The following is a 115343-nucleotide window of genomic DNA, read 5'->3' as shown; positions in this document are numbered from 1 at the left end:
AGTAATAGTGCCATATCGTGATATGGTTCTTGTATTTCTAACATACGTTCAATGATTTCTTTTCCAGCACGGGATAAAGACAACTCTTCTTGCCATGGTTTTTCCTCTTTAGAAGATTCTTCATACGAAGAATAAAGGAGAAATAAGGTAAAATGACCTAATAAGTACAGGTCTTCTTGAACCGAAACAACATATGATTCTTTCGTTTCCTTATCCAACGCTACTTCTCCAAGTCGTTTCGCCAATCCAAAATCAATGATATAACTATCTACTCCGTCGAATAAAATATTCGGAATACGTAAGTCGCAATGCACAATTCCTTGGTTATGTGCATACGCCGCAGTTGATAGTACACCTCTTACTAGCCGAAACGCCTCTACTTCTGAAAAGCGATATCCATCAGCAAAAATTAAATCTTCCAAATTCCGAAACGGAAAATACGTCATAACGATGAATTCTTTCTTTTCCCAACGAAAACTATCTAACAAAGATGGAACACGTTCATGCGTGAGAGATACTAACATTTCTTTCTCACGCTTGAACGATTGATTGTCCACTTTTAAACGTTTTCGTTGCTGTTTCAATAACTTCTTCTCGTTATCTTTATGGTCTTGTACAACATACGACATACCATAGCTACCCATACCAAGATAGTCGATAATCTCGTATCGTCCATATACGAGAGCACCTATTGGCAGCGGTCGATCCATCCATTGTAAAATGCGATCAAGTACTACATTTTTTACCCACATCATACATTAGCTACTAAAGAAGCCACCGCTTTTATGCTTTTTCTTATAGTGATGATGACCGTGTTTCGAATGGCGGTGTTTAAGGTCACTACTTGAGTATGAACCACGACGATGTTTATAGTCACTACTTGAATATTTACGATGACGATGTTTATAATCACTGCTTGAATATTTCTTCGAACCTAATAATTTTTTAAACAATTTATCTAACATAAGAAAACGCCTCCCTTTGTCATCTAGTATACCAAATTTATCCGCACACTCATAGCAAAAAAACGACGAGTATTCCCGCCGTTACCATACGTTGTCGTTATTCATCCTCATCATCGAATACTTCATCGATCATGCATTTTTCTATCAAATAATCAAACGTAATATCGGCTAAATCCTCCATCTCCGCTTCTGTAGGGGCATAACCCCTTTGGATTAATTGCTTGTAAAAGAACTCCACGATTTCCTCTGTATCAATAACCACTTCAATTTCTTTCACAACCATCACCCCTTTACTCTTACTAATATGAATAAAATAAGAAAATATGTTAGTCGTTCTGTCTATGAAACAGAAATTTTACCTCACCTTTACATTCTTACATTATATGTATAAAAACTAGTCATAAACGTGTATAAGCCTACATACGAATGTAGTACAAGCCTTAAAGAAAACGGAGGAATACAAAAAATGGAACAACCGATAATGGATACATATAAGGAAAACCAAGAAACAACGTCATTTGAAGTAATACTGGACAAAATGACTGCCCATACTTTCTACCTCTTTCTTGTTCTTGCAATACCAGTTATCCTTCATATGTTATACTCGCTTTTTTCAAACTAATGCTAGTTATTCCCACTGTACAATAAATATAAACAGGCAACCTGTTAATCTCATAAGTTGTCTGTTTCACATGTGTACATATTGCTTTATCTTTTTATTTTATAAGAAGCATACCTCTTCCAACTTTATTTATGTTTTTCCACTAGTTTACTTAAATTTTTCAAGATTAAATCCATCACTACTTTGTAATCCTTGTCTTGAAAATTTTCATAGAGTGCCGAATAATCGTTATACACATCTAATAATCCATCAATAATCTCATCTTTATTCGTTCTTGTGCCTACTCGCTTCACATCATTAACCGATTTTAACTTACCTAAATCAAGCTTCCCGATACTACTTTTGTCATACTTCAACTTTTTCAAAATAAGATTCGCTGTTTGGGCATTAGCAACTAGCAATAAGTCAGCCTCATCCGCTTCCAGCCACTCTCCGTCCGTTACACGAGATAACTCATAAATTGTATCTTCCCACGCATCGTTCTTATACCGCCACACTTCTGTACGAAAACCAACCACTCTGAATAAATCTTTCTCATATCCCGCTACCCGCACTAAGTCCCCATAAGCAAATTTATAATTTAATTCAATCCACTCTTTTTCACTTGCTTTGCCTTCGTAATCACTAATTAGCTGCAATGTATTTTCGACGTATAACCCATCATGATTATTCACTTCATACACATAAACACCATCGACGCTTTTAATATTTGTTATCTTACCAACTGTTCCATATAACGTAATCACGACTATGTCTCCAACGTTATATTTAGGTTGTTTCTTTCTTGACATATGTCTTCTCTCCTTTTTCAGTCGTGATTGAATACTTCTTTTTCCGATATTGCTAACAGTATATGCAACGTGCATTAAAACGCTTATAACAGACAGGGTTAATTGAGACAAAAAAATAGAAGGTAGGCTATTAGCCTACCTTCTATTCGCTTTCATATAATGTCCACGCTTCATCGAATAAGGACATACTTAATAAATATGATCCATTCATTTCTAAATATCTACTTACTTCATCATAGTCATATGATTGTTTCGGAAAATCGTGATCGTCATACATATTATTTGCAAGCTGTTCCAGTAACTTCTTCGAACCCGGAACACGGTGTTTCATCATAAAGTGATAAAATGATTTACTCATATACATTCCTCTAATTCTGTCATTTTACCTTGTACTATAATATATGAGTTGAACATCTGTAAAGAAAAATAACGAAACAAGGATATCGATTTTCAGTCTGTCTTAGAAAAATCAAAATAATTCCGTTTCAATAAGCGTGGTACTTTCATTAATTCTTCAAATGTCAATACTTTCGGTAACTCACTTGTTCGAATTAATAATAATTGCGTTTCAATCTCATTCACTATTGCTTCTGTTTGATAGATAATACCACATTCACTACAAGTAACACACGGTGTTTCATGAATTTCAATCGCTCGTGTACCGTCTGGAAGTTCCCAGTAGACGACATTTACCTTCTCGATAACTTGTGAACTATCACACCAGTGACACCTCATCCTTTTTCCTCCACACTTTTATTATTAACCTTCAACTGCTCCGCTTGATACTTCTTCTCTTTTAACTCATCACGACGCTGACGCTTATCTTTTAACGTAGAGTGTGTTGGATTCTCCGCAAAGTTTTTTCGTCTCGTTAATCGATTTAGCCCTTCTGGCACAAGCGTAAATTTCTCTTCATTCATTAATGCTGCAATCCCAACTGTAGCTTTCTTATCGGCAGTACCTTGATATACTTCATTAAAATATGCATCGGCAGTATTTGGTACATAGTTCTCTGGTTCTGGATAAGTCGTAATAACTCCTTCAAAATTGCGTAACACAACTTTGCTTGCGCTTTGGGAAATCATATAATTTGGCTGGAGCGTTATCTTCCCTCCACCACCAGGAGCATCGACAACAAAGGTTGGCACTGCATACCCCGATGTGTGTCCACGTAATCCCTCCATAATCTCTAACCCTTTTGAAACAGGAGCACGGAAATGACCAATACCTTCTGATAAATCACATTGGTAAATATAATATGGACGTACGCGGATTTTTACTAAATCATGCATTAACTTTTTCATAATTGAAACGCTATCATTTATTCCCGCTAAAATAACAGCTTGGTTTCCAACAGGAACACCCGCATTTACTAACATTTCACACGCTAGCTTCGATTCTTCTGTTATTTCAAGCGATGTATTGAAATGCGTATTCAACCAAACCGGATGATACTTTTTTAAAATATTACATAAGTTCTCTGTAACGCGCTGCGGGAATACGACTGGCGCTCGTGTACCGATACGAATAATTTCCACATGCGGAATCGCTCGTAATTCTTTCAAAATGTATTCTAAAATTGTATCGTTGATTAACAGACCATCCCCGCCTGAAAGTAAGACGTCACGCACTTCTGGTGTTTCTCGTATATACGAAATAGCTGCATCTAATTGCTTCTTCGCAACTCCCATCCCAATTTGTCCTGAGAACCGTCTTCTTGTACAATAACGGCAATACATCGAGCATTGATTCGTCACGAGAAATAACACACGGTCTGGATAACGATGTGTTAACCCAGGTGAAGGACTATCGTTATCTTCTTCAAGCGGATCTTCGAGATCATATTTTGTTTTGTAAATTTCTTGACCGATTGGTACAGACTGCATTCGAATTGGGCAGCGGTGGTCATCTGGATTCATGAGGGAGGCATAGTAGGGTGTAATATTAAGAGGAATGGTTTTTGTTGAAATACGTACGCCTTCTTCTTCAGCTTCCGTAAGGTTAATAACCTTCTTCAAATCATCTAGCGTGCGAATTGTATTCGTTAATTGCCAAAGCCAATCGTTCCATTGTTCATCTGTCACGTCTTTCCAAAGCTCAATATCTTTCCAATGTCTGCTCGGTTTATATAAATTGTGTAACATAGAGTATCCTCCTTAAATGGCAAAATTAGGCATATGACTATCTTCTCGTAATTGTTATATGACGTGGAAAGAAAATGGGTGAATTATTCATTACTAATATTTTTGACCCATACGTTCATATCCTCTAACTTATCGTATATATAACAATTATTTGTCAGTCTCCCTGTATACGTATAGCCAAGCTGATAAAAGGCACAATTCATGCCAAATGACAATGACCGTGCAATTGTATATGCACAATAAATATGGCGCTGTCTCAACTCTTCTTCTAATTTATTTAACAAGATTTTCATCAATCCTGCTTTTCGATGTGAATTTATTGTTGCACAATTTGTAAGCTCTGCATTACAATCTATACGGTTCATTTCTGCTGATGCAACACTGACAATCTTTCCTTTGTGCTCTGCCACATAAAAAAGTGTGTCTGTCATCTCCTCCTCAATATAAGAAGAGTCATAGAGTGGTGTCGGATAAATTTGAAATACTTCTTTGAATAACTCCGCTAGACTTACCACATCTTTCTCTGTTGCTACTCGAATGTGATAGTCATTAGACAGTTGCGGTAGCGTTGTCACTTTCTCTTTCATTTCTTCTAAAATAACGTCTCCTTCTAGCCAATATACACTATTGCGCCTCTCTATTTTTCGGTACTTCGTCATAAAAAACATCGTACTTCCTGAAAAGTATCCATCTATCACGGCTTCCACTGTGTATGCTTTTGCTAAAAACGTAGCCATGTGCTCATTTCTTGCTTTTATAATAATTTTTTCAATGTTATGATGTAGCGCGTTTTCTTCCACTTTCTTTATAATCGCTTCCACATTCCCTCTATAGCTATCTACACGAATACGCTTATTAAAGAAATCTACTACACCTGTCGCAATGAACGTGCGCTCATTCCACATGAAAGTTTCATAATATGCTTCATGACTCATCATGAACACCGCACCAATCAAGAATTGTACAGGCGATAATTTCCGATGCTTCATGGAGTCTCGTTATATCAATATATTCATTCGGATGATGAGCTACTTTCGTTTCTCCTGGTCCAAAGACAATCGTTGGGATATTTGCGACGTGCGTGAATAGGCCACCATCCGTTCCCCATGGTGATGCTTCAATCTTCGGCAACTCTTTCAAACAATATCGATAATTATTTGTAAGCGCCTGCATAAATTCATGGTTTACATCGATTGTTCCAGGATGCCACCTTGCTCCGAACCATTCAAGCGTAAGTGGATATTCTTGAAACACTGTATCTATCTTTAACTGTTCCATCCATTGCTCGAATTCTTCTCGTGCCGCTTCCATGCTTTCATCTGGTGCCACACCCATACGTCCTTCGAGCGTTACTACGTCCGCAACAGAAGATGGCCACGTACCACCGTTAATTTTCCCGATATTTATTGGAATTGGGATCGGAATTCCTTTATAAAGAGGATCTGTTATTCGGCTATTTCGCACTTTTTCTAGTTCTTGAATATGAGCGACCACTCTCATACTTAATTCAATAGCGTTAACTCCTTCGTAACGTGTCCCACCATGTGCCGACTTACCATGAATGGTCATACGAAACCAAACAGAGCCTTGTTGTTTCGGGAAAATCTTCATGCTCGTCGGTTCAGGGATAAGCACTGCATCTGCCGTGTACCCTCGTAAAATGGTCGCTAATGTACCAGCACCACCACTTTCTTCTTCTATGACACTTTGAAAATACACGTCCCCCTTTAGCTGAATACCAGAATCGATGATTGCCTCTAACGCCATCAACATGCAGACATTGCCGCCTTTCATGTCACTCGTTCCTCTACCATATAAGCGTTTGTTCACTATTTTCGCACTATACGGATCAAATTCCCATTGTGCTTCATCACCTTCAGGAACAACGTCAATATGTCCGTTTAAAATAAGTGACTTGCCACCACCAACCCCTTTTAACGTACCAACGACATTTGGGCTCCCGTCAAAATTTTTTCTAGCAGATAAAAAGTACGCATGCTTCTCTAACTCTTTAATATTCGGTTCCCATATATCTACTTTCAGTCCTAATAAGCGCAATTTCTCTGCGACAATTGCTTGTGATTTATTCTCGTATTCTTGAATACTTTTTTCACGGATAAGTTGCTTTAATAACTTAATTCCTTCTTGTTGATTACGTTTCAGATGATACAATACTCGCTCTTTGTATTCTCTCAAGAAACGTTCACTCCTTTTCGCTTTCTTGTAGGTGAGGTGTTATGTGCACAGTCGCATCTGTACATCGAAGAACATCATCAAGTGTATAGGGAGGCATAATCTCTTCTACTACTAAGCCCTCATCTCTTACAGCCATCACTGCCATTTCTGTAATAATCATATCCACACAAGCTTGCGATGTTAGTGGTAAGGAACATTCTTTCAACACTTTTGGATTCCCGTATTTATCTACATGATTCATTACGACAATTACTTTCTTGGATTTTTGCGCTAAATCCATTGCTCCGCCAATCCCAGGAACACGTTTATTTGGTACAATCCAATTTGCCAAATCACCCTTTTCGCTCACTTGCAACGCTCCTAATATCGTGATATCAATTAATCCACGACGAATCATGCCAAAAGCAATACTACTATCACAATAAGAAGCGCCTTCTGTCACCGTAACTGGATATCCTGCCGCATTACACAAATTCGCATCTTCTTCTCCCAGTTGTGGAGTAGGACCCATCCCAAGCACACCATTCTCTGCATGAAACATAACGTGGACATCTGGTGATAAGTAATTTGGAACAAGAGACGGAATACCAATGCCCAAGTTCACAATCATACCATCTTTAATTTCTTGTGCCGCTCTTCTTGCGAGCATATCTCTTACTGATTCTCCCATACCCACTTCCAATCCACTCCTTTTGATTGCACGACATACTTTACGAAAATACCCGGTGTCACAATTTCTTCTGGTGATAAGGCACTTACCTCAACAATTTCCTCTACTTCAACAACCGTCGTCGTTCCAGCCATTGCCATTAATGGATTCATGTTGCGCGCACTCTTGTCATAAATGACGTTTCCTAATGTATCTGCTTTCTTCGCATAGACAATCGCAACATCCGCAGTAATTGCTGGTTCTACCATATATGTTTTTCCGCTCACCTCTACCTTTTGTTTATCCTTATCTATTACACTATCAATACCGATATCAGACAACACACCACCAAGGCCAACCCCACCTGCTCGAATACGCTCAGCCAGTGTTCCTTGTGGGCAAAATTCTACCTCCAACTCTCCTTCATGCATGAGTCGTCCAGCAACAGGATTAGAACCGATATGCGATGTAATTAAATGACTTACTTGTCTGTTGCTGACAACTTTGCCAATGCCTATATGCGGAAAGCCAGCATCATTACATATAATTGTTAAATCTTTTACACCCTTGTTCATAATTCCTTCAATAAGACTTGGTGGGGAGCCAACTCCTCCAAACCCCCCTACCATTAACTTCGTGCCGTCTTTAATAACTGAAAGTGCTTGCTCAATAGAAACGACTTTACTCCGCACCATCCATCCTCCTCTCATATGAAGCGAACGATCGCTCCAACCTCCGTGCTAATTCGTCTATTTCACCACGAGTAATTGTTAACGGAGGGGCTACTAAACAACAATTCTCGTCCTTACCATATATCCCGCCAACCGCTGGATAAAGAAGTAAACCATGCTCAAAGGCTACATCTATGATGTTTGTATTTAAGATAGTAGGCGAAAACTCAATGCCAAGTAACATTCCTTTCCCACGGATTTCTTCAATGAACGCATACTTTTCTTTTATTTTCTCTAAACAATTCAATAGGTACTCTCCATTTTTCTTCGCTTGTGCAACCACATCATTTGTTTCCATATAGCGAAGAACAGCTAATGCTACCGCAGAACTTAATGGATTTGCACTAAATGTATGACCACTCATAATAAGCTTTGATCCTTGTATAATCGGAGCCATCACACGATCACTTACGACCGTTGCCGCAATTGGTGTATAGCCAGACGATAAACCTTTTCCAAGCGCTATAATATCAGGTACAATACCCCAATGCTCCATCGCAAACATTTTTCCTGTTCTCCCTATACCCGTCATCACTTCATCTGCGATGAATAAAATATTGTATTTATCGCAAATCTCACGGATACGTTCGTAATAACCGTCTGGTGGTGTCAATGCGCCTCCAGCTGCCCCAACAATCGGTTCTGCGATGAATGCTGCAACTTGCTCTGCACCAATTTGCTGAATTGCTACTTCTAGTTCTTCTGCATGTTCTATCCCACGTGGTGGAGAAACAATTGGGTAATCTTCTAGCAATGATACGAAACGCTTACGACGCAATGGATGCCCAGACATAGATAAAGCTCCCATCGTAATCCCGTGATAGCTCATCCATCTTGAAATAATCTTCTGCTTAGAACCCATTCCTTTCTCTTGCCAATATTGAATCGCAACTTTCATCGCTGTTTCTGTCGCTTCCGATCCACTATTCACAAAGAACGTCCAGTTTAAATCTCCTGGTGTCATGCTCGCAATTTTCTCCGCTAATTGCTCCGCACTATCATTCGTAAATTGAGAGCGATAAACAAACGCCACTTTCTCCGCTTGTTCCTTCATCGCAGTTACTACTTCCTCCACACCATGCCCAATATTAACCGTCACTGCTCCTGATGATCCATCAATATACTCTTTTCCACTCTTGTCATACAAATAAATACCTTTCCCATGTGAAATCTCCGTATATTGCTTCGTCAAAAATGGCTTAATTAAATATTCTCTCTCCATCTTTATCCCCTCGCTAAAAATGTATGCGTTTTCATAATTGTCCTTCACGTCCTTATTACTATATGAAGCATGGGCATAAATCTTGCTAGTTATGACAAAAATAAAAAATTCTCTATTTCTTCTAGATAAAAAGTTCGTATATAGCTATAAACAGATTTTATCGATACATTTAATCGGAATATTCTCCTTTCTCTGGAGTAAATGTTAATATACACAACAGTATAGAAAGGAATGAAACCAATGAAGATTACTACTTTCATAGGTAGCTCTAGAAAAGATAGTAACAGTGAACTACTAGCAGACTTCGTCACGAAAGATATTGATCATCAGAAAATTCATGTAAGAGACTTGTTCATTCAACCGATTCACGATTTACGCCATGATAAAGACGGTTTTCAAGTCGTAAACGATGATTATGATACAGTCATCAAAGCCTTCTTAGAAAGTGATCTCCTCATCTTCTCTACACCAATCTATTGGTACAGCATGTCCGGCATCATGAAAAATATGATTGATCGATTAAGCCATGCAATACGAGACACACGATTTCCACAGTTAAAAGAATACTTACAATCCGTAGAAGCCATTGTAATAGCTGTCGGTGGAGATAAACCAACGATAAAAGGGCTGCCACTTATCCAACAATTCCACTATATTTTCGATTTCTTACACATACGCTTTTCCACTTATATTTTAGGTGAAGGGAATCGACCAGGTGATATTTTACAAGATCAGCAAGCATTAGCTCAAGCTAACTTGATCAATCAACGGTTAAAGTCACTAAAATAAAAGAAAAGACCTTTCTATTCATCACAATTAAGCAAATGAATAGAAAGGTCTTGTTTTATATTAGTTGGTATTGAGAAGAAAGAGAAAGTACCTACTACTTGTTCATCTTCTCTTGAAAGCACTCTTCCATTCGCTAACTAACTCAACTTGTATGTTCTGTCTTCTTATTTGAATAGAAGTGCATAATGATTGCCATAATCGCAATTAAATGAATAAGAAACATCCCGGTATAATAAAGAGACTGGCTACCTTCTACGATGTACAGTAAATAGCGAACGGTATTAAAAATAACAAAAATGAAAAAAAGAATCAATGCTTTATTCATACGTCAGCCTCCATCTATGTATTTTCCTCTTTATCCCATTATACCATAAAAATAGTTATTCTTCAGAAAAGTATATCTCCTTCTACCTCTCTTCCAAAAATCCCTTCTCTTATTCGAAAACTTTATTGTTGACTTAATTTTCAGAATATTTATATAATATCTTCAAGATACTGGAAAGGAGAAAGAAAATGAAACAGTTGAAATCTATTTTTCTATGGGGCTTAATTTCTGCTGCTGGTGCATTTGGTTTTGGTGTTCTAGCATTGAACCGCGGTGAAACAATTAACGCGATTTGGTTATTAGTAGCTGCTCTTTGTACATATGCGGTTGGGTATCGTTTTTATAGCCGATTTATTGCGAGGAAAGTATTTGAATTAGATGATAATCGAATGACTCCTGCCGAATTAATGAATGATGGCAAAGACTATGTACCGACGAACAAATGGGTACTATTTGGTCATCACTTTGCGGCAATTGCTGGTGCGGGCCCACTTGTTGGACCAATCTTAGCTGCACAGATGGGTTACTTACCCGGTGTTATTTGGATTGTTGTCGGGGTTGTATTAGCTGGAGCTGTACAAGACTTTGTTATTTTATTCGCTTCTACTCGCCGTAAAGGAAAATCACTTGGTGAGATGATCAAAGACGAGATTGGACCAATTACAGGAACAATTGCGATTGTTGGAATTATCGGTATTATGATGATTCTACTTGCTGTACTTGGCTTAGTAGTTGTAAAAGCATTAGTTGGAAGCCCGTGGGGAATGTTCACCATTGCGGCGACGATTCCTATTGCAATTTTCATGGGTGTATACATGCGCTATATACGACCTGGACGAGTTGGAGAAGGATCACTTATCGGTGTCGTACTTCTTGTTGCTTCCATTATCGGTGGTCAATATATTTCTCAAAGCGCAACGTTAGCACCAATATTCACATTTGACGGAAAAGCAATTGCAATTATGATGATTATTTATGGGTTTGTTGCTTCTGTGCTCCCTGTATGGTTCTTACTTGCACCACGTGATTATTTAAGTACCTTCTTAAAGATTGGTACAATTATCGCACTTGCAGTCGGAATTGTTGTTGTAGCACCTGACTTACAAATGGAAGCTGTAACGAAGTTTGTCGATGGGACAGGCCCTGTATTCTCAGGTAACTTATTCCCGTTCTTATTCATTCAAATCGCCTGTGGTGCTGTTTCTGGATTCCATGCCTTAATTTCATCTGGTACAACACCAAAGATGATGGAGAGAGAGAGTCACGCTCGTCCAATTGCTTACGGCGCTATGTTAACAGAATCATTTGTAGCGGTAATGGCATTAATTGCTGCATGTATTTTAACACCTGGTGTATACTTCGCAATCAATAGTCCAGCTGCGGCTATCGGTACAGACGTCAGCCAAGTAGCACAAACTATTTCTTCTTGGGGATTCACGGTTACGCCAGATGACTTAACACAAATGGCAAAAGATGTTGGTGAAGAAACCGTTGTCTCACGAACAGGCGGGGCTCCTACTCTCGCAATTGGTATGGCTGTTATTTTATCCGACGTATTTGGTGGAAAAACAATGATGGCATTCTGGTACCACTTCGCCATTCTATTCGAAGCGTTGTTTATTTTAACAACTATCGACGCAGGTACACGTGTAGGGAGATTCTTGATTCAAGATTTATTAGGACGTGTCTACAAACCGCTTGGACGCACAGATTTCCTTCCAGCAAACTTAATCGCAACGACACTTTGCGTATTAGCGTGGGGATATTTCTTATACCAAGGTGTTGTCGACCCATTAGGTGGTATTAATACACTGTGGCCGTTATTCGGTATCGCTAACCAAATGTTAGCTGGAATTGCCTTATTACTTGGTACGACAATCTTATTCAAAATGGGGAAAAAAGCGTACACATGGGTTACACTACTCCCTACTACATGGATATTAATTGTCACGATGACAGCTGGGTACCAAAAGCTATTCCATTCAAATCCTAAGATTGGTTTCTTATCACATGCGGATACATTCCAAAAAGCACTTGATGAAGGAAAACTTCTCGCACCAGCGAAAGATGTTGCGCAAATGAAGCAAATTATTATGAATGATTACGTAAATGCAACAATCTGTGCTTTCTTTATGCTCGTTGTAATTGCAGTCTTCATCTCCGCCCTTCGCGTATGGATTAAAGTTCTAAAGAACGAAAAGCTACCATTACAAGAAGCACCGTATGTCGCACGACCGCAAGAAGGAGAAAGTTTCCATGCGTAAGTTCATCGCAACTGTTTCAAAAAACTTTCGACCTTTTATTAGTTTATTAGTTGGTGTTCCCTCCTACGAGACATATGTCACACATATGAAAAAGCATCATCCAAATGAAGAAATTAAATCTCGAAAACAATTTTTTTGTGAAGCACAAGAAGAACGTTATAACGCAAAAGGTGGGAAGGTTTCACGTTGTTGCTAAGTCTTTGTAAAATAAGTAAAGGAGGATCATCTAATTAGATGATCCTCCTTTACAATAATTAACCTATTTAGATAGACTTCCGACCTCAATTGTTATATATATCTATCTTGTATTTACATCACAGAACGATTACGTTGCAGCCCACTAATATAAGTAACTACATTATGTACATTCTCTTTATTTTTGCGGAAATACTCTGTCTGCTCGTCAACGAAAGACTTGCTTTCAATGACAATAGACGTCTGATTTGAATGAACCGCTTGAATGGTATATGTAAGCTCTTCGCTTGGCGCAAAAAAAGATGACTCTCTTTTCACTTGAATAATCCCTTGCTCTTTATCTTGCTTCATTACTTTGTGTTTCCCAACTATCTGTAATGATTCAACACATACCGCAAATGCATCCGAATAAGGCAACTCTATTGTCATGCTGTTCGAAATAGGAACACTGTTACCTGGAAGCTTCCGTAAATAATTGTATACAGGGCATATAAGCACTGTCATAATAAGCCCCGATAGGATCGAATCCTTTGCTATCTCTACACTCATCTCTACTGAAAGCGAATTCAATCCATTCGTAACAATATCAATAATTACCCAAATAGCCGTAGTCACAGTAAATACTTTTACATATGTTCTCATTATTCTCCCTCCTTACGGAAAATTCTAACAAAATATTCATTTTTCTGCAAATCAACTCTAATTATGTCTAAAAAGCGGTACACAAAAAGAGAATAGCACCCTATCGCTATTCCCTTGCTTTACCTTCTAATTTATCAATGGCTTTCAATACCGCTGCCCTGTTCTTCGCAGATTTCATCCATAATGGGAACCGACTTTCCATACTCAAATAATACGGATAATTCCCTCTCAATTCCGCCTCTACGTATCTCTTTATATAGAGTAAATGTTCAAAGTTATAGGCCCACAATATATTCCCACAACAAGAAGTTTGTAAATACAACGGATAACCGAAGAACCAATCGTATGCTCCTCCAATATTAATCGATCCGTCAACCCATGTATCGCTGTATGAAACAATCGATTGATTATAGTGATTTCGTTTTGGCACATATTCTTTGCTTAAGCCACAATGGAGACAACTAAACCTTCTTATAATCCCTGTCTGATACGGTGAATATTCTCCTAATGAATACACCTTAGCTTGGGCCTTACATGTAGGACAGGCAACAAGAAATTCATGTCCGAAACTTTCTAACATACGATTTTGATTTTCAAATCTTTTTTTCACATAATTACCTACCTAACAAACTATTTTAGTTCATTGTAGCACGTAAACACTCCGCTCCCACGTAGAATCTCCTCTGTACTTATTAGCGTTGCTTCTTCAATCGATACGCTATTTTTCTTCATAAAAGATTGGACAACGTGATATCCTACTGCATACCCGGCTCCGATCGATAATCCTACTAGTGCGTATCCTTCCTTTCTTGCCATATCATCACCAAACATATACGCACTCACCTCTGCAAATCCCTTTACCTGAAGTGCATCTCCAATGACTTCAATAGAATATTCCAATTCTTCCTCATCAATTGAGCTTACCCATGGACCTAGTAATTCCTCTCCGTACAACGCTGTTGCAAACGACTCAGCAAGTCCTTCGATAACCAAATAGTCTCCTAATGTAACGTTACCGTGATCCCACTCAAAGTAAGAGAAGCGAATATTATGATGAAATTCATGTGCGATAAGTGCTGGAATACGGGGGATATTATAATGGTTTGGATTAATTGCAATCATCACATAGCCAGGGATGCCACCGAAACCACAATATCCATTCACATGCTCTAACTTTTGTGCATCCGCGATATACATGCCCAGCTTTAACACTTCTGCTTTGACATGTAGATTCGCATTACTTGCAACGCGTATACAATGCTGCAACGTCCCTTCAGCAATTCTCTGTGCATCGATATCTTTTAAATGAGTTACTACACGCTCTAACTCCTTGCTTTCGCTCACGTCTAAATACCCTAACATACTAGTTGCCATCACTACATCGTATCCATTTTTTTGTTTTGCTTTTAGTGGAACATTAATCGTACTCCACATCTCTTCAAAAGGCTTCATCATCGTATAACGAAAATAATTCCCTCTGTCTTCCTCTGCTAATTTTAATAATTGCATATACTGACTTATTGTATCTTCTATGTGTATCTTCATTTTTTCTCCCTCTCCTTTACATAGTTACTTCCTTCGCCTACATGTTAAACGATGACGTTGCGTAAGAGTCAAGATACTAACCAAAAAATGTAAGGAGATAGGATTATAAGAATGTTCATCGAAGATAATACTGTACCTTAACATAAATGCTAAACGAAAGGAGGATACGACAGGAAGGTAAGAAAAAAAGGTAACTAGCTTTTTTCTTTTATACGAATAGAATTGGAACAATGTTTTTTACCATTCCTTTTCTAGTTGAAAAATCCCCTGAATATGAACCTATTTCGTTATTTTCCATTTTAGAAGGGGTTGAAGTGTGTGATTGAGTTTCTAATAAGTTTATTAATGAGGATACTTGTAGTGTTGGCTATCAATTCTCACTCCATATACTTAACATACGAAAGCAGAGATTCGTACATATTTTATATTACATAAGCATCGCCTTTATAGCGTTCATTATTAATCACTATATAACGAATGAATATAAGCATTTCACAGAAGTAATATCTATATCTTTTTTAGCTTTAGCATTACTATCTTTTTTCAAACAACATAGAGACAAGTAACTGTACAGGAGTTATTTATAATAAACAAAAAGATCTGTAGGAAGAAACTAAACCTACAGATCTTTTTTATGTAATCTATATTCAAGCGACCTACTACTCTCATTGTATTGAAATCCTTACTTTTTTAAATTTAAATACGATGTAAGATTCGTGAAGTCGTTAACCAATATACAATATACTGCCCCACACCTATTATGCCGAAACAGACTAACAACGCAAAAGGATTATCAGCTATATAAAAACACATTACAGCTCCCATCGGAAGTGCCCAACTGTAATAAACATAAACATTACGGCAAGCTTTATACGTTATCCATTGTTGCCCTTCATCTACTTCATTCAATTCAAGCGGAATAAACCACGATCCTTCAATCTTATCATTAGGACTTTTACGATTATGTATCCACGCAAGAACTAGCTCAACAATAGCTACTACTGCTAAAAATCCAAAAACAAATTCCCGTGGCATCTTTTCTTCGTTAAATGAAAATAAGAAAAAGACTAAAAATCCTGCGCCTACCAGCGGCGATCTCAAAATACGTTGTATCATCTTTATTCATTCCTCCCCTTGTAAATAGAAAGCGTCCTCTACTGTAACTTGAAATGCTGCAGCTATCTTTAGTGCCATTGTGACAGATGGTGAATAATCACCTTTTTCAATTAAACCAATTGTTTGCCTTGTCACTCCAATTGCATCAGCTAAATCTTGTTGTGTCCACCGAAACCGTGCTCGCAATTCCCTAACTCTATTTCCTAGCATTGGGATTCTTTTAACCTCCTTCCAATTAAAACCATTGTAAATGATATCCAACAAAATGTAAACAATCATTTGCATTTTGTAATAGATACTTGCTTTCAATTTTACAAAAACCCTATAAACAAGGTTATATTTGTAAAAAATATTTATTTTCTCCCATTCTATCTATGATAAAATAAGTAAGATTCTATATTAGGAGGACTTATTCATTGAAACAACTATACAAAATTGGACCACCAATAGCACTAGGAATCTATTTATTAATACTTACAAAGCTCGTTCTGCTTAAATATGTATCTATTTTTGACGTAATCTCACGTTTTAATGAATTAAAACAAGCTGGTATTAACTCTGGAAGTACGAACTTCGTGCCTTTCCGTACTATTCATAGTTATTTATTTCGAGACAATTTACCTACCTACATCTCATTTGAAAATATTGTTGGTAACATTATTGGGTTTATGCCGTTTGGATTTTTACTTCCTGTACTGTTTAAGAAAATGCTTTGTGCTACAAAAATTATGATTGCTACATTCTTACTTAGCCTTATATACGAAGTATTGCAATACATCCTTATCCTCGGTAGCTTCGATGTAGACGACTTAATCCTCAATACTCTTGGTGGATTACTCGGTTACATCTCCCTTCGATTTGTACAACGAATGATACGTAATAAAAAGCAAAGAGCACATACGTTAAATCGCTGACATATACATATTCATCAAAAAAACCGATTATCGCTTTGATAATCGGTTCATGATGATATGACGCTCTTACGTAAGTTGCTTAGTAGATCCAAGAAGCTCCGATGATAATTAATAAAATGAATAACACAACGATTAACGCAAACCCGCAGCCATACCCTCCTCTTCCTGCTCCATAACCATATCCATATGATGGACAGCATGCTCCATATCCATAACTCATCCCATTCACTCCTTAACATTCATGAGTTTCTTCTACAATTACACAATATGAGGGACAAGTGTGGTGTTGTATGTGCATACGCCCAGTTTTGGGAAAAATTTTTTCCGCATTTACCACATTTATTTTGTCACATAAAAAAGTCTAGGATATCACACCTAGACTTTCTTACTTATTGCTTCTCTGATAACTTGTTTACCTTTTCTTCTATTCTCTGTAGTTGTTTCGCCCGTTTCTTTGAAGATTTGATAAAGTAAACGATGAGTCCGATACACGTAATAGGTATTAAAAACGCTATTAATTGAAAAACAACATCGCCAATATTCAAACCAGTATTCAATATATCTCCACCTTTTTATACAAATTATACCACATATAACGCAAGAAAAGCTTGATTCCCTATCACATTGGATAGTTCCTCAAGCTCTTTGATCTATTCTACGCTAATTTCATTGTTCACATCTAATGCTTCTACAAGCTCTAACTCTGGGTTATTTTCTTGGAAGCGGCTTAATGTAAATTCATTTGCGAATAAGAATAATGGACGCTCATAATTATCAAATACAAGCATATTTCGTAATCCTTGATATTTCTTCAATGATTTCGGGTCGTCTGTTTTTACCCAACGTGCAAGTGTATAATCGATTGACTCCATACGTACTTCTGAGTTGTATTCGTTCTTTAAGCGATATTCGAATACTTCGAACTGTAGTCGACCTACTGCCCCAAGAATAACGTCGTTAAACTCATTTTTGTATACTTGGATTGCACCTTCTTGCGCAAGCTGTTCGACACCTTTATGGAAGTGCTTTGACTTCATTGAGTTAATCGGGCTTACTTTTAAGAATAACTCTGGTGGGAACGTTGGTAGTGGCTCGAAGAATAGTTTCTGTTTGCCACCTACTAGTGTATCTCCAATTTGGTAAGTACCAGAATCATAAATACCGATAACATCACCAGCAAATGCTTCGTTCACTGTCTCACGGTCGTTCGCCATTAACTGTGTTGATTGGCTTAACTTAATTGATTTCCCTGTTCTCGTAAGCGTCACGTTCATACCACGTTCGAATGTACCAGAACATACACGTAAGAATGCGATACGGTCACGGTGTGCAGGGTTCATGTTCGCTTGGATTTTGAAGATGAAGCCACTGAATGTTGAATCTGTTGGGCTTACTTCTCCTGTCGTTGTCTTACGGTTTCCTGGTGTAGGAGACATATCAAGGAAATGATTTAAGAACGGTGTAATCCCGAAATCAGCTAATGCTGTTCCGAAGAATACTGGTGTTAATTCTCCTTGTTGAATTAATTCAAGATCAAACTCGTTACCCGCACCTTCAAGAAGGTCGACTTCATCACGTAAGTTAGTTAAGTTCGCTTCTTCGAGGTAACCTTCTAATTCGCTACCTTGTACACCATCTTCGCCAAGTTGAACAACTTCATCTTTACGGAATAAATGTACTTCGCTTGCTAAGCGATCATACACACCTTCAAATTGCATTCCGCTACCGATTGGCCACGTAACAGCTACTGATGGCATACCTAATACTTCTTCTAACTCTTCCATTAGCTCAAGCGGATCTTTCGCTTGACGGTCTAACTTATTGATGAATGTAAAGATCGGGATACCACGTAAGCGACATACTTGGAATAGTTTCTTCGTCTGTGGCTCGATACCTTTTGCAGCATCGATTACCATCACTGCACTATCAACCGATGTTAATACACGATACGTATCTTCACCGAAGTCGTTGTGACCAGGTGTATCCATGATTGAAACTACTTTCCCGTCATACTCGAACTGCATAACAGATGATGTAACCGAGATACCACGTTGCTTCTCAATTTCCATCCAGTCTGATTTCGCAAACTTTGAATTCTTTTGTGCTTTAACTGTACCAGCTTCACGAATCGCTCCGCCGTGTAATAATAATTTCTCTGTTAACGTTGTTTTACCAGCATCAGGGTGAGAGATAATACCGAAGATGCGGCGCTTTGAAATTTCTTCTAATAACTTTTTATTTTCCATGTATTTAAAATTCCTTTCTACATCACAAGAACAAGTATGTACTAGTATTTATTCTTGCTTGTACAATGATATATATGTAAGTATCTTCATGTAATCCCACTAACGAGAGAGAATCCTCCCATTTCTCGACATCTTTTCTATTTTACTCGAAAATGTTCGAAGAAGAAACAACTTTCACTCTCATACAGCAAAAAAACGTCGATACGTATCATAACGCATCGACATTTTACTATTTTCAGTTCATCACTGCGGCTTCTTTACATGCCACATTAATATGATTAAATGTTTCAACATTAAATAACCCTTTGTCTGTTAGCTTCAACTTAGGAATAACAGGGAGCGATAAGAAGGATAACGTTAGGAATGCATTAAAGCTGTCATCCTGTCGAATTGTTTGTAGCGCTTTATTCAACTTCATAATCTCTTCGTATACTTCTTTGCTTGTCTTCGTTGACATTAAACCACCAATTGGCAAGCTACTTACCGCTAGAAGCTCCCCGTTATTCACGACTACAATTCCACCTTGTATGTTCTTCATTGCTTGAATAGCTACTAACATATCATTATCATTTGTACCTGCGACAACAATATTATGCGAATCGTGTGCAACAGTTGCGGCAATTGCACCACTTCTCATATTAAGACCTTTAACAATCCCTAGACCAATATTACCTGTGAGCTTATGACGCTCCACAACTGCCATCTTGAGTTGATCTTTCTCTAAAGATGGTATGAAATAGCCGTTTTCTACCTCTACTTGTTCCACAAGATGCTCTGTTACTAAATTGTTTGGGATAATTCCGATAACGTGCGCTTCATTCGTATCATTCATTCGAATTTGTAACTGCTCTTTGCTTATGTCGTGTACATGAACCGTATTCATAATAGATTCATTCATATGTGTATTCTCTATGTTTATGGCTATGTTACCACTCTCAGCTACACACATACCGCTCTTATATACTTTTGAGATAGAGACGCTTTCTAGATCATCTAAAATTAATAAATCCGCGTCGAACCCTGGCGCTATAGCTCCTTTACCCTTTAGTCCGTAGCATTCCGCAGCATTAATCGTTGCCATCTGAATTGCTGTAATTGGATGTAAGCCATACTTAATCGTTTCACGCACATGATAATTAATACTTCCGTCTTCATATAAGTCATCTAAATGCTTATCGTCTGTACCGAACATACAATAACGTGCATTACGTTCGTTCACACCTTGCAATAAGGCATCTAAATTCTTTGCGACAGAACCTTCACGTACAATTACATGCATACCACGGCGTACGCGTTCTACTAACTCTTCTGCCGTTACACACTCATGGTCTGTTCGAATCCCTGCTGTGCGGTATACATTTAACTCTTCCACTGTTAGTCCTGCTGCATGACCATCAATCATCCCACCGTGCTCATGCGCTAACAATAACTTGTTCATCATTTCTTCTTTTGTATGTAATACTGCGGGAAAATCCATTACTTCTGCTAATCCTAACACACGTGGATGCGCAAAAAGAGGGGCCAAATCTTCTGCAAGTATTGTCGCACCTGCATTTTCAAACTCCGTTGCTGGTACGCACGAAGGAAGCATAATAAATACATCTAACGGAATCCCTTCTGACGCATCAATCATGAACTGAATGCCCTCTACTCCGCATACATTCGCAATCTCATGTGGGTCTGTAATCACTGTTGTTACACCGTGAGGAAGAACAACTTTCGCAAATTCACTTGGAACAATCATCGAGGACTCGATGTGAACGTGCGCATCAATAAACCCTGGACAGACGTATTTTCCTTGTACGTCATATTCTTCTTTTCCCTCGTATTCACCTATTCCAACGATTTTTCCGTTAGCGATAGCAATATCACCTTCTGTTATTTCATGTGAAAAGACATTCACGATGTTTGCATTTTTTATAACAAGATCTGCTTTCTCTTTTTTATTCGCAATTTGAATGTTTTGTACAAATAATTTTCTCATTGGTTATCTCTCCTATTATCTACAAAATAAAGGACGAGAATGTCAGTATTACACACTCTCGTAGCAAAGCCATTTACGGTAGCTTCGTAGAAACTCATGGACCATATCTCCAAAATTATACGAGTATTATAATTCTATATATTTCTAAAGATTGTACATTTTTATCACTATTCTGGCAAGTGTTATCTCTTTTCTTTTTCAAACGTGCATATATATAGACTACATACATAAGGAGGATTACTATGTCTACTCAAACATCTATCCGTTTTTTTCACGCTGCACCTACCATCCCTTTCGTTAATATATATGTAAACGGTGCTCTGCTAAACGAATGCTTATCGCATACAAAAGTAAGTGAATATATTCCTTTGACAGAAGGACAATACCGAATTGATGCGTATCAAACTGATGATACAGACAAACTACTTTATTCTGCGGTTATTCCGATCATCGATGGACATTCTTATACCATCGCCATCACAAAGAATCGTTCCGAGCTACAATTTGTTCCGACAATTGATGATATGGAAGTTCCTCGCGGGGAAACAAAATTCCGCGTAATGAACCTCTCCCACCATTTAGGAACGATTGATGTAGCTGTTACAGGAGGTGATGTCTTATTTCACTCAATCTCGATGAACGAAATAAGTACGTACATGGCAATCGTCCCAATGAAAGTAAATCTGGAAGTTCGACCAACCGGGACACGTAACGTCCTCTTATCAATTGTAAGAGCGGCATTTACAGCGGATCAATCATACACAATTTATTTACTTGATTCAGCAGAAGGGCATTCATTGGCCGAGGTATTACTTATCCCACATATATAAAAAATGAGTTACCACATCGATTAATATAGCGATGTGGTAACTCGTTTTTTCAGTATGCTGTGTTAGTTATCAGCTCATTCTCTTTTCTCACAATAAGAAATCGAGTATAAAAGTATACGATTTTATACTCGATTTCTTATTGTCGTTTCTCTTCACTTTCGTAACGTAATGGTAAAACTTGTGCAATCATCACTTGATGTACACGTAATATGTCCGTTATGTTTTTGAACAATTTGTTTACATACGAACAATCCGATTCCAGTACCGTATGTTTTTGTTGTGACAAATGGTTCAAAAATCGTTTCAATCTTATCTCGTGGTATTACCGGTCCATTGTTTTTAATCGTAATACCGACTTCTTTGTCTGTTTCATTCATGTCTATGTAAATACGTTTATTATACTTATTAACCTCTAACGCATCAATTGAATTTAATAAAATATTCAATATAACTTGACGAAGTTCACTTCTTGTTCCATTCACCGTGATTTGCTTCGGAAAGTCATAAGAAATAATTACATTTGTATTAAGTAATGTCGGATAAAGGAATTCGATAATAGTATGTATAAGTTCATTTAAATCAAACTCTTCCTTCTCAATGGATAAATCTTTCTTCGACACTAATAAAAACTGCGAAATACGGAAATTCAATTGTTGCAATTCATGTGAAATAATATCTAAGTACGGTGTATCTGGATGATCCGCCTTCAAAAGCTTAATAAAACCCATCACAGATGTTAACGGATTACGAAATTCATGAACAAAACTCGCAGACATTTGTCCCAAAATCGTTAATCGCTCTTTATGCGTTTCGTCAATAAATTTATTCTTTTCCTCTAAGTTTTTACTCATCATTTCTGAGTACTGACCAACTACGAAATAGATAAATTGATCGAAGCACATATTTATTTTATTGATGACAGGCTGTAGGTCTACGATCGTCATATTAAAGTCATATAGCCGCTTAAAAAGTGCTGTTCGACCAATGTTTGCATTATACACAAAATTACCTATATTCGAATCAGCATTTGCCCGTTCTTTCGCAATTTTGTACGCCATCTCTTCGATAGAACTTAAGCTTACCTCTTCTCTAATATAAGCTAATAAGAAAGCAAACACTGCTTCACCATTTCGCATAAATTCATCTCTGAATGGATCGTCTTCTGAAAAGATACTATTCCGCTTCCATTCCTCTAACAGATACATATTATGCTCAATGAGGTAATCACATATTTTATGTTCTATCAATGTAACGATACATATCCCTCCCATCATACAGTATTATATTCTGAATATTAACATACTTCTTGTGTTTAGTTAAGTATTTTATCCAAAATTTCCATATTTTTAGTGAAAAAATGAAGATTTCCCATGAAGTTGCACATATTATATGTTATTTGTATGTCTTTTTGTATAATATAGAAGGATAATAAGTTATTTTGATATAAAGAAAGTAGGTTTACCAATGAAAAAAAATACTGTTGACGACTATTTAAATAATGGCATATATGGAACTCCTGAAATTAAAGGCGCGGAACGAAAAGTCTTTCTAGGTACGATTCGTGAGCGTATCGAAATCGCCTTAACAAATGGGCAAGTAATGAAAAGTACGACGTACAAAGAAATAGAAAGTGCGATGAAACAAGCGAAGAACACAAAATTATTATTAAATGGAAATATCGCTTACTCTTACTTATCTAAATACATCAAACTGGCAAACCAACATAACATCCCCTTCTCTCTTGTCCAAGATAGCGACAGTAAAAATCCAATGGGATTAGTATTAACACATGATGTTGCAATAAATAAAGAAAACATTTTCGTAGAAGACGATACATTTAAGCAAGCAAAACAATCATAATAAAAGAAGAAGGTTGTAAGCATTGGCTCACAACCTTCTTCTTATCATCCGTGAAATAATTGCTTCAATACATCCGTCATTACTTCCAACCCTTCTTCTAGCTCTTCATCCGTAATAACAAGTGGCATTAAGAAACGAACGACGTTACTATGGATGCCTGCGCTTAAAACAATTACTCCTGCTTCGTAACAGGCTTTCGTATACGTTGAAACAAACTCTTTTAATGGTTGATTTGTTAACGGATCGCGAAATTCAATCGCACACATCGCACCTAATCCTCGTACATCCGCGATAATATTAACGTTCTTTTGTACATGACGGAAGTGCATAACAATCTTCTTGCCTATTTCTCTCGCTCTCATCGGCAAGTCGTCCTTGATTACTTTCTGAATTGTTGCTAATGCTGCAGCGCACCCGATTGGACTTCCTCCGTACGTGCCACCTGCTTCGCCTGGTGTGACCGCATCCATTATTTCTTTTCGCGCAACAACCGCACTAATCGGAAAACCAGCTGCTAGTGACTTTGATAACGTCATGATATCTGGCTCAATCTCGAAATGCTCACTCGCAAATAAATAACCCGTTCGACCGAAGCCTGTTTGTATTTCGTCTGCGATAAACAATATATCGTTCTTCTTGCAAAATTCATATACTCCTTGCACAAACTCTTTCGGTGGAATAATAAACCCGCCCTCTCCTTGAACTGGCTCCATGACGACCGCTGCCACTTCTTCAGGAGATACTTCCGTTAAGAAAAATTGGTGAAATTGATGCAAACAATACTCTACGTATTCCTCATCCGTTAAACTCTCTGGCTTCTCAATCATATATGGATATTGCGCTTTGTATACCGCCGGTGCAAATGGTCCCATCTTATATTTATATGGTTTCACTTTACTAGTCAAACTCATTGCTAGCAATGTCCGGCCATGAAAGCCACGTGAGAAAGAAACAATTCCATGCTTTCCTGTATATTTCCTCGCTATTTTAACAGCGTTCTCAACTGCCTCTGCACCACTATTTAATAACATTGCCTTCTTCTCCATCTTTCCCGGTGTCAACTCTACAAGTACCTTCGCAAGTTGAACGTACGGTTCATACATCGCAACGTGAAAACATGGATGGATATACGCTTGTGCTTGTTCCGTAATAGCTGTAACAACACTCTCTGGGGTATGTCCAACATTTAGTGAACCGATCGCACCCGCAAAATCTAAGAACATATTCCCGTCCACATCTTCTACTAACGCCCCATGCGCTCGCTTCACAAAGATTGGTGTATTGTTCCCAACGCCTTTTGACACGTATTTATTCCGCTCTTCAAGTAAGTGTAATGATTTCTCCCCTGGAATGTTTCCCACTCGTATATACTTTTTACTCTTTTGCATCTTTGTCCACTCCCTTCATTAATATATATATGAAGAACGATAACTATCCATGTATTTTTAGCACATTTTTACATTATTTTTGCACCCGATAGGAAATTTAGCTTTCTTTGACGAGATAGTTCTTCTTTTGTCACATAGGGAGGGAATGCAAAATAAATAGCGAAACAAGTAAATACAAACACCGATTGAGGAGGAAAAAAGATGGTATATAAAACGAATGATGTGGCGGAAAAGTTATGCGTAAAGAGTAAAATAGTTCATAAATATGCGAAAGAAAATAGCATTCAAAAGAATGAATTAGGTCATTATATCTTTTCGGATGAAGATATAATAGCAATTAAGAATTACATTTCTACAACACGAAAGAAAACTTCCACTCCTTCCATTCCACCAGAATTAATTCAATCGTTGCAACACCAATTACACTCCTTAACGAAACGAACGGATGAGAACGAGCGAAAACTATCCCATAAAGCTGACGAAGGTGTGAACTATCAACTATTACACCATCGTAAAGAAATCGAAGAATTACGCTCTCTTGTTGCAGAAATGGGGGCACGACTAGAAAGTCTAGAATCGCAACTCACAGAACAACAGGAATCAGTGAGGCTACAAGAAATGAAGAAACCAAAACGAAGAGGTATTTTCATGAATATACTTGGGTTATAAAAAAGGCAGCTCTAATTATGAGCTGTCTTCGTTCTTGGTAATTAGATACCTTTCTATCACCTATTTAACATTCATTCTATTGCTATTCCATCAACATATACTATACTTTAGAAAGTAGGATTCATATGTATTAAAAAAATATAAAGGAGGCAACAAAATGATTAACAAAGTTGGTCAAATCATGGTGTATGTAAATAACCAAGAAGAAGTAGCAAATTTTTGGGTAGAGAAAGTTGGATTTACTATCATTGCGGATGAAACGAATGAGCACGGAATGAGATGGATTGAAATTGCCCCGAAAAAAGAAGCAGAGACGAGCATTATACTTCACGATAAAGAACTCATTGCGAAGTTAAGCCCTGGTGTCAACCTTGGTACACCTTCTTTAATGTTCTTCACGGAAAACCTCGATGCATTACATAACAATTTAGTAAATAAACAAGTAACAGTTGGAGAAGTTATGAACATGCCAGGCGGTCGAGTATTTAACTTTGCCGACAACGAAAAAAACTACTTCGCTGTGATGGAAAAAAGTAAATAATGATATCTAATAAAAAAAGATAGCTCCGGTATGGGGCTATCTTTTTTTATACATGTACTTGCTTTTTACGTGTTTTTTTTAATGTTTCTACTAAGTGGCCGTACTCTTTAAATGTTTTCATATGTTCAATAGCGTGATTTACATCTAATAAAATTGGAACCGCTTTAATTTTTCCATTTAAATAAAAACTATCATCAATTGCTTCTACTTGGAATCCCATTGTGCGCGCAAATAAATATAGACGGAAATTCGCAACTGCAACGTACCAATCGACTTTGTGCTTCATCGCATGACCTAATAAGACAGCCATTGCATAGCGAAAATATCCTTGACCACGGTGCGATCTTTCGATACTTAGTTTACCGATTTCATGTATATTTTTATGACGAATACTCTCCATTTCTTTCGAAGAAGAAAATGAATAAAAATGCTCCGTGTTTGACCCTTGCTCTGGGTTATATGGTGCACATTCTAATGTCCCCATTTTCGTACCCTCTTGATCTAATAATAAATAACGTGATGCATGTTTACAGTTATCAATGAACGGAATGTTATTCTCATCACAATACTCTCCCCAAAGCTGCTGAAAATACTTTTCTTCCTCTTGTGAACGTGCTATTTTGTACATTTTCTCCCCACCTTTCACATAAATTCCCCATTTATCTCTTAATCTTATTAGTTATCTTAACACAAAATGATAGCGCATACATTTTATTTCGCTCTTTTTTCGTTAAATCCTTCAAAAAAACTCGGAAATAACGATATATACCTAATAATTAGGTGGAAATCCAATTATTAGGTATATACAGTATATCTCCCTTTCTATGTCCATGGCAAAAGAAGTGACTCAACTAAAGGCTTAACCATTTTTTTATCATTGTCACTAACTCCTTCTTTCCTACACTCCCTGCCTTTTTCCACGTCGGATAATACTGCAAAAATACACCACACCCCGTTTCAAGTTGAACTGGGTGCATCGAGCTTCCAGGATATAGACAAATAACTTCTTGAATGGGTTGGCGTATATACTGTACCTCTCCATTTTCTTCTCGTATATGCTTAATCGTCCAATATTTATACAACTGTTCCATCGCCTTGGTATTAGCAATTGGCTGGTAGATGTTAAACATCGGGCTGTACTTAATCTCGCATACGAGTGACGAGACATATTTACCATCTCTATATGCATCAATACGAATATCAGGCTTCCGTGTTTCCTCTCCTGTAAAGAAAGTAGCGCCTTTTTTGAGCGCTAATTGCTCGTTAATTTCAATTAATTCATTAAAAATGAGGTGTACAACATACGTTCCATTTGAAAGAATAACGGTGCTTCCGTCTTTCAAATCATATCCAACAATATTATCTTTCCACTGTTCTTTTAGCGGCTTTCCGTGCGCACGAAATCCCATGTCACAAAATAAGAAAATCAGTGAGACGTAACAATAATATTCATACAATAAATACGTCGGTTTGTACGCTGTATGCAGCATTACAAATGGCTGCTGTTGCCGTTCTACCTTATCCATCAACTCAAAAAACGGAAACAATACCGTATACGGATACGAAAGAATAGATGGATAAAGAAGGGTCTTCTCTTCCTCTACATGCTTCCAGAATGACTTCAACAATATCGTCTTCAGGCGCTTTTGGATGAGTTGGAGCGGCTCTAGGATACTATCAATATGTCCACTCTTCTCATTCATTCTCGTCACTTCTTCGCGCTTTAAATGTTGCAATTGCTTGTATTTCGTCTTCTCTCTCCCAGTAATAGCTAACGCTTTATCTAATTCACGCAAAAAAACATTTGTATGTCGCTGTTCTTCCTTTAATTGTTCTACACGATCACGTAATTGCTGCTTCTCTGCTAGTAATGTTAACATAATATGGTGTAGGTAAACGAGCAATCTCTTTGTCTTGTATTTTACAATCCCCTGCAATCTAGCTTTCTTCTCATCTACTTTCCAGCGCTTGTTCACATGCTTCCATCCTTTTGCTTTCATGAAAGAGATAGACTCCTCTTTTTGCAAGGCTTTTCGATCTTTCTTCCGCGGGTAGTTCGCTATTTCATAATAACTAACTGTTGACACTTTCTCTTTCTTTTCCAAATATTGATACGCCTGCAAAATCATTTGCTCATTTTCAATAAGCCATTTCAAAAGAGAATAATCATCGTATTCCCGCTTCTTCACTTGATTCTCATCATAATGTTCATTATCATAGGCAATTGATACGAACATACTATTAAGCAACTGAAGGATGGCATCAAATTGACTATTATCTAAATTCTTCGGAATAATACGGAAAGCACCATAATACACCTCATCTTGATACACAACAGAAAAATGATACATCCCGCACCGAAATGGATAGTATTCTTCTGTCACAAGATGTTCATATACCGTTACTCGTGGTATAGCCTTCGTTAAGACATAATTATTTATACTATCGTCTTCCTTCGTATCGTTGTATACTTTGTTCCACACTACTTCAACCTTATGTTCTTCCTCTACATGTAATCGCAAATGAATTGGCTTTAATTCTACAAAGGAATACGTACATGGCTGTAAATTCCGTCTATCTACACTTAATCGTTGAACAGGGATTTTCTCTTCCTTCCCTTTTGCTCCGATTAAGATTTCTATTAAAAACGGCAGTTTTTCTTTCGTTCCTATCACAGTCGTTTTACCGGACATAACCGTATAAGTCCCATTCGTGTGCTTTTTGTTTAATGTAGTGGATACTATGCTCGAAAGAAGATACCTCTTTCCCTTTATCCGACGATAACATCCGTACAATGGCTCCATTCGGCTGTGATACTTGACCTACTAATTCCCCAATCGAAGAAGAAGCTCCTCTTATTTTCGTTAAAATACGTTGCTTCACTTGCAAGTCAAATGCTTCTTCACGCGAGATTCCGTACATCCCTTTCGCTTCTGTCGGCACATTCGCAAGGAACGCCGCAATTCCACTTGCAATACGATACGAGATTCCTAAATACGGATCGTGCTTCTGCAACAACACATGGAAATCATCTAAAAATTGCACTTCCGTCTCTTTCAATCCTAGTAATCCAGCATGTGGTCGCTTCCACTCCTCATAGAAAAGAGAAGTCGTAACTGCTTCCCCGTCATACGTTGCTTCCTTATCGTTTGCATATTCATACGAATAAAACGGCAACTTCGATAAAAAGACGACATTCATTCGGTCTAGTAACCTATCTGAAATGTCCTTTGTCGTTTCATCAATATTAATTGTTCCAATAACGAGAATGTTATTTCCAATATGAACCTTCGGCTTATAGAAGCGATCCACATAATAGTTATGTTCGTGAAACAATGAAAGATAGCGATTTTCTTCCGACATTTCTAGGAGCGAAATAAACGGGCTAAACCAATACTCAATTTGCGACAAATTCATTTCATCGAAAATAATCATATATAACGTATCAGGATTTCTCTCTGCTTCTAACAACAACCTCGTTAATCCCGTTTCACTTTCATGATATACGCCTGTAGTCGGATGCAAATAACCGAGTAAATCATTAGGTTCTTGATAAGAAGGTGTAATGGGAATCATCACTAATTCTTTTCCATATGTAAGCCCTAGCGCTTCTCCGTACATTGACACGAACCTTGATTTTCCAATTCCCGACATTCCAGCGAGTATGGTTATTCCACCTGTCTTCAAACACGTATGAAAATTAATAATATCCCGCTCTTCATAATGGAACCCTTTTTGTTTCATTAGTTGTTTGACATAGTGAAGAAACTTCAACTCGGAAGAAGAATAAAAGATTCGTTCCTCTTCCTCTATTACCCCGTCTTCCATTTTCCGAAGAACTGAACCCCTTTGTTCGATTTCTTCTCGCAATAAATCCAACATTGTTGTCGAAAGAATACACAGATGCGTATCCACTTCGATTTCCACTACATCATCCCACCGCTCTTTCATATCTAATACTACAATGTCGTCATTTTGTGCTACATACGAATAACTATTAATCGTTGACTTCAGAGATATATTACAATATAACACCCCGTCATAGTAAAGAATGGTTGGCGAAGGGAATTCACTCGGATACTTCATTAACACGATAGGAGAACGACCTTCTAGTAATCTCCGTTCTAATTCTTCGTGCTGGCTACCAGCTTTTAGTAACGGTTGTGGAATAAGTGCATATGAATCTTCTATTTCTGTTTCTTTCGCCAAAAGAAGCTCAACCCATAAACATTCGTCCATGTATAATAGTGTGAAAACGAGTAGCTTATTTTGTAGAGTTTGCTGTATTTTTTGCACTTTCTCTCTTTCCCTTACTTTCCACGCTTTCTCCCATTCGCGTAACTTCTCCACGTTCTGCTTACTCCGCGTATTACCCATGAAAATCATTTGATCATCATATAAATATTCTTTTAACTTATCTGGGATTAGTGATAAACATTTTATATAGAAATAACCGTCACCGTCCTGCTCCATTACCGATGCATTTATGCGAGGAGGCGATACCTCATCATCCGAAATCAACCGACCAACAAACACCATATCTTTCAAATTTTGCGCCATTTTCTGTGGCAACGTCCGCTTCACACGCACTTTCATCCCCCCTTTTACTTCATTGTATTCATAAAATAACGCTTTAAGCAGATTCGTTTCATTCCATACAAAAAAGAATACCTATTTGACATAAAAAAACTACCCCTTCAACTGTTAGTTCACGTCTAACAATTGAAGAGGTAGTCCTAAAACAAATACCATTTCTTACTTGTATATTATTTTGTATTAAGTAACTCTATAAACGTTTCTTCTTCCTCATTCATAAAGCCAACAAAGATAATCTCCTCAATATCTTCATGGTCAAATACAAATGTATAGTCCGGACTAATATATCCTTCTGGATAAAAACAACCAATATAATCATACATAACTGGTTCTTCCAGCAAAAGTATTTGTTTTCTTCCATAAATCACAATTTTCTTCGTCCCATCTTTTAACAAGACAATAGAACCATTTGGTAACAACTTTTCTTTTGAAAATTCCATATTCCCCTTATCCTTTCTCATGCTATATCTATTAAATGAGTGCAATCCTCAATCTGTAGAGGTTTCTAATCTTGCTCCCTCATCTTTTATATACCTTCTTAAGTAATAATACCTATGAAGTTCCATAATAAAATGGAACGACATAAACGAAAGCATAGAGTAAATACTCATCATTACAATTCCCATTACCTGCTGTGATGCTGAGCCAATAAGAATGCCACCAATTATCTGCCCTGCTCCCGCAATAGATGCAACTCCTATAGATCCAATTCCACGTGATGATACTGACTTCTTTTTTTGTTTGCAAAGCTTCTGCACATGCTTTTGATAATAGTAATACAAAGCAAAGAAATACAAACTAAAAGAAAAAATAAAATAAAGTGGCGTTTGTAGTTTTAGCGTGGTGTATGCAAATTTTTGAGCTACAATTAATAACCCCGCTGAGCATACGATGCCAAATGCTCCCCGAAACAAAGTGTACTGTACTTGTCGTTTTCGAGGATTGATAATAATCCAGATTCCCCATAAATTTAGAAAAGCAATAGGGGGGACTAATATATACACATATATTGATTGAAAAGGAGGGGCCAATGCCGGTAAAAGAATAAATATATCTAGCATTCCAATAATAAGTGCTATTATATTCCCCCTCATACCATATAGGCTATGGACAACCATATAATTCCCAAAAGCTTTCTTATTAAAATCACTTATTTTTTTCATATTAATCAAACCACCCTATTTCGATTGTCCACGGTTTGATGCACCTGTTTTCACCATATCTTTAAAATCATAACCTTCTCCAAGATTAACATAAGATGTAACTGTTCCAGCCATTACACCTATCAATTAACTATTAAATCAACGGAATATTTCATTTTTAATAAGCTCTATCTGTTTTCCCACCATCTTTTAAATGTTGTTTTAAGTAGTAGTACCTATGTAGTTCCATAATAAAATGAAGTAAAGCAAGCGCAAACAAGGAGTAAAAACTCATTAGTACAATTGCCACCATCTGCTGTGATGCAAAACCAATACTTATATTACCAACTATTTGTCCTAACCCCACGAAAGATGCAACTCCTACAGCACCAATACCTGTCGAAGATTTAGATTTCTTTTTTGGTTCTTGAAGTTTTTTAATATGACTTCGATAATAATAATATAAAGCAAAGGAATACGAACTAAAGGAAAAAATAAAATATAGTGGGGTTTGTAATTTCAACATGCCATATGCAAATTTTTGAGCTATAATTAATAAACCTAATGAACATACAATCCCAAATACTCCCCGGAATAAGGTGTACTGTACTTGTCTTTTTTTGGGGTTAATACTAATCCATATCGCCCACAAATTCAGAAAAGCAATAGGAGGAGCTAGTATATACACATATATTGGTTGAAAAGGTGAAGAGGTTGACGGTAAAAGAATAAAAAAGTCTGCTATCACTAGAACAAGCGCAAGGACATTGAATCTTATATCCTTTACAGCATAAACAGCCATATAATTTTCAAAAGCTTTTTTATTAAAATCTGTTATCTTTTTCATATTAATCAAACCACCCTGCTACTGTTGTCCAGGCCTGTTTTGCGCCTGCTTTTACCATATCTTTAATAGTATCATCTTCCCCGTCACCATCAAAATCTGTATCCCACTTTATACCTTCAGTGAAATAAGTTAATCCTAATGAAGCGACAAATCCAACGCCTGCAACTGCCAGAACAGGCATCGATACCGGAAGGACGAGGACAGTACCTACAGCAGCTAACGCTGTTGTTCCTCCTCCCACAACAACATTCCCAATAATGTCCCCTGCTATTTTATCTGTCGATGCATTATTTTGAAGATTTTCACTTGTATCTGTATACGAATCGATAGCTACACTAGCCCATCCAAGCTTATTTAAAAAGGCTGCTTTCCCTGCACTACTTGCACTTATTTTCGCGTCTATTTCTTTTAACTTGGGAGAAGCCGTTTTATTTTTTATTTTCTTCTCTATGTCATCCACGTAATAAATTTTATAGTCCCTAGGTCGACCATTAACTTTTTTATGACCTTTAACAGCTTCATAGCTATCTCTTACTAGTATTCGTTTATTTTTTCGATCGAATTCGTACCTTACCATATAGCCATTCCTTACTCTATACGCTACATCTGCTACCGCTGCTGCACCAGTAAATGTCCCGAAACTATTCCCGGGTCCATCTATCGGAGCCATCCAATTAAATCCTGTCATACCAAGCAACGATTCTTTTTCACTTGATTCAACATTTTGGTTCACAGATTCTTCCGATTCCTCTTCTGTTATATGCTTTTTCTCTTGGATTGCTTTATTGGCTATCATCTCCTTTATTGATGAGGCCCATTCCATGTTCATTCCATTAACACTGAATGTACCGCTTGTTGCGTGGAAACCTTTATGTTGAACTTCAGCAAGGCCTTTAGCTATATTTTCCGCTAATGCAATTGCCGTATTATAATTACCGCTAGATGCACTATTAAAATTGTATAATCGCTCTAGCTTATTTTCTAGTTCTCGTCTCATTGCATAATAGACATTTAGCATAGCTGAGATACCTGGTAGCATTTCGTCTATTGATTCCATAGCTGATATCGAACGATCAATTTCTTTAATTTGATTTAATATGTCATATTCAATGACGTCTACCGAAGCGACCTCTGCTTGGAAATCAGTAGGGAATGCATTATTTTGACGAATTAGTTCTTCACATAAATAGATAATTCCTTGTGCGAGCGGCCGATACGTTTGCATAAGAAATGCTTTTGCACTATCGTATGTGGCGCCTTGTAGAATCACATCACTTGCGAAAGCATCAATTGAACGAATTGCTTGTTCCATCCCTTGAATCGTTGCATTACAGAAATCGTTCATGCTTTGTGACTGTGTTCTAACGCTCCCTATAAACATGTTTAAACTCACGACTCCACCTCCTTCAACAATGTATACCGCTTATTATAAATATCATTTTCTTGATCAATTAAGCTTTGTTTTTCCTTTTGCAACATATTACATTGTTCTTCTAATTCATATGTAAGTTTTCGCTCTAGCTGTTTTGTGTTTTCTTGCATATCAATTAAACGTGAACCTAGTTCTCGATCATGTTGCCATGTTCCTAAAATGTATTCAAACAAACGATTCTTTTGCATTTTTATCCAATCAAATTCTTTCTCAGTTTGTTTTTGTTTTTGAATAGCTAATTGATTTCTATATTGTTCGTCGGATATATCTCTTAATTGATAATCTAATTTATTTATTTTTTGCTCAATGGTTAGATTCATTTTCCCCTCCTACATTTCCCATTTGCAAAAGCTAACGAAATGGTGGATAATTCTCCACTAAAGAAGAATGGTTAAAGCTTTTTTAAAGTTCATTGTCCATTCGCTCAAATTCGTTGTTAACAGAATGAATATTATTAATCACTTGTTGAAAGGCCGTATGGAATTGTCTTGTTAACTGCATAGCTTGTTGATTGGATTCTTGAGCACGAGAATTAATTGTCAATGTCGTCCGATTCGATTGAGTAATCGACCTATTTATCGCATGTTGAATCACATCTGAGGCCAGTCCCATTTTCCCTGCTAGTTGCTTCGCTTTTTGCGAATTACTTTGAATTTGCACCATCGATTGCATCCTCCTATCTTTTTCTTTCAAAACTTTAAGTATCCTATGAAAATATTCTCTGATGTGCTGTCCTATATCTTTTACATAATATTTTCTCTTTAAAACTCCGTAATCTTTCCACCAATAGTCCAGCCTCTTAAGCTGATTTATTTGCTTTTTATGAATTTTCACTATAATAAACATACAAATTATACCATGAATTCCTAATACTTGTTATAGGTAAATAGGAGTAGACTTCACTCTATGAGATGGGGAGATTAAGGGTCAAGTAGACTACATCCTCTTTCTTAGATCATGTACTCATTCTCTATAAATAAAAAATAGCCGCAACGTTTTCATTAAAGAAACCATTGCGACTATTTTCTACTTATTCATTATGTAACATCTAAACTACTTCTAACATATTCTCTAGAACACATATTTATCGAAAAGAATAATAGATATGATTAATTTGACAATCTTTCACATTATATATTCCATTTAAACGCAGCTAATACTCGTTCCAAAAACTCATCTTTCGCCTCTCGATACGCTTCCATCGATTTCCCTTCGAATGTTCTTTTTAAATTATCATATTCTACACGAAGTTCATCATTTGTTAATAAAGTATCACGTATTTTCCAAAAAATATCTAATTCAGAATCAATGACTGTTAGCTGTACCCCCACTGGTATAACTAACGTGTCATCTTGAAATGCCTTGAAGAAAGATGTTTCAGTACTCCCTTCATTCACATCATATAACGTAGAGAGCATTTCAACAGCCTTCTCAAAGTCCTTTTTCCAAACACGAACTTGAATATCCAAATCTCCTTTTGTGATGGAGTAAGGAATAGCAGTGCTTCCAACGTGTTGTATGTCTGCATGTGGAAGTACATTCATAATCATTAATTTATGACGGGAAAATTCACTATGTATACTTTCTTTAATTTCGGTTTGTTCTAAAAAGTGTACACACTCCATATGCTCACCTCGATTTCTATACACCATACACACTATCATTCTTAGTAATATCACGCCAGCATTTCCCAAAACCTTCACAAGATAGACACACCTTAACTATCCTTATCGCTACAAAGATATATTAATCCCCAAAATTGCGCACCACTTTTCCTAAAATTAAAAACCTTGCATACTTGTCGCAAGGTTTACATCTCCGCTATCGATGCTTTTGTTTGAAATTGTTGTTTCACTGCATTCGACGCGATTTTCATTTTTGTAACAGAATATCGTAACACATCATCGGCTTGCTCTCCATTTGAAAGCTGAATCGCAGCTAACGCTTTCGTTGTTCGAGCTAAATGTTCGACTGCGTCACGAAGTGTTGGCGTATGATTAAAAGCTCGCTCTTGCAGAAGCGTCGCCACAATCTCATCCGCTAATTGACAAATACGTTCTAATTGTTCTTGATTATTTTCCATCGCATCTTCCCCCTTATTTCTACTATATGAAAGCCCGTCCTAAACAGAACGATATTCGTACGAACTTTCAGAAAGAATCGTTATACCTTGCAAGATTAAAAATATCGCTTATCATAAAAGGATAGGTACTAGCCTATACTTTGGTACAAAACATGGTTTAGAAAGCGAGATGGAATTATGAGCCTTCACATTCGTGAAGTGACGAAAGCAAATTGGAGAGCTGTTGCGAATTTGACTGTAGCAGACGAACAGCAATCGTATATTGAAAGCACTGCTTTCTGCCTAGCAGAAGCAATGTATGATACACAATGGAAGTCAGTTGGATTATATGACGGCGATATACTAGTTGGATATGCAATGTACGGTATTAACATTGATGTGAGACCCGAGATAGAAGTGTGGTTGGATCGCTTTATGATCGACCGTAATTTCCAACGAAAAGGTTACGCAAAACGATTCATTCCTTTACTACTTGAAACAATTCAAAAGGAATATGTGACAGATACAATATTTTTAAGTATTATCCCAGCTAATAACTTAGCACAACAACTATACGAAAGCTTCGGCTTCGCATTAACAGGTGAATACGATGAATTTGGTGAAGCTATTTTGAAATGGATAGCACCTATACAGACAAAACTTAACATTTAATAATAAATGATAGTCATGGCACTAGCTAAATAGCTAGTGCCATATTTATGATTGCTTTACTCTAATTCTTGCATCCCTTTTATAAGGCCCAACCACAAACATGAAGCATGTTCCTTATCATACACATCTACTTTGTATTTCTTATATTTAATAATTGCTGCCCAAATAGAAGAAATCGTTTCTCCTTCGACACATATATTCCCTTCTTTATCTTCCACTATGAACTTTCTACCAGCAATCGTATATTTTGCTGCATATTCCTTCGTACCAATGAGGATTGTATATTCTTTGAACACGTGACGCTTCTGAAGGCTAGATTTCTCCATCACTGTCGCCATGTGTTCGTGGACACCCTTATACACGTCGAACTTTTTAAGCAACATACCTTTGGATACTGTTAACACTCCGTAACAGAATAAGTGGTCTCCTTCATGAAAATAATATCTCGGCTTCCACGCTTCTTTAATTTTCACTGTTAATAATAGGCTACCATTCATACTACGAATAAAGCGGCGAGAAAAACGAAACATCGTTCGATACATGTAGGCAGACTGTACTGCTTCTCCCACATGAACCACCTCCTTCACCACTAAGATGTTTCGACATGAGAAAAGCACCTCGCATGTCGTTTATACCTATATACGACATTCAAGGTGCTTTTCCCTTGTGCTATTTTGTTTCTTTCTTGTTACATTTGTATAATGAAACAGGTACTCCCTTCAAAAAACCACTCATTTCCCCTATATAACAAACAACTAGCTCATGCATTACGTGTGCACTAATCGTTAAAGACTTTGCTAGCGTATCAACATTCATTGATATAGAAATCGGATGGCATATTTATAGTATGTGACCAAAATCGTGACCATTAGGTATAACTTATCTACCATGCTCGTATAACGAAGCAGGTACTTCCTTCAAGAAATCACTCATCCCACCTGTATAACAAATAACGAGCTCATGCATCGCACGTGTACATACAGTATAGAATAAATTCCGTTCGTTCTCGCCCACATAGTTCGATGCATCGTATACAATAACTGCATCGAATTCCATTCCTTTCGCTAAGTAAGAAGGCATAACGAGTACACCTTGCTGGAGTGATGTTGTCTCCTTTTCAATCATGGATAATGACATACTCTTACCAAACTCTTCATACACTTCCTTCGTTTCTTTCTCCGTTTTGCATATAATAGCGATTGTCCCATGTCCGTGTTTCTTCAAGTTCTCTACTTGTTGTTGAATATTTGTTGTATTCACGACAAGTGGTTTACTTCCTTTTCGATTGAACGGCTCAATTTCATGACCACCAGGAATAAGAGAACGAGTGAAATCAATGATTTGCTCAGTTGAACGATAGCTTCGCTTCAATATAATTGTTTCTGTCTTACTTGGATCGAACAGGGCATTTCCTGTTAAAAAGTTCGTCTGCATCGCTTGAATATGAATAGTTTGATGCAAGTCGCCAAGAAGGGTCATCTTGCAATGCGGGAATAACTTCTTCAAATATGCTAACTGGAAAGGAGAATAATCTTGAGCTTCATCAATGAATAAATGACGAACAGATGCATTTCGTCCAAGTCCTTCTATTACCTCTTTCACATACAAATAGGCCGTTGCATCTTCGTAGCTTAGTTTATTTTCATTTAATCGTCCTAAACTCCTATCACACATTTCTTTCGGAAGCTCTGTTGAACGAGTAAATAATTGTTTATACGTCTCAAACGAGTCTACAAACCTCAAACGTTTAACACGTTTATATAATGATTTAAAGTGGTCAGCAACAACTTGGGCTGCAAGTAAGTTCTGTTCCTGCTCATATCCTGTAAACTCGTTATCACTCTCTTGTGTTTTATGATATGCATCCATATAATCTTCTTTATTAAGCAACTGCATTTCCTCTTCTACCCATGCTTCTTGTCGCTCTTTTCGTTCTTGCATCCTCAACTCTTTCATTACCCATTCCGCAAGCAATCTCATTCGATTTGGAATACGAGTCGAATGATCCATTGCGTAAAATTCAGTTGTTAATTGCTCCGCAGAAAGAAGCGTTCGACCTCGGAATGTTATATCTTTAAAGACGATACCGTCATGTTGTAACTGCGTAACATATTTATCAATCATATGCATAAAATCCATACTCGCCTTCACTTGCATTTCTTCCACCTTTGCGTTATTTGGTGATGAAAGAATATCCTCCATTTGGCTAAATGGATCTTCGACGTGCAGGTGCTTTTCTATTTTCTTTCCAACAAACTGCTGAAACGTCGCTTGTTGCATATTTTCTTCACCAAGCTCAGGTAACACGGTAGAAACGTAACTAGCAAACAATGGATTCGGTGAAAACATAAGAATTTGATCTGCTTGTAACGAATCACGATAGCGATACAATAAATAAGCAACACGTTGAAGTGCCGCAGATGTTTTCCCGCTACCAGCTGCCCCCTGTACGATTAAAATACGATGTTTCTCATCGCGAATAATTTTATTTTGTTCCTTCTGAATCGTCGCAACAATGCTTTTCATATGTGCATCGCTATTATTACCGAGTACTTCTTGTAGTATTTCATCTCCAATTGTTACTCCTGTATCAAACATACTACGTATTTGTCCATTACGAATGACATATTGTCTTTTCAGCTGAATATCTCCTTCAATCGTACCATTTGGTGCCTTGAAAGACGCGTGACCTAAACTAGAATCATAATACAAACTACAAATCGGTGCTCGCCAATCATATACAAGAAATTGATCCGTTTCTTCATCGTGGAAAGAACCAATACCAATATAAAGGCAATCGACGTCTTTTTCCCCTTCCTCCAAGAAATCAATACGTCCAAAGTACGGCGTATATGTTAGTTTTTCTAGTACACGTAACCTTGAATTAGAATGTTGATGACTTCGCTCTCTCTCTGATAATAGTTCCGTCTGTTGTCGAAGTGACATATGTGTTTCTAACGCATCATCTGCATTATCGAAATTCACTCTCACATCTTCCCAAAAATTCTTGCGGATATGAATAATATCTGATGCAACATTTTGCATTTTGTCTCGTAAATCATTACTAGTACGCTCGATTTTCTCAATCACATCATACACACGTTCTTGTTCGATTTTTAGTTCATCCATTCCAACACACTCCCTTGTTACATTTACGAAAAAAATTGACTAAAGCAGTTGACAATTGGTTATAATAAATATATAATTAAATTGGATATAAATGTACATATTCAAATAATGAGTCTTTAGTCGTTTTTTTATCTTACCATAAATGTCTATTACGTTCAATACAAAACCCGCTTAGGTTCGCCCTAAGCGGGTTTTCTTTTTAGTATATTTTCACACGAAAGACGAAATTTACTTCCCCTCCCAATAGGACCTAATGCGGAGTTTAATCCTACTGCTCCACATATCACTATTTCAAAGGCATTATCTTGATGCTCAGTACTGTTTGTCTACCGAACCTCGACGACAAAGGCATAGCTTGCACTACCTTTTTGCCATTGCCCATGGACACTATATACATAAACGCCTTTTTCTTCTGGTAATACAAGCACACCGTCTCTTATGGTGGCATTTCCCGTCTGACCATTCGCAAACCACACACTTCCACCCGACTCATAAGGTTCACTATGAAACGCTATATTTACTTCCGACTTCGGAGAAACAATAACAGGTTGGATGTCATAGTGCTTCATAAGTTCTGGTGGTGCCATTGAATCGACACACCTACTATTAATTGGACCATCCCAACAGTATGACCCTTGCCTCACTTCCAGTCTATTCCCATCTACCGATACAGTTGGTAACGGAGGTGCAGAATTTAAAAACACATATCCCCCAATACATATAACAGCTAGTAAGCTTATCGCAATTACTATTTTTCTCATTATTCCTCCTTAATGAAACTTTCTATCATTCATTTATTTTCACTCTAAAACTAACCTGTATGTTTACTTTCGACGTAAATACACAACCTTCCTTCAAACAGAACTTACCCTTACACAAGAATCTGGATATAGTACACGAGACTAATTATCCATGCATAACATATCTGTAGATTTTATCTTCACACTGTATAGAAAGAGGTGAAAAATTTATGGCTTCCTCTATGGATTATACATCTCCGTCCACTCAATACACGTTCGATGTCAATAAAAGTCCCTTATTTATAAAAGATAACGCCAACTACATTAACGTATTAGGTGTAAAACAATTAAACACATTAGAGAATGTATCCCTTCTAGATATTTTCTTAAGTGCTAATAATGTTATTGAACCACACTATCATCAAAATGCAGCGGAATTAGTTTATTGTATTTCCGGTGCTGCCACTGTATCTATGCTGAATCCATTTACAAAAGAAGTCCTTCATTACACTATTACTCCTGGGCAAGTGGCAAATATTCCACAAGGATGGTGGCATTACGAAATAGCTTCCGTTGATAACACACATCTTTTAGCAATTTTTGATGCCCCAACTCCAGAAGTCATTTTAGGATCGGATATTTTAAAATTTACTCCTGCAAATGTCATGTCACATACTTATTGCATAGATGAGAATCTATGGAAACAAGCAACTGCACCAATTAATCCAACCACATATATCGGCCCATATAAAAACTGCAATACAGGAAATAAACATACCCCTAATCAATATATAAATAAGCAATACCAACAACAAACACAATATGTTCCTCATTATTCAAATTCATACTATCCACAATACCGATAAAGCCTTTATATATTTTTCAATCAAACTAAAGAGGGGGTTACAGATTCGTAACCCCTCTCCTTTATTCTCCTTTATTCCCCTTCTTCCGCATCACAATACACATGCATTGCTTCACGTAAAAACTCAGATAAACCAGTTTGTACTTTATCAATATTTTTCGTAAACCTAGGGTCATGTACATACAAATCGCCTAGTCCACGGAAGATTTCGACTGTGCAGTCGTAAAAGTTATCCGTAATATATTGACGATACTCACTTATAAGACTTTGTACTTCTTCATCGTCTGGTCCTTTGTCCATTAATTCAGCAATATTACCATACAACTCTCCCATACGTTCTTGGATTCGTTTCCAATCTTCTGCTTGATACGACTTTGTCTTTTCTTGTGACTGCTTATACGCTAACGTATCACCATACTTGTCTTTCACTTCTTGCTCATATTTCTTCTGATGTTCTTCAATCTTCTTCATATCAAATGCGCCAAACATATCTTTTTTCGCCATTTTTGTTCCTCCTTCTATTGCATTAATTGTTCGATCAATTGATTCAATCATTTTTTCGAGGCGATCTTTCTTTTCAATTAACAACTCTTTATGTGTAGAAAGTGCTTTTTTTCTATTAAAAAATGGATTCTCTAAAATTTTCTTAATGTCTTGTAAGGAAAAGTCTAATTCTTTGAAGAAAAGAATTTGCTGTAACGTCGCAAAGTCCTCTTCGTTATAATATCGATAGCCATTTTCTCCAACATTCGCCGGCTTTAATAACCCAATTTTGTCATAATGATGGAGGGTACGTACACTAACATTAGCTAACTTTGCTACTTCATTAATTTTGTACATGATTATCACCTCATCCTTTATGTTAAAGTATAACGTAACGTCAAGGTCAATACTATTTCTCTACATCTTTTCGAAAAAAGTTCATCATCAATAAACAAAGTTAGCATCGAGTAGACGCTATCTATTCGATGTATGAACAACTTATAATTAATCTCCTATTACAATGACAAACAAAAAAGAAAATGTAGCATATTGTTACTCATGCTACATCTCCTTATAGATAACGTTAGATTAAACAACCCAGCAACGACTATTACTTGACCTAGTGTCAACATGACTATTCAACAGAATTCGCTCTCTCTTTATTTAAAGGTTGCTTTCGTTAAATGTTAAATAAGGGATTTGAATACCTTTATTTTGCTCATTAATAAAATACTTGTCTGGAATGATAAATTTATCCCCATTATCACTTGGTAATAAATATTGTCGAACATAGCGTTCAGCTTCTTGCTTATAATGGTAATCATCGTGAATTGTTTCTAACTCTTCAATCTCCTCTACTAAAGCTCGTAACTCCTGTAGACATTGTGTTACATCTAAATGTAGCCAATTATCATCTCTCACGATGGAGTTTCCATTTATAACTAACCAGCTAAAAAGAAAAAATCCCGTTCCTGAATCGAAATTTCTAGCTGCATTATGCTGACTAGGGTATCTTAAAAGACGTTCAAATAGAACAAATTCCGTTATCTCTTCCCAATAAGAGTATTTCTTTTCAGTCAGAGTAAGAATCGTCTGACAATCAACTTTAACTTCTTCAAGTATCCCTGCGAAGAAATTCATTTTAGCTTGTATATGCTGATCAAAAGGCTTCTTTCCACAATGATGATAATAGTCGTGTAAATAGCCCCATATTACCCTTGCTTTATACGTGTCTTCTCTACTCATAGAAGTAGACTTAAAGTTAAAATCAGGGAATATCGTACCCGCTCTCTTTAAGGTATCCTCATTGTATATACGATGGAACTTATTAAAGAAAAACATGGCGAAGTTTTGACTTGTAACGTTTTCCTTTGTTTTTACATTCTCCGGAAAAAACACAATGCATTTTCCCTCCATAAACCCTTGAGTTCCAATTATTAATTTCAAAGATTCACATCCATTTTTCGGATGAGGTAAGTCCTCTTCAATTGATTTCATTATTTCAGGCTCTTCCCGAACTGCTAAGAACGCCTCTAAATAAAACCCCCTTTGAGTCGGACCGTTAGGAGTTACTATTGGACCCAAGAAAAATGTCCCTTCTCCATTTGCAGGTGGAGAATACGCGAGTAATGTTCGATCAAAATAAGGTGTTTGATCTATACCTCTCTCTATCCAATCTAACACGTCCTTTTTAAATGCATTCCATACAGTTGTTAAATGCAGAGACTCATAGATTGCTTCTGTGACAGCAACTACATCCAATAAAATCACTTTAGCTCTTTCATGATTTTTTATTATTTCTCCATTTGTCCCTTGATAGTTCCTTATTTCTTCTAAATTAGGTAACACTTTATCTTTTAGTATATTGACCAAATCATGCGTATGACTTTTAGTTAACAACATTCATATCCTCCTTTTTTGACATGCTATTTATTTCACAAGTTTTTTTAGAGGTTTCACTAAGGTGTTCTTTTGTTTGCTTTTCTACCTTCTTTTTTAAATTAATGAGGATCACACCCACTAGCACACAGAGTGTTCCTACATACACTTGATTATGAAGAGTTTCATTTAGAAATACAAAACCTACATACAAAGCAATAATTGGGGAAATAAACAAATGTGCCGTCGCCTTAGAGATATGCCATTTTTTCAGCAAATACATGTTAAGAGAAAAACCTACAACAGAACCTACAATAGCTAAATACAATAACGATATAAGACTGATCCCAGAAAAACCTCGGTTACCATCTTCTATAATCAAACTAATCACTAATAAAAATACTCCTCCACTAAGCATAGAAAAAGAGGTAAAAGTCATGATAGGTAACGACTTAATTCGAGATTGTACATAGACAGTAACAAAAGCAGATCCCAACATCGCTACTAAAATAATCCCCATTGCGACTAGCTGAATTAAATCCCCTTTAATCAATAATTGATTCCCAAAGACGATACTCATTCCGATTAAACAAAAGGCTACACCTATTTTTTGTCCTTTTGTAGCTGGTGTACCTTTAAATAACCTATTAATGAACAGAGCAAAAACAGAAATGCTCGCAGCTAAAACAGAAACTAGCCCACTCGGCAAATATACGGAAGCCCAATAAACAGAACCAAATGGTATTGCAAAGTACATAAGCCCATTTAATCCGGAAATCATTACCACTTCTTTTGAAACGACTATCTTTTTTGTAATACAAAGAAAGAATGCTATTAACAAACTAGCTAGTAAAAAGCGCATACTAGCTGACCATAAAGGTAAGCTATCTTCCAATCCTGTCTTTTGGAACGCCCATGTTGTTCCTCCTATAATAGCCAACAGACAAAATAAAAGGTGTACATGAATACGAGTCACTATAGAAATCATTCTTTCACCTTATTTCTTTTAGTTTGGAAACCGCTATCCCTTTCTTCCGTGAATAGTAAAGCACATAGGCACTTCTCCAAAGTCTTTTATCACAATTAGCCCTTTTTCATTAGCAGCTTTAATCGTTGTAACACACGCATCCACTTTTCCTTCTAGACAGTCCACCGCCGCTTGAGAATTGCTATTCACCAAGCTTATATTGTCGCTAATAGCGTGTGCTAAATTAACTGGGGCAGGATGCGAAGCAATACTCGTATCATGATTTAGTTCTATTGGCTCTCTAGAAGCAAGTACCATGTTATACGTAGGCATAATAAAACTATCAATGAGCTCTAAATCAGTTAAATTTTTGAATACTATATGATGTAAATCAGGATATACTGCACATCCTAAAAGAGCTGACCCTTCCGTCTTCTTAACATGAATTAGCGCTTCCTCTAACGTACCATGTAGAAAAACTTCTCCCTGAACACCTTGGCATTCCAACCATAGCCTTCCAGCTTTTTCACAATTAGTTCCTTTAGGACCCAAAGTGTGAATGATAGTAATAGCATGGTCTTGCTTATTTTGTGGAACAGATAACCCCTTAACAAACATATCCTTTCTTCTCCTTTTATACGTTTACTTCATTTCTATAAATGACTTTCACGTTGTTATCTAAATATGTGTAATATCGCTCGCAATCAGAATACGACTCATGAGTTGTTAAGATGAATCCTGGATAGCCCGAAAAGTGTGGATATGGTAAAACCTCTGTACCTTTCGCCATAAACATAAGTACTCTGTTCACTTCCATATCTGCACGTACAGAGTCTATTCCTTCAAACCCTTCCACAATTCCGTGACCTTGAACAGGAATAATATAGTTACCTGCTACTTTATGAATCTTCTTTTCATTGTTGTATGCATCACAATCTTGTACACCTAATACATACTTAAAAGCCAACTCCATATAGTTAATACCTGTACTTGCTTTCACAATATAATGAGAAATACCTGATCCTCCTATACGCGCACCTATTTCAATGACGTAAGGCTTCCCTGCTGAATCTAGACGCAATTCAACGTGAGCAGGACCATCTACAATCCCTAACGCCCTAACTGCTTTTGATGCTTCTTGCGAAATAGACTCCATCACATTTTCTTCTAATTGAGCTGGAGCTATATAAATACTTTCTTCAAAGAAAGGACCTTTACAATCTCCTTTATAGCCGATAGAAAGTACTCGAACCTCTTCTTGTATAGAGAACGTTTCAATCGCAAACTCAGGACCATCTATAAATTGTTCAATAACAATACTCGTTTTATTCCCTGTAAATTGTCCAAGATCTTCTGTATTCACCTTTCGTACCTTTTCTATGCTTTCAATAAGTTCTTTCTTCGTATTCGCTCTCGTTACTCCTTGACTAGCAAATCCATTAGAAGGTTTGACTACAACAGGATATTCGAAAGAAAAATTAGTTACATCCACTTCGTTCTCATATTCTTTAAAGTGTGGAACATTCAACCCATTTTTTTTCAACATCCCTCGCATGTTGTTCTTATTACGGCAATTCTCAATTACAGAAGTCGCTAAGCCAGGCAATCGCAACTCTTCCGCTAATCGAGCGACAAACTCTAAAGCAGGCTCATAAAATGTCATGATACCATCAAAAGGATTTCTCTCATGCTCGCTCTTCACGATATCAACAGCTTTATCTGGATGATGGAATAAATCAATTGGTATAAATTTTTGCACACCTTTAAGATGATTCAGATTCACTTCCTTCTGATGGTGAAAAAACGTTACGTTAATCCCCATCGCTTCTGCTTCCTCAAAAATAAAAGGTACATGTATATTTTGCACCACAATTGCTAGGCGTTTATTTTTTAGTCCCATGCCTCTTTCCTCCTTCTCCATATTTATGGGATATACATATATTAAGAATTTTCAGACAATATGTCCACACTTTTGTACCTAAAAATGGAAATAGACTTTTCGTTAAGCTAGAAAATCATCTCTAACTTAACGAAAAGCCTATTCCCTTCAACAACAGTAATAGATTCGTATCATACAATAGACTCATCTAAAACTTCTACTTTTCTCTCTACTTTACAGTAGTAAAACGTCGCTACAGTCGCACTAATTAAAATCACACTTAAAACGTAAAATGGAATCATCACACCAACATTCGTAACAACAGCTGTGAACATCATTAATAGCAAAAGACGAATACCGTTGCCAATTAAGCGGAATACACTATCGACACGACCGATTACTTCATTCGGTATTTGTTCCATCATAAGAACATTACGTGCAACACGTGTTCCTGCGTTTCCAATCGCATGAAAAATAGCAAGGCCATATAAAACCAAAACAGATGGTTCGATTATCATTGCAGTGATTGAAATTGTGTATATTACCATTGTCAGCATAATAGAGGCTTCTAGATTCATATATTTCATCACAATAGGAATACCAATCCCAGCAAGCACCGCCCCTATTCCATACATCATTCCTTCTATCGCATATACCGATGCACTTTCTTGTAGAACATCCACAATATAAACTGGAAGTAAGTAATTCCCCATCATCACACCAATAAAAGGCATATAGGTCGCTAATAGGAACCAAAACAACTGCGGTCTTCCTTTCATAAAATGTATCCCTTCTAGCATCTGCTTCTTAAATGATGCTTTTTGTTTCACAACAGCTTTCTTTGCATATGGAACACATAAAAAGAGAAGAAATGCACCGATAAAGGACAACAAATCAACAAACAAAATCCATTTCAATGATACGACTTCCACTAGAAGACTAGCCACGGCACCAGCAATTACTTGCGTCAGTTGTCCTTGTATTTCCATCGTACCACTTAATGCCTTATATTGATTCGCTTGAAAGATTTCTTGATTAAACGCAAACACAGTCGGATAAAACAATAAATAATAAAAACTACCTGTTATATAGATGATGACGTAATGAATGGAACTATATGAGTAACCCATGAAGCCCCATATAACCATACATGCAATTACTGCAATACCAAGTCCTTCGTTAACTAATAAGAGTGACTTACGTGAAAAACGATCGATACTTTGTCCTACAAACGGTGTAAGTAAGAACATAATCAGCGTAGAAGCCATCATCACATAACCATATAACGCTTCTCCTCCGCCTTCTTTCATGAATAACCAAGGAATTGCTATCATCACAATTCCAGAACCAATAGCAGATAAGCTATTGGCCCCGAGAATGTAGTACAAACGAGAATCTTTATATAAAGAAGACATGTTACTCCACTCCTAATTGCTTTTTCAACTCTGGATAGATGCTCATGTACCCTTTTAACTCTGCAAGTAAGTCACGAATGAACGGCTTTGCATCTTCGCTAACTCTGCCACTCTCTACGTATAAACCATCGATAACAACTTGCTTCGGAATAGTGTTCGCATACACGCCTCTTGTTACTGTTCTCATGTTATTTAAGGCATTAATACCACCTTTTCCACCACCCGCAACCGCTAAAAGTGCTACTGGCTTATGAACAAACTCTCTACTTCCTAAAAAGTCTAATGCATTCTTCAAGGCTCCGCTCATCGCATTGTGATATTCAGGCGTACAAAGCACTACACCATGTGCTTCTTTCACTAGCGTTCTTAACTTTGTTACTGCAGCTAATTCATTCTGCGTTGCTTCACCGTTATACAGAGGCAGCTCCTCTACCGCTAAATCATATAATTCTCCGTTAAACTGCTCCGCGATATAGTTCGCAATCACACGTGTTCTTCCAGACTTACGTGGTGTTCCGTTAATAACTAATAATTTCATGTCAGCTCTCTCCTTTATTTTCATTTATAACCATATATTACTAAATAATTCCGAAGATAAGAACGCTATAAAGGGGGAGAGACAATCAGAAAATAGTATGAACAAGACCTCATACTTTTGTATGAGGTTCACTAGCATATTTTATGCTTTACTATTCGTTAGCCAATCTGTGATATGATTGAGTAGCCCTTCTGAATCCTTGCATAAAGGCTCAAGAGGTACGTTATCCATTATGACTTTCACATTATGTTCCATATTACTGGCCTCCACTAGTTGTACTATGTGTGGAACGAATTGATTTAGCACTTCGTAATATCGTTGATGCGGCTCAATAATGCGTATATGTTTTTCAAAATTACCTCGTTGCCTCGTTTGATCGTTTTCTTTCCTACTTCTTATGTTATCCGTACTCGTATGTAAATAGAAATATTTATCTGGAAATAAGATATTCCCTACTTTTATCTCACTCTCATAGAACTCATGAAGGAACGTTAAGCTTTGATTAAATATCTCAAAATGAAAACACCAATTGTAACACAGTGGCTGAAATATATCTCCGTCAAGAATAACGAAATCATATTCACAGAGCTTACGTTTGGCAATTTTCCACCGTTCCACTTGACGCTCTAAATACCATGTTTTTGACATGTTCTTCGGGCGCTCGAATAAAAGATTCACCTCAGGAACCACATACGTATTCCCTATGTTAGCAATTGTAGTGCAAGTCGTTGTTTTCCCCACAGCACTCGCACCTTCTAAACAAATAATTGGCATACAAATCTCCTATTCCGTTGCTAAATCTACAAAACGAAACAACAAATCAGTACACTCATGCCAGAATTCTACATGCTTTTTCGCAATCCATTTTTCATTTTGTGTATTATTTAGTCCGCCCTCTAATTTATCCATATTGTCATTTGAAATTTTCAAGTATTTATCTATTAACCTACACAAGCCCATGCTTTACCGCATAAAGCGCTGCTTGCGTTCGATCATCTACGTTTAATTTAGCTAATACATTTGATACGTGTGTCTTTACTGTTTGTTCTTTAATCTGTAATTCCGCTGCAATTTCCTTGTTACTCCTCCCATTCACAATTTCACGAAGGACGTCACATTCTCTTTTCGTCAATTCCGACAGAGCATTTTCACTTTCCTCTTTCGCTACAGCCTTTCTAAATAATACTGGTGTCACTTTCGGATGAAAGTTTGTATTCCCTTCATACACAGCAACGATAGACGCAACTAGTTGATCTGGTTGTACTTCTTTCAACTGATAACCATCTGCACCCGCTTCTAGCGCAGGTAACACATAGTCTTGTTCAGAGAAGCTACTGAGCATTAATACTTTAATCGTCTCATCGTATCCCTTCACTCTTTTTGTTGCTTCAATACCATCCATTTTTGGCATCGAGATGTCCATTAACACAACATCAGGTCTTTCTTTTTTGATAAAAGCTAATGCTTCTTCTCCGTTCCCCGCCTCACCAATAATATCAAACTCAGGTCTGGTCTTTAAGAAAAAAACAAGCCCTCGTCTAACAATGTGATGATCTTCCACTAGTAATAATTTAATCTTCACTATCCCTCTCCCTTTCCAGTCGGCACAACCATTTCAAGCTTCGTACCTTTCCCTAGCTCAGTATGTATACAAAATGTTCCGTTCATAAGCTCAATCCGCTCTTTCATATTTTTCAACCCAAGTGCAGAATCTCTTATCTTTTCTTTCACAAAACCAATACCATTATCTTCAATTTGGATAGATAAAAAGGCATCTTTCCTTTTCAACTGAATGAATACTTGTTCACACTTAGCATGTTTCTTACAGTTATGGAGCGCTTCTTGACTAATACGCCACACAACTTCTTCTAACTCACTCGTTAACGACAACACACCTTCAATTTGGATGCAAACATCTATACTGAGAAGCTTCGCATAATTTCGAATTGCTTCTGCTAATCCTTTTTCTAATCCTTCTGGGCGTAGTTGCCAAATGAGTAACGTCATTTCATTCAGCGCCTCTTGTGATAATTCTCCGATATACGCAAGCATATGTTGCAATTCTTCATCTTGCGTCATATCAAGCGTCCCACGTGCTGTTAACATAATCGAGAAAAGCAATTGTTTAACCGAGTCATGTAAATCTCTTGCAAGTCTATTTCTTTCAGCCACAACGACATACTTCCGCTCTTTCTCGACAAGACGAATACGTTGAATGGTTGTACCGATTTGATATGCAATTGCTTCTAATAGTGCTAATTCCTCTTCTATAAAGTGTGTTTTATGAGGGGCTGCTACATTCAATAAACCAAACTGCTCTTCACCAGCACGAAGTGGAATTGTCGCATGGTGAGTAACATGTTCTGTATCTCCCCACTCATATTCAATCGCATCTTCAATTCGCTTGCACTCAATAATATTCGTCGCTTTGTGCAATCGACCATCAACAAAGCGATTAATACACCAACACGAACCTTCACACATTGGCTTTTTCTCTTCCAACGTAAGTGCCGGTGGCAATTTTTCATCTACTAACATACGATGTTCACCATTCTTATCAATGAAGAAAACCCATCCTGTCTGCAATTTCATTTCTTTCAATAAAGTGTGTAACACCTTCTCTAACATCGTCTGTAAATCCGTCGCTTCATTTAATAATTCCGCGATTTCTTTTAGTGCTTGCAGTCGCTGTATTTCTTTGTTCTGCTCATCCATTTTTATCACCCGTTTTATTATAACATTTATAATTTTCAGAACAAAAGAAATAGAATGAAGTAACTACTTCTCCATTCGGCTAAAATATGGGCCACACCAATCTTTTTCATGTGTAGTGACAAACGTCCAAGTAAACTCTTTATCTACAATATACATACCAAGCGCCATCTTTTTATGAACTAAATCCCGAACATGAAGTTTCATAGCCTTCTCAATCAATAATGCATCGTCTGAGTCTTGAAAGAAAACATAACATGCATACTTAGGCTCATGATAAAAAGCTTTTTCCGCTTCCTCTCTTTCCAAGCATTCTTTCTTTTTATAACTAAAAAGATGCCACAAGAGCCCATTATAACAATCACTATCTAGCAAATGAAGGAACTTCTTCTCTTTTTCACTAAGGTGACAGGCAAACGTACTTTCCCACTTTCTTCGTAAAAACAAACCTTGATCAGGTAATTCGGTTACTTCTATATTCTTATTTCTTAACTTTGCTATCATATCCATGTAGCACCGCTCCTTTTTAGATAATGATGGTAACTTAACAAAACATTTACACACATCTATCCTCCGCTTAACGTTCTCTTAACAGTTCTCTATTACAGTTAATAGCGAGAACACAATCAACAATTTAGGGGGATTTATCTAGTGAAAAAGATGATAAAAAAAGCATGGCCAGTTGCAGTGATTTCAACATTGGCACTTACTTCCATTGTAACATGGAATATGACACGCTCTGATGCTATGAAAGCAGAGGAACAAAAAGGTGATGCAGAAATTAAAAATGTCATTGTTTTAATTGGCGATGGAATGGGACCTTCTTATATGGCTGCACATCGTTATATGAAGGATAACCCTGAAACACCTCACATGGAACAAACAGCATTTGATAAGTACCTAGTAGGAACACAAATGACGTATCCAGAAGATCCAAAAGAAAACATTACAGACTCCGCCTCTGCCGCAACAGCTATGTCTGCAGGAATCAAGACATACAACGCAGCAATAGCAGTGGATAATGATAAAGAAAATGTAAAAACAGTGTTAGAACAAGCAAAAGAAAAAGGGAAAGCAACAGGATTAGTCGCAACTTCTGAAATCACACATGCAACACCTGCAGCTTTCGGTTCGCATGATGTTAGCCGTAAAAACATGGCTGCTATCGCGGACGATTACTTTGATGAAAAAGTAAATGACAAGCATAAAGTAGACGTTCTTCTAGGTGGTGGAATGAAATACTTTGACCGTGAAGATCGCAAGCTTACAGAAGAATTCAAACGTGCTGGCTACAGCGTCGTAACAGACCGTCATCAATTAGTAAATGATACAAATAATCAAATTCTTGGTTTATTTGCTCCAGAAGGCTTAGATAAAATGATTGACCGTACGGATAAAACACCTTCTCTAGAAGAAATGACAAATGCCGCAATTAATCGTTTAAGTAAAGATGAAGATGGTTTCTTCTTAATGATTGAAGGAAGCCAAATTGACTGGGCTGGTCATGATAACGATGTTGTTGGCGCAATGAGCGAAATGGAAGACTTCGAAAAAGCATTCAAAGCAGCCATTGAATTCGCAGAGAAAGACAAACACACATTAGTTGTCACAACGGCGGACCATTCAACAGGAGGCTTCTCTCTTGGTACAGACGGCGAGTATAATTTTGATGTAAAACCACTAAAAGCAGCGAAACGCACACCGGACTTTATCGCAGCTAAGATTCTAGAAGGCGCAAACACGGAAGCAATCTTAAAACAATATATTGAATTAGAGTTAACAAAAGAAGAAATAAACGCTGTACATACTGCAAAGTCGACTAAAGATGTCACAAAAATCGATGACGCTATCGAAGAAATCTTCAATAAACGATCATACACTGGATGGACAACAGGCGGCCATACTGGCGAAGATGTTAACGTATACGCATACGGTCCAGGAAAACACTTATTTGTCGGGGTACAAGAGAATACAAATCTAGCAAAGCGTGTATTTGAGATTATTGGCGGGGAAGATCCTAATAAAGATAGATATTAATCAAAAAAAGCAAGGCTTTAGAGCCTTGCTTTTTTACGTTACTCTATACCCTTTTCTTTCATACATTTCCGACAATATTAACCTGCATATTAAGGTAACAACAACTAACCAAATTCATATATAAACCGAACTATACAACATAAAATTTCTCAATATGTATAGAATGTGAAATTAGTAATTTTCCTCCTCGACCTATCATAATAATCGTTATATATCGAATTCAAACTTTAGGAGGAACAGCATGAACCATTCTATTTTGCAGCGTGAACGTATACAAAAGTTAGACATTATCCGTGGTTTTGCCATATTAGGAATCTTCCTTGTTAATATTCCAGTTATGGTCGGTAGCTCTAATGTATTTACAGGAATAGATAAGTATATTAGCATTTTCTATGCTTTATTCGTACACACAAAATTCTACACAATTTTTTCATTTTTGTTTGGTTTAGGTTTTTATATTTTCATTAGTCGCGCAAAAGAAAAAGGCCTAACATATAATCGATTATTTGTAAAACGTCTCCTTCTCCTATTTGTACTTGGTACTGTTCACTATGTTTTTTTCTGGGGTGGAGATATTTTGCATACGTATGCTTTAATTGGCGTATTTTTACTTTTCTTTTATCGCTGCACATTAAAGACACTATTAATATGGGCTTTCTCTCTTTTTACAATTGCTCATACGTTCGTCCTAGCATTCTCACTCTCCCTACTCGAAAAAGAGGAAACAACATCCACGTTAAAACCTAACTACTTCGCTGAATGGCTTAGTAATGTTCAAGAACGAGCAGGCGATTTCTTTAGCACAAATTTACTTTTCATGGAATTCATTAGACTTCCAGAAATATTATCGCTGTTTTTATTTGGATTATATGTTGGCAAAAAAGGAGTATTTTACAAAATAGAAGAATATAAGAGTAGTTTACGAAAATGGCAAATAGGCTCTTTTGTAGTTTCTCTATTACTTTCCATACCTATTTTACTAACATTTTTCCAAAATGAGACACATGAAGTTAAAGATTATTATCTTTGGGTTATACTAAGTAGTAAACCATTAGCAATGTTCTATATTATAACGTTAATGTTAGCGAAACGTAGATGGCTCAACTACTTCGGATACGTCGGACAAATGGCACTTACTAATTATATTACACATACATTAGTTGGTGTTGTCTTACTAGCTGCTCTTGTTACACAACCTGCCAACATAGCACTATCTATTCAAATACCTATCGTTCTTGTTGTATATAGTACGCAAATATTTATCAGTAAATGGTGGCTGAACCGCTATCGATTTGGGCCATTAGAATGGCTATGGAGAAGCGGCACATATGGACAATTTCAATCGATGAAAAAAGAAAGAGAACTTGAGAAATGAAGTAAATAAATTTAGACACGTACTTTTAAACAGCTTACAAGGCCTGCATTCTGTATTGTACAGAGCTCATGCCTTTTAATGTTGTTTTAAGTTCGATTATTATTGTAATATCATTGGTATGGATCTAATAATTCCAACATCTACTCACCAAAAAACCGTTTGGCTCATGTGTGTAAATACTATAGCTTGGTTGTTCTATTGCTTTTACGTCTACTTCGTGTTTCTTCAATTCTCGTTGTATCAACACTTTCGCCATATCTGAACGCCACAATCTTGATGTGTTCAACGCAACTTACTTATTTTACATCATATCCGACAATACTTCTTGTAGTCCTTCACTTACATTCCCTTTCGTTAAAACGTACTGTACGACGACTTCAAAAAATAACACAACCCTTAATTTTTATATCGTTTTTTCCCTAGTAGTGTCGTACACTGTACAAAGCCAATTACAATCTATAAATTTAACACTTAGCACACTTATAAAATTATATGTGTATCAACCTATTTCTAGGTTAAAACGTAAAAAAGCACTCGTTGCCATTGGTGACAATCAAGTGCTTTACGTTCATATATTTTCTACGTTTTCATGGTTGGTTCTAAATTTGTGCATTTTATTACGTCGTCAAAACCGTATGAAACCTTTTGTGTCTCGTTACAAATAATACCTTTAAAACGTACGAGCTTGTATGCATCCGTTAGTTTACTTTTACTGTACATTCCATGTCTTTCTTTGTACCCGACATACAGTAAAATGTCATCTTGCCTAAGCTCGTGTGTCGCATTTTATTATCTCAAGAGATGGTGTTCCAACAAAGAGCCTATGATGGTTAACCATCATAGAGTTTTGTCGAAAAAATGACCTTTTCTTTTTTTGTACACTTCACATATGCTTTATCCTGCAATCTATATGTGTCCATGTATATTTAAATTAAGCTCTATACGCTTTTGTTGTTCTCATATAAAGTGGTAAAAGAGTAGTATTATTATAGAATCTCTAAAAACTCAGTAAAGTTATCTGCTATTTTATAAAAAACTGGCTCAAACTCTCCTGACTCTTCATGCGACCAGACACACACCAATGGTTTATCTTTATTTTCTCTAAAATCTAAACATACAAAATCACCGGCAAATATACTAGCTATTGGTAACACTTCTGCCCCTAATAAATCCTCGTTGTCAGTTAATCTTTCTCCTATTTGTGAAACTACAACATCAATATCATAGATTCCTTTAGGATGATTCTCAATATCATCTAACATACATAAAAATCTTTCTATCGAATAATTACGAGCATTGCATTCAAATGTAGCCTCTTCAACTTCTACACCATTATATGTTTTAATAAAGTCTAAAAATACCTCTGGTAATTTTAGTCTCCAAAATTTCTCATGCTTGCTTATTAACTCTTCTGAAGGTAATGGTTTTACAATAGTACTCTGCTTTATTTTCATAAATTCAACCCTTTCTTAATTATACTATCTAGGAGCATCTGCCCACATGCCGGTTGATCTCCCACCATTATGAATAGTAATATTGTGTATTCCAAAAGGTACTAGTTCCATTTTACCTGGTATTTCAGTATGATGCCATGTCGTACCTTCTGGCCTTCCACCAATTGCAGTATCAAGCCAATCAAACTGCTTATCGTCTGATGATAACCAAAGATTTTTTGGTAACGGCTTAGTTTCTATGACCAGCCCCGCACCCTTAAAATCCGCAAATCCATATCTCATTCCATCAACTTTAGTTACCTTTACCTCAGGAATCAAACCATCTGCAACAGCCTTTTCCTTAATCATTCGCTTTTGACGCGCAGTTAAATTCTCTCCACCTGGAAATGACTTATTCCATGCCCATGTTTTATTCGTTAACACTTTCTCACCATACAGCTTTACATAGTCATCAATAACATCGTCAAAATTCTTCGTACCGTTAATAAAACCATTTATTTTATTTAAACTATCTTCGCTAGACACCTTACTATCCTTACCCGTACCCTTAATACTACCCTCAATCTTCTCTATCTTACTCTGAATAATTCCTTTACTCTCTAGATGACTTGCTTTGACTACCTCTTCAACGTTTGATCCGCCTCGGCCTAAAGCTGCTGCTCCTCCAGCTGTGACGTCTATACTTTGCGCTGCTAGGTTATTCATGTTATCAAGGGAACGGGCGAATGCGCCTTTGATGGCGTAGTTCACATCATTTAATTTATCTGTTGCTTTCAACCCTTCTAGTCTGAGCTTTTGGGTCCAGTATGTGTTGCTATCTTTTAATGATTGTACCACATTTTTTCCGGTATTTGGATTAAACTTAGCTAGGTTTTGGGCGATGGATTGCTTCGTTAAAGAGATGAGATTATCTGTCCCTCGGAAGGCTTGCCGCACTCCTTTGACACCCGGAATAACGCCAAGAACACTGAATGCTCCTCGTTCTATTTGTTCGCCGGTACTTAGCTTCCTTCCTGTTCCCCAGTCCTCTCCGGTCACAACACTTTTCACTTCAAGTCCTGTGAATACGGCGGTCGCTGCGATGGCTACTGGTGGACATACAACAGCTGCGACGATAATCCCAGCTGCGATGGCGAGGTCTCGCCACATTTCTAAGTCTTGTTGTTCTTCTTCCATTGTCTCGTATTCAAACCCTCGCATAGATGGGATAAGTTTCCGATATTCGTTGTAGTCTAACTTTGCTTCTGGGTTGTTTCGCTTCATTTCTTCATATTGTAGGTTGAGTATTTCATCGAATGCTACGGAGTCTTTGAAAATATCATCGATAGTGATGGTGTCTTTTTGTACGCTGGATGTTTCTAGCCTTCCGTACGAATGAGCGGTTGGCATTGCTTTGTATTCTGTGGAACCAATACGGTTTTCTGTGGTGTAATTGCGGATGGAGAGGTCTCGCATCTTGCCTGCGAATTCGTCCATTTTATGATAGAATGGTTCGTCGATGTGTCTTGATACAGTTTCTCCGACACGATGACAATAGTTTACTAGTTGATCATAGTCATCAAATAGATGGTTAATCGTTGTTTTCTTACTCGTATGATGAAATGAAATACTTCGATCAGAGTCTAGTCGGTCAATTTTACGTTCGATACTGCCTAGTAGATCATCCATTTGAAGGAATGTTCGTTCTGAATCTCGTTTTAGCCTTATTATCGCTTCCTTCATCTCTTGCCACGGTCCATGCTTATAACGCACATCCATGTGAATATCTTCCTCCGTTTCGTTAAAGGAATTAACCTTGAACTTGTAATATTCGCTGTAATTCTTCGTCTTTCTTTATCATTTCAGCGAGCGTATGATTTACAAGCAATGATGCTTGATTGTAGTTATCTGCTAGTTCCATTACTTTGTTTAAAATGTCTTTATGACGCTCAATAACTTCTAACGCTTCTCCTTCTCGGTAAAAATCACTATTAGAAAGGTTCGTTATATGTTTCGCAACGTCTGTTGAATAAATGGTATAAATAACATTCAACCGTTCGATAATATCTAACATTTCGTATACGTTAACTAATATACTGGTAGAGCCTTCTCCACCATCCATCATTTGTTCATGCATTAGTTAATCACTCCTAACGAATGATTTGATAGCCCCTTAGGCTTTGTATATGACATGTTCAGTACATCGTATATTTTCTTATTCAATGCATACAAACTAACCCACTCATACATTTTATTTTGTACATTGATTTGTACATAGTCTTCTTCAAGCATATAGTACAAGTGGCACTCTCGTTTCCCTAGATGGGTACGGTTAGCATCTGGGCGATATAGTAGCTCAATAGCCAATACATCTTTATCGAATAAATCTATCTCTTCACACACAGCTTGTTCTTCCTTTGTCATCTGCTTGCTTAAAAATTGTTTATCCTTCTCTCTGGGTTCCCTTAGTAAAAACGGAATATTTTTCACTAAAGATAGATATACATCACGTTTTGAAAGGCACTCAAACTCATATACCTCGTTCTCTACTAGTTCAGTTAATACGATTACACGGTCTTCATCTGCTGGTATAAACCCAATTAGAAGATTATTAAACCTTGTATACTTTTTACTTCCTTGAAATGCCTTTAGTAACTCAATTAACTGAAATGCAGCTTTTGTTAATTCTACGTCCTTTGTAAGCAAACCTTTTGTTGTTAACGTTGAAATAGCATTGTTTACACAATTTGGGTTATTCATCAGTATGCTTTCTCTTTCTGGCAAGCCGAATATATACGTAATACCAGCTGCTCCTGCTAATACATATAATTCAGAAGGGGTAAAATTACCTACTTGTTGTATCATTCTGAATCTACTCCTTATAAACTCTTAATTATTTGTACCTCTTTCGTACTAGAAAATGAATGAATATTATCTTCTAATTCTATTAATGCTTTTGTTTGAACTTCTAGAGTATCAACCATATCAACATTTAATTGAATAATTAAGTCTACGTAGGACAAGAAAGCATCTCTTGTTTGCCCTGACCATAATGAACTCGACACCGTCGCTTGCAATTCTTTTGCTAAGCGGAGCGCTTCTTTCACATCTCTTTCCATCTCTTCTGCATGTTTAATTGCCTCACCCGTTCTACTAGTCGAAATATCAACTTCTTGTTTGCTCATAAATACATGTCAACTCCCTTCCAATGCAAAGAAATACTCTATCGGTTAGCTTCATCCCGCTCCCGGTTCTCTGCTTCCGCTCTCTCTCTGTACATTAACCACTTACTATACGCCCTACTTTGCGCAGAGGCTATATCATCTCTCGCTTGACGAAAATCACCTAATAAATCGGATAATTCAACATCCTTTTCTCCTCGCTTATTTTCAAATTCATAGGCTGGAATTTTATTAGATTGCAATAATGAACTACTTCTTTCAAAATAAGTACCATAAGCAGTTTCTACTTTCTCTATATGTCTTTCGATTCGCTCTCTTCTTGACTTTAAGTAAAAATATAATTCTGAATATTCATCGCGTTTACGTTCATTTTCCGTATATCCAATACCTAAAACATTTCCGAAACTATCCCAAAATCCGTCTGGCATGTTTCACCTCCTCATTATATTTGCAGCCAACTCTTCAAAAGTATACACGATATCATTTTAACAAATAGTTATAACACTTTCCATTTTTTACATATTCTCATGTTAATCTATAAAAAATAAGAGCACATCTTTTAATCAATGTGCTCCTCATCATAATCTTTCCCTTTCTATCTACTCACAATACCAACTGATAATAAGAAATTCCTTGCCAGTCACCAAACTTATGCCCGACTTCACATAATGTACCTGCATACGTAAAACCTAACTTCTCATGCAAATGAATACTACTTTCATTACCTTCCGTTATAATTGCGATAATCGTATGATACCCTAGTTCTCTTGTTGAAATAATTGTATGTTCAAGGAGTTCTCTTCCCACACCTTGTCCTTGATAATTCGGATTCACATACAAAGAGTTTTCTACTGTACGCTTATATGCTGCTTTCTTGTTAAACGATGCAATACAACTATACCCAGCTATCACGTTGTCTACTTCCATCACAAATAGTGGATAGTTTTCGTTAAATTGACTGAACCACTCTAGTTGTCCCTCTACTGTTCGTTCCTCTATTTCAAATGTTGCAGTGGTAGTTGCAATAGCTTCATTATAGATTTGTAGGATAAAAGGCACATCTTCTCTTGTCGCAATACGGATATTTCGTTTCATTTTTAGGAACTCGCTCCTTTTCCATATGGAATTTGTTATAATAGCTAATATATTACTATTTTTACTTATCATCACAACTATTGCAAGGAGCTAGAAATGAAACGCTTTTTCAAACGACTAGTAGGCACACTATTATTCTCTGTCGTATTCACAGCAGGGTTTGTTTCCTTTTCACATTTATTTGTGAAGCATAATACATTAACAAAAGCACGAGAAGAATGGGATAACTTAACTTCTTCCTTCTTTGTCGAGGCAGTAGAAACAACAGAATTATCCCCAACACCAGTTGTTGCAAAACAAGAAGAAAAGCTAGCAGACAATATTTCCATCGAAGCACCCCACATCAAGCAATTACCGGAGTTGCCAAGAGGATGCGAAGTGACCTCACTAGCAATGCTTCTTCAACATGCCAAAATCTCAGTAGACAAAATGGAGCTAGCCTCTAACATAAAGAAAGACCTTACTCCATATGAGAAAAAAGATGGTAAAACATTTTTCGGAAATCCTCACAAAGGATTCATTGGCAATATGTATACATACTCTGAACCAGGCTACGGAGTCTATCATGAACCTATCGCCGAGTTAGCAAATACATACTTACCAGGACGCATCACAAATCTTACTGGTAAAGATTTTAACGAAGTAATGAAATCATTGAATGAAGACAAGCCAGTATGGATCATCACAAACACAACTTTCGCTCCTCTAGATGCATCATACTTTGAGACTTTCCATACGCCTGACGGAGAAATTCCCATTACAATGAAGGAACATTCTGTGTTAGTGACAGGTTATGACACAGAATATATTTACTTCAACAATCCACTAACGGATGAGAAGTATTCGAAAGCATCACGCGATCGTTTTATTGATGCATGGAAACAAATGGGCTCGCAAGCAATTACATATAAAGACTAAACAAAGAGGTGCAATGGGCACCTCTTTTACTTTATTACCTCTTCTAGCTTCGTCATTACATTTGATAGAGCTTTGATTGAATATATTGTTTCAAACTCCCCAACTGATAACGAGTGATTCGCGTCATGAATAACCTCTATTTCTAACCTTGAATGGCGTAATTGTTGTAGTTGTTCCTCCTTGTAGGATGGATCTTTATCACCTATAACTAGAAGTCCTTTATGCTCACTCGTTAAAACTGTGTCAACCATTCCTTCAAACTTCAACAAAGGAGTTAATAAAATCATTTTCGATGATACGAAATCCTCTCGTTTCATTAAATCATACGCGATCGGAATAGTACCAAGTGACTTTCCTAAGAAAATCATTTCATCGTACTGTCTATCTTTCAAAACATCATTAATAACTGGGTTCACATCTTCCATCATCAAATCAGCCATGCCTTCGTATCCCTTTTTCAAAAAATCTTCTTCATAGCTGTAATGAACGTGAACACAATCAATTTTATGTTGAAGCATCAGCATCGTTGCATAGTAAAATAATGGCTTATCATAATTGTATCCTGAACCTGAGAACATAAAGCATACCTTGTTAGAACCTGTTTCAACATGCGTATAACGAACTGCGTTTTCACTTGTTTGTACACTCTTATCACTTACTCGCATTATTTCCCCCTCCTATGTACACACTATTTTAACACCTTTTACTTATTTTTCCACAAAAAATATCACCCTCTTTTTAGACGGGTGATAAATTATACGTCATTCTATGTTGATCTATACTATTACTTCTTTCCTTCCGGTCAAAATCATCGCATTTCCTAATACTTTTTTATTCAGTAAAAGCGTCGGTAGTTCTATTACTTCATCCAATTTATAACTAGTTAATTCAGAGACACCGCGTTGCTTCAACGTATTCAAAAGTTCTTTCTCATCTCCAAAAACCGTTTTATCCATAAACAAATCTAAAAAGACAAATTGTCCAGCAGGTTTTAATACTCTCAACGCCTCTTCTATTACTTCCGTTTTATTTTTTCTATCTTTTACTTCATGAAATGTTAGACAGCTTACGATAACCTCAAATTCATCATCATGAAAAGGTAGTTCGGAGGCACTCGCTTTTAAAAAAGTAATTTTATCTGATACACCTTCTATTTCGGCATTTTGTTGGCACTTCGCTTTCGAATACTCCCAGTTTCCTCCCCAATAATCAATTCCAGCTAGCGTGGACATAGGAAAAGCTTTTGCCAATTTAATAATGAGAGACCCACTACCTGTTCCAATATCGAGCACCTTTCCGTTTCCATCCCAGTTTACCTTCGCAACAAGCACATCATGTATTTTCGATTGATAATTCCCTCCAAATTCCGCGAATTGATAAACAGAATAAGAAAGAATAAACGTAATATATAGAAAAGGTAACGCTAAAACACCTGATAAGACCCTTACATATAAGTGAACAGGTAATAATGCTGTCAAAAGAAGCATTATTGAAATACCAAAGAAGATAAGTAGTTTGTATATTCGAATCCATGTTTGATACGTAGCTTTTGTTTTCACTTTCGTAGCCACCCTTACATATTCTATTTTTTATTTATTATTTTCTTTTATAAAAAATAAAGACACCGATTCTTCGATGTCTTTATAAACCTTCTACTCAATCGCACCAGCAACATCATAGTTACTTAAATCAAGTTCTGTCGGTTTGCCTAGTACGAGATTCGCAAGTTCAGCGCCAACAAATGGTCCAGCAGTTAGTCCAGATGCACCAAGACCATTCGCAACATAAATTCCTTCAAAGCCTGGTAATGCTCCGACAACAGGAAGGAAACCTGGTGTGTAAGGTCTGAAACCTACTCTCGTTTCCGTCATTTCAGCCTCTACTAAGCCAGGCGCAATCGTTAATCCTTTATGGAGTATTTCATGTACACCTCCTATGGTCACACGATAATCGAAGCTAGTAACATCTTCGTGCGTTGTACCAATAACAACACATCCATCTTCAAACGTTAAGATATATTGATTGTTCGGTGGCATCACAACTGGTAAATCATTCGTATTTGTCTCTTTCATTTGTAAGTGGATGATTTGTCCTTTTTGGAATGATACTAAGAAATTAATACCTAGTGGTGTAATTAATTCATTTCCCCACGCTCCGGTTGTTACAATTATTTCATCCGCATGCAACGTTTCTCCGTCTACTGTAATTCCCGTTACTTTCTTATCTTGATGGATTAATGCAGCCGCATTTCCTGTACGAACGACTGCCCCGTGTTTTTTCGCTGCACGTATCATTGCATCACGTAATGCTCGTCCACTCACACGAGCTGCCCCGCTTATATGCACGGATGCATATTCTTCTGATAACATCGGGAATAGTTGCTTTGTTTCTTCTGCTGATAAACGTGTGATGTCACCCATTTCAGGTGCATCTTCACGACGTTTGTATGCTCGTTCTTCCATTTGATCTAATTTCTTTGGATCCGTATGAAGGCTAATTGCTCCGACTTTCTTGTATCCAGTATCTGTTTCTCCGTCTTCTTCTAACTGTTCAATTAACGACGGATAGTATTTCGCTCCGCCTTTTGCAAGGGCATACCATACTTTATTGCGACGCTGAGACAGCCACGGGCATATAATTCCCGCCGCAGCGTCTGTTGCTTGCCCATCATCGTTTCGGTCTACTAGTGTAACATTTACTCCTGCTTTTGCTAACTGATATGCTGTCGAAGCCCCGACAATACCTGCTCCAACTACAATATATGATTTCATGTCAAAACACCTTTTTCTATAATTTCTATCCTATATAAAAGGGTAATAAGAAAACGTAGAGAAATCAAGAAAGATTTTTATTTAATATATGAAGAGTAAGAGAAAATTCGTTGTGAACAGCATAATAGTAAGAGTACTAACTACCAACTCTACTTATTTATCTTTTTACATCATCACTCGCTTTTAAACACATATCAGTCTGCTAGGTCATTGCTTATAGAAAACCCTCTCATTTGGATATTACACAAAAAAACGCACGAGATTCCAAACTGAAATCTCGTGCGCTTATTGTATTACACGTTCATTTTCGCGTAGCGTGGGTGATTCTCCACTTGCTTGCGGAATACGTCTGTGTCGTATTTCTTCTCAATGTAGATGTCATGCCAAATCATGAACATAAGAACTGTCCAAATCTTACGACTATAGTCTAACTTACCTTGGCAATGTGTATCTAATAAATCAAGAACGTACTTCTTGTTGATTAAGTGATCTGTCTCACTCTCTTTAATGATGTTTACTGCCCAGTCATAAATTTCGTTACGTAACCAATGACGGATTGGTACTGGGAAGCCTAGTTTCTTACGGTCTAATACGTGATCTGGTACGATGCCACGTGCTGCTTCACGTAAGATTGCTTTCGTTGTTCCGTTTGCGATTGTTAAGCTTGGATCAATCTTCGATGCTACACGGAATACTTCTTTATCTAAGAATGGTACACGTAACTCTAAGCAATGAGCCATTGTCATTTTGTCTGCTTTTAATAAGATATCGCCGCGTAACCAAGTGTGCATATCAACGTATTGCATTTTGCTTACATCGTTATATGATTTAACATTGTTGTATAACGGTTTCGTTACGTCTAAGTACGACACATCATGGTTGTATTGTGTTAATAAACGTGCTTTCTCTTCTTCTGTGAAGATTTTCGCGTTTCCATAGTAGCGCTCTTCAATTGGCGTACATCCACGCTCTAAGAAGCTCTTACCTTTGAAACCTTCTTGAAGGGCTCCACTTAAGCCAAGTAACATCTTCTTACCAACGTTTGGGATGTAGTTGAACATTTGTAGAGACGTTGGTTCACGGTAAATGTTGTATCCACCGAATAATTCGTCTGAACCTTCACCAGAAAGAACTACTGTTACATGCTTACTTGCTTCTTTTGCTACGAAGTATAAAGGTACACACGCTGGGTCCGCTAATGGATCATCCATGTGCCATAAAATTTTCGGTAATTCGTTAATGTACTCTTCTGGCGTTACTTTTACGTCAATGTTGCGTAAACCTAGCTTATCAGCTGTTTCTTTCGCTACATCTACTTCACTGAATCCTTCGTGTTCGAAACCTACAGAGAATGTTGTTAAGTCTGGGTTAAACTCTTTCGCAATCGATACAATGATTGATGAGTCAATTCCACCAGATAAGAATGAACCTACTGGTACGTCACTACGCATGTGAACATTCACAGAATCGTATAATACGTCACGAATTTCTTTAATGATTTCTGTTTTTTCCATATTTAATGGTTTGAATTCTGGCTTCCAGTAAGGCTTAATCGAGATTGGTTTACCAATTTCTTTCACGAAGTAGTGACCTGGTTCGATTTTGCTAATGTTTTCTGACATGCTGTTTGGCTCTGGCACGTATTGGTACGTGAAGTAGTGTTGTAAGCTCGTTACGTCTACTTTGTCCTCTTTAACCGCATGTAGAATACTCTTCTTCTCTGATGCGAAGTATAATTTATCGCCTTCTTCATGATAGAATAATGGCTTAATACCGAAGTGATCGCGTGCTCCGAATAACGTCTGTTCTTCTTTGTCCCAAATTAAGAACGCGAACATACCACGAAGGTGCTTCACACACTCTTCTTTCATATATGAGTAAAGGGCAACGATTACTTCTGTATCGCCGTGTGTCTTGAATGTTAAGCCTTTGTCGATTAACATTTCACGTAACTCTACATAGTTGTATACTTCACCGTTGAAGATGATCACATAGCGCTCGTCTGCATATGTAAGTGGCTGTGGTGCGCCTTCTACGTCAAGAATACTTAAACGACGGAAACCAAATTGTACGTGCTCATTCATGAAGTAGCCGTCGCTATCTGGTCCGCGGTGTGTAATAATATCATTCATTCCATGGAATAAGTTAATTTCTTCTTCAGTAAATTGTTGTGGATGATCGTAAAAACAACCAATAAATCCGCACATGTTTAAAACTCCTTTTATATTTCAGATTCGTTCATTTTTCATTTTGTCATTTATTAAAGTCACTAACTCTATCTTATCCCGATAGAGGTTGCCATTGTATACAAGCCAGATATCATTTCATTCCTATCTTATCTGCACCTAAATAACAACATTCTCTATAGTAACATAAATTACACCTTTTCACAGCAAAAAATAAGGAACAATCAACATTTTTATCGCCTATGCATACACTACATGGAACAGATAAAGATAGGATGGTGACCCGACTATGGAAGAAAATAAAAAAGATACACGGAACTTTAAAAATTACTTACAAAAAGTCGATCAATTCATGGAGAAAGGTACAGTACGAAACTTTTTGGAGGAAATGAACGCCTTTTTCCATAAGCATAGCAACAGTATATTCTCTTCCTTCCCTGTTGATATGTATGAAACGGAAAATGAACTTGTTATCAAAGCAGAATTACCTGGTATACACAAAGAACAAATTTTCATTGATACGCTTGGTACACATGTAAAGATTTCGATTCGATACGACTCTACATTCGAAGAAGAAAACACACTATCTAACTACCACCGTAAAGAACGCTCTTCTTCTTACAGTGAACGATTAATTAAAGTTCCTTATTTAGTAGATAAGAAGAATTCTAAAGCGTCCTTCCAAAATGGTATTCTCGAAATTCGTGCTCCGAAACAAGCCTTTCCAAACGAAACGATTGAAATATATTAAAAAAACCGCTTCTTTTTAGAAGCGGTTTTCTCTTATTTCTTCACTAATACCTTCATATCTTTAATCATTTCTTCGTACGGAGGATTCTCTAATCCTGCATATTCTTTAATAAACTCTCCGTTTTTATCGACTAAATAAAACTGTGTCATATGGATAACTTGATCGCCCTTCTTCGGCTTATCAACAAGTGATTTGAAATTCTTCATCGCAAATTCATTAATGAATTTTTGTGAATATCCTGTTAATGCATGCCATTTTGTTTGATCTGCGCTGTAGTTCTCAAGGTATGCTTTTAACATTTCTGGTGTATCTACTTCCGGATCAACGTTAAATGACACAATCTCAATATCTAGACCTTCATCTTTTATCATGTTTTGTAACTTCATCATGTTCGCTGTCATCGGTGGACAAACCGTATTACAATTTGTAAAAATGAAATCCGCAATCCATACTTTCCCTTTCAGATCAGACAAACCAAATTTCTCTCCGTGCTGATTTGTCATTGTGAAATCCTCTATTTCTATCGGACTTGTACGGGCATTCGCAATTTCTCCCGTACATCCACTAAACACGAACAAACTTAATGCTAATAATAATACCCCTTTAATCTTTGCTTTCATTGTGTCCCCACCACCTATGTATACTTCGTTAACATTTTAACAAATTCATATCTTGAAAACTACTAATATATCTCCTCTGTTATTTACTTTTCGGCTAATGTTTGTATAAAATAGTGCTATATGTCACATTTTAGACAAAAACACTATATAGGATGGATACTATGCGCTATAAAAATATAGATAATCATGTAACGAATAAGAAATCGATTGGCGACATGTATCGCTGGCGTAAAGAACGAAGCAAGAAAAAGAAAGACGTGTCATACAACGTACCACAATCTGAAGAAAAGCAAATCGCGTACTTACAATCAAATAAAAAAGACACAACTATTACATGGATTGGTCATTCAACATTTCTTGTACAACTAGATGGCTGTACAATTTTGACCGATCCTGTGTGGGCATATCGAATGGGATTCGATAAACGTCTAACCAATCCCGGTCTTGCGATAAGTGATTTACCAGAGATTGATGTCGTTGTCATTTCACACGGCCATTATGATCACCTTGACTTCCCGACCTTAAAAAAACTCCCTCACGGTATTACATACTTTGTGCCTGTCGGATTAAAGAAGCTATTTAATAAGAAAGGATTCACAAATGTAGAAGAATTCACATGGTGGGAAGAACAAACATACAGAGGTGTTACATTCTCCTTCGTTCCAGCTCAACACTGGACTCGTCGAACGATGCTTGATATGAATACATCTCATTGGGGTGGCTGGATGTTCCAAGGAACAGAAACAATTTACTTCGGCGGAGATAGCGGATACTTCCATGGTTTCAAAGAAATTGGTGAGCGATTTGACATTGATATTGCGCTTATGCCAATCGGTGCATATGAGCCAGAATGGTTCATGCGCGATTCTCATATGGCACCGGAAGAAGCTGTACAAGCATACCTTGATATTCAAGCAAAACACTTCATCCCGATGCATTACGGTGCGTTCCGTCTAGCAGATGATACAACAGCCGAAGCATTAGAACGACTACATGAAGCGTGGGAGAAATATGAATTACCAAAAGAACAACTGACATGCTTATCTTTAGGTGAGACATACAAATAACAAAAAGGAGTGTCACAGCAATGTGATGCTCCTTTTTTCATTAGTTTAATACACCATTCCGTAAAATCTCAACTTTCGTATTGACCTTAAATTTAACGTCTTTGTACATTTTGTACCACATATCGTTTGTAAGATGTACTCCTCGTTTATGAGCATTGTATCTACTACCAAACCCAATTGGATCACAATCTTCTTCTTGTAGATTCGCTAGTAATCCTTCTACATTTTTCTTTATTTCTTTCGCGATTTCCTTTTCGAGTACCGGATATAACTTTTCATCGATGACCATTTTTTCCGTTACTTCAAATATTCCAACCTTTGCATCAATGTCAATTTGAAAAGTTATCGGCTTTTCTTTTATCACTTTAATTTTCGGCTTTGCCTTAAATTGATTCAACATAATGTGGAATGTCTCATTCTTTGGTTCCCCTTGCACATGCTTTTTGAATGGTTCAAATGGTAACTCCATCTCCTGCTCTACTTTCTGGAACCCTTCTCGCATTAAGCCTAAATAAAATTTATATTGTTCTGGCAAAATAAATTTCATCTTGCCTCTTCTCATCATGGCAATCCCATCGACAGACACGCCATTTTTTGTTTGCTTAATAATTGGTAAAATGGAATCTTGTCCTATTTCATAGTGATCTCTCGCAAAGTTATGAATCGTCGACTCTACCATCGTTTCTGCCTTCACATTCTGCTGAATCATTTGATAAATATAAATCCCTACATTTCCTTTCTTATCAAACTTCTTCTGATCTAATAATTCACGTGCACTCCCCTCACTAATCGCCAAGTATAAATTCGCTTGTGTAGATGCATCTCGTATTAATGATTCGACATATGTAATGATGCCATCCTTTGCTAATTCTTGATTAAATATCGCGACACGTAATTGACCCGATACAAGGCGATTACTCACTTGATAATTCGCATCCTTTCGAAATCCCTTAACAGTAAATCCTTCTCCTTCAAACTCCTCTGCTACTTGCTCTGTCTTCTGCCCAAAATGATGTGTAATAACTTTCCCTTTCACCTTTTCACCGTCTTTATCATACCCAACCGCAATAATTAGCCCTAAATTCTCCAGTACTTTCTGATTCACGCATCCAACTAAACTAAAGAGACAAATGATGATGAATACATATTTTTTCTTCATGTGCTTTTCTCCTTGTTCTTCTTTAGACGGAAATACACCTTTGTATAGATAAACAAAAAGAAAGGATAAATAAAAGCCATAACAGCCATTACCGCTTGGACAACTTTATTAAAATCATTTATTTGTGGACGTTTATAAAAGAATAAACTTGCCAGCAAGAAAATAACTGACAATAAATAAACAGCGTACTTTTGTTTCATCCCAAATATTTTCTTTACTCCCTTTGAACATAGCCATAAATAAGTAATACAGTTTGGCGCTACTAAGATTAACACAAGCGAAATGATAATGACTTGGAACTGTTCTAGAAAAGGAAAATGAACGACTTTAAATAAATTTAACGACACCCATACATTCTTCTCTAACTCTTGTGCACTAAAGAAGCCAATGGATAGAAGCATTAAATACAAATATGCTAGTGTGCTTAATAGATTCCCTAAAAATGCATAATTCCTTACTTTCTTTTTCTCTTTTGTATACGGATAAAAGAAATACAGCACTTCAAATCCCATAACGGTTATCACCATTTGATACGTACCTTTCGCAAGATCTTCAAATGAACTTTCGAATACAGGTAAGTAATGAACCATCTTCAAATTAGAGAGGGGATATTTTAAGACAAACAACATCCACATCGTACAGAAAAAAGCTAAGAAACAAAATCCAGCAATAACCCTTACGCCTCCAAAAACACAATACATGCTTATCGTGATAAACATAAATGCAACAACCCATATTTTTATATCAAAGAAAATATACGTTCGAATAATTTCATAAATACTTGCTAAAAGCGCAACAAATACGAGTGAGAAATAGGTGACATATATTGCATTAAGTATGTTACCCATTATCTTTCCAAACACTTCTTTATGAATGTCGAACAAGTCTGCATCTGTAAACTGTTCAAGTGTTTTTGTAATGAAGTAAATACTAATATGAGCGGCTATTCCGGCCACGATGACAGGAATCCATGAATCTTGTTGTGCATGCTTAAACACCGGACGTTGAAATGCTGTTACCCCTATTCCAATCTGAACCATACTCACAATAAATACGATTAAATAACTATTAAATAATAAGTGTGGAGCTATTTTTTGTTTTGTCATCATCTCATAACCCTACTCATCAATATCTTTGTTTTTTTCAATATACGTAGAAGGATCGTTTTTCTTTTTATCTCCAGAACGGCTGTATACTGGGCGATACTTAATCATTTTCTTAGGCATAAAAATAATACCTTTCGTGAAATCCTCCCATCGAAGCGGGAATATCGGTTCTAAGAATGGCCTACCTAAACTAGTCAATCGTAATAAATGAATCATTAATAAGGTCAATCCATATACAACACCGATTAATCCGTACATTCCTGCCAGAACGATTAGAGGATAACGAATAATCCTCATCGCTGTACCAAATACATACTTCGGAGCAGTAAATGACGCTAATGCTGTAACGGCCACAATAATGATGAGAATATTACTTGTAAGACCAGCTGACACAGTAGCCTGCCCAATAACAATCGCTCCTACAATTCCCATCGTTTGCCCTACCTTTGTTGGAAGCCTCGCCCCAGCCTCTCGCACTAAGTCAATAATTGCTTCTAACATGAGTGCTTCTAATACAGGTGGGAATGGTACATTCGCTCTGGATTTCCCGATTGTCATTAACAACGCTGATGGGATAATTTCATAATGATACGTCAGTGCTGCAACATAAGATGCTGTTAACGTAATCGAAATGAATACGCCAAATAAACGTAGTAACTTATAAAAGGTCGCCATTTGCCATCGATAGTACGCATCGTCGTTTGCTGAAAAGAAACTAAAGAAGGACGTAGGTCCTATCGTTGCCATCGGACTACCATCTATTAGTATAGCTATCTTGCCATTCATAATCGATTGTGTTACACGGTAAGGTAGTTCTGTGTTTAATAACTCTGGAAAGATTGAATACTTTTTGTCTTCCATCAATTGTGCGAGTATCGTTCCATCTCCTACCTCATCCATCGAAATAGCCTTTAACCGCCTTTTGGCATACTCTACAACTTGTTCGTCTGCTAACTCATCCATATAGAAAATACGAATTTCCCTTGGTACTCTAGTTCCTACTTGCATCGTATCAATCTTTAGCGCGGCGTTATTCAAAATCTGCCGAACAACTTGTGTATTCGTAGAGAGTGATTCTGTAAACTGGACATTCGGACCTAAAACACTCGATTCATTTTGAGATTCTGAGAGTGCTCGTTGCTGTACGATAGCCAAGTTAAAAAGAACACTATTCGTTTCAGTCTGTACACAAACAGCAATCCAACCACCTAACAACGATTCATAAAGCACAGACACGTCTGATTCTACTTTATATTCAGCAATTGGAATTGAATGAATGAGAAACTGATTAGACAATTGTTCTTCCTGTATATGTAAAATCTCTTTAATAAGTAAATGATTTAACTCCTGTTCATTTACACTTCCCTTTACATACACTATCGCAACTTGCTGTTCACCCACTTGGAGCATTCTTATTAATAAATCCGGATTGTGTTGTTTCAATGCTTCTAATTGCTTCACTTTCTCATGAAATTGAACATAGTTCGTTACTTCTTGTACTTCATTATTATTTGTAGTAGATGTTCCTTGTCCTTTTTTCGAATCATTGCTTTTGAAAAACACCCTATCACCTAATCTCATCTACGACTTTACTCTGTATCATCCCCAAATTTATCCAAAATAACCAAAAAAAGAGTCTAAGACATTTGTCTTAGACTCTTTTCAACCTTACTCCGCAAAATAAGAAAAACCAATCGCACCAACACCTGTATGTGTGCTAATAACTGGTGTTGTATCATACACCGTTATGTTTTCGAATCCACTCACTTCTTGAATCGATTCTTTCAATTTCGTTGCGACTTCTAATGCTTTTGCATGCGAAATACCTACTGCTTTAATTGTTTTGCCATTTACTTCTTCTTGGAAATATTTCGTTAACGTTTTGACTACTTGCGAATGACTTCTCGCTTTCGATACAGGTACGTATACTCCTTCTTCCAACGTCGCAATCGGCTTAATATTTAATAACGAACCGATTAACGCTTTTCCTTTTCCGATTCTGCCACCCTTAACTAGATTATCTAACGTATCCACAACAACATATAATCGAGAATGATCTCGCACTTCTTCAAGGCGGGCTTTAATCTCTTCTAACGAACATCCTTCTTGTGCCATCTTCGCTGCCTCTAGCACTTGAAAGCCAGTTGCTTGTGACATATACGTCGAATCAACTACTTCTACATGCGTAGAAGTTAACGTAGCTGCTGTACATGCTGATGCATATGTACCACTCATCCCACTCGTCATATGAATAGAAAGAACCGTACTACCGTCTGCACCAAGACGATCGTATACTTCGACAAATGATCCTACTGCTGGCTGTGATGTCTTCGGTAACTCACTAGATGCCATCATTTTCTCAATAAATTGTGCGGGCGTTATGTCAACTCGATCTAGGTATGTTTGGCCGTCAATAATAAAAGATAATGGTACTACCTCTACCCCACATTGCTCCAATACGCTCTCTGGAATATCCATCGTCGAATCTGTTACTATTTTGATTTTCCCCATACTCTATTCACTTCTTCCTCACAAAATTCTTAGTTCGTCTGTGCTGTATACCTCTCTTGCTCTATCTTATCATAAGTCTACATAAGCAAACTACCATCATTTAAGGAATCTAGGAAAAACATTCACTTTAACTTCAACCAACCTTCAAATAACGAATCGTCTTCTAGCTGTAAATAATGTTTTATAAAGCGAACAAATTCATCTGTGTCTATTTCTTTGTATTGATAGAGGCGGACGTATTCTTTTAGGAATGCTTCGGCAGTTTCTCTTCCACTATAACCATCAAATATCTCATTTATCTTCATAGGAACCTGACCATAAATATAAGCGAAAATCAACGTACCTTCATAATCATTCAGACTTAAGTTAGATGGCCTAACACCATTAGTTTCTAAAAACGAACCATAATGTTCTTTTGAAAGATTCTTCTCCAAAAACATATCCGTCGCTAAGCTTGTCATCCCTTCATCTATCCATGCATGAAAATAAGGATCGTTCGTTACCATGCCGTAAAACCATTGATGGGCAATTTCATGGACAATTGCTTCAACTAGAAACTCTTTCGGAACTTCCTTCGCAGAACTAACTGTTACGATTCCTGGATACTCCATTGCCGGTCCATCTAGTATAATATCAAGCTCATTATGTGGATATGGACCAAATGTTGTTGAAAAATACGTAAGGGCCCTCTCGGCTATTCCAAACACTTCTTGTAATAGTTCATCCGATTCATCTACACCAAGCATCCTTATCTTGACATTCTGTATATTCCGTTCCACAACTTTTGGATTCTTCATAATGCCTACATAAAATTCTTTCACCTTCTCTGCATGAATAACGCCATTCCTCCCACTAGGCAGACGATTCTCGCCAGTGGTAACGATTGTATATTCTTCTGGTATATCATATGCAACTTTGAAGTTACTAAATGTTGTGTGATAAGATTCTCCGTTATTCGCATAAGGTTGCTTATTCCAGCCGTTACGATACGTCGGAACCATCGGATACCAATGGGCAAGATAATAATTTTCTCCAATTCGGCTAAATCGGAACCCGCTTATTGGCTCCTTAAACTCATACTTCATATGGAATGTAACACTCTTATTCAGAGCTACGCCTTCTTGTAGCGGAACATGTAACATATCTTGCTCAAGTGTATAGGACCTTTCTTTTCCATCCACTTTAAGTGATGTAATTTTAATAGGCGTAGACACATTCGGTATCACATACAACTTTAAATCCGACCATGTCTCATCTGATAGATTCGTAATCGTAATTTTTGCATCTGCCCGAAACTTACCTTCCTCATTCATAGCTAATTTCATATCATATTCACTTTTACTACCTGGCAAAATTTCTTGCGGTGTAAAACCTTCTAAATTCGAAACAACCCTCTTTTTACTTTCTTCCTTAACCTTTAGTGCTTCATTCGTCGTTTCTTTGGCAAAACACCCGCTAAGTACAATACTGATTACTAAACTAATCGATAGTAACAACTTGTACTTTTTCACCCTACCACCCCTACCAAAAAATGTATTTCAATAGAAGTACTACATCCGCTTTGTCGATTCCTGCCAAAAAGTAAAAAAAGTGAGCTCTACCCCGGTAGAACTCACCTTCACTTTATTCATTATGTGTAAAATCTTCTTGTTCTTGTATCATACGCTTCATTCGACGCTTGTACGTAATTTTTGACACAGAAATACTAATTTCATAGACAATTAATAATGGAATTGCCACTAAGAAGTCGGAAATGAAGTCTGGCGGCGTAATACAAACTGCGATAATAATTAAAATAAAATATGCATATCGCCTTACTTTCGCTAAATACATCGGATTCAAAATTCCGATTGCCGTTAAAAACATAATGACTAACGGTAATTCGAATAACACTGCGAATGGTATCGTCATATTAAATACAAAGGAGAAATATTTCTCCGCTGTAAACATCACATTAAACATATCTTCTCCTAAGTTCATTAAGAACTTAAGGACGATTGGTAAAATAACGAAATACCCGAAAGCAAGTCCTAATAAGAACAACATGAACAACGCTGGAATGAACCATATCGTTTTTCTTTTTTCTTGAGGCTTCAATGCCGGGCTTACGAATGCCCATATTTGGTATGCCGCAAATGGTATCGTTAAAATAAAAGCAAATACGGCCGCAATCATGAAATGTACCCATAAAATTTCGCTTGGCCCAATCGCTGTTAACGGCTGCCCTAAATCTTTAATAAGAAAATGATAAATTTCTTTCGTATACACAAAGCCAACGATTATAAAAACTAAAAAAGCAAGCGCTGTATAAATCAGCCTTTTTCTTAGTTCTCCTAAATGATCGATGACCGTCATTTCTTGCTCATTCACTCTGCTCACCACACTTTTTGTAACATACAATGAAAAAGATGCAAGATATAATGTCTTACATCTTCTCTATTCGCCATCTATTAGACTTTTTTCACGTCTTTTGTTTCAACGTCATCATTCGCGATATCTTTTGTTGATTTCTTGAATTCACGTAACGTTTCACCAAATGCACGGCCGATTTCAGGTAACTTCTTCGGTCCAAATAAAATTAGCGCAAGAAGGATGATAAGAATCATTCCTGGTACACCAATGTTTGCCATACAATTTCCCCCTAAATGTAAATGGAATATATACTGTCCCTTTATCGACTACACATAATTACCCTATTCGTAATCTAGTAAAGCAACAGTACTTCCTTTTATAATATTTGTTATTCTTAGTATAGCACTTTTAATTTTTGCTGGTCAATTTAACGAGTTAAGGATGTAACAATCTTTTTTATAGTTCATAATAGTAGTAGCCTTTTCGTATGTGAAATAGTATGCTTGTATATAAGTATATACACATTCTCCGTAAAGTAGGTGGACACAATGAGTTATCCGTTAAAAGAAGAAATTGCCAATGCTATCACACATGGTGTTGGTGCATTGTTAAGTATTCCCGCTTTAATTATGCTAATTGGTCGCGCAACAAGCCAAGGTGATTCCTTAGCGCTCATGAGTTCGATTATATTTGGCACAAGTATGTTTATCTTATACTTATGTTCGACGTTAATGCACAGTATCCATCACCACAAAGTACGCAAACTATTCAAAATACTAGATCATGCAGCAATTTATATTTTAATTGCCGGCACCTATACACCATTCCTATTATTAACAATTAAAGGTACACTTGGTTGGGTATTGTTCGCCATTATTTGGACGATTGCGATTGGTGGTGTTGTATTTAAATCCCTTTTCATCGGACGCTTCAATGTAATCTCAACAATCGCTTACGTCATTATGGGCTGGTTAATTGTTGTAGCAATTAAGCCATTATATGACGGATTAGAATTAGCTGGATTCTGGCTTTTAGTTGGTGGCGGTGTCCTCTACACAGTAGGTGCAATCTTCTACTTATGGGAGAAGTTACCCTTTAACCATGCGATTTGGCATGTGTTCGTATTAAGCGGTAGCGCATGCATGTTCTTATGTGTCTGGCTGTTTGTAATTTAAAAATATAAATCGAAGCACATCACTCTTTATACGGTGATGTGCTTTTTATTTTTAACAAAACGAACTCACATGGTAAAATACGGATAATAAGCTACTGAGGAGGATAACAATGGCTACAATACGTAGGGCGTTCAAACATGTTTTCTTAGATGTAGTTGCTATGTGTAAAGGTTTTGCATATGGATTTGTTATGGTTAGCTTATTTATCTTGCTTATGGGTGCGCTCTTATACGGCATTCTCTTTGTAAAAAATGTCGTTTTCTAAGATTTATCGACCAAATGATGCGTTTATTGGTCGATTTTAGAATTCCATCAGTCTTTCACAACGAGAGGAGAAACAATGTGAAATGGTTTACAGGAATTGTACTAACTATCATTCTCGTTCTAGGTGGCTCTTTCATCATTCATTTCACTGGGCTTCCGTGGAGAGAAAAAGCCATCGGGAAGGAACTACAAGAACATCTTGAACAAAAGTACAATATCAAAACAAACATAAAAGAAACATATTACAATTTTAAATATGGAACGTATGGTGCGCATTTTTATGAAGAAGGAAAAGGTGAACGTCTCCTATTCCGTGCAGAAAAAATAAACGATGGCATTGAAGATACATATGACGAAGAGTTATGGTTCTGGCAACTAAATAAAGACGTAAGTCCAATCGTCAAGAAATATATCTCTAATCTAGATTCATATAGAGCTATTTCTACAACATATGGAAACAAATATCATGGTCATGGCAGCATTCCGCATTATAAAGACGTCGGAGATACTTTCCTTTACCTTATCTCTCTCAACAAAAAGTGGGACGAAATAGACGAACAGATCGTCCATGCGGAGTTGTTTCACGTCATACAAGAAGTACAGAAGCAAAATATAACGAATGTAGATATTGAATTGGCTCCTTTTTTCGACTTTACGAAGCCTGTAGATCCTAAACGTATTTATATCCCAAAAAGTTCCCTCCATGAAATAAAGATGAAAGAAGATATCGTGAAATATGTGAAAGTAGATTACTAACTATATACATACGGCCTTTATATCAAAAGGCCGTTCCACACTACTATCTTTCCTCCATAAACTCTATTAAACACTATGAACCCAACTATCATCCCATTGACAGTAAAAGTAAATTATGACATTATATCTCTTGTTCCCTTCATCCGAAAAATACATCTACGAAACTAAAATAACAACTTAAGAGGTAAAAGAAAATGAAATGGTTTTTAAGAATAGTAGCAGTAGGTATTATTGCTTTCATCGGATTTTTGTATTTCTCATTTGCAGGTCTTCCTTGGAAAGAACGAGCAATCGGAAAGGAAATACAAGAACATTTAGACAAGAAATACAACGTTAAAACGAATATTAAAGAAACGTTTTACAATTTCAAACACGGAATATACGGTGCTCATATCTACATTGAAGGCGAAGAAGGAAACTTAGAATTTTACGCGGAGAAAGTAACGGACGGTATAAGAGATACATACGGTGAGCGATTATGGTCTTGGCAAATGAAAAACGAAATGGGTCCAATTTTGAAGAAACATGTCCCCAACTTAGGTTCACACGGAGCTGATCTCCAACCTACTACTCCCTATGATGGTAGTGGCATCATTCCCCACTACAAAGATGCTGGACAAGCTTTCTTCTACCGCATTGTGCTAGACAAACCTTGGAACGAAGTGGATGAACAAGCCGTTCATGAAGGGTTATTCCATGTTATTCAAGAAATGAAGGACAAAGGAATCAACACTATTACCCTCTACTTAAGTCCTGTATTTGTCCATACCAAGGCTCCCGATCCGAAAAACATCCGTATTCGTAACACAGATATGGAACAAATCAAAACAAAAGAAGATATTGCAAAATATGTTATTACAAGTGACGGTTCACCTTACTAGAGTGCTAAAGCTAGCACTCTATTTTTTTAGAAAAAGGATTTCCATCTCCTTATAGCGAAATAAATTAGTATGGGGGTGGAGAAAATGGACTTAATGTTTTGCATTTTTTTAGTAGTAGCACTTATTGTTATTTGTTTTGTTCATGCAGAGTTCAATGGCCTTCCTTGGAAAAAACAACGGGTTAGCAAGAAACTACAAAAATACGCTGAAAAGAAATATAACATTCAAACAACGATTAAAGAGAAATATTATAATTTCAGAAACGGTGGCTATGGAGTTCTCCTGTATGAAACAGAAAAAGGAGAAGATGCCCTCTTCACTGTCATCCAAATTGGAGAAAATATAGAAGATTCATATTCTTAATATGTATATTGAATGATATAGGGTGCTAAATCACGCGAGATTTTAGTACCCTTTCTTCTTATGCTAAACGCACGATAAACTTATGGGGATGATAGAAATGAAATGGGTACTTGGTATCTTACTAACCGGAATCATCATTGTCGGCGTCTACTTTTATATTGGATTCAATGGCCTCCCGTGGAAAGCACAAGATACTGCAAATGAAATACAAATGCATCTAGAAAATAAATATAGTATTAAAACAAGCATAAAAGACACATATTTCAACTTTAAACAAGGAACCTACGGGGCTTATTTTTATGAAGATGGAAAAGATAAGACCTTTCAATTTCACGCAGAGAAAACGCATAGTGGCATAGAAGATACATACGGTAAAGAGGTATGGTTTTGGCAAATTGAGAATGATTTAAATCCAATTGTACAGAAGCATATGTCCAACTTAAACACTTATGAAGCGACACATACACACGGACCTGGATATACCGGAGACACAAACATTACCCACTACAAAAATGCTGGGCAAACTTTCAACTATCGGATTGTTCTAAACAAACCTTGGGACAAATTAGATGAACAAATCATCTACGAAGAACTACTCCAGGTCGTCAAAGAAATTAAGACAAAAGAAATAAAGAATGTGGATATAGAATTGGCCCCTACTTCTACACAGCACTCCGATTCAAAGAGCATACATATCCCAGACTTCGCCATAAAACATATAAAAACAAAAGAAGATATCTTAGAATATATCGTAATAAACACTATCTCTCCATACTAAATTAATAACAACGCGCTCTTATTGTATAAAAGGACTTCCCACTTCTTATAGCGAATAAAGATGTAATATGCGAGGGCAAATAAATATAGGGGGATTAAGGTGACTATGGATAAAATAAAACTGAAATGGGTATGGATTGGCTTATCTAGTATTTTCGTAACAGCAATTATTCTCTATTGGGGCTGGTTTTACGTAAGTTTTAATGGTCTACCATGGAAAAAGTATGTCATTGCAAATGAACTGAAAGAACATGTTGAACAGAAATATAACATCGAAACAACCATTGAAGAACGCTATTATACGTTCAAAAAACCTAGTTATGGTGTTCGTTTATCGGAAAAAGGAAAAAATGAAACCTTTACATTTACAGCAGACAAAGTTGGAGATGAATTACTAGACTCTTACCTTCAACACGTATGGGCATCACAAATAAACGAGGATATGCAACCTATTGTCGAAAAACACATGACAAATGTTCATAAACATACCGCTCATCCTAGTTCTCACATTGAATACAACTATACTGGCGTTATTCCCCTTTACAAAGATGTGAACGAACAATTACAATACCACATTTTACTCAAGAAGGTGGATGAAGAAGTTACATTAACACAGCTATTTCATGTCATAGACGAGATGAAGAAAAAAGATATACGAAATGTTCATCTATATGTAGGTTCACAAACTCTTCCACCAAAAGCTAGTTTTAAAACCCTTGATATTCCAGGAAATGAGCTTGACAATATAAAGACAAAAGAAGATATTTTGAAATATAGATAAGGAATAAATAACTGAAATGAAATGGATATTCCTTATCCTTATCATTAGTACAATGGTTTTCACTGGCTATATTTATGTAGAATTCCAAGGACTTCCGTGGAAAAAACTAGTGTTTATGGCACAAAAAAACGAAAGGAATTACCTTATCCTTTCGTTGCAAAAGATGACCTATGAAAGAAAAAAATTCCGCGCAATACCGAAAAAAAGATACACAGCTATCATAGCTGCTATATAATTCAATACGAGGTCTTTGTATTTACTAGCTACCGTCTTATTAATTCTCGTATAACAATAGACACCTATAGCAATTGATACTACAAACTCTCCAATATCCGCTAAGTAAATATGACTGGAAAAAGATGTGGATGAAAACAATGCTTCAAATGAATGACTAGCAAAGAAAATAACTTGAATCGCAATAAGAGCGACTAGGATTTTTTGGCGACTAGGATTTTTTGAATGGTGTACTTATCCTTCATCATTCCACCCCCTTTTTGACATATTCTCCAATGAAACTACTTTCTCCTTTTAGAGAATATACATATTCAAAATATCCCCTTTTATAAACATAAATGCTATACTCAAAAGAAAAAGAGAGATCTTACATATACAAAGAAACTCAGAGTCGTCTAAACTCTGAGTTTCTTCTTGTTTTCTACGTATTATAACTTCGAAGCTACTCTCTCTTCTGTTAGCTTCGCTATTTCTTTAATTTCTAAATCTTTCATGTCTTCCATGAATAATGGCTCGGAAATAATTAGTTTCACATGTCCTGGTTTCACACGATTTCCATTTGATTCATAGATTTTGTGTGTTCCGCTAATTGTAATTGGAACAATTGGTACACCTGATTTCACCGCTAAATGGAAACTTCCTGTCTTAAATTCTTCCATTGCATCACCTTTACTACGTGTACCTTCTGGGAAGATAAGTAAGGAATGACCATTCTTCAATAATTCAATTCCGTCTTTAATCGCTCGAAGTGATTGTCTTCTATCTGAACGATCCATGAAGACAGAATTCATTTCTACCATCCACTCACGCACGATTGGTAATTTCTTTACTTCTACTTTGGAAATGAAGCCAAATGGCTTTGGTAAGTACCCCATTAATAATGGAATGTCAAAATTACTTTGATGATTTGCTACGAATAATACCGAACGATCTTGCGGAATGTTCTCTAACCCTTCCACTGTCACTGTTGAACCTGTCGCTTTCAGCATCCCTTGGCCGAAGCTATTCGGCGTCTGATGCACAAGCTTGTCTTTTTCTATTGCTGGCATATCCTTTGGTAACTTCTTCATCTTAAGAAGTCTAGGATATGTGCCTAAAGTTAACGCTACAATGTACAATGCAGCATAAATCGTACGAAACATATGTACCCTCCACTAATTCATTATCTTATTTATTATACAAAATGTACCTCTATAAGAAAAGACTGTTTCCATAAGAAAATAGAGTATATGTACCCATATACTCTACTTTTCCTACTTACTTATTTCTCATACACAACAAAATCATAGTCGTATGGATTCTTTTCATCGTTTAGTCCTTTTTCAGAAGAAATGACTTTCCATTCCTTTGGTATCTCCGGGAAGTATGTATCCCCTTCAAACGCATGATGAATATGTGTTACATATAGACGACTCGCAAGCGGCAGAGCTTCTTTGTAAATTTGTGCACCACCAATTACGAACGCCTCTGTCTCTTTCGTTTGTTCTAATGCTTCATGTAGCGAATGAACAACTGTAACTCCCTCCGCTGTAAAATCGCTATTGCGCGTCACAACGATATTTTCACGACCTGGAAGTGGACGACCAATTGATTCATATGTTTTGCGTCCCATGATAATAGGTTGTCCCATTGTCGTGCGTTTAAAATAGGCTAACTCTGCTGGCAAACGCCACGGTAAATCGTTGTCCTTACCAATTAGACGATTCTCATCCATTGCCCAAATGAGGGAAATCATACACTTACCACTCCTTTAATATGAGGATGTGCATCGTAATCTTCTAATGTAAAGTCTTCGTATGTGAAGTCGAAGATAGACTTCACATCTGGATTAATTTTCATCTTTGGAAGTGGTTTTGGATCACGTGTTAATTGTAATTCCACTTGCTCTAAGTGGTTCGTGTAAATGTGCACGTCACCGAAGGTATGAACGAACTCACCTACTTCTAAATCACATACTTGTGCCACCATCATCGTTAATAACGCATACGATGCGATATTAAATGGTACGCCTAAGAATACATCTGCCGAACGTTGATATAACTGGCACGACAACTTTCCATCTGCCACATAGAACTGGAAGAAGCAGTGACATGGTGGTAATGCCATGCTGTCGATATGTTCTACATTCCATGCCGATACGATTAAACGACGTGAATCTGGATTATTTTTAATTTGTTCAATAAGATTTGTAATTTGGTCGATCGTCTCGCCTGTTGATGTCGGCCATGAACGCCATTGGTAACCGTATACTGGACCAAGATTTCCCTCTTCATCTGCCCACTCGTTCCAAATACGCACGCCGTTATCTGTTAAGTACTTAATATTTGTATCGCCACTTAAGAACCATAATAATTCGTGGATAATCGATTTTGTATGTACTTTTTTCGTTGTTACAAGCGGAAAACCTTCTTGTAAGTTAAAGCGCATTTGATAACCAAACGTACTAATTGTGCCCGTTCCTGTGCGGTCTTCTTTCTTCGTTCCATTCTCGAGTACATGTTTGCATAAGTCTAAATATTGTTTCATCAAAACGCCCCTTTTCCGTTAACTTTTAAAAATTAATTTTATCATAAGAAAAAAGAAATAAACATTCTTGACGTTTTGAATTGATTGTACTTCAAATACGGTATGTGAAATATTTATGGTAAGTAGATAAAAACCAACACGCTACTCGGCTGTTGATTTTATCCATTTTTTATGTGATTCTCAGTCATACCTCTCTAATTCCAACACCCCAAAATGAAACTTCGCTGTCTTACGTTTGTACACGTCAAAGCCAAAACGGGTGAATCGTTCGCTTTTGTAATGGTCTTTCAAAACGATGCGTTGCTTTGCTACTCGCTTCGCCTCTCCCATTACCTCTTCCGTTATATCTGTATAAAGAGCCAAATGTTTCAATCCTTTAATACCATCAGATTCTTGAATGTTCTCTTCAAACATTGGATCGAAATAAACAACATCAAAGCTATTCTCCTCACATGAGTGTAAGAACGACAAATATTCGCTATTTCGAACTTGTACTCTTCGCATCGCTGCATCGACTTCTTCATTACCACTTTGCCATTCTTGTAATCCTTTTTGCACAAGGTAGGCGCTATATGTATTTCCTTCAATCCCAATAACACGACCGCTCTCTCCAACGATGTGACTTGCGACAATGCTATCTGATCCCATACCAAGTGTACAATCGAGCACTCGCATACCGCTCTGTAGCTTTGCGGCATCCATAAATGGATCATGTTCACCTCGTTGTAATCGCTTCACACGGAACATAGCAGAATTTGGGTGGAAGAAGAATGCCTCTTCTCCGTGTACAGTATGTATTTCGAGACGATTCTTTCCAACTACTAATACATCTTCGTTCGTCTGTTGTTGGATTGCAGTAATAGATAAATCTTTACGTACGAAATAGTCGCACTGCAAAACTTCAGCAATTCCTTTTGCATATGCAATCATTTCTTTATTCGTTCTTCCTGCTGTTGTTATTAACATGTCTTATCCTTTCTCTTCGTCCCATTGCTCTGCTTTTTGCATCACATTATTCACGAATGCTTCTTTTCCGTTCTGATAATCGTGAGTGTTGTGTGGGAACCTCCGTTGTAGTTCAAATTTCAATTCCCCGTATTGTCTCGCATCATCTGTGTGTTCTTGTAAGTATTGTTTGAAAAGTAGATGTTTCTTAATCTGTTGATTTCCGTCCTCATATAGATGAACGTGATGTGTTCGTTCATCCCCACCTTTAATAAAATAACGTCTACCAGCAATCCCGTTTTCCCCGCGTGACATATATCCTAACCCCTTCATACCCTCACAACTTACTTCCGCCTTTTGCATATCATCCACAACAAGTAAAATATCAATGATTGGCTTTGCATATCCAATATGTTTCACAGATGTACTGCCAATATGATGAATTTCCGCTGATGGAAAAATGCACTGCAATGCCTCTTTCTCTCGCTCAAACATGACTTCCCATTCCGCTGTCCACAGTTCAACTCTCGTCTTTCGCATCCCTCTATCCCCCTAATAAAAGAAGAGACGCTATGCACGTCTCTCCTGTTTACTCGCAATGAGCTTCAAATGCTGATGTTAAGTTGTTAAAAATACCTTCTAATGTGTTGTCTTCGATGTGGTGGCGTGGAATGAAGTGAACAACTTCTTTTCCTTTTAATAATGCCATTGATGGTGAAGATGGCTCGATATCGCCGAAGTATTCACGCATTGTTGCTGTTGCTTCACGGTCTTGACCTGCAAATACTGTTACGATATTCGTTGGTTTCTTCTCACTTTGTAATGATGCTTGAACAGCTGCTGGACGTGCTAATCCTGCTGCACAACCACATACAGAGTTCACTACTACTAATGTTGTACCTTCTACTTTGTCCATGAAATCATGTACTTCTTCAGCCGTTGTTAACTCTTGGAAACCTGCACGCGTTAACTCATCACGCATTCCTTGTGCCATTTGTCTCATATATTGATCATATGCATTCATATTTTTACCCTCACTTAAAAAATTTCTTCTATGTACGTTAAACGTCATTATTATACCACATTTCCATCGTTAATATGGCTTCTATACGAACTTATACATCAAAATATCGTCAACGTATTCATTCTCGCTCAACTTGAATTCACGTACTTTCCGTCCCTCTTCAACGAATCCAAGCTTTTTATATAAGGCGATGGCACGTATATTTGTTGCAAAAACGCCTAAGCTCACTTTTTCAATAACTGGATGTTCTGTTGCCCAATCGAGTATCGCCTGTATTAATCGTCTACCGATGCCAATATCTCGATATTCTTTCTTGATAAAAATACCAATAGAACCTGCATGAGCTAAACGAGCACGGTCCGATGATGAAAACATCGTCCATCCAACTACTACTCCTTCTACTTCTGCAACAAACGCCATTTCTCGTTCATTCGCCAGTAACTGCTGAATCCATATGCGTTGTTCTTCTTCTGTTCGCTTGAAATCCTCTGGAACTGTAATTAGAAATTCACGCTCGCTTGCTATTTCAAGATGTAGTTGTACAATTATTCGTGCATCGTCTGGACGAACAGTACGAATTGTTATGTTTTCCATTGTTGTCACCCCCGGTAAGAAATATTCCACATCGTATGCATGGAATCCTTCTCATAAGATGCACGCATATATGAAGATAGTATCTATATACTCGTTCTTATTCTTATCATGTATATGCTCTGACACTCTTTCCTACTAAAAAACATCCCATTTTATAATACGCACACTTATTTTTCATTGCTTCCGTTTAAAAAACAAGTTACTATTTTACCAATAAATAGAATTTACAAAACAGGAGGTATGAATATGTACTGGGAGACACTTCCGAATTGGTTTTGGATAATTTATTATGCTGTGTTAGTACTAACATTAGGAACAGCAATATTCAGTATCATTCGAAAGAAACGAGTGAAATTGGCTGCCACAACGATTTTCTTCACCATCATCAGTTGCATAGGAAGATTACCAGGAATGAATATGAGCATGTCATTCACCACTTACAACAAGGTGCAATTTGGGCTATCTTCCTTGTCTTTATGCATGTATGTATCATCGTATGGTTGGTTTCTCTTTTGTTTCCAAGGAAACAAAAGAACCCATAAAAATAGGAGGCACAAGAAATGGAATTTAACGATTTATATTTCATCTCCATATTCGCCCCTCTCCTTAGTATATATTTACTTCTTAAACATAAAGCACTCATATTAGGCTTTTTGAACCTTATTACATGGGTGTCTTTTTTCATTGTTCAATTTTCAGGTGTTTTTGGCGTTGGTGGTGACAGTAGCCAGCCAACATGGAAATTCCTACTCACTTGCATCATTATCATTAATACGTTGTTCTTATGCATATCTATTTTGTACTACATGAAATTCAAAACAATGCGTTTTCTCTACATTTTAATATTAGCGATACTTTCTATTAAAGTTGTTATATTAGTAGAAGATTGGCAAAGTGGATTGTTCTTTCTTATTTCTCCTATGTCTGTCTTAATATACGCTATTAATGCTGGAATAGAGCTTTATATAAAACCTCGTCACACCTAGCACTTCTCTCCTATACAAAAACATCCCATCATCTATAAATTATCAAAGCTGAATTTAAGAAACAAAGGAAAGGACAGTACATTTTATATAACTAATATGTACTGTCCTTTCGTAACCTCCCAATTCAGCCCTTTCACGAAACACGTATAGCATATAAAGAGATTAATTCACTTTGACAATTCAATCTCGATGGTATCTTCTACATAAGTATTTCCACTTTCTGTTTCCCTTACTATATCTATCGTTACTTGTTCATCACTTTCCCAATCGACATTGAAGTTATCTGGTGTATACATTTCTGTAAGAGTAAATTCTTTATATTTTTCTAAAACGCTACCCCTTTTTCCATAGTAGATCCTTACAGATGAACGGGGTTCCGCTATTTCTCTAAACTCAATAATATTTATTAGATTGGGAGATTCACTTGTTTTAAAGGTAAAGGAACCGACTTCTTGTTGTACCTCCTCGCTAGCTTTTGAATCAAATTTAGCTCCATTAGATTCATTTGATGTTTTAAATTCTATAATCTCAGGTTCTTGTTCTTCTCCGTACAGAGTTATCGTTGCTTCGTAATCATTTTCCCAACTTACTGAGACGTTTGAGGAGTCAAGAGTTTTCCCATCGTTTGAAATGACTTTATCTAAATGTTCCCACCAACCGCATTTAATTCTGACAGAAGATGGACCAAAGAGAAAAGCCGAACCTTTTTGAACGACTTTAATCGTATTCATATTATTTGGAGAATGACTTTTCACAAGTGTAACTTCCTTAAAATACATGTCGTAAGAAAACCAACCTACAAATAAAATGATTGGACTTAAAATAAGTACAACAGTAGTGAGACATCCCCATCTCACTTTTTTCTTAGTACCTTCACTATTTTGTTTAAGGTCTTTTTCCATATTCATTTATGTACTTCCTTTTCCATTACTTCATAATTAAGTTTTTGTTTTCACAATCACGCTGCCTAGCTATTTCTGAAAAAACAAAAGCTGTATCTTAGATTATTGGTTATCATCACAATAAAAGAAAAAGTGGATACCATGATTCATATCGAACATAGTATCCACTACTATTTGTAGTATGTTAAAACATTGGCCGTGAGTCGTTTCACTCGTTACCTTTTGGACGTTGTGGGAGTTGGCACCCATGTTCGTCGCATAAATTGGATGGGACGATTTTTCGTCTCTTTGCGATCCAGTCGTACGTCCATTGGCCGAAGCCAAAGACAATACTTACTCGAATCATTGGCAGGAGCCACCAAAAACGACGGATGTTTTTGCAAATAACATCACAGGCATGGATGCCATCGAACCATTCTTTTGTACTTGTATTATATACGTATAATCGTTTACTCATTTTTTCAAGCATATCTGGTGTTAGGTTATATTCTTGGACTATTTCTGAATCTCGGAATGATACGGTTGTTACGTTGTTACGGCTGTCATAACGTCTAATTCGCTCGGAAGCCTTTGTACACATCGGACACCAACCGTCATAGAAAACGATTATCATCTTAATCACTTCTCCCCTTGTCGTACTTCGATCATTTGTTTCCAAATAGATCCTTTCGCTTCTTCCCCTTGCTCAATTCGCTCAATTGCTAATTTAATTTGCATGCTTACTTCAAATTCCGGATCATCTTCTGCTGCTTTTAACGACGGAAGTGCTGACTCATCGCCAACTTCAAATAAGAACATCGCTGCACGCCAGCGTACTAGTTTGCTCTTGTCTTTTAATGCGTCAATCATTGCTGGCATCGCTAACGGGTTACCAATATCCGATATGCAATCTCCTGCTGTACGGCGAACTGTAACCGTTGTGTCATTTAACGCCTCTACTAAGTACGCAATTAAACCATCGCTCTCAACCATACCTAAATAAACGGTTGCAAGGCGACGGATTGCCGCTTTCTCGTCACGAAGTGCTTTAATAAGAACTGGTACGTCTTCTAACGTTGGATTCATACGGTCTAATAATGCGTAACGAGTCTTCCAGTCATCACACTCTAACATTTCAACCGTTACTTTTTGTACTTCTTTCTTCGTTTCTTTCACAACTGCACCATCTGTAAGTGCTGCAACCATTTCATCTAAACGTTCTGCTGAATATGCTGCGTCTACTTCTTCTGCTAGCTCATTACTAATTTCCTCGATTGTACCGTAACGGATTCCTTTTTCTACCCACTTACGTTCAAGAATAACGTTTGATGTACTCATTTGTAACTTCATCGCAGCTCCCTTGAAACGCTCTGGTAAACCAACTCGGTGCTCTTCATCGCCTTCAACTAACTTAATTTGAATCGGGATATCTACGTACATTTGATAGAATACTTTTACTTCACCGTATGCTTGTTGCGGTGCTTCGGCTACTTGCTCGTCTGAATCAACTGTTTCCCCAAAGATCGCACGTGCTTCTTGTAAAATTGTCTTCCAGTCGTATTTCGCATTGCGCTCTACCGCCAAAAAGTCAGCAACATGATATACGCCTTTTACTCCAAGAATTTGTAGTAATTGCTGAATTTCCTTCGGTGCATCTTCTGCATTTTCATTTGTATAGTTATTCCTAGCACTCGCCGGTAACTCTTCATCTAAAATAATTTTCATTGTATTTGGGCTTGGTGTAGGTTCAATTTTTTTGATATTCATGTTAAAACTCCTTTCAGAAACAACTGTTCTATACATAGTGTACCATAAAAGCAGTGTCTTTTCTCCTATCAGCAACTTGTATATCGCACAAAAAAGAGAGCAATGTAACATTGCTCTCCCCTCCTTATTTCTGTCTTTTCACAAGAATCATACACACAATAATAATAGTGAACGCAGTAAGCGCTAAAAATGGAATTGTCACGAAGCCAAACCAATTAATATACTGCGCATTACATGGTACACCACTTACGCACGGTTTAATTTCAGCAAAACCAGGTACCTTCTGTACTAAGTAATGATAGAACGAAATACACCAACCGAATATTGCCATCGGTAATACAAACTTCTTCACAGATGTATCATTTTGAAATGTACCAACTCCAAGGATAAATGCTAGTGGGTACATCAAAATACGTTGATACCAACAAAGTTCACATGGAATAAACCCACGTATTTCACTAAAATAAAGGCTACCAAGTGTAGCTACTGTCGAAACAAGCCAAGCAATATAAAGGTAAATTTGCTTACTCATTGCTTTCATCATTATTTACCTGCCTCTAATTCTTTCTCAATAAGGCTCTTAATCTTCTCATAATCGAAAGGATCTTTCAGAACATGGCCATTCACCATAATTGTAGGTGTCTTATTCACACCAAATTCTCGAACTAATTTCTCGTCTTTTTTCACTTCATCGATAAATTGTTGCTTTTCTAAATCTTGTTGCAATTGTTCTACATTAATCGCTGGGAACTTTTTCGCGATTTCTACTAGTCTTTCATTCGTCACCCATGCTTCATCATGCTTCACCTGTTCTGGTTGCTCCTTATAGATTGCTTTATGGAAGTCCCAGTATGCATCCGGTGAATGTTTCCATACAGATTCTGCGGCTAATGAAGCTAATGTTGATTCTTGTCCGTGGAATAGAACGTTCACATAAGCGAATTTCACCTTTCCACCTTTTACATAATCATCTACTAATTTCGGGAAAACTGTCTCTCCCCACACATTACATGATGGACATTTGAAATCACCAAACTCAACAACTGTTACTGGTGCGTCTTTCTCCCCTAAAATAGGCTGTCCTTCAATCGACGGTGTCTTTCCTCCGCTTGTTCCCTCATTTGCTTGATTACTTGTTTCAGAGCTTTTATGATTTATTACTACAAATATCGCGATAATACCTAACAAAATAGCGGTAAGAATCATCATCATTTTAGCTCCTGATTGTTTCTTCTTCATTACCATTCCCCCATCTTACTAAGACATACTTAGCAAACTCATTGTAAGCCTTATAAATATTTCTTTACCATTCTACATATGTAACAAGAGTTCCTACTTCGATAATAACAAAAACATAGGATCTCTGTCGACTATAAAAAGGAAATAGATTCCTAACATTCAATAATAAAAAACAGCAGGCCTTCGCCTACTGTTCTCCCTACTATCATACAATCCGTCGCCGAATTACTCCCGAAATCAAATCTATCATCGTAACCATTACGATAATACCAATTAAAATAATCCCAACACGGTCCCATGAATGCCCATGTAATGCGAAAATAAGCGGTGCACCTACTCCTCCCGCCCCTACAATACCGAGTGTCGTCGCAGAACGGACACTAATTTCTAAGCGATATAAAGTATAAGAAAGAAAGGCTGGTAATACTTGTGGCACAATCGCAAACCAGATTACTTGCATTCTATTTGCACCAGACGCAATAAGCGCCTCTGTTGGGCTGAAATCCATGTCCTCAATTGCTTCACTAATAAGCTTGCCAAGCATCCCAATCGAATGGAAACCTAATGCTAGAATACCAGCGAATGGCCCAAGACCAACTGCTTTAATGAAAAAAAGCGCCATAATTAACTCTGGAAACACACGTATTGCACTTAAAATTACTTTTGTCGTTGAAGAAATGATGCGATGCTTACTCATGTTTCGTGCCGCCATGAAGGCGAATGGAATACAAAGAACGGCAGAAATAAATGTTCCAAGAATAGCAATGGCAAGCGTTTCTAGTAATGCACGAAGTAAATCTTCCCCACCGGGGTCATATACGTAATCCCAATCTGGGTAGACGAATCCTTGTAGAATACCAGTAATAGCGTTGGACGCTGATTCCTTTAGTGCAATTTCTGGTAAACCCGCAAATGCCCAGACGTAAATTCCTACTATAATAATGACAATTGCCCACGTCTTTACTCGTTGTTTGAATGGTTTTGTCCTCATAGCAACTTCTCCCTAATTCGATTACTCACAATATCAATAATTAATACGACAAGGAATGTATAAATAATAATTGTTGATACACGATCATATTGGAAGAAACTTAATGCGTTACTTAAGACTAAGCCAATTCCACCAGCACCAACATACCCTAAAATAGCCGCTGCACGAACGTTAATCTCGAAACTATACAAGAAATACGAAATGAAACTTGCAACTACTTGTGGCACGACGCCAAAGAAAATCCATTGAACTTTGTTCGCCCCAACTGCCGTCATCGCTTCTAGTGGGCCATTATCAATTGCTTCAATCGCTTCGTACAATAACTTCGCAATAATCCCAAATGAAAATACGGTAATTGCCAATATACCCGCAATCTCACCAATCCCGAAAATCGGTACGAACAATGCTGCTAGTAATAATTCTGGAATAGTCCGCACTAAGTTCATAAGGAAACGTGAAACATGATAGATGAATGGAATTTTCACGACATTACTTGACGAGAACAACGCCACAGGAATCGCAATCATTGCCCCGAACGTCGTTCCAAGTACAGCCATACGAATTGTCGCGAGCATTGGCTCTGTAATCGATCCGAAATACTCCCAATCCGGTGGGAACATTTCATTTAGTAAGCTCACCATGTTCGGCAACCCTGTTACCAATGTCTGAAACGAAATTTCCGTTTGATACGCACAACCCCAAAGCAGAAGTAAAATGAAAATAACCGTCACAACATGTTTAATGCGTGAAACACGCTGTGCCATCATACCGATTCCCCTAGTAACTCATCATCGTTAATTGCACGTCCGTATATATCGGAGAACACCTCATCCGTCGCCTCTTCCACTAGACCATCAAAGACGATTTCTCCAGCACGGACACCGATAATACGTGTCGCATATTCCCGTGCTAAGTCAACAAAATGTAAGTTCACAATTGTCGTAATGCCAAGCTCTTGATTAATCCGTTTCAAATCGTCCATCACTTGCCGTGTCGTGAATGGATCAAGTGACGCAACTGGTTCATCCGCAAGAATGATTTTCGCCTCTTGCGCAAGTGCACGAGCAATCGATACACGTTGTTGCTGACCACCTGATAATTCATCCGCTCTTGCAAATGCTTTCTCTTCCATGTTCACCCGCTTTAAGGCATTCATCGCAAGTTCAACATCCTGCTTAGGAAAAAGTCCTAGTAATGTACGAATCGTAGAATGATAACCAACTCTTCCAGACAAAATATTACGCATCACGGAAGAGCGTTTTACTAGATTGAAATTTTGAAAAATCATCCCGATATCGCGGCGCATACGTAATAACTCTTTTCCTTTTGCTTTCGTCATTGATTTATCGTCAATCGTTATTTCACCGTCTGTTATGTCATGCAGGCGATTAATGGAGCGAAGTAACGTCGATTTCCCAGCTCCAGACAAACCGACAATGACAGCGAAATCTCCTTTATGAATCGTAATATTTACGTCCTTAAGTCCTACTGTCCCGTTCGGATATACCTTGGAAACCCCTTTAAATTCAATCATTCTCTCTGTCTCCTTTTGCTTCTTGCCATCAAAACTTCCAAAACTTCGCATAGTGTGAATCAATGTTTTTATCTGCTAAACTTTCGACAAACACTCGTAAACTCGTTAATTTCCCTTTTTGAATAAGTAGTGTTTCTGCTTGCTGTATTTCGGCTACTTTTGTTTCTAAAATTTTCACGACTGATTTAGATGTCATATAGTTTTTTTCTTTCCCGATCACCAGCAATTCATCTAAATGATCCACATCCATCTTCGCCACTATGTTAAATGATTTCTCACTTTTATTGCCTGCTTTATCTGTCGCAACTACTTTCACGACATGTTCCCCAGGAAATAATTGTAAAGGCGTGATTGTAAGTGGTTGTGTAACTGATTCTCCATTTAACGTAACAACAATTGAATCAACACCACTTCCTTTATCTGTTACTTTCATTTCAGGTACAAACGTATCTGTCACGAAAAAATCTTTCACTGCGATATCTGCAATAACCGGAGCCTCTTTATCGGCCAGCTTCACATGGTCATACGATAGAGGCTTCAATTGATAGACTCCTTTGAAAATAGACGAGACGCCACTAACCGTGACAACGTTCCCATTTGCATACAACGTGCTAAACTCGCTATATTTCATCCCTGTTCGCTCATCGACACGTACTTTTGTTACGTTGTCACCTTGGAGAGCATCAAATTCAAACGCTTTTCCTACTTGTTTCATGTTTTGAATTGTGACATATTCAAGCGTAACGAGCTGACCTTGGTTACTTTCGTTCAACTCAGTTACAACTTTTGGTGTTGGAACTTGTGCAGTTCCTTTCTTCTCAATCTTCACGATATTTTCTAGTTCAAACTCCGTATTAAATAGTTTCGTTGGTGCAGTAACACGAACAACATCGCCTACGTTAAAGCCGTCTTCTTGTTGATACACATAAATGCCGGCTGTACTATCTTGCATATAGAAACCTTTCGCTCCGAATGCACCTGGCTGTGACGTAATCGTTCCTTCAACTGTAACGGTTGTTCCTTCTGCCTTCGTTCTTGCATCGGCAACTGTTATTAAGCTCGGAAGCCCACCATTATCGCCTGGAAGGGGCACGCTCGGAACGTTATCTACTTTCACACGTTTCGTAAGGAGGTTGTTTTTCCCCTGACGAAGACGAAGGTTTGCATCCCCTTTCGTTCCAGGTTTCATTTGTACTGTTATTTCTTTCGTTGCACGGCCAGTTGCATCTGCTTTTGCAGAGAAAGAGGAACTATATCCATAACTTGATGGCCACGTTCCATTCTCTTGCTTGAACTTCGCTACTTGTTGACCACCATCCACATAAATACCCACTTGTAAATCAGTAACAACTTGATTTGGCGTTAACTGATCAAGTACAACACGTATTTGGAATTCTTCTGCATTTGGCAATACATCTTGATGGATAATAGAATACGCTGGCGTTGGATTTTCTTTCTTCGGTCCGTTATATGATCCTGGGGCAAATGTTGACGAGTCATACCATTTATACCCTGCCGCTGGAGGTGCCCACGGCTCTGGTTGTGGTTCTGTTGAATTTGCTGGTACTTCCATGTCTAAAGTCGGTGACACTGTATCAAGAGGAATACCTGCTTCTGTAAAATTTGTATATGCTTCTTGCTTCGCTAACCAATTCATAAGGTTGGTTAATAATTTCGCATCATCTTGTTCTTTAAATCCATCATAGGTTTTCTTCGTTTGACCATTTTCTTCACGTAAATACTTTGGCGTCGCATCTTCTACTGGTGAGGAATCACCAATAAAAGCCGCTTTTCCTTTACCAAGCTTCGAAATAGCAGCGTATGCGCCTTCCTGCACACCACCACCAAAATATACACCTTGGTCAACAGATGGTCCCCATTTATCAGCTTCCGTTAATCCTTCCGGTAAATAAACGATTCCTTTCGCTTTCGTCGGATCCGTAATCATAACTGTTGAACCAGCATGCATCGCAACCGAATTAACCCCTTGTGTGATGCCGAACGATTCTTCTGGTTTTACAATTTTCGTTGCGTTTACGTCACCAACTGCGTTGTAACGGAAACGAAGCCCAAAGTTCATTGCTAACCAATCTGAGCTTTCTACTCCTTGCATGGCTGCTGAGTTCTTCTCGTCTGCTGACATCCCTTTTGTTGGGTCGTTGTATGCACCGCGACGGTACCCGTTCATTACTTCCGATGAATCCCAGCGATTTTTGTTACGGTCGGCATTATAATGATCGGAAATGAAGAAAATACTTCCGCCACTTTTCACGTATTCAATCATCGCATCTTGTTCAGACTTTTTGTACGGAATATTCGCTTCTGGAATAACAAATACTTCATACTGCTGTAAATCTGCTAACGTAATTGGCGTGTTCTTGCGTAATTCTTTCACGTAATATCCATTATCTGCTACTGCATTTGCAAAGTCAGAAAATGCCCCATCAATTACCCAGTCAGCCGCTCCTGCTGTTTGTCCGTGTGTATTATCGAACAACACGTCTAGTCCATTTGGCTTCGTTGGCTTAATTTCTGGAGCTGGCTCACTTGCATCGCTTGCTTGTACACTAACTGGATTAAAAGTAAGCGGAAGACCACTAAACACAAGACATACGGCTAATAACAATCTAAAACACACTTTCTTCATCCTTTCCCCTCCCTACACATTATCAAACTTGTCTATCCAGTTCTTTATACTAAATGGTAAATGTATACATATTATTGAGATATGATTAGAAATTTGTAAAAGATTGTAAACAGATGTATACATCCCCTAAAAAAGACGTGAGAACAAGCCCACGTCTTTTTTCTTATATATATTCTTGCTTCATTTATTAATATGCCTTGTCTTTATCAAACTTACATGCCAATTATGATTAACAGATGCCTTAATAACACCACGCTCTGCAATATAATTCGCTAGTAATTCCGATACATCGATAGAGCCGTCCTTTACCAACGGCTTGTTCATAAACATCGTATATTCACCACCGCCACTTGCTCGGTAATTGTTCATCACGACGTCATACGATGTTTTCGGATTAACTGGCTCACCTTTGTATGTTAACGCCGTAATCCGTTCACCGACTGGATGTGTAATATTTATTTCATAGTCAATGCCTTCCCACATGTCATAATTATAATGTTGTGGCTTCGGCTCTAAAAAAGACGGATGTACTTTCACTTCCTTGCCGTCATACGTATCAAAATACGATGCTGTATGTTCAAGTGCCTCTTTCATCTCTTGCCCACTTATACGGATAACGGCTAACGTATTTGGATATGGATAATTCGCTAAAATATCTCGCATCGTAACTTCTTGCTTTAACCCTAGTGGTTCGTTATGAAGAAGTGCTGTACATGAAATATCTACACCCATTATTTCCATTTGGACTCGATTAATAAATTCAATAAACGGGTGCTCGTGCAAACGGGCTTGTAGTGGACTATGTATCTCCATATCTCCTTCCACACGACCAATAGATATATCTAACCAACGTTGAGTCGCTTCTTCGTATCCTCTTACTTTTTCTAATACACTAGTATCTGTTTCATCAACAGGAAGAAGCTCACCACACTTTTCTACACACACCCATTTCGTCCCGTTCTTTTCAAGTGTAAGAGCAACCTTTCCTACGACACTACCGTTACATCCTGGTTGCATAACTGTAACACCGTTCACTTCTTTTCCTACGATTTGGCGATGTTGATGCCCTGTTAATAACACATCAATTCCTTCTACTTTCATACATAACTCGTATCCTTGATTTTCGCCTGTTAATGTTTCTGTCTGGAAACCGTAATCAACATCTCTTTCAAACCCACCGTGGTACGATACAACAACTACATCCGCTTGTTCTTCCTTCTTCACGTAGTTCACCCATTTCTTCGCACACTCTATCACATCTTCAAATACAATTCCTTCAATATGTTCCCGTTGCTCCCAATGCGGAATATGCTTTGTCGTTAAACCAAGTACCGCTACTTTTACACCTTCTATAGTACGAATCATGTATGGCTTTCCGAAATACGGCTTCCTATCTTCATCTACGATATTCGCCGCTAACCATGGAAACGTCGATTGAGAAATCGCTTCTTGTAGCAACTCTTGTCCGTAATTAAACTCATGATTCCCAATTACTGCCGCATCATAATGGCATTCATTTGCGGCGAGAATCATTGGATTTGCTAATTCTGATTGAAATTTAAAATAGTGATACATAAGCGGTGTTCCTTGAATCATATCGCCGTTATCAATAACAATTGTATGTTTATTCCTCTGTCGCTCGCGTTTTATAATTGTCGCAACTTTTCCTAACCCAACTGATATCTCCTCTCCCGTTGCATAATGAATAGGAAAGATTGCACCGTGAAGATCACTCGTTTCTAAGATTGTAACCGTTACCTTTTTCATTGTTCTCCCCCTCAAGCATGTCATATTTAAAACTAGCTATGAATAAACTGTAAGCGTGTATAAGACATCTTATTCTATTCCTACTTCTATTTTTCTACCTTTTTATCATCCATCATCATCTTTAAGTACATGTAAATCACATGTAAATTACATCTAAAGTTACCGTAAATATCCAACCATTTTGTCTTTTTTTCTGTATGATGGAAAAGCAATATCAAAAAAAGAAAAATAACGGGGGAAAGCGCATGTTGAAGAAAACGGTAGGGTTGTTTCTTGTCATGATTCTTTGTATTGGTATATTCAGTGCTTGCTCGAAAGAAACGAGCAAAACAGATGGAGGAAAAGCAAAAGAATACACACCTGAGAAGTTAACGATTGGGTTCGTTCCATCACAAAATGCGGAAACACTTGAAGCAAGAGCGAAGCCACTAGCGGAATTACTTTCAAAAGAAATTGGTATTCCAGTCGATGTGAAAGTAACGACAGACTATAATAGCGTTGTCGAAGCGATGGGCTCAAAACAATTAGACCTTGGCTTCTTACCACCTACTGACTATGTTATCGCACACGATAAAGGATATGCAGACGTGTTACTTCAAGCACTTCGTTATGGTGTAAATCCAGCTGACGGATCAAGTACGAAAGAGTTAGTAGAATACTACTACTCAGGTATCCTTACGTTGAAAGATTCACCAATTAACTCGTTAGAAGATTTAAAAGGAAAGAAAATTGGCTGGCAGTCTCCTACATCATCAGCAGGATACGTTTGGTCAGCAGTTGAAATGAAAGACAAAGGCATCGATGCGCAGAAAGACGTACAAGGTGTACAACTACAAGGTCATGACAAAGGTGTGCTAGCTGTCTTAAACAAAGATGTAGATGCAGCTGCAATATTCCTTGATGCTCGTAATATCGTAAAGAAATCATTCCCAGACGTATGGGACAAAACAAAAATTGTCTACACAACACAAAAAATCCCGAACGATACAATTAGTGTTCGTCCAGATATGACACAAGCATGGAAAGATAAAATTGCCGATGCATTTGTGAAAATCAGTAAAGACAAAGAGGGACAAAAAATTATCGAAGCAATCTATACACACGTAGGTTACAAAAAAGCCGACGACAAAAACTTCGACGTTGTACGTGAATATAGCAAAAAGATTGGTCAAATTGGAAAATAAGCATATAAAGCTTCATCATTAAAAACAAGAAAGGTATACACTATAGTCCCGACTCCGAGTGGATGTTTTACATAGAAATTACCACTCTCTGTTCCTTGTATCATTACTATAATGAACGAAAAAAGCTGACAAACAGGAATAATCCTTATTGTCAGCTTTTCTTCATTTTAGCGCATATTTCCCTACATATTCACCGTAATTCACAACCTCTGTTGTCCTTGACCAATGCAAGACACTTCCTGCAAAGCCACAAATATTTAAACCAGGCATTTCATACGAATCTGCGTTATTCACCGTCCCAATTGCATCTTCTAAAAATGTCACCTTATATCCACGATCAAATGCCGAAATTGCTGTGAAAAGACAGCAATATTCTGCATTAAATCCTGTTACGACTACATGATCTACATCAAGAATACGTAAGACATCATCTAAATCTGTTTCGAAGAAAGCGCTAGGTGTACGCTTCTCAATGATATCATCCGCGTATGGAAGTAGCGGCGCATAAACTTCTACGTCACGTGACTTCTTATAAAATAAGCTCTCCTTATCATCTTCAACATGCTTAATAAAAATAACCGGTTTCCCCGTCGCTTTGAAGTGTTTAATTACCGATTCAATTTTCCACACATCCGCTTGAAAATCACCTAATTTCATCAATGCCTCTTGCACATCAATTACTAACAAAGCTTGCATGTCACTGTATCTCCCCTATCTGTCATTATCTTAGCTGTTTAACAAATCTCTGCTTCTAAAAGCTCCATAAACTCTTTTTTAAGTCTCTCTAATTCTTCCTTACTAGGTATATGAAGGAGTGCTTCATTTTGTGTATAGACAGCCCCACCTTTCATGACAACGTGAATATCTTTCGTATCTTCGATATTCTCAAGTGGGTTATTATTCAGCAGGACAAGGTCCGCCGCGCACCCTTCTTGTATACGACCAAGTTCATGTTGGTTCATCGCATCTGCTGCTGTAATCGTCGCTGCTCTCAGTGCATCTAGCTCACTAAATCCCGCATCAACAAATAATTCAAGTTCACGATGTAAGCCCATACCAGGCCATACCCACGGGCCAGCTGGTGTATCTGTTCCGGTAACTACCGTGCCACCGATATCGAAGTACGTCTTTGCAATTGTTTGAATCATTTTTGTTTGAATACCCGACTTTTTAAAAGCCTCTATGCATCCAGCAAGCTGTTCCCATTGCCCCATAAGATCCTTATTTCCCTTTATTTTCTCCATAACAACATTATCAGGACACCAATACTCTGGTAGATATCTCATTTGATCATGAAGCATCATTGTCGGGCATAACTTCACATTGTATTTCTTTAACTCACGACAAAGCATTTCAATCTTCTCTTTATCTGGATTCTCCCAATCTATTTCTTGCCATACAGATTCTTCTTCCGCCATTGACCAATTCGGATACATGACACGAATACAGCCTGACGCATGCTCATTCCACACCACACCAGCTTTTGCCGCATCAAGTGCGTTCACTTCCGTCGCATGAATTAAATCACAGCTCACTTCTATTCCATATTTCTTCGCTTCATCAACAACCGCTTCCATTACTTCTTGAGATACTAGACAATACAACTTCACATACTTTGCCCCTGCTTCAATCTGCCTTCTTACTTCCTCACGTGCAACTTCAGGATCATCTGTATTTAAATTAAAAGGGCTCGTATCTCCCCACATCCCAGGAAGCCCATCAATCATTCGTTCCGCCGCAAACAAACGTGGTGTCGGTGCCTCTACAGGAGCTTCTAGTAATTGCTTTGACATTATCAAACTCCCTGCCATATCTCTGACTGCTGTTACACCAGACGCAATGAAACAAGGTGCAAATGCATCTCGAATATGTACGTGCATATCAATAAGCCCTGGAATAATCCACTTCCCAGATGCATTAACTACTCTTATATCATTATGTAATGGAAATTCTTCTTCATTTTGATAAATAGTTCGAATATAACCATCTTCAATTAGAAGCGATGCCGTATAAATGTCACCCGTTTCTACATTAATGATGTTACCGTTTTGGATAAGTGTTTGATCAATCATTTTACCTCTCCTTTTCCTTAATAATCAGGTAACTCAAGGTGGAATTCCTCTTATTTCTATCTTCCCTTCAAGAATAACACGCTTCACATACATTAACTATCAACAGATAGTTGCATGCGCATTTCTACTGTTAGTTGAAAAATAAAAGCCAAATAGGCTACAACTAACATATTAGCTGCAGCCTACTCGGCCTATTATCCAATGTATATTGGTCCTCTCTTAACCCGCATGTGCTTCTGCTGATGCCCTTTTAATAAGCGATGCCTTTTCCCATCTTCCACTTATATAATAACCAAGAGAGAAAATAAATGTTAACACATTAATGAATCCTAATGTAACAAAAACACCTGTAGACAAATTCGCAAACAAATGCGGTACGATTGCTAGCGGAATAATAACTAATACGTACATATTTACAATAGTTAATATCATTCCACCTTTTCCATCGCCCGAACCTGCAACAACAAAGATGAATACGAAAGAAACCATATTGAGTACCCATGGGAGTGTATAATACGTAAAGAAATCAACAAACAACGGAATCATGCTTTCATTCGTTGCCAATACTTCTGCAAGTTGATAACGACTAAAGAAGAAAATTACAGCTATGACAAGTCCATATCCTAAGACGGAAAATCCTATTTTTTTCGCTAAGTCTTTTACTCCGTCATACTCACCTGCTCCTACTTTATTTGATACGAGCGGGATAAGACTAGCGGTGAAATTTTGAGCGAATAATCCGAAAATCGCATATGCATATGTGCCTACTGCATATACATTGAAACTTTCTTGAGGATAGTACGTTAATATAAATGTATAAAGGAACATCGATATATTAAACGATAAAGCACTTAACACTTGTGATCCGATAAACCCTTTATTTGTTTTGAGTATGTCCAAATCCAGCTTATACGAAATATGTTCTTTCGAAAGGCTTATCTCCAAAGAGTCTTTGAAAAATATGCTGTATACCAAATACACCATACAGCATATATTCGATACAATGATTCCAGCAGCTGCACCAGCTACCATGTTGTATCCTTGCATTTGGAATATGTACATACATAGTGGTGTCGCAATGATATTTACAACCATCGTTACCCCTAATGCTTTATAAATTATCCCTAGTTTTCTAAAATAACGAGGTAACATTAGTAATAAATTGTTAAGTGCCATAACAATATACCCTAAAAAATAAACAAATAAGTAGCTATCTAAATAGTCATTTGTTACGTCATTAGCACCGAAAATCCCTTTTAGAACAGGTAAACATAATAATCCTATTATCATAACAAATGCACCTGAATAGATGGAAAAAGAAAACGTAGCACTTATTGCTGATTTCACTTTATCCATTTGCTTTGCCCCAATGCTTTGCCCCATATAAATGAGTAGTGCTCCAGTCACTCCCATTAAGACGGCTTCAATTAATACAATAATAGATGAGGAAATTCTGATAGCTGCTAATGCTTCTGCATCGCCGATGAAATAGTAAATCCAAAAGAAATTAATCCCGATTAGAATTAAATCTGATAATCCAATCAACGTCATAGGTAACGAAAACTTCATTATTTGTTGCCATGTAGAACGATTTTCCACGCTAATCTCCCTCTCCTATTCTATATCTCCTGCTATTAAACAATAGTACGGTGTTTGATTTGTTCCGTTCATACTAAACACCTTCTCTACTTCTTCAATTCTAAAACTTTTAATTGGTCTACAATATCTTTCTTTTGAGGAGTAACGTAAACATATATGCTGTGCAATCATTCCTACCATTAGAAGATAAGGCGTACTATCGCCCTGCCGAAATACATCATGATTCAGCGAGATAATGACAAAATGAGAAGTACCATAAAAATTGATATATGGATATAACTCATTTAATTGTCTATAGTGAATATCTTCATGTCCATCTTCTTTTCTATATATCCCCTCTCCATTATTATGATAGAACTGAATAGAAACCGCCTGCCTTATTTCACTAATAGAAAAGAAATTAAAGATAAGGTCGTACACCATCTTTTCATCTATTTCAGCAGAAGCAGCCCGTTCATTCTTAAATGGGGTTAAAGGATATAAATAGGGGCCACTATTCCGTTCTTGACAACTCTGTAAAAACGCCTCAATGTTCTTTTCATCATATTCGTTATCTGTATTATCTTCTGCATGTAACAAAATTCCTAAATTCGGCAAAACCCTATATGTATACCGTTTGCCATACTCTTTTGCAATAAAAAGAATATTATAAAGAAGATGTCCCATCTCTAATAATAACAATGATTTTTTTATATATTCATAATGCTGAGGATAACTATCCTCAAACCCGATAATAATATCGCCTATACTAACGTCTAGGCAATTATTGCGATAAAATTCATACTGACCATTTCTATCGTTTTTTGAAACATGATTCTCATCGTATGTAACGAGAAATAACTTTAAAGGATAAATACTGCGTGGCGAAGGATACCCTTTATGCACTTTGTAATGTGTGTATTGTTCTACTCTTACATAATCATTTAAACTGAGTATTAATCGTTCATACTGCGATAACTCGCCACCAGTTTCTATTTCTTTTACTTTTGAATAAGTAGATAGAAAATAGGGAAGTTCTTGTTTTATCATAGGATATTCATAGTTACGCGAGAGTTCTCCCATAAAATCTCGTAAATAATACATTATTCCCTCACTCCTTTAGGCAAGTGGATGAAAGTTTTTCTGCTTTATCTTCATCTTTGAGACCTCATCGTCCATCACTCGAATTAGTTCACTTGTGAAGTCTAATGGAATGGCCCCCAGCAAAATAGCTTTGACACACTTCAATGAAATAGACTCTAGAAAATTATTTGTTTGATCTACGATAATAGCATCTTTATAAACAGGCTTAATTTGTTCGATTACATAGTGTAAATCATCCCTTATATCTATGTTTGTAGTTGGCATTTTTTTCTTTAAAATAGACACATGTATAGGCTTACTATCTTGAATTTTATTTGTTATGATATCTTTTGCCTTATAGGAGGCAAAATAATACAAATGCTCAATCAAAGCTGTTATCTTCCCGCTATTCCCTATTCTCTCTATTTCCTCTAGAAGGTTTTCCTTCTGATTATTTGTAAGAGTAACAAAGGAATTATTCACTTCACCAAATGAAGAATATATCGCTTCCTCTATATTCAAGTGACATCCTAGCCCCGTAATGGAATAAATAGGATTTCTCTCATTTTGACTAGTTAATAGTCCCCAAACAACCGGTATATCCGTTGGATTACTAATAGAATAAAAAGATAAATTATATCCTAATTCGTTGTAGTACATTTCTTTCGAAAGAATTCTTTTATCCTCATGCACTATTTTTTCAAGTGTTAAGTCTCCAAACCAATAGTTCATAAATACATCTCGCTCAATTACTTCTAACAGTGCATATAAAGTTGCTTCTTCCAACGAATTCCCGACTGCACATCCATTAGAACTATCAATGATACATTTATTATCCATATCTGTTATTAAATATTGCACCATTTGTTCAGGTACATAACACTCTTCATTTGAATAAACAGATTTCCCTTTTACCCAATTCATTTCTAAATCATCATGATAAGGTACTAGTTCATACTTTGTCATTGCTTCCTTCTTATAAGCACCGAATAACTTGGGGGTTATTTTAGGAGCCGAAATTTCGTTAAATGTTCTTTTCAATGTAGAAGGTAATGTAATTGAAGCTGCAATACGCTCCAAGTACTCTAACATAGCTCTATGTTTCGAAGCAGCTACATTCGTATCAAATGCATGTCCTTGAATCAAGAAATTTTCTTTATTTGCTATTGCTGTAGACCCATTCTTTTCATTCATGACACTACCATTATGATAATAAAGAAGGCATTCTCGTAAATCTTTAATGGAAATTTCAGATTTCACCCTTTTGTCTGTATCTTTCTCTTTAAAAAACATTTTTTTATTCTCATACCGAAAATAGAAAACAATATCTGCTTCACGAAAGATAATAGATTGATATTTATGGCTATTAAGGAAGAAATAATAGCTACTTTTCATAATATCGAACAAAGAATGATGTTTCAAAACGAAAAAAGGAACATCTTCAAGGACATATCCATCACTTATCTCACTTTTCTTCCTCATTTCTATATAAGACTCCGTTGAAATAATTTCAAACTCATCTTCAAGGAGAAAATCTGATTTAAAATTGTTGTACAGTTCCTGAAGTTGATTGACAATTCTATCGCTGTACAAGAATATTCCCATTAATCATGCCTCCTTTGTTTCTATTCAAGGTATCTAAGTACAATGTTAAGAAATACGAATACTCATTTTTGCTGTATTTCTCTAAAGGGATTTGTACCTTATACGTATCTAAAAATAGCACTTTCTTATCCATTTCATCACATACATGTAATTCTTTACCGAAATATAAATTAGTGAATTTTCCGATAAAAGAAGGTGTATTTAGTTTATGATTAATGACATCACTATCATTTCTGTAAATAGTTATTTCTTTATATGCATTGCTAAGTAACGATAATAAGTTACGTGCACTGTCATATTTATCAAACCCTAATGCTTCTATTCGAACTCCTTTTTCTATATCACGATAGAGCAGATGGACTAAAGGAAAGAAACAATCGTAATCTACATCGACACACACGTTATGAAGTATCTCATTTGTAAACATACTCGTAAAAAAGTTGTTCTCATCAATACCATCCATTACAATGCCTGTCACCTCATTTTCATAAAAAGTCAAATCGATTTTCACACTTATATCTTCCTTCAATTTCATCATCAATGCACTCATTTTTTCTATTAGAACAAAAGCAATATATTGTAATTGCTTACTATTCACAATATGATGATCTGCCACATTATCCACTCTGCTTAAAGATACGAACAGAGAGTCCTGTAGAATATAAATAAATATATCTCTACCCACGGGTTCTTCTTCGCAAATAACCTCTAAGAACGTTGTACATGTATTATCCCTTATTTCACATTCGTCTGTTACGGTTTCTTTGAGAACACGTAATAAATCCTTATTTGCAAAAATACGTTTGATTCCTTTAAAAGATTGACTACTCTCTATTATTTTTTGTTGGATAATCCCTTTATTAATGAATACTTTTACAACTTGACTCTCAAATGATGAATCATTCAACATCGACTCAATTTCTATCTGATTACGTTTGAGACGTTGAACAAGATTATATACTTTTGACTTTTCTTCTTCTTTAATATTCAATTGCAAATGAATATTTTTAGCCGAAATAATAAACGCTTGATGTGTATCAACAACATGTAGGCTTGGATCGACAGTGTAGTTCACTTCTATTCAACCCCCAATAAAGAATCAGTGTATTTTTTTCTACTAATTAAATAATTAAGGTAAAATTTTTCGATAGGAGGAATACCTAATAATACAAGTTTTTCGTATAATACGTTTGATATCCACCTATTTGTACATAGAACCTTATCCTTTATCACTTTTTCTCGCAATACTTGTTTTTCAAATACCGCTCTATGTCTAAAGGATGCTTCACTATTTCTTTCTAGAAATACAGCTTCCTCTAACGGCGAATAAAAATTAATCTTATCTGTATCAACTAATGTACAAATTCGCTCATACGATTGCATTAACCCTGGCGATAATTCTTTTCTATTATTTATAGGCTTGTCCACTATCATATTTTCCGTATTTGCTCTCTCACGAAATTTCTGCTCAATCTTCTGTTGATTACTTTCACTTAACGAATGTAAAAAACCCAAATAATGGGATAAGTGTGAAACGTAGCCACTTGAATACATATCATCTTCCTCGCTTATTGTTGTCTCCGGTAGCGAAGAAACAAATGGAAATATATCACAAAAAACATCATTAACAGTGATATCCTTACTCCAATAATAATCCATATATACATCATCAAATACGCTATTAATATACATATATATTTCATACTGTTCATCATTTTGAAATTGCTTATAATCTCTCACGACCTTATTAATATTCACCACATTTTGGAAAATTGGTTCTAGCGCATTTAGTTGATTAGTTATCTTGGCTACTGGAAGGTATTTTTGTATGAATTGATCTTGACTATATTCGTTAGAAGGATTTGTTCTTATTAGTGTGGATAGCTGGTTATATATATCTTTTACATTCTCAAATAAAAAAGTTCCAAATAATGTAAAATGATAGCCGTTTTCCCAGCTTTTATAAACGGAAATGTCATTATTTCTTTTCAGTACTTCTTTTGCATATGAATATACTTCATCATTATCTTCCTCTTCATTCACATAACATTTAAGTTCATAAATAATCATCATATTCCCCCAACATTTCTAATGGATACTTTAGATTATGAAAAATATACTTTGAAAACTCATATACCTCTTCTTCCATTTCTCTATCAATCCCTAAAACCCTATTCATCGTCATATGCAACAAACTATTCACTATATAAAATTTTCTTTCCTCGCTAAATTTATCTAAGTGCTTAACAAAATCTCTATATTTTTGTCTTTTCTCCTTCATAAAAGGAATATTTTTCGAATATAAATTCAAGCTCCTTTTCGCCACATACACATATTTATCTCTTTTACTACTAAACTCTTTGAAAATCTCTTTATTTTTTGTTGGTGTTAATTTTGTTAAAAAAGTCATCGCTTGCTCATACGTATCAAACATATCCATTATTGTATGCATACACATGTATATTCCTTTCTCTACCTCACTTAACGTCGTATATTCTCGTGTGTATGAAAAATAAATGGATAAGGTCGTATCTAACATAAATAAAGTATGAACATTCTCTATTAATTCACATCCACCATATCTAGAATATTCAGGTTGATATTTATGTTCAGAAAACTTTTTAATTCTCCCGCTTTGAACAAACCTATTAAACTCTTGATCTATTAGTGATTTTACTTCCATTGCAGGAACTTTCATTCGAACTCTAATGTGCTCTTCCTTCTCTTTATAATTAACAAAAAAGAACTGTCCAATCGCATGATTCTTCAACAATTCCCCAATCAATTGTGATGTACTAACTCTTCTTCCTTTTCGATAGTATACTTTGTAGTATGTCCAATCCAAATCATACTGGGTACCCCTGCTGTATGTATCTTGCTGAATAGTAATTTGTTCATCAATAGGTTCATGTGGCATGACAGTAAGTATATAATCACTATTAAACTTCTTTCTACTGTCTTTTAGTTCAGGAGCCTCTACTAAGGTGAGCTTCTCCACTCCTTCTTTTTTGAATTCCTCTATAATTAGTTCTATCCCTAATTCTGTATCAATTCTTACTGGCAATATCATATCTCTTACCAATATGTTTACCCATGTGTCAACTTTATACTCTAGCAAAAAGCGCTTAACATACATTCCTACTGTTAACTCATCCGAGAGATATTCACTCATCTCTCTCTTAGTCAAATTCCACCGTTTGAGCGACAAGATTATATTCTTATATTCAATTCTTGGAATAAAAGGAAGATCTACCGCCATACCTAATAAGAAATCTGAAGGCTGTTGAGATAAATGGCTTTCTAACTGGCTAAGCAAAAGGAGGGAAGCATCTTCAGTGAAGTTATTGTAAGACAATTTATGTGTAAATGTAGGGTGAATTTTTTTTTGAAGTGTCTTACTTTTGAGATAGAAACCACTCCTATCCATTCCTATAAACACATCATTTATAGGAATATTTAACGCTTCCTCATTAGGAAATCCATGTATATTAATTTGTGCTTTTGGTACAACATATGTCACACCTAAATCTTTGTAATTGTTAGAAATAACATTTATTTCTGCTGGCATGATGCTAACATCGCTAGATTTCCTATCCATAGGGTAATTTAGTCTACCTGTAAATGAAAATGGAGTAGCACCAAATGAATTTTCAGCTAATACAACTTTTTGGTCGTTATTTTCATGAATAACACTTAATTTCACATCAAAACCTATTTTGTTTTTTTTACTTTTGTGGTATTTAGTGATTTTTTTTATATATTCTATATCTTCATCACTTAATTCAATTGTTTCTCCACCATTTAGCAATGATTTTTGTATTCTTACCAATAAAAAATGATGATATGTTTCAAGCACCTCACCTCTAAAAACATGCTTATATTCTTCAGATTTAGGAACCCCTATTCCCACATCCAAATCCACTAAATCTACGATACATACTTCATTATGTAATCCATATCGATTAAGAAACTCTAATCCATATTTGTCCCAAATAAGATTATATAAAGATAAATGATTCATTCCTTCTAGAAAATGAAGATTCTTTATACATTCTTCCATCTTTCCTTTTACTACCTCTTCTTCGCAGGACTCCAGCATTAAGTCAACTACTACATAACTTTTACTCGGACAAATCTTCTTCATTTTCTCTATAAGCTCTTGATATAAATCTATTCCTTCACCTATTCCACTTTCTTTATACTGCTGTATTAATAGATCAATGTCTTTCAATTCATGATAAATATCATCAGAAAGAAATTCCTTTTTCCCTAAAATATACTCCATGTTTGTTTCACGTTTAATTGAACTCGGTCTTACATTACTAATGAGCCATCGATTAGTAAGTAGTTGTTTAATAGTAGTTAAAATGGCCTCTTCATTCCCTGGACTCTCTTTAGAAAAATGCTCAATAATAAAATTGATTGTTTTTGGATTCTCTACGATACGCAGTAACTCTACAGTAAATGCACTTTTCCTCAGATACGATCGCTTTTCCTTCCGCTCAGTTACTACATCCATATAGTAACTATCTTCTATTTCTTGGATGGAAGGATTCTTTATAACAAGCAAATTAGATGTTATATGTTGCTCCTGTTCAATATACTGCGTTATTTTTTCTAGCCATTCCATTGATAATTCAACAATTTTTTGCTCTTTTCCAGTTGATACATGCCCAAAATCCATTTTAGTAATACCTGCAAATAATCCAAATGGCATAGCTCTGGCACTCATTCTAAGCATGTATTTAATAAGTGCATGCTTTGTCGGCTTACTTATTTCTTTCTTTTGCAACGCTTCATAAAGACTGCTACTAGCAACAAGTATTCTCTCCATTATTGACTTATCAGCCCTACAAACTTCTACTAGATAGTCAATATCTACATGTGAATATATTGTATGTATCCACCCCATATCTAAAGCTGGGCTTCTTCTAAAATACGTATCATTTATTTTCATAGAACAAATCGCATCCTTTTTATCCATAAATATGTCCAACTATAAAGATTGCTCAGTTCATCTTATAAACTGAGCAATCACAAATTACTTTATTATTTTTCTTGAATTACTGACGAACAAGAATTATGTCCGTTAGATGCACCCATTGACTCTAATACCGTCGAAGAAGATACTTCATACACTTCAAGTTCTACAACAAACTCATTCTTTTTTTCCATTTTATATACCCCCAGTTAGATTAGTTTGATAGCTTCTAGAGATTCTAATGATCATGACTTGTCTACACGTAACTTTATTTATCATTTCAACATACGAATACTTCATATGAAGTATGTAAATAAGTCCTACCTACTTATAACTATGTTCCAGTTATCCTATAAACTAAGTACAGTTAAATAGTCTATTATTTTTCTTGAATTACTGATGAACAAGAGTTATGTCCGTTAGACGCACCCATTGACTCTAATACTGTTGAAGAAGACACTTCATACACTTCAAGCTCTACAACAAATTCATTCTTTTTTTCCATCCACAACACCCCCATTTAAATTGATAGTTATAGACTCCAGAAGTTCTATCACTATTAATTTATCATGTCGTTTTTTCATTGTAAATATAAATTTCTGAATATTCCAAACTTTCAATCGACTATTTTCGAGATATTCTACAAAAATATTGTCGATACTAGGAATATTTAGTTAGTTAATATTTATCTTTGTTAATAGTTTTTTCACCATATCTTCTTCAAGAAAATTAGCTAGGAAACCAATGTGATGGTGCTCAATAGAAGGGAAATCTATTTTCTCTAGTAACTTTTCAATTATTTGCGAATCTAGAAAAGGTGCTAAACTCATCAACTCTTCCACCGTTAACGTGTGAACATTTATGTTGATATATTCTTCAAGAAGATCTCCTATAAATGGAGCTATGTTAGCTAGTTGCTGAATTGTTAGTACTCCCTCATTCATCTCTTTCGCCCTTTTCAACAATACACGCTCCTCCATAAAAGGTGCTAGCTGGAGCAATTCATTCCACTGTATGTTTTCTACCGGCATATTCATTACATGTTTCTCTAAGTCTTCCCAATAAAAAGGCGCTATTCTCATCATTTCAACAATATCTTTTATAGTAGAGAAATCCAATGCTTTTCCTCTTCTTTTACTCATAATTGTATAAAAAGATTCTTCCTGTATAAACGGAGCTAAATGTGATAATTGTTTATCCGTTACCTCTTCTATCTTTACTTTCTGCAACAAATTCACTAGCGCATCTTCATCAATAAACGGAGCAAACTGTACTAAATCGTCTACCTTGTACGTGGTGTCTTCCAACACTTTCACTAACGTACTGAATGATTTTTCTTCCATAAGTGGGGCTATTTCTAATAACTCATCGATTTTGATACTACCTTCATTGATGTACGTTGCAGCTACCTCTTCTTGTTTGTTGTGCACTTCTTCCATAAAACGTTCTAATCGCTTCTCACTCTTCTTCCCACCACTTAAAATACTATCCGTTGTCACCTCAAAGAAAGAAGCTAATGCAAGCAACGTCCCCATATCAGGCAATGATTCACCGCGCTCCCATTTCGATACTGCTTGATGACTTACATTCAGTTCATTTGCCAAATCATTTTGCGTTAAACCTTTTTCCTTGCGAAGCTTTGAAATATACGAACCTACTAATCTTACATTTAACATCTTATCCACTCCTCTTCCTTGTTGGTGATACTTTCCATTAGGATAGCACACTGTTTTTAGAAAACCTATCAACTAGTGGTTGAATGAAGAGAAATATAGAATACTATTTACACAGAAAAAAGAGGACAATATTCGCTATTGTCCTCTTTCATATCTTATTTCAACATTTTCTTCAGCATATTCAACTTCTTATCATCATAAGGAGGGAATAGAACATTTAAATCAATTTTCGTCGTTTTCTTTGCGATACTCTTGGCATGTGAGAATAAATCAAAACTATACTTACCGTGGTACGCTCCTATTCCAGAATTCCCCACTCCGCCGAATGGTAAGTTAGGATTCGCAAGGTGTAAAATGGTATCATTCACACAACCTCCACCGAATGAAACTCTACTTAATACTTCTTTTTCGCAGCTTTCGTCTTCTGTGAATACGTATAACGCTAACGGCTTCGGTCTTGCATTAATTGTTTGAATGGCTGTTTCTAACTCGTTGTACTCCATAATTGGTAAAATTGGTCCGAAGATTTCATCTAACATTGCTGCGTCTGACCAAGATTTTGCTTCTAGTAATGTTGGCTCGATATATAGTTCCTCTTTTACAGAGTTCCCACCGAAGATAACATTCTCTTTGTCTGTCTCAATAATTCCAACTAATCGATCAAAGTGACGTTCATTCACAATGCGACCGTAATCTTTACTGTGCATCGCATTTTCACCGTAATAGCTAACAATTACTTCTTTCATTTTGGCAATGAATGCTGCTTTTATTTCCGAGTGTACAAGAAGATAGTCTGGTGCTACACACGTCTGACCAGTATTTAAGAACTTGCCCCACACAACACGCTTCGCCGCAACATCCAGGTTAGCTGTTCGGTCAACAATAACTGGGCTCTTCCCACCAAGTTCTAGTGTTACTGGAACTAAATTTTTCGCAGCTGCTTCCATAACGATTTTCCCTACTTGTACACTTCCTGTGAAGAAAATGTAATCAAAAGGTGCATTTAATAGTGCTGACGTCGTTTCTTTTTCCCCTTCCACAACGCGAACATACCTCTCGTCAAAGATTTCGCTAATCATGTCACGAAGGACAGCTGTTACATTTGGTGTATGTTCCGAAGGTTTCAGTACAGCGCAGTTTCCAGCGGCAATTGCACCAATTAGGGGCTCAATTACTAAGTTAAACGGATAATTATATGGCCCAATAATTAATACTGTCCCGTAAGGTTCTTTTATAATACGGCTTTTAGATGGCCATAGAGTGAGAGGAGTACTTACTTTTTGTGGCTTCATCCATTTCTTGACGTTCTTCATTGTCTTACTAATGCTATCTAACACGAAACCTGTCTCTGTTAAATATGTTTCAAACTCACCTTTTCCTAAATCTTGTTGCAAAGCTTTTGTTAGTCTAGTTTCGTAGCGCTCGATTCCCTCTTTTAACTTTCTTAGTTGTTCTAGACGAAATTCTGGCGTACTTGTTGTACCTTGCTGGAAGAATTGCTTATGCTCTTGCAACATTTGTTCTACATTTACTTGTTCGATTTGTTTCATTGTTTGATACCCCTTCTCCTATATGTTGTTCTACTACATTAAAAGTTCATTATTTTTAAATGTTTAATCATTTAAACGTTTAAGGGGATATAAAGACCTTTAGATTCCTCTAAAGGCATTCATCTTCAATTAAAGCTATTAACTTTTTCCACGATTCTACTGCATCGCCTAATGATAATGAATAATATCGCTCTGTACCACGTTTGTCTACTGTTACTAACCCTTGTTCTCTTAATAACTTCAAATGGTGCGAAATTGCCGGACGAGATAAGCTCGATTGCGCTGTTATCTCATTCACCGTTAGCGCACTATTTTTACTAAGTAAAAGGATAATATCTTGACGATTTGGATCACATAACAACTGAAAAACTGGAATACATGCACGAAATTGACTTAACGCCTGCTGTCCCATAATCTAACCTACCTTAATTCATTCGAAATCAAACGTTTAAACCTTTAAACCTTTCGTCTTACTGATATTCTAATATATTTGTTTTAGTGGTGTCAATGGGTAGTTACACTTCCTCAACATTCCACTATACTGGTTGCTTTTCTTGTACAGCATAAAATAACGATGATAAAATAAGATAAGATTACTACTCCCATTAGCCGAATTGCTAATGAATAAAGAATAAAGAATAACTACATATTAATAGCTTTATAGAAAAGGTGGGATTCGTTTGGAAGCAGCTGTTCTTATTATTGCCATACCATTCTTGATTTTCGCTATCATACTTTCTCGAGGAAAAGGAGCATTCCTACTTGCAGGGTATAATACAATGTCTGACGAGGAAAAAGCTCAATATGATGAAGTTGCATTGTGCAAATTCATGGGGAAAATCATGTACGGTATTAGTTTTAACATCGTATTATTTGCAATAAGTCAAATGTTAGAGAACCAACTATTATTAATTATTGCGATTATCCTATTTGC

At 36.8% G+C, this 115343-nt stretch carries 124 protein-coding genes, 1 pseudogene and 1 riboswitch (2 of these 126 cut by a window edge); of the genes and pseudogenes, 25 read left to right on the top strand and 100 right to left on the bottom strand.

Annotation, left to right across the window (positions count from 1 at the left end; all coding sequences use genetic code 11):
- From IEV41_RS03860 to IEV41_RS03805, 12 genes are all read right to left on the bottom strand, one after another.
- Positions 1-755, bottom strand: partial view of a serine/threonine protein kinase gene (locus IEV41_RS03860; protein WP_188387116.1) — the 5' portion only. The gene continues 52 nt to the left of window position 1, outside the view; 755 of the gene's 807 nt are visible here — the first part of the coding sequence; the start codon lies at positions 753-755; its stop codon lies beyond the left edge, outside the window.
- Between the two features lie 3 nt (positions 756-758).
- Entirely contained in the window at positions 759-965 is a 207-nt protein-coding gene (locus IEV41_RS03855; protein ID WP_188387115.1) for a hypothetical protein, read from the bottom strand.
- Between the two features lie 97 nt (positions 966-1062).
- On the bottom strand, positions 1063-1242 hold the full coding sequence (locus tag IEV41_RS03850) for a YozD family protein (protein ID WP_188388670.1): 180 nt from the start codon (positions 1240-1242) through the stop codon (positions 1063-1065).
- A gap of 470 nt (positions 1243-1712) precedes the next feature.
- The gene (yodN, locus tag IEV41_RS03845; RefSeq protein ID WP_188387114.1) at positions 1713-2378 is read right to left on the bottom strand and encodes a germination protein YodN; all 666 of its coding nucleotides are present in this window, start codon (positions 2376-2378) and stop codon (positions 1713-1715) included.
- 142 nt (positions 2379-2520) lie between these two features.
- On the bottom strand, positions 2521-2736 hold the full coding sequence (locus IEV41_RS03840; RefSeq protein WP_188387113.1) for a YozE family protein: 216 nt from the start codon (positions 2734-2736) through the stop codon (positions 2521-2523).
- 92 nt (positions 2737-2828) lie between these two features.
- Positions 2829-3113 (bottom strand): YokU family protein, encoded by a 285-nt coding sequence (locus IEV41_RS03835; RefSeq protein WP_188387112.1) that lies wholly within the window; start codon positions 3111-3113, stop codon positions 2829-2831.
- A complete protein-coding gene (kamA, locus tag IEV41_RS03830) occupies positions 3110-4522 on the bottom strand; it encodes a lysine 2,3-aminomutase (RefSeq protein WP_188387111.1) in 1413 nt (470 codons plus the stop codon). The genes IEV41_RS03835 and kamA overlap by 4 nt, the downstream gene beginning before the upstream one ends.
- Positions 4523-4605: 83 nt before the next feature.
- On the bottom strand, positions 4606-5457 hold the full coding sequence (ablB, locus tag IEV41_RS03825; protein ID WP_373284197.1) for a putative beta-lysine N-acetyltransferase: 852 nt from the start codon (positions 5455-5457) through the stop codon (positions 4606-4608).
- Entirely contained in the window at positions 5447-6718 is a 1272-nt protein-coding gene (locus IEV41_RS03820) for a peptidase (protein WP_188387110.1), read from the bottom strand. Before IEV41_RS03820 ends, ablB begins: the two co-directional genes overlap by 11 nt.
- 7 nt (positions 6719-6725) lie before the next feature.
- Positions 6726-7394 carry a 3-oxoacid CoA-transferase subunit B gene (locus IEV41_RS03815; RefSeq protein ID WP_188387109.1) on the bottom strand — a complete coding sequence of 223 codons (669 nt, stop codon included), beginning with the start codon at positions 7392-7394 and terminating at the stop codon, positions 6726-6728.
- A complete protein-coding gene (locus IEV41_RS03810) occupies positions 7373-8062 on the bottom strand; it encodes a CoA transferase subunit A (RefSeq protein ID WP_229722137.1) in 690 nt (229 codons plus the stop codon). Before IEV41_RS03810 ends, IEV41_RS03815 begins: the two co-directional genes overlap by 22 nt.
- On the bottom strand, positions 8049-9320 hold the full coding sequence (locus IEV41_RS03805) for an aspartate aminotransferase family protein (RefSeq protein ID WP_188387107.1): 1272 nt from the start codon (positions 9318-9320) through the stop codon (positions 8049-8051). Before IEV41_RS03805 ends, IEV41_RS03810 begins: the two co-directional genes overlap by 14 nt.
- 240 nt (positions 9321-9560) lie before the next feature.
- Here IEV41_RS03805 and IEV41_RS03800 point away from each other — a divergent pair, with 240 nt between their 5' ends.
- A complete protein-coding gene (locus IEV41_RS03800) occupies positions 9561-10109 on the top strand; it encodes a flavodoxin family protein (protein ID WP_188387106.1) in 549 nt (182 codons plus the stop codon).
- Between the two features lie 142 nt (positions 10110-10251).
- On the opposite strand, the gene IEV41_RS03795 is transcribed toward IEV41_RS03800, so the two are convergent.
- Complete coding sequence (locus tag IEV41_RS03795; protein WP_188387105.1) at positions 10252-10434, bottom strand: hypothetical protein; 183 nt, start codon at positions 10432-10434, stop codon at positions 10252-10254.
- Between the two features lie 188 nt (positions 10435-10622).
- Here IEV41_RS03795 and IEV41_RS03790 point away from each other — a divergent pair, with 188 nt between their 5' ends.
- Together IEV41_RS03790 and IEV41_RS03785 are read left to right on the top strand one after the other, a co-directional pair.
- Entirely contained in the window at positions 10623-12698 is a 2076-nt protein-coding gene (locus tag IEV41_RS03790; RefSeq protein ID WP_188387104.1) for a carbon starvation CstA family protein, read from the top strand.
- Complete coding sequence (locus IEV41_RS03785) at positions 12691-12894, top strand: YbdD/YjiX family protein (RefSeq protein WP_188387103.1); 204 nt, start codon at positions 12691-12693, stop codon at positions 12892-12894. Before IEV41_RS03790 ends, IEV41_RS03785 begins: the two co-directional genes overlap by 8 nt.
- A gap of 113 nt (positions 12895-13007) precedes the next feature.
- Here the strand turns inward: IEV41_RS03785 and IEV41_RS03780 are convergent, their stop codons facing one another.
- The 5 genes from IEV41_RS03780 to IEV41_RS03760 all read right to left on the bottom strand — a co-directional run bounded on the left by IEV41_RS03780 (position 13008) and on the right by IEV41_RS03760 (position 16406).
- On the bottom strand, positions 13008-13535 hold the full coding sequence (locus IEV41_RS03780; RefSeq protein WP_188387102.1) for a hypothetical protein: 528 nt from the start codon (positions 13533-13535) through the stop codon (positions 13008-13010).
- Between the two features lie 106 nt (positions 13536-13641).
- Positions 13642-14145: a hypothetical protein gene (locus tag IEV41_RS03775; protein WP_229722136.1), complete on the bottom strand. Its 504-nt coding sequence runs from the start codon at positions 14143-14145 to the stop codon at positions 13642-13644.
- Positions 14146-14165: 20 nt separating this feature from the next.
- Entirely contained in the window at positions 14166-15080 is a 915-nt protein-coding gene (locus IEV41_RS03770) for a DUF2268 domain-containing putative Zn-dependent protease (protein ID WP_188387101.1), read from the bottom strand.
- 696 nt (positions 15081-15776) lie between these two features.
- On the bottom strand, positions 15777-16196 hold the full coding sequence (locus tag IEV41_RS03765; protein ID WP_188387100.1) for a hypothetical protein: 420 nt from the start codon (positions 16194-16196) through the stop codon (positions 15777-15779).
- 6 nt (positions 16197-16202) lie between these two features.
- Positions 16203-16406: a helix-turn-helix transcriptional regulator gene (locus IEV41_RS03760; RefSeq protein ID WP_188387099.1), complete on the bottom strand. Its 204-nt coding sequence runs from the start codon at positions 16404-16406 to the stop codon at positions 16203-16205.
- 206 nt (positions 16407-16612) lie between these two features.
- On the opposite strand from IEV41_RS03760, the gene IEV41_RS03755 reads away from it, so the two are divergent.
- Positions 16613-17110 carry a VanZ family protein gene (locus tag IEV41_RS03755; RefSeq protein WP_188387098.1) on the top strand — a complete coding sequence of 166 codons (498 nt, stop codon included), beginning with the start codon at positions 16613-16615 and terminating at the stop codon, positions 17108-17110.
- A 79-nt stretch (positions 17111-17189) separates the two neighbouring features.
- On the opposite strand, the gene IEV41_RS03750 is transcribed toward IEV41_RS03755, so the two are convergent.
- From IEV41_RS03750 to ade, 4 genes are all read right to left on the bottom strand, one after another.
- The gene (locus IEV41_RS03750) at positions 17190-17330 is read right to left on the bottom strand and encodes a YjcZ family sporulation protein (protein ID WP_188387097.1); all 141 of its coding nucleotides are present in this window, start codon (positions 17328-17330) and stop codon (positions 17190-17192) included.
- A gap of 169 nt (positions 17331-17499) precedes the next feature.
- The gene (locus IEV41_RS03745) at positions 17500-17667 is read right to left on the bottom strand and encodes a DUF4083 domain-containing protein (protein WP_188387096.1); all 168 of its coding nucleotides are present in this window, start codon (positions 17665-17667) and stop codon (positions 17500-17502) included.
- A 93-nt stretch (positions 17668-17760) separates the two neighbouring features.
- The gene (locus IEV41_RS03740; protein ID WP_188387095.1) at positions 17761-19356 is read right to left on the bottom strand and encodes a peptide chain release factor 3; all 1596 of its coding nucleotides are present in this window, start codon (positions 19354-19356) and stop codon (positions 17761-17763) included.
- Between the two features lie 235 nt (positions 19357-19591).
- Positions 19592-21340: an adenine deaminase gene (gene ade, locus IEV41_RS03735; protein WP_188387094.1), complete on the bottom strand. Its 1749-nt coding sequence runs from the start codon at positions 21338-21340 to the stop codon at positions 19592-19594.
- Between the two features lie 41 nt (positions 21341-21381).
- Positions 21382-21483: riboswitch (purine riboswitch) on the bottom strand.
- A 99-nt stretch (positions 21484-21582) separates the two neighbouring features.
- Between ade and IEV41_RS03730 the strand changes: the two genes are divergently transcribed.
- Complete coding sequence (locus tag IEV41_RS03730; RefSeq protein ID WP_188387093.1) at positions 21583-22170, top strand: DUF4397 domain-containing protein; 588 nt, start codon at positions 21583-21585, stop codon at positions 22168-22170.
- A gap of 152 nt (positions 22171-22322) precedes the next feature.
- Here the strand turns inward: IEV41_RS03730 and IEV41_RS03725 are convergent, their stop codons facing one another.
- Complete coding sequence (locus IEV41_RS03725) at positions 22323-23444, bottom strand: histidine kinase N-terminal domain-containing protein (RefSeq protein ID WP_229722135.1); 1122 nt, start codon at positions 23442-23444, stop codon at positions 22323-22325.
- A 190-nt stretch (positions 23445-23634) separates the two neighbouring features.
- On the opposite strand from IEV41_RS03725, the gene IEV41_RS03720 reads away from it, so the two are divergent.
- Positions 23635-24030, top strand: a complete 396-nt coding sequence (locus IEV41_RS03720) for a YueI family protein (protein ID WP_188387092.1) — start codon at positions 23635-23637, stop codon at positions 24028-24030.
- Between the two features lie 44 nt (positions 24031-24074).
- Here IEV41_RS03720 and gabT read toward each other — a convergent pair whose 3' ends face one another.
- On the bottom strand, positions 24075-25418 hold the full coding sequence (gene gabT, locus IEV41_RS03715) for a 4-aminobutyrate--2-oxoglutarate transaminase (RefSeq protein ID WP_188387091.1): 1344 nt from the start codon (positions 25416-25418) through the stop codon (positions 24075-24077).
- A gap of 201 nt (positions 25419-25619) precedes the next feature.
- Here gabT and IEV41_RS03710 point away from each other — a divergent pair, with 201 nt between their 5' ends.
- Positions 25620-26087 (top strand): hypothetical protein, encoded by a 468-nt coding sequence (locus IEV41_RS03710; RefSeq protein WP_188387090.1) that lies wholly within the window; start codon positions 25620-25622, stop codon positions 26085-26087.
- A 157-nt stretch (positions 26088-26244) separates the two neighbouring features.
- The gene (locus IEV41_RS03705; RefSeq protein ID WP_188387089.1) at positions 26245-26628 is read left to right on the top strand and encodes a VOC family protein; all 384 of its coding nucleotides are present in this window, start codon (positions 26245-26247) and stop codon (positions 26626-26628) included.
- A gap of 46 nt (positions 26629-26674) precedes the next feature.
- Here the strand turns inward: IEV41_RS03705 and IEV41_RS03700 are convergent, their stop codons facing one another.
- The 11 genes from IEV41_RS03700 to IEV41_RS03650 all read right to left on the bottom strand — a co-directional run bounded on the left by IEV41_RS03700 (position 26675) and on the right by IEV41_RS03650 (position 36728).
- Positions 26675-27256: a GNAT family N-acetyltransferase gene (locus tag IEV41_RS03700; protein ID WP_188387088.1), complete on the bottom strand. Its 582-nt coding sequence runs from the start codon at positions 27254-27256 to the stop codon at positions 26675-26677.
- A gap of 223 nt (positions 27257-27479) precedes the next feature.
- Positions 27480-29321, bottom strand: a complete 1842-nt coding sequence (locus tag IEV41_RS03695) for a hypothetical protein (protein ID WP_188387087.1) — start codon at positions 29319-29321, stop codon at positions 27480-27482.
- A complete protein-coding gene (locus tag IEV41_RS03690; protein WP_188387086.1) occupies positions 29311-31218 on the bottom strand; it encodes an McrB family protein in 1908 nt (635 codons plus the stop codon). The genes IEV41_RS03695 and IEV41_RS03690 overlap by 11 nt, the downstream gene beginning before the upstream one ends.
- 176 nt (positions 31219-31394) lie before the next feature.
- A complete protein-coding gene (locus tag IEV41_RS03685; RefSeq protein ID WP_188387085.1) occupies positions 31395-31664 on the bottom strand; it encodes a DUF4176 domain-containing protein in 270 nt (89 codons plus the stop codon).
- Positions 31665-31712: 48 nt separating this feature from the next.
- Complete coding sequence (locus IEV41_RS03680) at positions 31713-32387, bottom strand: hypothetical protein (RefSeq protein ID WP_188387084.1); 675 nt, start codon at positions 32385-32387, stop codon at positions 31713-31715.
- Positions 32388-32544: 157 nt separating this feature from the next.
- Positions 32545-33213, bottom strand: a complete 669-nt coding sequence (locus tag IEV41_RS03675) for a hypothetical protein (RefSeq protein ID WP_188387083.1) — start codon at positions 33211-33213, stop codon at positions 32545-32547.
- Between the two features lies 1 nt (position 33214).
- Positions 33215-34606, bottom strand: a complete 1392-nt coding sequence (locus IEV41_RS03670; protein ID WP_188387082.1) for a T7SS effector LXG polymorphic toxin — start codon at positions 34604-34606, stop codon at positions 33215-33217.
- The gene (locus IEV41_RS03665; protein WP_188387081.1) at positions 34603-34965 is read right to left on the bottom strand and encodes a DUF3958 family protein; all 363 of its coding nucleotides are present in this window, start codon (positions 34963-34965) and stop codon (positions 34603-34605) included. The genes IEV41_RS03670 and IEV41_RS03665 overlap by 4 nt, the downstream gene beginning before the upstream one ends.
- A gap of 82 nt (positions 34966-35047) precedes the next feature.
- Positions 35048-35308, bottom strand: coding sequence for a TIGR04197 family type VII secretion effector (locus tag IEV41_RS03660; protein ID WP_188387080.1), 261 nt, complete (start codon positions 35306-35308; stop codon positions 35048-35050).
- 467 nt (positions 35309-35775) lie between these two features.
- The gene (locus tag IEV41_RS03655; protein WP_188387079.1) at positions 35776-36270 is read right to left on the bottom strand and encodes a GrpB family protein; all 495 of its coding nucleotides are present in this window, start codon (positions 36268-36270) and stop codon (positions 35776-35778) included.
- A 185-nt stretch (positions 36271-36455) separates the two neighbouring features.
- On the bottom strand, positions 36456-36728 hold the full coding sequence (locus tag IEV41_RS03650; protein ID WP_188387078.1) for a LemA domain protein: 273 nt from the start codon (positions 36726-36728) through the stop codon (positions 36456-36458).
- A 177-nt stretch (positions 36729-36905) separates the two neighbouring features.
- Here IEV41_RS03650 and IEV41_RS03645 point away from each other — a divergent pair, with 177 nt between their 5' ends.
- A complete protein-coding gene (locus IEV41_RS03645) occupies positions 36906-37379 on the top strand; it encodes a GNAT family N-acetyltransferase (RefSeq protein WP_188387077.1) in 474 nt (157 codons plus the stop codon).
- A gap of 56 nt (positions 37380-37435) precedes the next feature.
- Here the strand turns inward: IEV41_RS03645 and IEV41_RS03640 are convergent, their stop codons facing one another.
- From IEV41_RS03640 to IEV41_RS03630, 3 genes are all read right to left on the bottom strand, one after another.
- Positions 37436-37948: a hypothetical protein gene (locus tag IEV41_RS03640; protein WP_188387076.1), complete on the bottom strand. Its 513-nt coding sequence runs from the start codon at positions 37946-37948 to the stop codon at positions 37436-37438.
- A gap of 310 nt (positions 37949-38258) precedes the next feature.
- Entirely contained in the window at positions 38259-40508 is a 2250-nt protein-coding gene (gene helD / locus IEV41_RS03635) for an RNA polymerase recycling motor HelD (RefSeq protein ID WP_188387075.1), read from the bottom strand.
- 326 nt (positions 40509-40834) lie between these two features.
- A complete protein-coding gene (locus IEV41_RS03630) occupies positions 40835-41269 on the bottom strand; it encodes a hypothetical protein (RefSeq protein ID WP_188387074.1) in 435 nt (144 codons plus the stop codon).
- Between the two features lie 209 nt (positions 41270-41478).
- Between IEV41_RS03630 and IEV41_RS03625 the strand changes: the two genes are divergently transcribed.
- Complete coding sequence (locus tag IEV41_RS03625) at positions 41479-42114, top strand: cupin domain-containing protein (RefSeq protein ID WP_188387073.1); 636 nt, start codon at positions 41479-41481, stop codon at positions 42112-42114.
- 71 nt (positions 42115-42185) lie between these two features.
- Here the strand turns inward: IEV41_RS03625 and IEV41_RS03620 are convergent, their stop codons facing one another.
- The 11 genes from IEV41_RS03620 to IEV41_RS03570 form a co-directional block, all read right to left on the bottom strand.
- Positions 42186-42953, bottom strand: a complete 768-nt coding sequence (locus IEV41_RS03620; protein WP_205181459.1) for a MerR family transcriptional regulator — start codon at positions 42951-42953, stop codon at positions 42186-42188.
- A gap of 306 nt (positions 42954-43259) precedes the next feature.
- Entirely contained in the window at positions 43260-44495 is a 1236-nt protein-coding gene (locus IEV41_RS03615; protein WP_188388665.1) for a DUF6421 family protein, read from the bottom strand.
- A complete protein-coding gene (locus tag IEV41_RS03610) occupies positions 44485-45462 on the bottom strand; it encodes a DMT family transporter (RefSeq protein ID WP_188387072.1) in 978 nt (325 codons plus the stop codon). The genes IEV41_RS03615 and IEV41_RS03610 overlap by 11 nt, the downstream gene beginning before the upstream one ends.
- A 33-nt stretch (positions 45463-45495) precedes the next feature.
- Positions 45496-46059 (bottom strand): hypothetical protein, encoded by a 564-nt coding sequence (locus IEV41_RS03605; protein WP_188387071.1) that lies wholly within the window; start codon positions 46057-46059, stop codon positions 45496-45498.
- 16 nt (positions 46060-46075) lie between these two features.
- Positions 46076-47341, bottom strand: coding sequence for an ATP-grasp domain-containing protein (locus IEV41_RS03600; protein WP_188387070.1), 1266 nt, complete (start codon positions 47339-47341; stop codon positions 46076-46078).
- Between the two features lie 170 nt (positions 47342-47511).
- On the bottom strand, positions 47512-48735 hold the full coding sequence (locus IEV41_RS03595) for an MFS transporter (protein WP_188387069.1): 1224 nt from the start codon (positions 48733-48735) through the stop codon (positions 47512-47514).
- Position 48736: 1 nt separating this feature from the next.
- Positions 48737-49273, bottom strand: a complete 537-nt coding sequence (locus tag IEV41_RS03590; protein WP_188387068.1) for an NADPH-dependent FMN reductase — start codon at positions 49271-49273, stop codon at positions 48737-48739.
- Between the two features lie 141 nt (positions 49274-49414).
- A complete protein-coding gene (locus IEV41_RS03585) occupies positions 49415-50047 on the bottom strand; it encodes a P-loop NTPase family protein (protein ID WP_188387067.1) in 633 nt (210 codons plus the stop codon).
- Positions 50048-50219: 172 nt separating this feature from the next.
- Positions 50220-50855: a response regulator gene (locus tag IEV41_RS03580; protein ID WP_188387066.1), complete on the bottom strand. Its 636-nt coding sequence runs from the start codon at positions 50853-50855 to the stop codon at positions 50220-50222.
- On the bottom strand, positions 50855-51988 hold the full coding sequence (locus IEV41_RS03575; RefSeq protein ID WP_188387065.1) for a GAF domain-containing sensor histidine kinase: 1134 nt from the start codon (positions 51986-51988) through the stop codon (positions 50855-50857). The genes IEV41_RS03580 and IEV41_RS03575 overlap by 1 nt, the downstream gene beginning before the upstream one ends.
- 63 nt (positions 51989-52051) lie before the next feature.
- Entirely contained in the window at positions 52052-52495 is a 444-nt protein-coding gene (locus IEV41_RS03570; RefSeq protein WP_188387064.1) for a DUF4275 family protein, read from the bottom strand.
- Positions 52496-52636: 141 nt separating this feature from the next.
- Here IEV41_RS03570 and IEV41_RS03565 point away from each other — a divergent pair, with 141 nt between their 5' ends.
- Together IEV41_RS03565 and IEV41_RS03560 are read left to right on the top strand one after the other, a co-directional pair.
- The gene (locus tag IEV41_RS03565; protein WP_188387063.1) at positions 52637-54022 is read left to right on the top strand and encodes an alkaline phosphatase; all 1386 of its coding nucleotides are present in this window, start codon (positions 52637-52639) and stop codon (positions 54020-54022) included.
- A gap of 241 nt (positions 54023-54263) precedes the next feature.
- Positions 54264-55397 (top strand): DUF418 domain-containing protein, encoded by a 1134-nt coding sequence (locus tag IEV41_RS03560; RefSeq protein WP_188387062.1) that lies wholly within the window; start codon positions 54264-54266, stop codon positions 55395-55397.
- 113 nt (positions 55398-55510) lie between these two features.
- Here IEV41_RS03560 and IEV41_RS03555 read toward each other — a convergent pair.
- From IEV41_RS03555 to IEV41_RS03520, 8 genes and pseudogenes are all read right to left on the bottom strand, one after another.
- Positions 55511-55734: pseudogene (locus tag IEV41_RS03555) on the bottom strand (recombinase family protein); the annotation flags it as partial.
- A 649-nt stretch (positions 55735-56383) separates the two neighbouring features.
- Positions 56384-56851 carry an SMI1/KNR4 family protein gene (locus IEV41_RS03550; RefSeq protein ID WP_188387061.1) on the bottom strand — a complete coding sequence of 156 codons (468 nt, stop codon included), beginning with the start codon at positions 56849-56851 and terminating at the stop codon, positions 56384-56386.
- 24 nt (positions 56852-56875) lie between these two features.
- Positions 56876-58609, bottom strand: coding sequence for an HNH endonuclease signature motif containing protein (locus tag IEV41_RS03545; RefSeq protein ID WP_188387060.1), 1734 nt, complete (start codon positions 58607-58609; stop codon positions 56876-56878).
- A gap of 31 nt (positions 58610-58640) precedes the next feature.
- Positions 58641-58967: a hypothetical protein gene (locus IEV41_RS03540; RefSeq protein WP_188387059.1), complete on the bottom strand. Its 327-nt coding sequence runs from the start codon at positions 58965-58967 to the stop codon at positions 58641-58643.
- Positions 58967-59695 carry a DUF5081 family protein gene (locus IEV41_RS03535; RefSeq protein ID WP_188387058.1) on the bottom strand — a complete coding sequence of 243 codons (729 nt, stop codon included), beginning with the start codon at positions 59693-59695 and terminating at the stop codon, positions 58967-58969. Before IEV41_RS03535 ends, IEV41_RS03540 begins: the two co-directional genes overlap by 1 nt.
- A gap of 14 nt (positions 59696-59709) precedes the next feature.
- Positions 59710-60015: a WXG100 family type VII secretion target gene (locus IEV41_RS03530; protein WP_188387057.1), complete on the bottom strand. Its 306-nt coding sequence runs from the start codon at positions 60013-60015 to the stop codon at positions 59710-59712.
- Between the two features lie 38 nt (positions 60016-60053).
- A complete protein-coding gene (locus IEV41_RS03525) occupies positions 60054-60440 on the bottom strand; it encodes an EsxC family T7SS substrate (RefSeq protein WP_188387056.1) in 387 nt (128 codons plus the stop codon).
- 175 nt (positions 60441-60615) lie between these two features.
- A complete protein-coding gene (locus IEV41_RS03520) occupies positions 60616-61107 on the bottom strand; it encodes a GNAT family N-acetyltransferase (RefSeq protein ID WP_188387055.1) in 492 nt (163 codons plus the stop codon).
- 96 nt (positions 61108-61203) lie between these two features.
- Between IEV41_RS03520 and IEV41_RS03515 the strand changes: the two genes are divergently transcribed.
- Positions 61204-62025 carry a C39 family peptidase gene (locus tag IEV41_RS03515; protein ID WP_188387054.1) on the top strand — a complete coding sequence of 274 codons (822 nt, stop codon included), beginning with the start codon at positions 61204-61206 and terminating at the stop codon, positions 62023-62025.
- A gap of 26 nt (positions 62026-62051) precedes the next feature.
- Here IEV41_RS03515 and IEV41_RS03510 read toward each other — a convergent pair whose 3' ends face one another.
- From IEV41_RS03510 to asnB, 4 genes are all read right to left on the bottom strand, one after another.
- Positions 62052-62690 carry an alpha/beta family hydrolase gene (locus tag IEV41_RS03510; protein ID WP_188387053.1) on the bottom strand — a complete coding sequence of 213 codons (639 nt, stop codon included), beginning with the start codon at positions 62688-62690 and terminating at the stop codon, positions 62052-62054.
- Positions 62691-62801: 111 nt separating this feature from the next.
- Complete coding sequence (locus tag IEV41_RS03505) at positions 62802-63584, bottom strand: class I SAM-dependent methyltransferase (RefSeq protein WP_188387052.1); 783 nt, start codon at positions 63582-63584, stop codon at positions 62802-62804.
- Positions 63585-63677: 93 nt separating this feature from the next.
- The gene (locus tag IEV41_RS03500) at positions 63678-64796 is read right to left on the bottom strand and encodes an NAD(P)/FAD-dependent oxidoreductase (protein ID WP_188387051.1); all 1119 of its coding nucleotides are present in this window, start codon (positions 64794-64796) and stop codon (positions 63678-63680) included.
- A gap of 293 nt (positions 64797-65089) precedes the next feature.
- A complete protein-coding gene (asnB, locus tag IEV41_RS03495; RefSeq protein WP_188387050.1) occupies positions 65090-67003 on the bottom strand; it encodes an asparagine synthase (glutamine-hydrolyzing) in 1914 nt (637 codons plus the stop codon).
- Between the two features lie 268 nt (positions 67004-67271).
- On the opposite strand from asnB, the gene IEV41_RS03490 reads away from it, so the two are divergent.
- Positions 67272-67733, top strand: coding sequence for an Hsp20/alpha crystallin family protein (locus IEV41_RS03490; RefSeq protein ID WP_188387049.1), 462 nt, complete (start codon positions 67272-67274; stop codon positions 67731-67733).
- 32 nt (positions 67734-67765) lie between these two features.
- On the opposite strand, the gene IEV41_RS03485 is transcribed toward IEV41_RS03490, so the two are convergent.
- Positions 67766-68353 (bottom strand): SCO family protein, encoded by a 588-nt coding sequence (locus IEV41_RS03485; protein ID WP_188387048.1) that lies wholly within the window; start codon positions 68351-68353, stop codon positions 67766-67768.
- A 152-nt stretch (positions 68354-68505) separates the two neighbouring features.
- On the opposite strand from IEV41_RS03485, the gene IEV41_RS03480 reads away from it, so the two are divergent.
- The gene (locus tag IEV41_RS03480) at positions 68506-69420 is read left to right on the top strand and encodes an MBL fold metallo-hydrolase (RefSeq protein ID WP_188387047.1); all 915 of its coding nucleotides are present in this window, start codon (positions 68506-68508) and stop codon (positions 69418-69420) included.
- Positions 69421-69460: 40 nt separating this feature from the next.
- On the opposite strand, the gene IEV41_RS03475 is transcribed toward IEV41_RS03480, so the two are convergent.
- The 7 genes from IEV41_RS03475 to IEV41_RS03445 all read right to left on the bottom strand — a co-directional run bounded on the left by IEV41_RS03475 (position 69461) and on the right by IEV41_RS03445 (position 76826).
- The gene (locus IEV41_RS03475) at positions 69461-70579 is read right to left on the bottom strand and encodes a Ger(x)C family spore germination protein (RefSeq protein ID WP_188387046.1); all 1119 of its coding nucleotides are present in this window, start codon (positions 70577-70579) and stop codon (positions 69461-69463) included.
- On the bottom strand, positions 70576-71688 hold the full coding sequence (locus tag IEV41_RS03470) for a GerAB/ArcD/ProY family transporter (protein ID WP_188387045.1): 1113 nt from the start codon (positions 71686-71688) through the stop codon (positions 70576-70578). The genes IEV41_RS03475 and IEV41_RS03470 overlap by 4 nt, the downstream gene beginning before the upstream one ends.
- Before the next feature lie 9 nt (positions 71689-71697).
- Complete coding sequence (locus IEV41_RS03465; RefSeq protein ID WP_188387044.1) at positions 71698-73248, bottom strand: spore germination protein; 1551 nt, start codon at positions 73246-73248, stop codon at positions 71698-71700.
- Positions 73249-73353: 105 nt separating this feature from the next.
- Positions 73354-74196: a DegV family protein gene (fakB, locus tag IEV41_RS03460; protein WP_188387043.1), complete on the bottom strand. Its 843-nt coding sequence runs from the start codon at positions 74194-74196 to the stop codon at positions 73354-73356.
- Positions 74197-74318: 122 nt separating this feature from the next.
- A complete protein-coding gene (locus IEV41_RS03455; protein ID WP_188387042.1) occupies positions 74319-75707 on the bottom strand; it encodes a M1 family metallopeptidase in 1389 nt (462 codons plus the stop codon).
- Between the two features lie 112 nt (positions 75708-75819).
- Positions 75820-76551 carry a twin-arginine translocase subunit TatC gene (gene tatC, locus IEV41_RS03450; protein WP_188388664.1) on the bottom strand — a complete coding sequence of 244 codons (732 nt, stop codon included), beginning with the start codon at positions 76549-76551 and terminating at the stop codon, positions 75820-75822.
- Positions 76552-76646: 95 nt separating this feature from the next.
- Positions 76647-76826 (bottom strand): twin-arginine translocase TatA/TatE family subunit, encoded by a 180-nt coding sequence (locus IEV41_RS03445; protein ID WP_188387041.1) that lies wholly within the window; start codon positions 76824-76826, stop codon positions 76647-76649.
- Positions 76827-77096: 270 nt separating this feature from the next.
- Here IEV41_RS03445 and trhA point away from each other — a divergent pair, with 270 nt between their 5' ends.
- From trhA to IEV41_RS03410, 7 genes are all read left to right on the top strand, one after another.
- Positions 77097-77723 (top strand): PAQR family membrane homeostasis protein TrhA, encoded by a 627-nt coding sequence (gene trhA, locus IEV41_RS03440; RefSeq protein WP_188387040.1) that lies wholly within the window; start codon positions 77097-77099, stop codon positions 77721-77723.
- 109 nt (positions 77724-77832) lie between these two features.
- Entirely contained in the window at positions 77833-77988 is a 156-nt protein-coding gene (locus tag IEV41_RS03435) for a hypothetical protein (RefSeq protein ID WP_188387039.1), read from the top strand.
- A 77-nt stretch (positions 77989-78065) separates the two neighbouring features.
- A complete protein-coding gene (locus IEV41_RS03430) occupies positions 78066-78743 on the top strand; it encodes a YfjL-like protein (protein ID WP_188387038.1) in 678 nt (225 codons plus the stop codon).
- 194 nt (positions 78744-78937) lie between these two features.
- A complete protein-coding gene (locus tag IEV41_RS03425) occupies positions 78938-79624 on the top strand; it encodes a YfjL-like protein (protein WP_188387037.1) in 687 nt (228 codons plus the stop codon).
- Positions 79625-79708: 84 nt separating this feature from the next.
- Entirely contained in the window at positions 79709-79987 is a 279-nt protein-coding gene (locus IEV41_RS03420; protein ID WP_188387036.1) for a YfjL-like protein, read from the top strand.
- A gap of 97 nt (positions 79988-80084) precedes the next feature.
- Positions 80085-80765 (top strand): YfjL-like protein, encoded by a 681-nt coding sequence (locus IEV41_RS03415; RefSeq protein WP_188387035.1) that lies wholly within the window; start codon positions 80085-80087, stop codon positions 80763-80765.
- 105 nt (positions 80766-80870) lie between these two features.
- Positions 80871-81545, top strand: coding sequence for a YfjL-like protein (locus IEV41_RS03410; protein ID WP_188387034.1), 675 nt, complete (start codon positions 80871-80873; stop codon positions 81543-81545).
- Between the two features lie 662 nt (positions 81546-82207).
- Here IEV41_RS03410 and IEV41_RS03405 read toward each other — a convergent pair.
- From IEV41_RS03405 to IEV41_RS03370, 8 genes are all read right to left on the bottom strand, one after another.
- Complete coding sequence (locus IEV41_RS03405) at positions 82208-82921, bottom strand: lysophospholipid acyltransferase family protein (RefSeq protein ID WP_188387033.1); 714 nt, start codon at positions 82919-82921, stop codon at positions 82208-82210.
- A gap of 119 nt (positions 82922-83040) precedes the next feature.
- Positions 83041-83514: a dihydrofolate reductase gene (locus IEV41_RS03400; RefSeq protein ID WP_188387032.1), complete on the bottom strand. Its 474-nt coding sequence runs from the start codon at positions 83512-83514 to the stop codon at positions 83041-83043.
- Positions 83511-84305 (bottom strand): thymidylate synthase, encoded by a 795-nt coding sequence (locus IEV41_RS03395; RefSeq protein WP_188387031.1) that lies wholly within the window; start codon positions 84303-84305, stop codon positions 83511-83513. The genes IEV41_RS03400 and IEV41_RS03395 overlap by 4 nt, the downstream gene beginning before the upstream one ends.
- A 180-nt stretch (positions 84306-84485) precedes the next feature.
- A complete protein-coding gene (locus IEV41_RS03390; protein WP_188387030.1) occupies positions 84486-85271 on the bottom strand; it encodes a class I SAM-dependent methyltransferase in 786 nt (261 codons plus the stop codon).
- 3 nt (positions 85272-85274) lie between these two features.
- Complete coding sequence (locus IEV41_RS03385) at positions 85275-85790, bottom strand: GrpB family protein (RefSeq protein ID WP_188387029.1); 516 nt, start codon at positions 85788-85790, stop codon at positions 85275-85277.
- Positions 85791-85839: 49 nt separating this feature from the next.
- Positions 85840-86274: a BrxA/BrxB family bacilliredoxin gene (locus tag IEV41_RS03380; RefSeq protein ID WP_188387028.1), complete on the bottom strand. Its 435-nt coding sequence runs from the start codon at positions 86272-86274 to the stop codon at positions 85840-85842.
- A gap of 81 nt (positions 86275-86355) precedes the next feature.
- On the bottom strand, positions 86356-86868 hold the full coding sequence (locus IEV41_RS03375) for a GNAT family N-acetyltransferase (RefSeq protein ID WP_188387027.1): 513 nt from the start codon (positions 86866-86868) through the stop codon (positions 86356-86358).
- Between the two features lie 287 nt (positions 86869-87155).
- Positions 87156-87293 (bottom strand): hypothetical protein, encoded by a 138-nt coding sequence (locus IEV41_RS03370; RefSeq protein WP_188387026.1) that lies wholly within the window; start codon positions 87291-87293, stop codon positions 87156-87158.
- Positions 87294-87428: 135 nt separating this feature from the next.
- Between IEV41_RS03370 and IEV41_RS03365 the strand changes: the two genes are divergently transcribed.
- Positions 87429-87854: a hypothetical protein gene (locus tag IEV41_RS03365; protein ID WP_188387025.1), complete on the top strand. Its 426-nt coding sequence runs from the start codon at positions 87429-87431 to the stop codon at positions 87852-87854.
- A gap of 167 nt (positions 87855-88021) precedes the next feature.
- Here IEV41_RS03365 and IEV41_RS03360 read toward each other — a convergent pair whose 3' ends face one another.
- The 10 genes from IEV41_RS03360 to IEV41_RS03315 form a co-directional block, all read right to left on the bottom strand.
- Positions 88022-88762 carry a hypothetical protein gene (locus IEV41_RS03360; RefSeq protein WP_188387024.1) on the bottom strand — a complete coding sequence of 247 codons (741 nt, stop codon included), beginning with the start codon at positions 88760-88762 and terminating at the stop codon, positions 88022-88024.
- A 202-nt stretch (positions 88763-88964) separates the two neighbouring features.
- Positions 88965-89369, bottom strand: coding sequence for a thiol-disulfide oxidoreductase DCC family protein (locus tag IEV41_RS03355; protein WP_188387023.1), 405 nt, complete (start codon positions 89367-89369; stop codon positions 88965-88967).
- 5 nt (positions 89370-89374) lie between these two features.
- Positions 89375-90502, bottom strand: coding sequence for a conserved virulence factor C family protein (locus IEV41_RS03350; RefSeq protein WP_188387022.1), 1128 nt, complete (start codon positions 90500-90502; stop codon positions 89375-89377).
- A 124-nt stretch (positions 90503-90626) separates the two neighbouring features.
- On the bottom strand, positions 90627-91046 hold the full coding sequence (locus IEV41_RS03345) for a disulfide oxidoreductase (RefSeq protein ID WP_373284148.1): 420 nt from the start codon (positions 91044-91046) through the stop codon (positions 90627-90629).
- A complete protein-coding gene (locus IEV41_RS03340; protein ID WP_188387021.1) occupies positions 91046-91741 on the bottom strand; it encodes a DsbA family protein in 696 nt (231 codons plus the stop codon). Before IEV41_RS03340 ends, IEV41_RS03345 begins: the two co-directional genes overlap by 1 nt.
- Positions 91742-91946: 205 nt before the next feature.
- Positions 91947-92732 carry a phosphonate ABC transporter, permease protein PhnE gene (gene phnE, locus IEV41_RS03335; RefSeq protein WP_188387020.1) on the bottom strand — a complete coding sequence of 262 codons (786 nt, stop codon included), beginning with the start codon at positions 92730-92732 and terminating at the stop codon, positions 91947-91949.
- A complete protein-coding gene (gene phnE / locus IEV41_RS03330; RefSeq protein ID WP_188387019.1) occupies positions 92729-93499 on the bottom strand; it encodes a phosphonate ABC transporter, permease protein PhnE in 771 nt (256 codons plus the stop codon). The genes phnE (IEV41_RS03335) and phnE (IEV41_RS03330) overlap by 4 nt, the downstream gene beginning before the upstream one ends.
- Positions 93496-94266, bottom strand: a complete 771-nt coding sequence (phnC, locus tag IEV41_RS03325) for a phosphonate ABC transporter ATP-binding protein (RefSeq protein ID WP_188387018.1) — start codon at positions 94264-94266, stop codon at positions 93496-93498. The genes phnE (IEV41_RS03330) and phnC overlap by 4 nt, the downstream gene beginning before the upstream one ends.
- Before the next feature lie 28 nt (positions 94267-94294).
- Positions 94295-96913 carry an endonuclease gene (locus IEV41_RS03320; protein WP_188387017.1) on the bottom strand — a complete coding sequence of 873 codons (2619 nt, stop codon included), beginning with the start codon at positions 96911-96913 and terminating at the stop codon, positions 94295-94297.
- Between the two features lie 180 nt (positions 96914-97093).
- Positions 97094-98680 (bottom strand): bifunctional metallophosphatase/5'-nucleotidase, encoded by a 1587-nt coding sequence (locus tag IEV41_RS03315; RefSeq protein WP_188387016.1) that lies wholly within the window; start codon positions 98678-98680, stop codon positions 97094-97096.
- Positions 98681-98925: 245 nt separating this feature from the next.
- Here IEV41_RS03315 and IEV41_RS03310 point away from each other — a divergent pair, with 245 nt between their 5' ends.
- The gene (locus IEV41_RS03310) at positions 98926-99864 is read left to right on the top strand and encodes a phosphate/phosphite/phosphonate ABC transporter substrate-binding protein (RefSeq protein ID WP_188387015.1); all 939 of its coding nucleotides are present in this window, start codon (positions 98926-98928) and stop codon (positions 99862-99864) included.
- Between the two features lie 162 nt (positions 99865-100026).
- On the opposite strand, the gene IEV41_RS03305 is transcribed toward IEV41_RS03310, so the two are convergent.
- The 13 genes from IEV41_RS03305 to IEV41_RS03255 form a co-directional block, all read right to left on the bottom strand.
- Positions 100027-100560 carry an isochorismatase family protein gene (locus IEV41_RS03305; protein WP_188387014.1) on the bottom strand — a complete coding sequence of 178 codons (534 nt, stop codon included), beginning with the start codon at positions 100558-100560 and terminating at the stop codon, positions 100027-100029.
- Between the two features lie 38 nt (positions 100561-100598).
- Positions 100599-101936, bottom strand: coding sequence for an amidohydrolase family protein (locus tag IEV41_RS03300; RefSeq protein ID WP_188387013.1), 1338 nt, complete (start codon positions 101934-101936; stop codon positions 100599-100601).
- Between the two features lie 219 nt (positions 101937-102155).
- Entirely contained in the window at positions 102156-103535 is a 1380-nt protein-coding gene (locus tag IEV41_RS03295) for an MATE family efflux transporter (protein ID WP_188387012.1), read from the bottom strand.
- Positions 103536-103550: 15 nt separating this feature from the next.
- Positions 103551-104618: a hypothetical protein gene (locus IEV41_RS03290; protein WP_188387011.1), complete on the bottom strand. Its 1068-nt coding sequence runs from the start codon at positions 104616-104618 to the stop codon at positions 103551-103553.
- 15 nt (positions 104619-104633) lie between these two features.
- Positions 104634-106202, bottom strand: a complete 1569-nt coding sequence (locus IEV41_RS03285) for a YcaO-like family protein (protein WP_188387010.1) — start codon at positions 106200-106202, stop codon at positions 104634-104636.
- On the bottom strand, positions 106177-107277 hold the full coding sequence (locus IEV41_RS03280; protein WP_188387009.1) for a hypothetical protein: 1101 nt from the start codon (positions 107275-107277) through the stop codon (positions 106177-106179). The genes IEV41_RS03285 and IEV41_RS03280 overlap by 26 nt, the downstream gene beginning before the upstream one ends.
- A 2-nt stretch (positions 107278-107279) precedes the next feature.
- Positions 107280-108272, bottom strand: coding sequence for a hypothetical protein (locus IEV41_RS03275; protein ID WP_188387008.1), 993 nt, complete (start codon positions 108270-108272; stop codon positions 107280-107282).
- A complete protein-coding gene (locus tag IEV41_RS03270) occupies positions 108259-111186 on the bottom strand; it encodes a lantibiotic dehydratase (RefSeq protein WP_188387007.1) in 2928 nt (975 codons plus the stop codon). The genes IEV41_RS03275 and IEV41_RS03270 overlap by 14 nt, the downstream gene beginning before the upstream one ends.
- A 65-nt stretch (positions 111187-111251) precedes the next feature.
- A complete protein-coding gene (locus IEV41_RS19940; protein ID WP_229722133.1) occupies positions 111252-111377 on the bottom strand; it encodes a thiopeptide-type bacteriocin in 126 nt (41 codons plus the stop codon).
- A gap of 185 nt (positions 111378-111562) precedes the next feature.
- Entirely contained in the window at positions 111563-111688 is a 126-nt protein-coding gene (locus IEV41_RS19935; protein WP_229722133.1) for a thiopeptide-type bacteriocin, read from the bottom strand.
- A gap of 169 nt (positions 111689-111857) precedes the next feature.
- A complete protein-coding gene (locus IEV41_RS03265) occupies positions 111858-112859 on the bottom strand; it encodes a helix-turn-helix domain-containing protein (protein ID WP_188387006.1) in 1002 nt (333 codons plus the stop codon).
- Positions 112860-113014: 155 nt separating this feature from the next.
- The gene (locus tag IEV41_RS03260; RefSeq protein ID WP_188387005.1) at positions 113015-114409 is read right to left on the bottom strand and encodes an aldehyde dehydrogenase; all 1395 of its coding nucleotides are present in this window, start codon (positions 114407-114409) and stop codon (positions 113015-113017) included.
- A 109-nt stretch (positions 114410-114518) separates the two neighbouring features.
- The gene (locus IEV41_RS03255) at positions 114519-114821 is read right to left on the bottom strand and encodes an ArsR/SmtB family transcription factor (RefSeq protein ID WP_188387004.1); all 303 of its coding nucleotides are present in this window, start codon (positions 114819-114821) and stop codon (positions 114519-114521) included.
- A gap of 268 nt (positions 114822-115089) precedes the next feature.
- Here IEV41_RS03255 and IEV41_RS03250 point away from each other — a divergent pair, with 268 nt between their 5' ends.
- On the top strand, positions 115090-115343 hold the 5' portion of the coding sequence (locus IEV41_RS03250) for a DUF3784 domain-containing protein (RefSeq protein ID WP_188387003.1). Its footprint extends 67 nt past the window's final position; the window shows 254 of its 321 coding nt (coding positions 1-254); the start codon lies at positions 115090-115092; its stop codon lies beyond the right edge, outside the window.

It is taken from the genome of Priestia taiwanensis, from assembly GCF_014638355.1.
In the GTDB taxonomy this organism is placed as follows: Bacteria; Bacillota; Bacilli; order Bacillales; family Bacillaceae_G; genus Priestia_D; species Priestia_D taiwanensis.
The sequence above is the reverse complement of the archived record's forward strand: the minus strand, read 5'-3'. Positions and strand labels throughout refer to the sequence as shown.

Coding starts and splice junctions, on each gene's coding strand:
- IEV41_RS03705 (WP_188387089.1), top strand. CDS start 26,245: ATGATTAACAAAGTTGGTCAAATCATGGTGTATGTAAATAACCAAGAA.
- IEV41_RS03415 (WP_188387035.1), top strand. CDS start 80,085: ATGAAATGGGTACTTGGTATCTTACTAACCGGAATCATCATTGTCGGC.
- ade (WP_188387094.1), bottom strand. CDS start 21,340: ATGAGAAAATTATTTGTACAAAACATTCAAATTGCGAATAAAAAAGAG.
- IEV41_RS03530 (WP_188387057.1), bottom strand. CDS start 60,015: ATGAGCAAACAAGAAGTTGATATTTCGACTAGTAGAACGGGTGAGGCA.
- IEV41_RS03720 (WP_188387092.1), top strand. CDS start 23,635: ATGAAAAAAAATACTGTTGACGACTATTTAAATAATGGCATATATGGA.
- IEV41_RS03320 (WP_188387017.1), bottom strand. CDS start 96,913: ATGAAGAAAGTGTGTTTTAGATTGTTATTAGCCGTATGTCTTGTGTTT.
- IEV41_RS03290 (WP_188387011.1), bottom strand. CDS start 104,618: ATGTATTATTTACGAGATTTTATGGGAGAACTCTCGCGTAACTATGAA.
- yodN (WP_188387114.1), bottom strand. CDS start 2,378: ATGTCAAGAAAGAAACAACCTAAATATAACGTTGGAGACATAGTCGTG.
- IEV41_RS03675 (WP_188387083.1), bottom strand. CDS start 33,213: ATGAAAAAGATAACAGATTTTAATAAAAAAGCTTTTGAAAATTATATG.
- IEV41_RS03645 (WP_188387077.1), top strand. CDS start 36,906: ATGAGCCTTCACATTCGTGAAGTGACGAAAGCAAATTGGAGAGCTGTT.
- IEV41_RS03785 (WP_188387103.1), top strand. CDS start 12,691: ATGCGTAAGTTCATCGCAACTGTTTCAAAAAACTTTCGACCTTTTATT.
- IEV41_RS03490 (WP_188387049.1), top strand. CDS start 67,272: ATGGAAGAAAATAAAAAAGATACACGGAACTTTAAAAATTACTTACAA.
- IEV41_RS03540 (WP_188387059.1), bottom strand. CDS start 58,967: ATGCATGAACAAATGATGGATGGTGGAGAAGGCTCTACCAGTATATTA.
- IEV41_RS03750 (WP_188387097.1), bottom strand. CDS start 17,330: ATGAGTTATGGATATGGAGCATGCTGTCCATCATATGGATATGGTTAT.
- IEV41_RS03275 (WP_188387008.1), bottom strand. CDS start 108,272: ATGATTATTTATGAACTTAAATGTTATGTGAATGAAGAGGAAGATAAT.
- IEV41_RS03630 (WP_188387074.1), bottom strand. CDS start 41,269: ATGAGAAAAATAGTAATTGCGATAAGCTTACTAGCTGTTATATGTATT.
- IEV41_RS03410 (WP_188387034.1), top strand. CDS start 80,871: ATGGATAAAATAAAACTGAAATGGGTATGGATTGGCTTATCTAGTATT.
- IEV41_RS03265 (WP_188387006.1), bottom strand. CDS start 112,859: ATGTTAAATGTAAGATTAGTAGGTTCGTATATTTCAAAGCTTCGCAAG.
- IEV41_RS03515 (WP_188387054.1), top strand. CDS start 61,204: ATGAAACGCTTTTTCAAACGACTAGTAGGCACACTATTATTCTCTGTC.
- IEV41_RS03545 (WP_188387060.1), bottom strand. CDS start 58,609: ATGGATGTGCGTTATAAGCATGGACCGTGGCAAGAGATGAAGGAAGCG.
- IEV41_RS03510 (WP_188387053.1), bottom strand. CDS start 62,690: ATGCGAGTAAGTGATAAGAGTGTACAAACAAGTGAAAACGCAGTTCGT.
- IEV41_RS03765 (WP_188387100.1), bottom strand. CDS start 16,196: ATGATACAACGTATTTTGAGATCGCCGCTGGTAGGCGCAGGATTTTTA.
- IEV41_RS03350 (WP_188387022.1), bottom strand. CDS start 90,502: ATGAATATCAAAAAAATTGAACCTACACCAAGCCCAAATACAATGAAA.
- IEV41_RS03800 (WP_188387106.1), top strand. CDS start 9,561: ATGAAGATTACTACTTTCATAGGTAGCTCTAGAAAAGATAGTAACAGT.
- IEV41_RS03620 (WP_205181459.1), bottom strand. CDS start 42,953: ATGTACAAAATTAATGAAGTAGCAAAGTTAGCTAATGTTAGTGTACGT.
- IEV41_RS03355 (WP_188387023.1), bottom strand. CDS start 89,369: ATGATAATCGTTTTCTATGACGGTTGGTGTCCGATGTGTACAAAGGCT.
- IEV41_RS19940 (WP_229722133.1), bottom strand. CDS start 111,377: ATGGAAAAAAAGAATGAGTTTGTTGTAGAACTTGAAGTGTATGAAGTA.
- IEV41_RS03610 (WP_188387072.1), bottom strand. CDS start 45,462: ATGATTTCTATAGTGACTCGTATTCATGTACACCTTTTATTTTGTCTG.
- IEV41_RS03585 (WP_188387067.1), bottom strand. CDS start 50,047: ATGCCAATTATTTGTTTAGAAGGTGCGAGTGCTGTGGGGAAAACAACG.
- IEV41_RS03345 (WP_373284148.1), bottom strand. CDS start 91,046: ATGATGAAAGCAATGAGTAAGCAAATTTACCTTTATATTGCTTGGCTT.
- IEV41_RS03550 (WP_188387061.1), bottom strand. CDS start 56,851: ATGAAAATAAAGCAGAGTACTATTGTAAAACCATTACCTTCAGAAGAG.
- IEV41_RS03605 (WP_188387071.1), bottom strand. CDS start 46,059: ATGTTTGTTAAGGGGTTATCTGTTCCACAAAATAAGCAAGACCATGCT.
- IEV41_RS03570 (WP_188387064.1), bottom strand. CDS start 52,495: ATGGATATGATAGCAAAGTTAAGAAATAAGAATATAGAAGTAACCGAA.
- IEV41_RS03365 (WP_188387025.1), top strand. CDS start 87,429: ATGGAATTTAACGATTTATATTTCATCTCCATATTCGCCCCTCTCCTT.
- IEV41_RS03595 (WP_188387069.1), bottom strand. CDS start 48,735: ATGTCTTCTTTATATAAAGATTCTCGTTTGTACTACATTCTCGGGGCC.
- asnB (WP_188387050.1), bottom strand. CDS start 67,003: ATGTGCGGATTTATTGGTTGTTTTTACGATCATCCACAACAATTTACT.
- IEV41_RS03625 (WP_188387073.1), top strand. CDS start 41,479: ATGGCTTCCTCTATGGATTATACATCTCCGTCCACTCAATACACGTTC.
- ablB (WP_373284197.1), bottom strand. CDS start 5,457: ATGAGTCATGAAGCATATTATGAAACTTTCATGTGGAATGAGCGCACG.
- phnE (WP_188387020.1), bottom strand. CDS start 92,732: ATGAGGACAAAACCATTCAAACAACGAGTAAAGACGTGGGCAATTGTC.
- IEV41_RS03500 (WP_188387051.1), bottom strand. CDS start 64,796: ATGAAATCATATATTGTAGTTGGAGCAGGTATTGTCGGGGCTTCGACA.
- IEV41_RS03270 (WP_188387007.1), bottom strand. CDS start 111,186: ATGGATAAAAAGGATGCGATTTGTTCTATGAAAATAAATGATACGTAT.
- IEV41_RS03340 (WP_188387021.1), bottom strand. CDS start 91,741: ATGAAGAAGAAACAATCAGGAGCTAAAATGATGATGATTCTTACCGCT.
- IEV41_RS19935 (WP_229722133.1), bottom strand. CDS start 111,688: ATGGAAAAAAAGAATGAATTTGTTGTAGAGCTTGAAGTGTATGAAGTG.
- IEV41_RS03300 (WP_188387013.1), bottom strand. CDS start 101,936: ATGATTGATCAAACACTTATCCAAAACGGTAACATCATTAATGTAGAA.
- IEV41_RS03260 (WP_188387005.1), bottom strand. CDS start 114,409: ATGAAACAAATCGAACAAGTAAATGTAGAACAAATGTTGCAAGAGCAT.
- IEV41_RS03680 (WP_188387084.1), bottom strand. CDS start 32,387: ATGAAAAAAATAAGTGATTTTAATAAGAAAGCTTTTGGGAATTATATG.
- IEV41_RS03375 (WP_188387027.1), bottom strand. CDS start 86,868: ATGGAAAACATAACAATTCGTACTGTTCGTCCAGACGATGCACGAATA.
- IEV41_RS03425 (WP_188387037.1), top strand. CDS start 78,938: ATGAAATGGTTTTTAAGAATAGTAGCAGTAGGTATTATTGCTTTCATC.
- IEV41_RS03805 (WP_188387107.1), bottom strand. CDS start 9,320: ATGGAGAGAGAATATTTAATTAAGCCATTTTTGACGAAGCAATATACG.
- IEV41_RS03835 (WP_188387112.1), bottom strand. CDS start 3,113: ATGAGGTGTCACTGGTGTGATAGTTCACAAGTTATCGAGAAGGTAAAT.
- IEV41_RS03480 (WP_188387047.1), top strand. CDS start 68,506: ATGGATACTATGCGCTATAAAAATATAGATAATCATGTAACGAATAAG.
- IEV41_RS03435 (WP_188387039.1), top strand. CDS start 77,833: ATGGCTACAATACGTAGGGCGTTCAAACATGTTTTCTTAGATGTAGTT.
- IEV41_RS03255 (WP_188387004.1), bottom strand. CDS start 114,821: ATGGGACAGCAGGCGTTAAGTCAATTTCGTGCATGTATTCCAGTTTTT.
- IEV41_RS03445 (WP_188387041.1), bottom strand. CDS start 76,826: ATGGCAAACATTGGTGTACCAGGAATGATTCTTATCATCCTTCTTGCG.
- IEV41_RS03710 (WP_188387090.1), top strand. CDS start 25,620: ATGGTATATAAAACGAATGATGTGGCGGAAAAGTTATGCGTAAAGAGT.
- IEV41_RS03740 (WP_188387095.1), bottom strand. CDS start 19,356: ATGGAAAATAAAAAGTTATTAGAAGAAATTTCAAAGCGCCGCATCTTC.
- IEV41_RS03310 (WP_188387015.1), top strand. CDS start 98,926: ATGTTGAAGAAAACGGTAGGGTTGTTTCTTGTCATGATTCTTTGTATT.
- IEV41_RS03730 (WP_188387093.1), top strand. CDS start 21,583: ATGTCTACTCAAACATCTATCCGTTTTTTTCACGCTGCACCTACCATC.
- IEV41_RS03520 (WP_188387055.1), bottom strand. CDS start 61,107: ATGAAACGAAATATCCGTATTGCGACAAGAGAAGATGTGCCTTTTATC.
- helD (WP_188387075.1), bottom strand. CDS start 40,508: ATGGATGAACTAAAAATCGAACAAGAACGTGTGTATGATGTGATTGAG.
- IEV41_RS03405 (WP_188387033.1), bottom strand. CDS start 82,921: ATGTTTCGTACGATTTATGCTGCATTGTACATTGTAGCGTTAACTTTA.
- IEV41_RS03560 (WP_188387062.1), top strand. CDS start 54,264: ATGAACCATTCTATTTTGCAGCGTGAACGTATACAAAAGTTAGACATT.
- IEV41_RS03600 (WP_188387070.1), bottom strand. CDS start 47,341: ATGGGACTAAAAAATAAACGCCTAGCAATTGTGGTGCAAAATATACAT.
- tatC (WP_188388664.1), bottom strand. CDS start 76,551: ATGACGGTCATCGATCATTTAGGAGAACTAAGAAAAAGGCTGATTTAT.
- IEV41_RS03760 (WP_188387099.1), bottom strand. CDS start 16,406: ATGCTAGGAAATAGAGTTAGGGAATTGCGAGCACGGTTTCGGTGGACA.
- IEV41_RS03470 (WP_188387045.1), bottom strand. CDS start 71,688: ATGATGACAAAACAAAAAATAGCTCCACACTTATTATTTAATAGTTAT.
- IEV41_RS03685 (WP_188387085.1), bottom strand. CDS start 31,664: ATGGAATTTTCAAAAGAAAAGTTGTTACCAAATGGTTCTATTGTCTTG.
- IEV41_RS03695 (WP_188387087.1), bottom strand. CDS start 29,321: ATGTCCGGTAAAACGACTGTGATAGGAACGAAAGAAAAACTGCCGTTT.
- fakB (WP_188387043.1), bottom strand. CDS start 74,196: ATGGGGAAAATCAAAATAGTAACAGATTCGACGATGGATATTCCAGAG.
- IEV41_RS03780 (WP_188387102.1), bottom strand. CDS start 13,535: ATGAGAACATATGTAAAAGTATTTACTGTGACTACGGCTATTTGGGTA.
- kamA (WP_188387111.1), bottom strand. CDS start 4,522: ATGTTACACAATTTATATAAACCGAGCAGACATTGGAAAGATATTGAG.
- IEV41_RS03650 (WP_188387078.1), bottom strand. CDS start 36,728: ATGGAAAATAATCAAGAACAATTAGAACGTATTTGTCAATTAGCGGAT.
- IEV41_RS03590 (WP_188387068.1), bottom strand. CDS start 49,273: ATGAAATTATTAGTTATTAACGGAACACCACGTAAGTCTGGAAGAACA.
- IEV41_RS03855 (WP_188387115.1), bottom strand. CDS start 965: ATGTTAGATAAATTGTTTAAAAAATTATTAGGTTCGAAGAAATATTCA.
- IEV41_RS03390 (WP_188387030.1), bottom strand. CDS start 85,271: ATGTTAATAACAACAGCAGGAAGAACGAATAAAGAAATGATTGCATAT.
- IEV41_RS03385 (WP_188387029.1), bottom strand. CDS start 85,790: ATGCGAAAGACGAGAGTTGAACTGTGGACAGCGGAATGGGAAGTCATG.
- IEV41_RS03790 (WP_188387104.1), top strand. CDS start 10,623: ATGAAACAGTTGAAATCTATTTTTCTATGGGGCTTAATTTCTGCTGCT.
- IEV41_RS03315 (WP_188387016.1), bottom strand. CDS start 98,680: ATGAAAAAGGTAACGGTTACAATCTTAGAAACGAGTGATCTTCACGGT.
- IEV41_RS03810 (WP_229722137.1), bottom strand. CDS start 8,062: ATGGTGCGGAGTAAAGTCGTTTCTATTGAGCAAGCACTTTCAGTTATT.
- phnC (WP_188387018.1), bottom strand. CDS start 94,266: ATGATTGAATTTAAAGGGGTTTCCAAGGTATATCCGAACGGGACAGTA.
- IEV41_RS03420 (WP_188387036.1), top strand. CDS start 79,709: ATGGACTTAATGTTTTGCATTTTTTTAGTAGTAGCACTTATTGTTATT.
- IEV41_RS03475 (WP_188387046.1), bottom strand. CDS start 70,579: ATGAAGAAAAAATATGTATTCATCATCATTTGTCTCTTTAGTTTAGTT.
- IEV41_RS03655 (WP_188387079.1), bottom strand. CDS start 36,270: ATGGAGTGTGTACACTTTTTAGAACAAACCGAAATTAAAGAAAGTATA.
- IEV41_RS03535 (WP_188387058.1), bottom strand. CDS start 59,695: ATGATACAACAAGTAGGTAATTTTACCCCTTCTGAATTATATGTATTA.
- IEV41_RS03380 (WP_188387028.1), bottom strand. CDS start 86,274: ATGAATGCATATGATCAATATATGAGACAAATGGCACAAGGAATGCGT.
- phnE (WP_188387019.1), bottom strand. CDS start 93,499: ATGATGGCACAGCGTGTTTCACGCATTAAACATGTTGTGACGGTTATT.
- IEV41_RS03285 (WP_188387010.1), bottom strand. CDS start 106,202: ATGGGAATATTCTTGTACAGCGATAGAATTGTCAATCAACTTCAGGAA.
- IEV41_RS03725 (WP_229722135.1), bottom strand. CDS start 23,444: ATGATGGGAGGGATATGTATCGTTACATTGATAGAACATAAAATATGT.
- IEV41_RS03485 (WP_188387048.1), bottom strand. CDS start 68,353: ATGAAAGCAAAGATTAAAGGGGTATTATTATTAGCATTAAGTTTGTTC.
- IEV41_RS03660 (WP_188387080.1), bottom strand. CDS start 35,308: ATGGTGCAAATTCAAAGTAATTCGCAAAAAGCGAAGCAACTAGCAGGG.
- IEV41_RS03525 (WP_188387056.1), bottom strand. CDS start 60,440: ATGCCAGACGGATTTTGGGATAGTTTCGGAAATGTTTTAGGTATTGGA.
- IEV41_RS03665 (WP_188387081.1), bottom strand. CDS start 34,965: ATGAATCTAACCATTGAGCAAAAAATAAATAAATTAGATTATCAATTA.
- IEV41_RS03575 (WP_188387065.1), bottom strand. CDS start 51,988: ATGGATGAGCAGAACAAAGAAATACAGCGACTGCAAGCACTAAAAGAA.
- IEV41_RS03840 (WP_188387113.1), bottom strand. CDS start 2,736: ATGAGTAAATCATTTTATCACTTTATGATGAAACACCGTGTTCCGGGT.
- IEV41_RS03700 (WP_188387088.1), bottom strand. CDS start 27,256: ATGTACAAAATAGCACGTTCACAAGAGGAAGAAAAGTATTTTCAGCAG.
- IEV41_RS03400 (WP_188387032.1), bottom strand. CDS start 83,514: ATGATTTCCCTCATTTGGGCAATGGATGAGAATCGTCTAATTGGTAAG.
- IEV41_RS03770 (WP_188387101.1), bottom strand. CDS start 15,080: ATGAAGATACACATAGAAGATACAATAAGTCAGTATATGCAATTATTA.
- gabT (WP_188387091.1), bottom strand. CDS start 25,418: ATGCAAAAGAGTAAAAAGTATATACGAGTGGGAAACATTCCAGGGGAG.
- IEV41_RS03370 (WP_188387026.1), bottom strand. CDS start 87,293: ATGCTCATATTCATTCCTGGTAATCTTCCTATGCAACTGATGATGGTG.
- IEV41_RS03305 (WP_188387014.1), bottom strand. CDS start 100,560: ATGCAAGCTTTGTTAGTAATTGATGTGCAAGAGGCATTGATGAAATTA.
- IEV41_RS03395 (WP_188387031.1), bottom strand. CDS start 84,305: ATGAAACAATATTTAGACTTATGCAAACATGTACTCGAGAATGGAACG.
- IEV41_RS03795 (WP_188387105.1), bottom strand. CDS start 10,434: ATGAATAAAGCATTGATTCTTTTTTTCATTTTTGTTATTTTTAATACC.
- IEV41_RS03360 (WP_188387024.1), bottom strand. CDS start 88,762: ATGAATATGGAAAAAGACCTTAAACAAAATAGTGAAGGTACTAAGAAA.
- trhA (WP_188387040.1), top strand. CDS start 77,097: ATGAGTTATCCGTTAAAAGAAGAAATTGCCAATGCTATCACACATGGT.